General features: G+C 62.9%; 57 protein-coding genes and 1 pseudogene. 32 read left to right on the plus strand and 26 right to left on the minus strand.

All coding sequences use genetic code 11. The features are described 5' to 3' along the window. On the minus strand, positions 1–160 hold a 160-nt coding region (locus ACN0VH_RS18440; RefSeq protein WP_417701886.1), incomplete at its 3' end, for a dTDP-4-dehydrorhamnose 3,5-epimerase family protein. A 266-nt stretch (positions 161–426) separates the two neighbouring features. Between ACN0VH_RS18440 and ACN0VH_RS18445 the strand changes: the two genes are divergently transcribed. Then, positions 427–1,671 (plus strand): glycosyltransferase family 4 protein, encoded by a 1,245-nt coding sequence (locus ACN0VH_RS18445; protein ID WP_278924219.1) that lies wholly within the window; start codon positions 427–429, stop codon positions 1,669–1,671. 154 nt (positions 1,672–1,825) lie between these two features. Here ACN0VH_RS18445 and ACN0VH_RS18450 read toward each other — a convergent pair whose 3' ends face one another. Continuing rightward, on the minus strand, positions 1,826–2,827 hold the full coding sequence (locus tag ACN0VH_RS18450; RefSeq protein ID WP_417701789.1) for a replication initiator protein A: 1,002 nt from the start codon (positions 2,825–2,827) through the stop codon (positions 1,826–1,828). Positions 2,828–3,335: 508 nt separating this feature from the next. On the opposite strand from ACN0VH_RS18450, the gene ACN0VH_RS18455 reads away from it, so the two are divergent. The 3 genes from ACN0VH_RS18455 to ACN0VH_RS18465 all read left to right on the plus strand — a co-directional run bounded on the left by ACN0VH_RS18455 (position 3,336) and on the right by ACN0VH_RS18465 (position 7,316). Then, positions 3,336–4,754, plus strand: a complete 1,419-nt coding sequence (locus ACN0VH_RS18455) for an AAA family ATPase (RefSeq protein ID WP_417701791.1) — start codon at positions 3,336–3,338, stop codon at positions 4,752–4,754. Between the two features lie 51 nt (positions 4,755–4,805). After that, positions 4,806–5,912, plus strand: coding sequence for a ParB/RepB/Spo0J family partition protein (locus ACN0VH_RS18460; RefSeq protein ID WP_417701793.1), 1,107 nt, complete (start codon positions 4,806–4,808; stop codon positions 5,910–5,912). Positions 5,913–6,203: 291 nt separating this feature from the next. Further along, complete coding sequence (locus ACN0VH_RS18465) at positions 6,204–7,316, plus strand: glycosyltransferase (RefSeq protein ID WP_417701795.1); 1,113 nt, start codon at positions 6,204–6,206, stop codon at positions 7,314–7,316. Between the two features lie 43 nt (positions 7,317–7,359). Here ACN0VH_RS18465 and ACN0VH_RS18470 read toward each other — a convergent pair whose 3' ends face one another. Beyond that, entirely contained in the window at positions 7,360–8,217 is an 858-nt protein-coding gene (locus ACN0VH_RS18470; RefSeq protein ID WP_417701797.1) for an ABC transporter permease, read from the minus strand. A 53-nt stretch (positions 8,218–8,270) separates the two neighbouring features. Between ACN0VH_RS18470 and ACN0VH_RS18475 the strand changes: the two genes are divergently transcribed. The 4 genes from ACN0VH_RS18475 to glf all read left to right on the plus strand — a co-directional run bounded on the left by ACN0VH_RS18475 (position 8,271) and on the right by glf (position 11,766). After that, positions 8,271–8,456 carry a hypothetical protein gene (locus ACN0VH_RS18475; RefSeq protein ID WP_417701799.1) on the plus strand — a complete coding sequence of 62 codons (186 nt, stop codon included), beginning with the start codon at positions 8,271–8,273 and terminating at the stop codon, positions 8,454–8,456. Positions 8,457–8,656: 200 nt separating this feature from the next. Next, a complete protein-coding gene (locus tag ACN0VH_RS18480) occupies positions 8,657–9,844 on the plus strand; it encodes a KpsE/RkpR family capsule polysaccharide export protein (protein ID WP_417701801.1) in 1,188 nt (395 codons plus the stop codon). A 40-nt stretch (positions 9,845–9,884) separates the two neighbouring features. Further along, a complete protein-coding gene (locus ACN0VH_RS18485) occupies positions 9,885–10,538 on the plus strand; it encodes an ABC transporter ATP-binding protein (protein WP_417701803.1) in 654 nt (217 codons plus the stop codon). A gap of 70 nt (positions 10,539–10,608) precedes the next feature. Beyond that, a complete protein-coding gene (gene glf, locus ACN0VH_RS18490; protein WP_417701805.1) occupies positions 10,609–11,766 on the plus strand; it encodes a UDP-galactopyranose mutase in 1,158 nt (385 codons plus the stop codon). On the opposite strand, the gene ACN0VH_RS18495 is transcribed toward glf, so the two are convergent. Next, entirely contained in the window at positions 11,763–12,500 is a 738-nt protein-coding gene (locus ACN0VH_RS18495; RefSeq protein WP_417701807.1) for a hypothetical protein, read from the minus strand. The two genes, glf and ACN0VH_RS18495, sit on opposite strands and share 4 nt — an antisense overlap. 199 nt (positions 12,501–12,699) lie before the next feature. On the opposite strand from ACN0VH_RS18495, the gene gmd reads away from it, so the two are divergent. Genes gmd through ACN0VH_RS18510 form a run of 3 tightly spaced genes read left to right on the plus strand, consistent with a single transcriptional unit; the run spans position 12,700 to position 16,276 of the window. Continuing rightward, positions 12,700–13,818, plus strand: coding sequence for a GDP-mannose 4,6-dehydratase (gene gmd / locus ACN0VH_RS18500; RefSeq protein WP_278924215.1), 1,119 nt, complete (start codon positions 12,700–12,702; stop codon positions 13,816–13,818). 4 nt (positions 13,819–13,822) lie between these two features. Continuing rightward, positions 13,823–14,797 carry a GDP-L-fucose synthase gene (gene fcl, locus ACN0VH_RS18505; protein WP_417701809.1) on the plus strand — a complete coding sequence of 325 codons (975 nt, stop codon included), beginning with the start codon at positions 13,823–13,825 and terminating at the stop codon, positions 14,795–14,797. Between the two features lie 30 nt (positions 14,798–14,827). After that, positions 14,828–16,276, plus strand: coding sequence for a mannose-1-phosphate guanylyltransferase/mannose-6-phosphate isomerase (locus ACN0VH_RS18510; protein WP_278924213.1), 1,449 nt, complete (start codon positions 14,828–14,830; stop codon positions 16,274–16,276). 48 nt (positions 16,277–16,324) lie between these two features. Here the strand turns inward: ACN0VH_RS18510 and ACN0VH_RS18515 are convergent, their stop codons facing one another. Next, a complete protein-coding gene (locus ACN0VH_RS18515; RefSeq protein ID WP_417701811.1) occupies positions 16,325–17,509 on the minus strand; it encodes a peptidase G2 autoproteolytic cleavage domain-containing protein in 1,185 nt (394 codons plus the stop codon). Between the two features lie 432 nt (positions 17,510–17,941). On the opposite strand from ACN0VH_RS18515, the gene ACN0VH_RS18520 reads away from it, so the two are divergent. From ACN0VH_RS18520 to ACN0VH_RS18530, 3 genes are all read left to right on the plus strand, one after another. After that, entirely contained in the window at positions 17,942–20,317 is a 2,376-nt protein-coding gene (locus ACN0VH_RS18520) for a hypothetical protein (RefSeq protein WP_417701813.1), read from the plus strand. 182 nt (positions 20,318–20,499) lie between these two features. Beyond that, on the plus strand, positions 20,500–20,679 hold the full coding sequence (locus ACN0VH_RS18525; RefSeq protein ID WP_417701815.1) for a hypothetical protein: 180 nt from the start codon (positions 20,500–20,502) through the stop codon (positions 20,677–20,679). A gap of 205 nt (positions 20,680–20,884) precedes the next feature. Next, on the plus strand, positions 20,885–23,572 hold the full coding sequence (locus ACN0VH_RS18530) for a methyl-accepting chemotaxis protein (protein ID WP_417701817.1): 2,688 nt from the start codon (positions 20,885–20,887) through the stop codon (positions 23,570–23,572). A gap of 88 nt (positions 23,573–23,660) precedes the next feature. On the opposite strand, the gene ACN0VH_RS18535 is transcribed toward ACN0VH_RS18530, so the two are convergent. Continuing rightward, positions 23,661–24,230, minus strand: a complete 570-nt coding sequence (locus ACN0VH_RS18535; RefSeq protein ID WP_278924207.1) for a hypothetical protein — start codon at positions 24,228–24,230, stop codon at positions 23,661–23,663. A gap of 29 nt (positions 24,231–24,259) precedes the next feature. Then, positions 24,260–24,553 carry a hypothetical protein gene (locus ACN0VH_RS18540; RefSeq protein WP_417701819.1) on the minus strand — a complete coding sequence of 98 codons (294 nt, stop codon included), beginning with the start codon at positions 24,551–24,553 and terminating at the stop codon, positions 24,260–24,262. Between the two features lie 549 nt (positions 24,554–25,102). Here ACN0VH_RS18540 and ACN0VH_RS18545 point away from each other — a divergent pair. Next, positions 25,103–31,087 (plus strand): hypothetical protein, encoded by a 5,985-nt coding sequence (locus tag ACN0VH_RS18545; protein ID WP_417701821.1) that lies wholly within the window; start codon positions 25,103–25,105, stop codon positions 31,085–31,087. Between the two features lie 12 nt (positions 31,088–31,099). Continuing rightward, entirely contained in the window at positions 31,100–31,792 is a 693-nt protein-coding gene (locus ACN0VH_RS18550; protein ID WP_278924204.1) for a CpXC domain-containing protein, read from the plus strand. Positions 31,793–31,834: 42 nt separating this feature from the next. Here ACN0VH_RS18550 and ACN0VH_RS18555 read toward each other — a convergent pair whose 3' ends face one another. Both ACN0VH_RS18555 and ACN0VH_RS18560 read right to left on the minus strand, forming a co-directional pair. After that, complete coding sequence (locus ACN0VH_RS18555; protein WP_417701823.1) at positions 31,835–34,216, minus strand: EAL domain-containing protein; 2,382 nt, start codon at positions 34,214–34,216, stop codon at positions 31,835–31,837. Next, positions 34,213–35,034 carry a substrate-binding periplasmic protein gene (locus tag ACN0VH_RS18560; protein WP_417701825.1) on the minus strand — a complete coding sequence of 274 codons (822 nt, stop codon included), beginning with the start codon at positions 35,032–35,034 and terminating at the stop codon, positions 34,213–34,215. The genes ACN0VH_RS18555 and ACN0VH_RS18560 overlap by 4 nt, the downstream gene beginning before the upstream one ends. A gap of 373 nt (positions 35,035–35,407) precedes the next feature. Here ACN0VH_RS18560 and ACN0VH_RS18565 point away from each other — a divergent pair, with 373 nt between their 5' ends. Further along, complete coding sequence (locus ACN0VH_RS18565) at positions 35,408–37,513, plus strand: DEAD/DEAH box helicase (protein WP_417701827.1); 2,106 nt, start codon at positions 35,408–35,410, stop codon at positions 37,511–37,513. A 241-nt stretch (positions 37,514–37,754) separates the two neighbouring features. Here the strand turns inward: ACN0VH_RS18565 and glmM are convergent, their stop codons facing one another. Further along, on the minus strand, positions 37,755–39,098 hold the full coding sequence (gene glmM, locus ACN0VH_RS18570; protein WP_278924200.1) for a phosphoglucosamine mutase: 1,344 nt from the start codon (positions 39,096–39,098) through the stop codon (positions 37,755–37,757). Positions 39,099–39,533: 435 nt separating this feature from the next. Between glmM and ACN0VH_RS18575 the strand changes: the two genes are divergently transcribed. Together ACN0VH_RS18575 and ACN0VH_RS18580 are read left to right on the plus strand one after the other, a co-directional pair. Then, positions 39,534–40,025, plus strand: coding sequence for a hypothetical protein (locus ACN0VH_RS18575; RefSeq protein ID WP_417701829.1), 492 nt, complete (start codon positions 39,534–39,536; stop codon positions 40,023–40,025). A 143-nt stretch (positions 40,026–40,168) separates the two neighbouring features. Further along, positions 40,169–40,927 carry a metallophosphoesterase gene (locus ACN0VH_RS18580; protein WP_417701831.1) on the plus strand — a complete coding sequence of 253 codons (759 nt, stop codon included), beginning with the start codon at positions 40,169–40,171 and terminating at the stop codon, positions 40,925–40,927. Between the two features lie 14 nt (positions 40,928–40,941). Here ACN0VH_RS18580 and ACN0VH_RS18585 read toward each other — a convergent pair whose 3' ends face one another. The 8 genes from ACN0VH_RS18585 to ACN0VH_RS18620 form a co-directional block, all read right to left on the minus strand. Continuing rightward, entirely contained in the window at positions 40,942–41,967 is a 1,026-nt protein-coding gene (locus ACN0VH_RS18585; RefSeq protein WP_417701833.1) for an NAD-dependent epimerase/dehydratase family protein, read from the minus strand. A gap of 8 nt (positions 41,968–41,975) precedes the next feature. Next, entirely contained in the window at positions 41,976–43,142 is a 1,167-nt protein-coding gene (locus ACN0VH_RS18590) for a nucleotide sugar dehydrogenase (RefSeq protein ID WP_278924196.1), read from the minus strand. 843 nt (positions 43,143–43,985) lie between these two features. Next, entirely contained in the window at positions 43,986–44,273 is a 288-nt protein-coding gene (locus ACN0VH_RS18595; protein ID WP_417701836.1) for a hypothetical protein, read from the minus strand. A 146-nt stretch (positions 44,274–44,419) separates the two neighbouring features. After that, a complete protein-coding gene (locus ACN0VH_RS18600; protein ID WP_417701838.1) occupies positions 44,420–45,154 on the minus strand; it encodes a YjbF family lipoprotein in 735 nt (244 codons plus the stop codon). Then, the gene (locus ACN0VH_RS18605; RefSeq protein ID WP_417701840.1) at positions 45,151–47,373 is read right to left on the minus strand and encodes a YjbH domain-containing protein; all 2,223 of its coding nucleotides are present in this window, start codon (positions 47,371–47,373) and stop codon (positions 45,151–45,153) included. The genes ACN0VH_RS18600 and ACN0VH_RS18605 overlap by 4 nt, the downstream gene beginning before the upstream one ends. 110 nt (positions 47,374–47,483) lie before the next feature. After that, positions 47,484–49,358, minus strand: a complete 1,875-nt coding sequence (locus tag ACN0VH_RS18610) for a polysaccharide biosynthesis protein (RefSeq protein WP_417701842.1) — start codon at positions 49,356–49,358, stop codon at positions 47,484–47,486. Between the two features lie 330 nt (positions 49,359–49,688). Beyond that, positions 49,689–50,300, minus strand: coding sequence for a sugar transferase (locus ACN0VH_RS18615; RefSeq protein ID WP_417701844.1), 612 nt, complete (start codon positions 50,298–50,300; stop codon positions 49,689–49,691). Next, the gene (locus ACN0VH_RS18620) at positions 50,297–51,217 is read right to left on the minus strand and encodes an NAD-dependent epimerase/dehydratase family protein (RefSeq protein WP_417701846.1); all 921 of its coding nucleotides are present in this window, start codon (positions 51,215–51,217) and stop codon (positions 50,297–50,299) included. The genes ACN0VH_RS18615 and ACN0VH_RS18620 overlap by 4 nt, the downstream gene beginning before the upstream one ends. Before the next feature lie 104 nt (positions 51,218–51,321). Here ACN0VH_RS18620 and ACN0VH_RS18625 point away from each other — a divergent pair, with 104 nt between their 5' ends. From ACN0VH_RS18625 to ACN0VH_RS18645, 5 genes are all read left to right on the plus strand, one after another. Continuing rightward, complete coding sequence (locus tag ACN0VH_RS18625; protein ID WP_417701848.1) at positions 51,322–52,437, plus strand: polysaccharide biosynthesis/export family protein; 1,116 nt, start codon at positions 51,322–51,324, stop codon at positions 52,435–52,437. 232 nt (positions 52,438–52,669) lie between these two features. Next, positions 52,670–53,098 carry a hypothetical protein gene (locus tag ACN0VH_RS18630; RefSeq protein WP_417701850.1) on the plus strand — a complete coding sequence of 143 codons (429 nt, stop codon included), beginning with the start codon at positions 52,670–52,672 and terminating at the stop codon, positions 53,096–53,098. 50 nt (positions 53,099–53,148) lie between these two features. Next, positions 53,149–54,372: a hypothetical protein gene (locus tag ACN0VH_RS18635; RefSeq protein ID WP_417701852.1), complete on the plus strand. Its 1,224-nt coding sequence runs from the start codon at positions 53,149–53,151 to the stop codon at positions 54,370–54,372. 205 nt (positions 54,373–54,577) lie between these two features. Next, positions 54,578–57,814, plus strand: a complete 3,237-nt coding sequence (locus tag ACN0VH_RS18640; protein WP_417701854.1) for an FG-GAP-like repeat-containing protein — start codon at positions 54,578–54,580, stop codon at positions 57,812–57,814. Positions 57,815–58,050: 236 nt separating this feature from the next. After that, positions 58,051–65,649 carry a beta strand repeat-containing protein gene (locus ACN0VH_RS18645; RefSeq protein WP_417701856.1) on the plus strand — a complete coding sequence of 2,533 codons (7,599 nt, stop codon included), beginning with the start codon at positions 58,051–58,053 and terminating at the stop codon, positions 65,647–65,649. A gap of 100 nt (positions 65,650–65,749) precedes the next feature. Here the strand turns inward: ACN0VH_RS18645 and ACN0VH_RS18650 are convergent, their stop codons facing one another. From ACN0VH_RS18650 to ACN0VH_RS18660, 3 genes are all read right to left on the minus strand, one after another. Further along, entirely contained in the window at positions 65,750–67,096 is a 1,347-nt protein-coding gene (locus ACN0VH_RS18650) for a tetratricopeptide repeat protein (RefSeq protein WP_417701858.1), read from the minus strand. Continuing rightward, the gene (locus ACN0VH_RS18655) at positions 67,093–68,808 is read right to left on the minus strand and encodes a tetratricopeptide repeat protein (RefSeq protein WP_417701860.1); all 1,716 of its coding nucleotides are present in this window, start codon (positions 68,806–68,808) and stop codon (positions 67,093–67,095) included. Before ACN0VH_RS18655 ends, ACN0VH_RS18650 begins: the two co-directional genes overlap by 4 nt. Positions 68,809–68,923: 115 nt before the next feature. Then, positions 68,924–69,748, minus strand: a complete 825-nt coding sequence (locus ACN0VH_RS18660; protein WP_417701862.1) for a prepilin peptidase — start codon at positions 69,746–69,748, stop codon at positions 68,924–68,926. Positions 69,749–69,903: 155 nt separating this feature from the next. Between ACN0VH_RS18660 and gspG the strand changes: the two genes are divergently transcribed. The 7 genes from gspG (at position 69,904) to ACN0VH_RS18695 (ending at position 75,043) form a co-directional block, all read left to right on the plus strand. Continuing rightward, positions 69,904–70,434, plus strand: a complete 531-nt coding sequence (gspG, locus tag ACN0VH_RS18665; RefSeq protein WP_417701864.1) for a type II secretion system major pseudopilin GspG — start codon at positions 69,904–69,906, stop codon at positions 70,432–70,434. Then, positions 70,419–70,916, plus strand: a complete 498-nt coding sequence (locus ACN0VH_RS18670; protein WP_417701866.1) for a GspH/FimT family pseudopilin — start codon at positions 70,419–70,421, stop codon at positions 70,914–70,916. Before gspG ends, ACN0VH_RS18670 begins: the two co-directional genes overlap by 16 nt. Continuing rightward, positions 70,901–71,272: a prepilin-type N-terminal cleavage/methylation domain-containing protein gene (locus ACN0VH_RS18675; protein WP_417701868.1), complete on the plus strand. Its 372-nt coding sequence runs from the start codon at positions 70,901–70,903 to the stop codon at positions 71,270–71,272. The genes ACN0VH_RS18670 and ACN0VH_RS18675 overlap by 16 nt, the downstream gene beginning before the upstream one ends. Next, positions 71,269–72,024 carry a type II secretion system protein GspJ gene (locus ACN0VH_RS18680; protein WP_417701870.1) on the plus strand — a complete coding sequence of 252 codons (756 nt, stop codon included), beginning with the start codon at positions 71,269–71,271 and terminating at the stop codon, positions 72,022–72,024. Before ACN0VH_RS18675 ends, ACN0VH_RS18680 begins: the two co-directional genes overlap by 4 nt. Before the next feature lie 5 nt (positions 72,025–72,029). Continuing rightward, positions 72,030–72,998 (plus strand): type II secretion system minor pseudopilin GspK, encoded by a 969-nt coding sequence (gene gspK, locus ACN0VH_RS18685; RefSeq protein WP_417701872.1) that lies wholly within the window; start codon positions 72,030–72,032, stop codon positions 72,996–72,998. Positions 72,999–73,118: 120 nt separating this feature from the next. Further along, positions 73,119–74,540, plus strand: a complete 1,422-nt coding sequence (gene gspL / locus ACN0VH_RS18690; protein ID WP_417701874.1) for a type II secretion system protein GspL — start codon at positions 73,119–73,121, stop codon at positions 74,538–74,540. Beyond that, the gene (locus tag ACN0VH_RS18695; protein WP_417701876.1) at positions 74,537–75,043 is read left to right on the plus strand and encodes a type II secretion system protein M; all 507 of its coding nucleotides are present in this window, start codon (positions 74,537–74,539) and stop codon (positions 75,041–75,043) included. The genes gspL and ACN0VH_RS18695 overlap by 4 nt, the downstream gene beginning before the upstream one ends. A 103-nt stretch (positions 75,044–75,146) precedes the next feature. Here the strand turns inward: ACN0VH_RS18695 and ACN0VH_RS18700 are convergent, their stop codons facing one another. Next, positions 75,147–75,656, minus strand: coding sequence for an outer membrane protein assembly factor BamD (locus tag ACN0VH_RS18700; RefSeq protein ID WP_417701878.1), 510 nt, complete (start codon positions 75,654–75,656; stop codon positions 75,147–75,149). Positions 75,657–75,840: 184 nt separating this feature from the next. Between ACN0VH_RS18700 and ACN0VH_RS18705 the strand changes: the two genes are divergently transcribed. Beyond that, the gene (locus ACN0VH_RS18705; RefSeq protein WP_417701880.1) at positions 75,841–76,338 is read left to right on the plus strand and encodes a type II secretion system protein N; all 498 of its coding nucleotides are present in this window, start codon (positions 75,841–75,843) and stop codon (positions 76,336–76,338) included. Positions 76,339–76,443: 105 nt separating this feature from the next. On the opposite strand, the gene ACN0VH_RS18710 is transcribed toward ACN0VH_RS18705, so the two are convergent. The 4 genes and pseudogenes from ACN0VH_RS18710 to ACN0VH_RS18725 form a co-directional block, all read right to left on the minus strand. Next, entirely contained in the window at positions 76,444–77,742 is a 1,299-nt protein-coding gene (locus tag ACN0VH_RS18710; RefSeq protein ID WP_417701882.1) for a type II secretion system F family protein, read from the minus strand. Continuing rightward, positions 77,739–79,199, minus strand: a complete 1,461-nt coding sequence (locus tag ACN0VH_RS18715; protein ID WP_417701888.1) for a GspE/PulE family protein — start codon at positions 79,197–79,199, stop codon at positions 77,739–77,741. The genes ACN0VH_RS18710 and ACN0VH_RS18715 overlap by 4 nt, the downstream gene beginning before the upstream one ends. Beyond that, positions 79,189–81,171 carry a secretin GspD/PilQ domain-containing protein gene (locus tag ACN0VH_RS18720; protein ID WP_417701884.1) on the minus strand — a complete coding sequence of 661 codons (1,983 nt, stop codon included), beginning with the start codon at positions 81,169–81,171 and terminating at the stop codon, positions 79,189–79,191. Before ACN0VH_RS18720 ends, ACN0VH_RS18715 begins: the two co-directional genes overlap by 11 nt. 187 nt (positions 81,172–81,358) lie before the next feature. Beyond that, positions 81,359–81,498: pseudogene (locus ACN0VH_RS18725) on the minus strand (glucose-1-phosphate thymidylyltransferase); the annotation flags it as partial.

The following is an 81,498-nucleotide window of genomic DNA, read 5'->3' on the forward strand; positions in this document are numbered from 1 at the left end:
GCATCGACAGCGAATGATTGTCCTGCACAAAATCCAGATCGATCCCCAGCTCGGCCAGCCGCTGCCGGTTCCAGCATTCGCTGAAAAAACCACGTGCATCACCAAAACGCTGCGGCATCAAAACCAGAAGACCCGGCAAACCCGTCTCTTCAACCTGCATCATGTATCCCCTCTTGTTATCCGGCACCCAGATCTGATGGTCTCTTCCTTGCCGCACCCTTGCGCCATGGGCAAGAGAGAGCTGGCGCAAAATCAAAAGCAAGCGGCAGATGCGACTGTCTTGCAAGCACCTTTCCCCTGCGCCAGCCCCAAGCCCCCAGAGAGCCCCCCAAGCCAGGCAGCATCTTGCGCCCCCGGACATTCCCCGGCAAGCATGGGGGCAACACAGCGGCCAGGATCCAGCCCCCCAAACGACAGAGCCCGTTCATGAAACTTCTTTTTGTCCATCAGAACATGCCCGGCCAATACCGAGAGCTGATCGCCTGGCTGGTCCAGCAGGGCGGCCATGAGATCAGTTTCCTCACCCAACGTACCGGACTGGTGCTTCCTGGGGTCAGAACCGTCAGCTACCGTGCGCATCACCAGCCAGGACCGCAGGCCTATGGGCTGTCGAAAGATTGGGAAGCCGCCGCAGGTACCGGGCTGGGCGTGGCCATGGCGGCCCGCCAGCTGCAGCGCAATGAGGGCTACAGGCCCGACATCATCATTGGCCATACCGGCTGGGGGGAATTGCTGTTCCTGAAAGAGGTCTGGGCAGATGTGCCGGTGATCGGCTTCTTTGAATATTTCTACCGCACCCAGGGCGGGCTGGTGGGCTTTGACCCGGAAACCCCGGTGAATGATCAGGCGGGTTTCTTTGCCCAGGCCCGCAATACCGTCCCCTATGCCAGCATCGAATCAGTGGATCAGGGCCATACCCCCACCTTCTGGCAGCGCGACCGGTTTCCAACCTCGTTCCATGACCGCATGTATACCTGCCATGATGGTATTCGCTGCGACCGGCTGCGCCCCGATGCAGGCGCCTCAATTGGGCTGGGACGGCTGGACCGCCCCCTGACCCGCGCGGATGAGGTGGTGACCTATGTGGCCCGCAACATGGAACGCGCCCGCGGCTTTCACATCATGATGCGCGCCCTGCCGCAGATCCAGGCGGCACGACCTCAGGCCCGGATCCTGATGATTGGCGGCAATGACACCTCTTACGGGGCAGAGAGCAGCCACCCCAAGGGGCTGCGCGGCGAGATGGAGGCAGAACTCGGCGATAGCGTCGACTGGAACCGGGTGCATTTCCTCGGTAAGGTGCCCTATGATGATCTCTGCCGTATCATCCGCATCAGCCGCTGCCATATTTATCTGACCATGCCCTTTGTGCTCAGCTGGTCGCTGCTCGAAGCGATGTCGATGCAGGCCACGGTGGTGGCAGCGGATGTGGCCCCCGTGCGCGAAGCCGTCACCCATGGGAAAACCGGCATGCTGGTAGATTTCTTTGACCCAGCCGCCCTCGCCGACCAGGTTGTCGATGTCTTGGCCAATCCAAAAGCCTACGCCGCCCTTGGTCCTGCAGCGCGCGCCCATATCTTGCAGCACTACGATTTTCTCAGCCGCTGCCTGCCAGAGCATATCGCCCAGATCAACGCGCTGGTGCCACACGCCAAACACATAGACATATAAAGCCAAATGTTTCGCGTGCGAAACATTTGGCGGCCTCCGGCGGGGATACTTACGGCCAAATGAAGCAACCGATCATTTCATTTGGCTCTAAATATCCTGGGGGTGAGCGCCTTGGCGCGAGGGGGCAAAGCCCCCTGCCCTTAAAAGTGATATCTCACTCTGCGCTATGTTTTTTGACCCACCCCAGGAAGGCGGCATCAGCCTGACGCAGGCGCGGTCGGCCTGTGCGCTCCCACATGGCACGCCATTCGGCCTCCAGCGCGTAGACATCCGCGCCTGGCATCAGATCGCGGGCCTTTTCCAAGCTGGCCTGTTTCAATACCGGCGCCTCAACGGAGCCTGGTTCCACCACCCGATGCTTCTGACGAAAGCGGATCAAATCCCCCGGCAGCTCCTCCATCGCATAATCCGGCAAGGGCTGGGCTGTGATCATATCGCGGATCATCTTACGAAAGACCCGGCGCGGGCTGGCTGAGCCAGACTTCTTCAACAGCGTCTCGACCGAAATGGTCCAATCCCGCTGGCGGCCGCAATGTTTGCGCGTCAACTCGTAGATGCGCCGTTCCAACGGTTTGCGCAGGCGGAAATAATCGCGGCTTAGCGTCAGCACCGATTTTGCCAGCACCGCGCGAAACAGCCAATCCGACAGGGTGACAGCCACATTCACCATACGCCCGCCCCGCGCCTTGCGTACAATTTCCCAGCTTTCAATCAGGCCAAACCCCGAGGTCACCTCTTCGCCGCCAGTCGTGATATTGGTGGTGATCCGGGTGCCGGCCAGGCGTTCAAAACTTTCCCGCAGCCGCCGATAGGCATCGCCCGAGGTTTCCCGGTTGGTGGCCACCAACAAATCATGCGCCTTGAGATGCAGGGTGCGCGAGACCTGGCGACCGGCATTCTGTGCCGCCATCAGCTGGCTGATGCAGAAGATCAGAATATCCTTGTCATGGATCGTCGCCAGTCCCTTGACCGATGGCACCACAGTGATTTCTGCACCGTTATGTTGATAGTTCAAGATCCGCCGATCCGGACGGGTCCCCAGAGAAAACAGCGGATGTTCCATCGAGGCCAGATCATTCTTGGGGATGGCATCAAAGATGTCACAAAGGAAAAAACTGTCGGGGCCTGCGGCCCCCCCTGTTAATGCTGTACTCATCGTGCCCTGCCCGTTTTGCCTCTGACCACCGCCCCCCAGGTATGCGCCCGATTCCACAGGCTCCCGAGGTGACTCGCTTTCGTGGTTTTGATTACGCCCACCCTAGAGTTATCCACATGAGTTCTCAACGGGGTTCCGGAATCGTTTCTTCGGGGGTTCAGAGTCATCTCAACGGGGTTTCAGAGTCACTGCTTGCAGAAAGATTACCCAAAAACCCAATGAAAAAAGGGCTTTGCTTCGGACCCTCGGCTCCTGTAACTATTATATAACCATAAATAACAGTACAAAAAAATTGCACGAGACCAAGATCACAGCAAAACCCGCCTATCGATACCGCAGGGTTTTGCTGGCAGAGCTATGATTTTCTTAGAAAAAGAAAAAGACATGCGCGCATTCTTTCCATGTATCGCCTTTTCTGATATCAGGCTATAAAGGTGATACATCAGCCGCTGAACACAGCGATCCACAGGTGATCCAGACCAGCGGTCTTACAAATGGGCAGCGCATCATGGCACGAGATATCCACAAGGCGGGCAACAGCCTGCCGCCTTATTTCAACATTGATCCCGATGCCGCATTGGCTGAACTCGACACCCCCACCAGCACCGAAGGCTTTGCCAATATCGCGGCAGGCTGTGCGCGCGGGCGGGCCGATCTGTCCAGCCGGGGGATGAATGAAGAGGGGCGCAAAGAGCTGCGACTGTTTTCCACCTGGGAAATCACCCGCTATCTGATCCCGGTGGCCCAGGCCCATTTTCGCCGGGTGCTGAAGGCGAACCCGGATTTGCCCCAGGGGCGGTCGGAAACCGAAGGTGGGGCGAAATGGTTCACCCTGGATGAAGTTCTGGTGCTGCGCGCCTTCTTTGGCGCCCAGGGCTCCAAGGCCAAGGATTACACCCCCTATCGCCCCAAGGGCCTGCCGGCCAAACTGGTCTCGGTGGCCAATTTCAAAGGCGGCGTTGGCAAGACCTCAACCGCGGCGCATCTGGCGATGTCAGCCGCGCTGGATGGCTACAAGGTGCTGGTGATTGATCTGGACAGCCAGGGGTCGATGACCTCTATCTTTGGTGGCCGGGTCGAAGATGAATGGCAGACGGCCTTTCCGTTGCTGGCGCGCCATTACGGTGAACATCTGCGCACCGAAAACCAGCGCAGGCTGGATCGCGGCGATGCGCCCCAGCCGCTGGAAGAGGCGCTGTCAGCCGCGATGGAGATGACGGCCCAGGATGTCATTCAAGGCACCCACTGGCCCAATATCGATCTGATCGGCGCCCAGCTGAACCTCTATTGGGCGGAATTCCAGATCCCGGTCTGGCGCATGGCGGCACGCAGCTGGAAGCTTTGGGATGCGCTGACCGACCGGCTGGCCGCAGATGGCGTGCTGGATGACTATGACATCGTCTTTATCGATACCCCGCCGGCCCTGGGCTATCTGACCATAAACGGCTTGGCGGCGTCTGATATCCTCTTGGTGCCGATGGGGGCCTCCTTTCTGGAATTTGACAGCACCGGGCGTTTCTTTGACATGCTGCATTCCACCTTTGCCTCGATTGAAGAGGGCGAAAACCTGGCAGCCCGCGCCCTTGGCCGGCCCGAGATGGGGTTTGAATGGGATGCGGTGCGGGCGGTGATCACCCGCTATGACAGCGCCCAGCAGGGCGAGCTGGCCGGGGTGATGCAGGCCTATATGGGGCCGGTGCTCAGCCCGCATAAACAGGATTTCACCGCGCTGATTGGCCAGGCCGGCGAGCAGGTCTCGGGGATCTACGAGGCCGATTACCGCGATTTCAACCGCGAAACCTATGCGCGTGGCCGCGAAACATTTGATGCCACCTATGCCGCCTTCAAGCGGCTGCTCTTGGGGGTCTGGCGGCGCGCGGAACTGGAACAAGAGGCAGAGATGCAGGACCAGCGCACGCAGGCCTAAGGCTCTAACAAGGTCAGCGGCGCAAGATTGGCGCGATGAGGAGATCAGCAGATGGCAAAACGCAAACGGCTTTCCCCGGCGCAAGACACCTATCTTGCCACCCCGCCCGAAGGTAAATCAGCCCTGTCGGGGCCGCTGGCCGCCCCGCCGCAAAGCAGCGCCCCCATTGCCCAGGTCGCGGCCGAGGTTTCAACCCAGGCCGCCCTGCAAGAGGTGACGCAGGTGCTGCAGCGCGCGCGCAGTCGGGGCCTGATGGTGGAAGAGATCCCCCTGGAGGCGATCGACGAGACGCATCTGGTACGTGATCGTATCACCCAGGATGCGGATGAGATGGAGGCCCTGATGGGCTCTTTGCGGACCCGTGGCCAGCAGAGTCCGATCGAGGTGGTGCCGCTGGAGGGGCGCCTTGACGGAAAATCCTGGGGGCTGATTTCCGGCTGGCGCCGCCTTTCGGCGCTGCGCAGGCTCTATGCCGAGGGGGCAGAGCCTGAATTTGCCAAGATCAAAGCCCTGGTGATCCACCCGGAGAGCGCCGAAGCCGCCTATGTCGCGATGGTGGAAGAGAATGAAATTCGCGTCAACCTGTCCCATTATGAACGTGCCCGTATCGCGGTGCGCGCCTTGAAAGAGGGGGTCTTTCCGAGCCAGAAGAAAGCGCTGCAGGGGCTGTTTGCCAATGCGCCACGGGCCAAGAGATCAAAGATCGGCAGTTTTGTCACCCTGGTCGAGGCGCTTGATGCGGTGCTGTATTTCCCCACTGCGATCAGTGAAAAGCTGGGGCTGTCCCTGGTGCGTCAGTTGAACGAGGATGCGGGCTTTGCCGAGGTCTTGAAGGCGGCATTGCAGGCTGGTGACCGGGGGGATGCGGCCAAGGAAACTGCCCTGCTCAGCGCCTGTCTCGCAGCACGGCAAACGGCAGGGAAAGCTGCAGATGATGCGGCTCTAACCCCACCTGTAGAGTCACATCAGGTGCCAGAAGGCGGGCCGCAGATCCGGCGCACAGGGGACGGAATACACCCTCAGGAACGGGTGACCACCCAGGTCACGGAGGGGCTGCGCCTTGGCTTTCAGCCGGGGGCGCAGCGGATCGAGTTGAGCGGCGCGGCGGTTGATGCTGTACTTCTGGAAGATTTGAAAGCCTGGTTGCGGCAACGCTGACCTAGGCATGCCAATTGGAACTACGGCAGGGGGGGCGCAGCAAGCTGTGCCCCTTTTTTAGGGTCTAATGATACCTTTTGGCCCTGATGACGGCGGCCAAATGTTTCGCGCGCGAAACATTTGCAGCAATGAGAGCGGCAAAACGGATGCGGCTGAGGCGGTGTATCTGGGGACATCCGGGGGCAAAGAGTTTGACACGCACCTGCATTTATGAGTTTTGCGCCTCTGAACGATGGTGATCTGTTCCCCCTTATCCTGCTTCAAGGGGGGCGTTTGGAGGAGAAGCACTGCGTGTGCCCTGATACCGGTCTTGAGATAGAAACGATAGCGCCTGCTCAGATCTCTTCTGCGCCGGGCGCCGCTGCCGCTGGTCGGCTGGTGGCGGTGGTGGTGACATATAACCGGCTGGATAAATTGCAGGCCACCCTGGCGCGGCTGCTGGAAAGCCCAGAGGCCGAGCTGGCCGCAGTGGTGGTGGTGGACAATGCCTCCAGCGATGGCACCGGTGACTGGCTGGCCAGCCAGACTGCGGCGCGGCTGGATATTGTCAGCAGCGCCAGCAACCGCGGGGGGGCCGGCGGATTTGAGATGGGCATGCGCCGCGCAATGGAGGCGCATCGCCCCGACTGGCTGGTGGTGATGGATGATGATGGCCGCCCGGCCAAAGGTGGGCTGGCAGGATTCCATGACCTGGCGATGTTTCGCAGCGGTGGCGACGGTAAAAAGCAGACCGGGGATTGGGCCCGCGCGGGCGCCTGGGATGCGGTGGCCGCAGCGGTCTATTTTCCCGAGGGTGGCATCTGCGAGATGAACCGCCCCTCACGCAATCCCTTTTGGCACGGGCGCGAATTTCTGCGCACCCTGTTTGGGGGCGGCCGTTCTGGTTTTCACGTGCAGCCCAGCGATTACGCCGGCCCGGGCTTGCAGATCGATGTGACCTCTTTTGTCGGTTTCTTCATCTCGGCCAGGGCGGTGCAGCGCATCGGTTACCCGGATCCGGATCTGTTCATCTATGGCGATGATGGGCTTTATACCCTGGGGCTGAGCAAGGCTGGCGGGCGTATTGGCTTTGAACCTTCGGTGCGGTTTGAACATGACCTCACCACCTTTGTGGCCCGTGATGGCAGTGGCGGCGCCCAGCGAGGCCGCTTTATTCCACTGTGGAAGGTCTACTATTACCATCGCAACCTGTTGTTGCTGTACCAGATGGCGGCGGGCTGGCTGTTCTGGCCGGTGCTCTTGGTGATCGTGCCCAAATGGCTGTCCAAGGTGCGGCTGCACCGGGGAGAGCGGCGGGCCTTCCTGCGACTGATCCGGCGCGCCATCTGGGATGGTCTGCGTCAGCGCCGGGTGATGTCGCATGCGCGGGTTCTGGATCTTGCCAGAACGCGGAACAAGGGTTGAAAGCACACCTGTGAGGGCTGCCTGTGAACGCCGCCTGGGCTGCCTATCTGTTCATGATGTCGCGATGATAGCGCCCCAGCAGCAAGAGCCCCAGAGCCAGAAGAACGAGGCTGACAAAAACCACATAGGGGATGTTGACGTAGTTTGCCGCATAGGTCGGATAAAAGGCGGACCGGGACAGGCCGATAATGTGGATCAGCGGATTGTACCACAGGATATCGCGGGCAAATTCGGGCATGGTATCATAGAGAAAAAAGATACCCGAGGCCAGAAACAGGGGGCGGGTTACGATGGACCAGACCACCTCCCAGATTGGGAACAACCCGATCAGCGCGCAGTTCAAGACGCCGATGCCAAGGCCCAGAATCATGGTCATCGAAAGGGCGGTAATAACGGCGGGCATATCAATCACCGCGCGGTTATCGGTCACCATCAGAATGCCGCTGACCAGGATCACCCCAACTAGAATAGAGGTCAGGCTATTGACCAGAAACCGGGCCAGCACGGCATCGACCCAGGTCACCGAGGGAAAGCGCAACAGCGGCCCGGAAAAGGCAATAGCCCGGGCCACGGTATTGGAAACCTTGTTGTAAAGTTCAAAGGGAACATAGCCAGTGGCGTAGAACAGCAGGAATGTTGTGCCCAGGGCTGGGGTCCGCATCACCAGGGAAAAGCCGAAAGACAGCACGATAATCGCGGCCAGGGGTTCCATGATGGCCCAAATATAGCCCCCCGGCGTGCGGGCATAGCGGGTGGCCATCTCGCGCAGCATCAGCGCCACGATGGTGCGCAGCGATGCAAAACTGCGATTGGCACCAGAGGCGGGAACCTGGGCTGCGGGAACCTGGGCCGAGGTCTCGGAGAGGCCGTCAGAGGCGGCGGCAGCGGGGCGACTTTGCATAGGGCTCCCTGCGGGAATCTGTGGTTGTGAAGGACGGGCGGGCAGGCGATACTATGGGCCAGGATGCGGGCAATTACAAATGGCTCTGGCTGCTTATCATCGCAGAAGAGACAGGGCAGATCGCCAGTGATTTTCAGGCCAGTGATTTTTCAGGCAGAGGCCTGATGGATTCGAGAAGACAGAAAATGGGGTCAGCATGGATGGGAGCAATGTGGATGCGGGTAAACAGGACCCCATGACAGCAACCGGAGCGAAAGCGGCCCCAGAGGCCAGGCCCGGTGCCAGGCCTGGGGGCAAACCTGCGGCCAAATCCGGCGCTGGCGCCAAAGGCAGACAAGATGCCACCCCCCAAAAGACTGCTGGCCAAAATGCCGGCCCCAAGGCCGGGCAGGGGGGGAACCAGAAGTCTGGCCCCTCGGCCAAACAGAAGCTGCAGAATATGCGCCTGCGTCTGCAGGAGGCCGAGGCCAAGCTGCAGGAACAAAGCTTTCCACTGGCCGGCCCTGCCAGGATGCGCAAACGTCACTGGGGGCTGATCCTCAGCTTTGTGCTGTTGGTGGTGCTGCCGATTGCAGCGGTGATTTTCTATCTGACAGCCGTGGCAGAGGACCAGTACCAGTCGACGACGGGCTTTACCGTGCGCAGCCAGGAAAGCAGCGGTTCGGCGACAGATCTGTTGGGCGGGCTGGCCAGCTTTGCCAGCAGTTCCTCTGCTTCGGACAGTGATATCCTGTATGAATTCATCCAAAGCCAGGAAATGATCGCGGTGGTGGATGATGTGGTGGACCTGCGGGCCCATTACAGCCAGCACTGGCCGCGCGACTGGGCCTTTTCGATCTGGCCGGATGCGACGCAAGAGGAAATGGCCTGGTACTGGCAGCGCATCGTGAGCATTTCCTATGACAGCGGTTCAGGGTTGATCGAGGTGCAGGCGCTGGCCTTTGATCCTGAAACCGCCCAGGCCATCACCCGGGCCATTGTCAAGGAAAGCCAGATCCGCATCAATGCGCTGAACGAACAGGCAAGGGCCGATGCGATTGGCTATGCCCAGGCGGATCTTGATGAGGCGGTCGAGAAGCTGAAGACGGCGCGCGAGGCGCTGACCCAGTTTCGCACCCGCACCCGCATTGTCGACCCGGAGGCGGATATTCAGGGGCGCATGGGGGTGATGAACAATCTGCAACAGCAGCTGGCCACCGCATTGATCGATTATGACCTGTTGCGCGGCACTGTGGCCGATGGCGACCCGCGGTTGAAAAAGGGGCAACAGCTGATTGATGTGATCCGCCAGCGGATCGACAGCGAGCGCCAGACCTTTACCTCTACCAATACCGACACCGGGGCCGTTGGCGAGGATTACCCCTCGCTGATTTCCGAGTTCGAGCGGCTTACGGTGGATCGTGAATATACCGAAGAATCCTATCGCGCCGCGCTTACCGGGTTGGCGCTGGCCCGCGACGAGGCGATCCGGCAGAGCCGCTATCTGGCGACCTATATCAACCCGACCCGGCCGCAGCAGGCGGAATATCCCCAGCGGTTCTTGCTGATCGGGCTGGCGATGTTGTTCCTGCTGTTGCTCTGGTCGATCCTGGCGCTGATTTATTATTCCATCCGTGATCGCAGCTGAAGCGGCCCCATGACAAAACAGATGACAGAGCAGGCGCGGCATGATCCGGCTTGAAAACCTGACCAAGAGCTTCTGGCTGAAGGGCGAGCGCAAGATTGTCATCGACAATCTGAACCTCACCCTGCCCACCGGGCGATCGCTGGCCCTGCTGGGGCGCAATGGGGCGGGGAAATCCACCCTGTTGCAGATCATCTCAGGCACCCTGCGCCCGGACCATGGCCGGGTGGTCTCTGACGGGACCATCTCTTGGCAGGTGGGGCTGGGGGGGTCTTTTCATGCCCAGCTGACCGGGGCGGAAAACGTGCGTTTTGTGGCCCGTGTCTACGGGGTGGACACCAAAGAGCTGGTGGATTTTGTCGAAGATTTTTCCGAGCTGGGGAAATTCTACCACATGCCGGTGCGCAGCTATTCTTCGGGCATGCGGGCGCGTCTGACCTTTGGTGCCTCGATGGGGATCCGGTTTGACACCTATCTGGTGGATGAGGTCACCGCCGTGGGCGATGCCAGTTTCCGCCGCAAGAGCCGGGCGGTCTTTGCCCAACGCATGCGCCAGTCGGGGGCGATCATGGTCAACCATGGCATGCCCGAGCTGCGCCAATACTGCGATTCCGGCCTGGTGCTGGAAGATGGCAAGGTGCATTACTTCGACGATCTGGAAGAGGCGATTGCCCTGCATCAGGAACTGATGAAATAAGGCCCCATTCCACAGGGCCCCGCAGAGCGGTTGGCCCGCAAAGGCAGCGCAGATACAGGAGATCCCGGAGATGGCAGCAGGCAAGTTCTTGATGGTGGGGGCCGGGCTTTCGGGGGCGGTGATCGGCCGCCAATTGGCCGAGGCGGGCCATCAGGTCCAGGTGGTTGACGCCCGCGATCATATCGGCGGCAACTGCCATACCGCGCGCGATCCCGAAACCGGGGTGCTGCTGCATGTGTACGGGCCGCATATCTTTCACACCGATGATGGCGAGGTCTGGGACTATGTGAACCGCTTTGCCACGTTCAAACCCTATAAGAACCGGGTGAAGACCACAGCGCGCGGTCAGGTGTTTTCCCTGCCGGTGAACCTGCACACCATCAACCAGTTCTTTGGCAAGACCCTGCGCCCGGCAGAGGCCCGCGCCTTTATTGCCGAGACCCAGGCCGATACCACAATCAAAGATCCGCAAAGCTTTGAGGAACAGGCGCTGCGCTTTGTCGGGCGTGACCTGTATGAGGCGTTTTTCAAGGGCTACACCCTGAAGCAATGGGGGGTTTCGCCAAGGGAATTGCCCGCCTCCATCCTGAAGCGCCTGCCGCTGCGCTTCAGTTATGATGATAACTATTTCTTTCACAAATACCAGGGAATGCCAGAGCAGGGTTATAGCGAGATGATCGGGGGTATCCTGGATCATCCGGGCATAAGCGTCAGGTTAGAGACTGTTTTCAACCGGGCCGAGACGCAGGATTATGACCATGTCTTTTATTCTGGACCGCTGGATGGCTATTTCGATTATGAGCTGGGCCGCCTGGGCTATCGCACCCTGGATTTTGAAAAATTCACCTATGACGGGGATTATCAGGGCTGCGCGGTGATGAACTATGGTGATGTCGATGTTCCCTATACACGGATCACCGAGCACAAGCATTTTGCCCCCTGGGAGAGCCATGAAAAATCGGTCTGCTACCGGGAATATTCGCGCAGTGCCACGCCGCAGGACATCCCCTATTACCCTATTCGCCAACTCAAGGAAAAGGCGTTGCTGGCGGACTATGTGGCCCTGGCAGAGCGCAGCACAGGGGTGAGCTTTGTCGGCCGTCTGGGCACCTATCGCTATCTCGACATGGATGTGACCATCCGCGAAGCCCTGGATGTGGCGGCCGGGTTTCTGCAACAGAGGGCGGCAGCGCAAGCCGTGCCCGCCTTTTGGACTGCGCCGCTTTAACTGGCGGTTTCTGTGGCGGTTTCTGTGGCGGTTTCGGCAGTGGCACAGAGCTGTTGATAATATCCCGGCGGCAGTTTCCCCCAGCGGTCCAGCTGTTTGATACAGTCATATTCGGGCTGTAAAAAGCGGCGCAGATTGGCTGCGCCCCGCGGGCTGAGGCGGCGCTCTTCGGGCTGTGCGCCCTGGCTGTTGTCATTGATCCGGTCTGAGGTCTTGATGCCAAACAGCCGGGCAAGATCCGTTTCCAGGGTTTCCTGTAGCAAAACCCCCAGGATCTGATCGGGGGAAATCCCGGCCAGCAGGTCCTGCAGATAGAAGGCGATGTTTTCGCTCAGGTGATGGATGGACAGGAAATGCCCCTGGGCCAGGGCATTTTTCCTGCCATCGGGACGATAGAGCGCCCGGGCCAGCGCATCCAGGCTGCCATAGTGGCGCAGGATCTGCGCTTCGCCGGGGAAACGGTCCGGTTGGCTGGCCTCGGTAAGCACCAGCTTACGGCGCCAGTAAAAGGCTGAAATGGCGCGGCTGATGGGGCAGCGCAGCGCGATATAATAGCGGTAGTGCGGCGCCACCGGGGGCTGGCGGACATGGATGATGACATCCATCGCGGTGCCGCTGTTTTCCAGGGCTTCGCGCAGGGTAGAGCCGCCGCATTTGCCGATATGAACAAGGACGGTTTGCGTGGCTTGGGGCGCGGCGGCGCTCTGAGGCATGGATGGGCTTTCTGTTGTCATGACGGCTCTTGCGGGGCTGACCCTAGCCGAGATCGCCCCCCCTGACGAGAGCGGGCGGCGCAAAATCAGGCCGATCAGGCGGGTCGGGGCGCTTGCACTCTGTTCGCCTGCCTCGTAGGTCTCGGGGGCGGGGGCCGCTGCCATGTCAGCTGTGGCCCGGCAGGCTGCAGCTGACAGGCCGACAAAAGAGGGAAGAGGTATGAAACGAGCGCTTATCACCGGTGTGACCGGCCAGGATGGGTCCTATCTGGCAGAGTTTCTGCTGGAAAAAGGCTATGAGGTGCATGGTATCAAGCGCCGGGCCTCGTCGTTCAATACCCAGCGGGTGGATCATATCTATCAGGATCCCCATACCGATCACGCCCGTTTCAAACTGCATTACGGCGATCTGAGCGATACCTCGAACCTGACCCGGATCCTGCAGGAAGTGCAGCCCGACGAGGTTTATAACCTGGGCGCGCAAAGCCATGTTGCCGTGTCTTTTGAAAGCCCGGAATACACGGCGGATGTCGATGCCATGGGCACCCTGCGCCTGCTGGAGGCGATCCGCTTTCTCGGGCTGGAGAAAAAGACCCGGTTTTATCAGGCTTCCACCTCGGAACTTTACGGGTTGGTGCAGGAGGTGCCGCAGCGCGAGACCACGCCGTTTCACCCGCGCAGCCCCTATGCGGTGGCCAAGATGTACGCCTATTGGATCACCGTGAACTACCGCGAGGCCTATGGCATGTATGCCTGCAACGGCATCCTGTTCAACCACGAGAGCCCGCGCCGCGGCGAGACCTTTGTCACCCGCAAGATCACCCGCGGGTTGGCCAATATCGGGCAGGGGCTGGAAGACTGTCTTTATATGGGCAATATCGACGCGCTGCGCGACTGGGGCCATGCCAAGGATTACGTGCGCATGCAGTGGATGATGCTGCAGCAGGACAGGCCGGATGATTTTGTCATCGCCACCGGCAAGCAATATTCGGTGCGCCAGTTCATCATCTGGTCGGCGGCCGAACTGGGCATCACCCTGGATTTCACCGGCACCGGCCTTGATGAGATCGCCACTGTTGCGGCGATTGAAGGTGATGCGGCCCCGGCGCTGAAGGTGGGCGATGTGCTGCTGCGGATTGATCCGCGCTACTTCCGCCCCGCCGAGGTGGAAACCCTGTTGGGCGATCCCACCAAGGCCCGCGAGACACTTGGCTGGGTGCCGGAAATCACCGTCCAGGACATGTGCTCTGAAATGGTGCGCGAGGATCTGAAGCTGGCCCGGCGCCATGCGTTGCTGAAAGAACACGGCATGGATCTGCCGGTGAGTCTGGAAGGCTAGGGCGATGAAGGTTTATCTGGCAGGCCATCGCGGCATGGTGGGCGGCGCGATCCTGCGCCAGTTGCAGGCGCGGCGCGCGGCAGGCGAAGATCTGACGCTGCTGACCCGGACCAGCGCCGATCTGGACCTGACCAATCAGGCCATGGTGCAGGATTTTTTCCAGGCAGAAAAACCCGATCAGGTCATTCTGGCTGCGGCCAAGGTGGGCGGCATAATTGCCAATAACAGCTACCCGGCCCAGTTCATCTATGAAAACCTGATGATCGAATGCAACGTGATCCATCAGGCCTATGCCGCAGGTGTCAAAAAGCTTTTGCAGCTTGGCTCTTCCTGCATCTACCCCAAGGCGGCAGCACAGCCGATGGCAGAGAATGCGCTGCTGACCGGCACGCTGGAGCCGACAAATGAACCCTATGCGGTGGCCAAGATCGCGGGCATCAAGCTGTGTGAAAGTTACAACCGGCAATATGGTGTCGACTACCGATCCGTGATGCCCACCAATCTTTATGGGCCGGGCGACAATTTCCACCCGGAAAACAGCCATGTGCTGCCGGCCCTCATTCGCCGCTTCCACGAGGCGGCACAGGCGGGGCTGCAAGAGGTCACGATCTGGGGGTCTGGCAAGCCGATGCGCGAGTTCCTGCATGTGGACGACATGGCGGCGGCCTCGCTGTTTGTGATGGATCTCGATGCGGGGACCTATAGCCGCGAGACCGCGCCGATGCTGAGCCATATCAACGTGGGGTCGGGCGTGGATGTCAGCATTCTGGAGCTGGCGCAGATGGTGGCGCGGGTCACCGGTTTTACCGGCCAGATCCTGACGGATCCCAGCAAACCCGATGGCACCCTGCGCAAGCTGATGGATGTCACCCGGCTGGATCGGCTGGGCTGGCGTGCCTCGATCCCGTTGGAAGTGGGCATTCGGACCACTTATGACTGGTTCCTGGAGCAGGGGCTGGATAACCTGCGGGCCAAATAGGCTAAATATGTGATTGCAAAAGGGGCAGCCATGATCACTCCCATTCTTCTTTGTGGCGGGTCGGGCACCCGGCTCTGGCCGCTGTCGCGCAAAAGCTACCCCAAGCAATTTGTGCCGCTGGTGGGCGATACGACCCTGTTTCAGGCCTCGGCGCAGCGGCTGTCGGGGGCGGAATATGCCGCGCCGATGGTGCTGACCAATTCCGATTTTCGTTTTATTGTCACCGAACAGCTGGCAGAGGTGGGCATTGATCCTGGGGCCATCCTGATCGAGCCTGCCGGGCGCAACACCGCGCCCGCGGTGCTGGCCTCGGCGCTTTATCTGGAACAAAGTGATCCCGATGGGCTGATGCTGGTGGCGCCTTCCGATCATGTGGTGCCCGATGCTGCGGCCTTTCGCGCCGCGGTTGCGGCTGGCGAGGCCGCCGCGCGCGCCGGTCAGATCGTCACCTTTGGCATCAAGCCGACCCATGCGGAAACCGGCTATGGCTATCTGGAGCTGGCGGGCGGCCCCATTGCGTTTTCCCCCGATTTCACCCCGCGCGCCATTGATCTGCAGCGCTTTGTCGAAAAACCCGATGCCCAGACCGCCGAGGCGATGCTTTCTTCGGGCAGGTTCCTGTGGAATGCCGGCATCTTTCTATTTTCGGTCAAGGCGATCCTTGCGGCGTTTCGCGCCCATGCTCCAGGCCTGATGGCGCCGGTGGAGACGGCGATTGCCGCCGCCGAGAGCGACCTTGGCTTCTTCCGTCTCGACCCTGCCGCCTGGCAGGCCCTGGAAGATATCTCGATCGATTACGCGGTGATGGAGAAGGTTGATAACCTGACCGTGGTGCCCTTTGCGGCCGGCTGGTCCGATCTTGGCGGCTGGGACGCGGTCTGGCGCGAAAGCGCGGCGGATGATCAGGGCGTGGTGACCAGTGGCAGTGCTACCGCAATTGACTGTCATGACAGCCTGCTGCGTTCTGAGGAGGAGAGCCTTGCCGTGGTGGGCATCGGCCTGCGCGATGTGATTGCGGTGGCGATGCCCGACGCGGTGCTGGTGGCCGATGCCTCGCGGGCGCAGGATGTGAAACTGGCGGTGGCGGCGCTGAAAGAAAAAGGCGCCAAACAGGCCACGGAATTCCCCAAGGATCACCGCCCCTGGGGCTGGTTCGAAAGCCTGGCCCAGGGCAGCCGCTTTCAGGTGAAACGCATCCATGTCCATCCCGGCGCGGCCCTGTCGCTGCAAAGCCATCACCACCGTTCGGAACATTGGATCGTGGTCGAGGGCACCGCCAAGGTGACGGTAGACGGTGAGGTCAAGCTGGTGAGCGAAAACCAGTCGGTCTATATCCCGCTGGGGGCGGTGCACCGGATGGAAAACCCCGGAAAATTGCCCATGGTGCTGATCGAAGTGCAGACCGGCAGCTATCTCGGCGAGGATGACATCCTGCGCTATGAGGATCTTTATGCCCGTGGTCAGGGGGCCAAGGGCTAGGCGCGCGGGCGGCGGGGGGCTGCCCCGGGGTCGACCCTGGGGGGATCATCAGCGCAGCAGCCATTCCTCGATCTCGCCAGAGATCTGGCGCATTGGCAGCCAACAGGCGCTATGGGGCTGGCCTGCGCGCAGGCGCAGCTTGCCCAACAGCCCCACCAGCCCCCATTCCGGGCGCTGGCTGCGTGGCTGATAGGGGCGGCTGGGATCATAGGCGGGGTTTTCCCGCCGGGCCCCATCCGGCCCCAAGAGCGGCGCACCAAAATCATCGCGCAGCCAGCGCTGTTTCCATTCATCCATGTCGCCATCGCCAATCACCGCCGGGGCGGCACTGACCACGCCGATGGGATCCTCGCCCGCACGGGCCGGGCGGATGCAGGCCCCCTCCAGCACCACCGAGATCCCGCGTCGGTCCTCGCCTGCCGGGTTGCCATCCAGCCATTCAAACCATTCCGCATAATCGGCACCACCGCCTGACCAGGCGCCCTCACAGCTGCCATTGCCATCAGCGGCCAGCCGGAACCCGGTGCCACCGCCATCCCCTGCCAGCAGATAATCCGACCCGGTGCCGGCAATCTCCAGATGGGCGCTGGGGCTGGCGGTGCCCAGGCCGGCATGGCCATTGGCTTTCAGTGCCAGGGCGGTGTTCCAGCTGCTGCCATCGCTGGAGGTCTTGATGGCCAGATCGTCATTGCCGAGCAGACCGATCTCGGCGCGGCCCGACCAATTGGATTGCAGCAGCAGGGCGGCGGTCTCCGCAGGGCTGGATTTGTTCAGCTTCATCTGATGGCCGCTGCCGGCATGGCTGAACAGGCTGGCATCAGCGGCAAGGGCAAGCCGATTGGTGCTATCGGCGCTGGTGTTGACGCCGATCTGATCCAGGTTCTGGGTCTGTGCCTGCACCAGCCCCCAGCTGCCGCCCTGCCAGATGCGCAGCTCGGCAGGGGTCAGCCCCCAGGCGCGCCAGCCGGGCTGCGGCGCAATGAACAGCCAGGCCTCTCCCTGCCAGATGGCCAGCTGGTTGGCCTGTCCGGCCCAGGCCCCGCTGGGGGCGGCACCCAGGGCATAGGCCTCACCCAGGCTGGGCGTCAGCGGGGGGAGGGTGGCGTCAAATGCGGTGACCCGCAGCTGCACCAGCGCATCCAGCAGTTGCAGGGCTTCATTATGGGTCACGTGTTTTTGCGCCTGCGAGGCCAGCAGATAGGGCAGGGCAAGAATGGCAGAGGTCTCGGACATGGGGTGGGCTCCTAGCGGGCAGGTGGGGGCAGGTGTGGGGCAGGGCAGGTATGGGGCAGGCGGGCAGGTTGCAAAACCTGCGCGCCAGCATCGCCCGGCCAGGTCAAGGCCCGGCTAAGGCGGCGCGCGCCCTGGTTGCCGCTTTGGCAACGGGCGCAGCTGGGGGGGCAGCGGCGGGCAAAGTGGTGGTGAAGGTGCTGTCCAAATGGGGCCATCCCCGGGACTGGCTGCGGAAACAAAGCGCCATTTTTGCGCGGATCGTCGCCAAATCAGCGGTGGAGCCGGGAAATTTTCCACCCAGGGAGAGACCTTAGGGATTGTCTTCAATCTGTAAACAATCACCGCTGTTTTGCCGCATTCCGACCCCGCTGTTGGCCCCCGTGGCATGGCAGTTTCTTCTGGTTTCAAAAGGTGGGACCTGGGGTGGCAAAGATGGAATTCGAGTTTCAGCAGCGGTTTCAGACGGGCAGTGATCGCTTTGATATGGATCTGCGCGACCTGGAGGTGGTGCAGACGGATCGCGGTAGCTGGCTCTATGCCAATACCGGCGTCAATGGCGGGCTGAGCCTGTTTCGCCTGGATGGCAGCGGTGCCGCGCCGGTGCTGCTGCAACGGTACTGGCATGAAAATGCCAGCCTCGGCACCGGCCAGATCACCTCTGCCGAGATCGGCGGCGAGATGCGCCTGTTGCAGCAGTACAGCAGCGCCGGGGCCCTGTTGTCCTATGGCATTCACAGCAATGGCAATCTGGCCGGGCAGCAGGCGGCAAGCCTGGCCCCGACAGAGGGGCTGGAGACCCTGGCGGTGCTGAGCCTCGGCCAGGGGGGCAGCCTGGTCTACGGGGTCACCGCAGCCGGAGAGCTGCAGGGCTGGCGGCTGGACGCCGAGGGCCAGGCAACGGCAGAGCTGGCCACCAATGGCACCGGGGCGGCCTATCAGGTGCCAGGGGGCAGTCGGCTGGCAATCAGCAGTGCGGCGGGGCAGGGGGGCGGTTATCTCTTTGCGCTGGATCCCAGTGGCGAGGGGGTTCAGAGCTACCGTATCAATAGCCAGTCGGGGGCGCTGCAGGCGGCAGGCAGCTTTGGCATCGCCGAGGGGCTGCCGGTGGCCGATCCCAGCGCACTGCACAGTCTTCAGGCCTATGGCGCGACCTGGCTGATCCTGGCGGCGGCGGGCAGCGGGTCCCTCTCTGTGCTGCGGGTGGCCGAGGATGGCAGCCTCAGCCTGGCGGATCAGCTGAACGATACGCTGGCCACGCGCTTTGGCGGTGCCTCGGTGCTGAAGGGGGTCGAGCTGGGCGACCATGTGCTGGTGCTTGCCGCCGGTGCGGATGATGGGCTCAGCCTGTTGCGGCTGCTGCCATCGGGGCAGTTGCTGCATATCACCAGCCTGGCCGATGCCACCGGGTTGGGGCTGGAGAACATCACAGCGCTAGAGACTGCTGTGCTGGGGGATCAGCTGGAAATCTACGTGACCTCCGGCAGCCGGGGCGGGATTGCCCGCTTTGCGCTGGATCTTTCGGATCTTGGCAGGCTGCGCAGCCTGGAGCAGGGGCTGCTGGAGGGCGGGCAGGGCGATGATCTGCTGCAGGGCGGCTCTGGGGGGGTGCAGCTGCTGGGCTGGGGCGGGGATGACATCCTGGTCTCCAGCGGCGCGGGCAGCCAGCTGACCGGCGGCGGCGGGGCTGATCGGTTTGTGCTGGGCCTGTCAGAGGCCGGGCAGATCACGGTCACGGATTTTCGCCCGGGTGAAGACAGCCTGGACCTGTCGTTGATCCCTGGATTGTACAGCCCGGCCCAGCTGCAACACCAGAGCCTGGCCGATGGCATCCTGTTGCAATTTGGCAGCTTCCGGTTTGCGATCAAAAGCGCCAATGGCGCGCGCCTGAGCCTGGAAGACATCTGGCCGACGGGCCGTTTTGACAGCCCCGACCGGGTGCCCCTGGGCGAGAGTTGGGAGGAAGACATCCACTATGGCAGCGGCCAGGCCGATACCCTGGCGGGATCCGCAGCGGTTGATCAGATCCAGGGGCTGGGCGGCGATGATCTGATCCTGGGGGGGGGCGGCTCTGATCTGCTGATGGGCGGTGATGGCCATGACACCCAGAGCGGCGGCTGGGGGGCTGATACCCTGGAGGGAGAGCTGGGCGATGATGTCTTGCTGGGCGGCAAGGGCCGGGATCTGATCTATGGCGGCGCTGGCAATGATATCCTGAAGGGTCAGCAGGACAATGACATGCTCTGGGGGGATCTGGGGGCGGATATGCTCATTGGCAATGCGGGCAATGATTCCCTCTATGGCGGCAGCGGCAATGATGTGCTGCGTGGCGGTACTGGCCACGACCGGCTCTGGGGCGATGGCGGTGCCAATCTGCTGCAGGGGCAACGCGGCGCGGATCGGCTGGTGGGCGGGGCGGCCAATGATACCCTGTTGGGCGGCGGCGGGACGGACTGGGCCTATGGCGATGCGGGCGAGGATGAGCTGCGCGGCGGTTACGGGCACGATACCCTGTCGGGTGGCGGTGGCAATGACAGGCTGTCGGGGGATGCCGGTGACGATCTGCTGATTGGCGGCGCTGACGCTGATACCTTTGCCTTTGGGCGCCAACACGGGGCGGACACGATCCGCGATTTCACCCCCGGCGAAGACAGGATCGATCTGCGCGGCCTGAACATCTGGGGCGATGGTTTTGGCGATCTGGACCTCAACCAGCACAGCGATGGCCTGCGGCTGAGCACCGGCCAGGGTGAAATCCTGCTGCAGGGGCTGCACCTCGGAGAGATCACGGCGGATGATTTCCTGTTCTAAGGCCGCAGGACGCGGCTGCCAGAACAGCAGATCGCAAAATATTACAGGAACCGGGCGCCGTTCTGGATTTAATTTACCATAACACAGATTATCACGGGTATTTCCTCAGCTGGGGCACGCGCTACCCTCAACTGATACTTTTGCTAGAAAAACAATGTGTTATCTAATGTGAGGACTATCGCATGAGAGCGATCTATACGCAACTGAGCATGCAAGAACACCGTAGAATTGAAGACTGGTGGCTAGCAAAGATCGAGGCCGGGGCGTTTGAGGCGCCCGTTTTGCAACTGGTCATAGGTTGCAAAATCCAGCGCCTTCTCGCCGAGGCGGCATATGGCTCACCTGTGCCTTTTGGGATATGAAACAGGCCTGTTCCCCTTGCCCATTTGCTGGGCGCTGGGTCCAAGAGTGGCTAAAAGTTTCATGGCTTTCCTGCCCTCCCTCATGGTTTTTTTACTCTCTTGTGGCTTGGCTGTGAAAGGCCTGCCTCCCGCTTGGGGTGATCTGGCCCAGGCCGTGCCGCGGCCCGCGTGACGGGTGGCACCGAGTAGGGAAGGCAAAGAGATCATGACAGCAGACAAAGCGGCAGCAAAACCTGCCAAGGCAACCCGTGCATGGCGGCCCTTTTCCAGCATTGGCGCCAAGATCACTCTGATCCTCCTGGCCATGGGGGCGGCTTCGGCGGTGAGCGGGGTGCTGGTCTCGCTGGTCTTTACCGATGTGGGCAGCCAGATGCAGCAGCTGTCGGGGCAAAAGCTGCCGCAGCTGGAGATCAGCCAGAGGCTGGGGGTGGCCGCCAACCAGAGCAAAAATGCCATGACCCGGATTCTGCTGTCCCAGAACGCGGAGGATCTGGCCAGCGCCAAAGAGAGCGTGGCCCAGGCTGCGGCCGATCTGGACGCCAGTATCGGCACTCTGCCCGCCAGTGCCCAGACGCGGTTCCGGGCCGAGGCCGTCGAGGTCAGCGAGACCCTGCAAAGCCTGCTGACCGCGCGCAACAGCGCCTTTCGCAACCGGGCCTGGATCGACACTCAGACCGCCGAGCTGCAGGGCTATAGCGAAGCCCTCCAGGCAAAATTGCTGGGGGTGGCCGATATTGCCTATAGCAATCTGATGCAGGGCGGCGGCGAGACCATCCTGCAGGTGGATGGCGTGCTGAGCGACCTGGTGGAAAAACAGTTCGGCGGCTTGCAGGCCCTGCTGGAAGCGCGCGGCGATATCAACCTGTTGTCGGGCGCGGCCCTGGCGCTTGGCCATGTGCGGGATGTGAAAACCCGCAAGGCGCTGGAGGAAATGGCGACGCAGGCCCTGGCCCATCTGGAGCCGGTGATGGATCAGCTGGAAGAGATCGGCCTGGATGGCTTTGGCGCCAAGCAGGTCCGGGCCGGGGTCGAGGTTTTCAAAGGAACCTTGAACGCCAGCCGCAAGGATCAAAAGGAAAACCGAAAAGTCGTGATGAAGGCGCGCCGGACCAGTTCGGCGCCGCTGTCGCGCGCCCTGGACAAGATGGTCTTTACCCTGTCGATCGCCGCCAGCCAGGCCAGTGACAACAATGAAGCGGCTATTCAGGACCTGTTGGATAATCAGGTCGGGGTGCTGCATGAACTCTTGCGGGTGAACGGTGCCATCAGCGCCTTTCAGCTGGCCGCACTGGATGTGATTGCCGCGACGGATGTCGCCGAGGCAGAAGCCAGTATCGCGCCGTTTCAAAAGGCCGCCGAGGCATTGGCCAGCTATGTTGATTTTGCCGATGGCAGCCTGGCACCTGAACTGGAAGGCCTGATTGCCCTGGCCGATCCGGCCCAGGGGGTTGCGGCGTTTCAGGTGGGGTCGCTCAAGGCGGATCAGGCCGCTGGCCTGGCTTCGCAGCAGACCGCCGAGGTGGTCTTGAGCATTGCCCGTCATGCCTCTGAACTGGGCGCCGTCAGCCAGGCTGAAATTGCCGAAATGGCCAATGGGATCACCCAGGACATGACCCGCGCCCAGCAACGCATGCAGCTGTTGATGCTGCTTTCGGCCGGGGTGGTGATCCTGGCCCTGCTGCTGACCCGGCTGCTGATCACCCGGCCCCTGGCCAGGATCAGCGAAACCACCGAACATCTGGCCGAGGGCGATCTGAGCCCGGTGACCGGGTTCGAGCGGGCCAGCGATGAAATCTACCGTATTGCCCGGGCGCTGTCGGTGTTCCGTGACGGGTTGGTGGAAAAAGAGCAGATCTCCAGGACCGCCGAGGCCGAGCGGGCAAAGCGCCAGGCCGATCAGACCGCTGCAGTTGCCGCCCTGGGGCGGGGGCTGGAACAGCTGTCGCAGGGTGATCTGACCATTCGCATCCAGGATGAGATGAGCGCCGGCTATGCCAAGCTGCGCGATGACTTCAACGCGGCGCTGGAAGGATTGGCCAAATCGGTCAGCAGCCTCAGCCTCAGCGGCAAATCGATTGCCGGCGGCACCTCGGAAATCTCTGCCGCCTCGCGGGATCTGTCGGAACGTTCGGAACGCACCGCCCAGACCCTGGCCGGCACGGCGGCGGCGGTGAACCAGCTGTCGGTTTCGATTGCCCAGACGGCCACCGCCTCTGGCGAGGCCTCGGCCTCGGTCGAGCTGGCCCGCCGCAATGCCAGCGAAAGCCTGGATGTGGTGCAGCGCACCCATGCGGCCATGGAGAGCATCAAGGAGAGTTCGCACAAGATTTCCCAGATCATCGGCATGATCGACAGTATCGCCCAGCAGACCAATCTTCTGGCGCTGAATGCCGGGGTCGAAGCGGCCCGGGCCGGTGAGGTGGGCAAGGGCTTTGCCGTGGTGGCCTCAGAGGTGCGCAGCCTGGCGCATCGCTCCAAGGAAGCGGCCACCGAGATCGCCAGCCTGGTGGCTGAAAGCGGCGAAAACGTCGAGATGGGCGCCGATCTGGTGGCCCGCACCGGCGAGGTCATCGGCGAGATTTCGACCTCGGTCACCGGGGCTGCGGCCCTGATGCAGGAAATCTCTCGCGCCTCTTCGGAACAATCGGGCAGCCTGAAGGAAATCAATGCGGCGATGAGCAATCTGGACGATGCCACCGCCAAGAACGCGGCCCTGTTTGAGGAGGTCACCTCTTCCAGTATTGGCCTGTCCCAAGAGGCGCAGGCGATGGATGCGGCGCTTGGCGGGTTCCGCACAGAACTGGCCGCGGGGGCCATACTGGCAGATCAGGACGCAGGTCAGGACACAGGTCAGGACGCAGGCCTGGGGGGTGCCCTGCGCCAGGCAGGTTGAACGCCCAGGCGAGAGCGCGGTGCGCAAACCCGGCTGATAGCACCGAGGCGTGCAGGCCGGGCATCGTCGCACAGGCCGGGCGCAGGCTCTAGAGGCCGTAGCTGCGCAGCCTGCGAAAGATCACCATCAAGATCAGCATCAGGAAAAACAATCCGCCGATATCGCCAATCAGATAGGCGGCATAATCCATCGGTGGGCTGCCAAAGGCATAGTTGGTCAGCAGCGAGGTGGCGATGGCAATCATCAGCCCAACCGCCATGATGCAGGGCCAGCAGGGGGGCTTGCCCGGGGCGGGGCGCAGATCGTGGCCCAGCAGGCGCAGCAGCTGGAAACAGAGGGTGGGGATGCAGACAGCAATGGCAATGGCTGCCAGTCGGCTTGGCGTCAGCGCCCCCCAGCCGGCCACATAGAAAAAGACAAAACTCACCCCCGGCAGCAGCACCAGCGGTGCGCGCCAGCCCAGCAGCCAGGCCGTTAGCACCCGCACCCCATGTGGCAGGAACAACAGGCTGGCAGAATGGGCAGATTTGGCAAAAAACAGGTTTTGCAGCGGCATCAGGATTTCAAAGGTGGCAAAGAAAGCACTGAGATAGGCCAGCGAGACAATGCATGTCTCTGTGGCCAGCCTTTGCAATGCCCCTGTTTTTCCTCGTGCCAATTTAACCCTTTCGCAGTTTCCCCCGAGGGCTATTTCGCCGGGGTCTTAACGGTATAATAGCCCCGGACAGAGTCCTTGCAGTGTTCCAGATACCCCTTGCCCTGCAGGGATTTGAGCGCCCGGAAAAAGGTTGGCCGTGATACATTGGCCAGCAGGGCATGGTCCTGCAGGGTGGTGGTTTTCACCGTGCCTGCGCTGCCGGCATGGTCGTTGGCCACATAATAGATGTCGCGTTCAACCGTGGAGAGATCTTGCAGGCCCATGGAATCTTCCATGTCCAAGAGCAGTTTTCTCAGTTCCAGCAGTTTTGAAATTTCAGACATGATCTTTCTAACTTTAAATCAGTGACATCTTTGGTGCCGTTCTCCAAACCGTGCAGCCCTTGCCCCAGCACAGTGCCACCTTTGGAAACGTGCTGGGTCTGATTGCGAGGCGGAGATCGCCAGGATGGACCGTGTCTGCCGAAGATGCCGAAAAAGTAAACAGCCCAAAGGCAAACAGGGGAGCGGGTAAAGTATCATATTGACACCTGAAGGCTAGTGCCTAAACTCATGATGAGTCCGACAGTTTTGCTTAACCGTGAGTGGTGGTGTGTCGACAAGTTCTTTTCAGTACCAAACTCTTTACCAGACGCGGGGCCCAAGGGCCCCGCGTCTGCGTTTTGGCCGTCGGCCCTTCTCTGTCTTTGCTGCTGCGGTGCTGCTCTCGTCGGCTTGCTGATCCTGTCCTGTCGGGGGGCTGCCCTTGCGGGGTGGTAAAAAACTGGACCGAACCGGGATCTGAGTGCATCTTGGCGGGGATGGCGTCGTGTTGCGGCCCCGGTATTGTCGAATTTTATGTTTGTTATCTGTTAATTGGTTGGGGGGGATGTTGTGCCGTTAGACAAGGAATCCGCGCAGGAACTGAAGAAAAAGCTCAAACTGGCCCGCAACAAAGAGCTGAGTTTTGCACTGGCCCTGGGTAAAAAGCCGGAAGACTGTGCCATGATCATGCATAAAGAGCGGGGCGGCGACAAACTGCTGTTGCAGGTCAAGAAAATGCCGGGCGTGCAGCCGAAAAAATCTTGCTACGGCACCCTGACGGTGGATGGCCAGGTGGTAAAACTGGCCTGCCGCAGTGATCCGCCGGCCGGTTTGGTGAAAAACTTCCGTCTCTTCTTTCGCAGCAATGATCTGACGATGAAGCTGGCGGTGCAGGCCCCCGGCGAGGCGGAATTCACGCTGGATGCCGAAGATCAGGCCGAAGATCAGGCGGCAAATCCAGCCCCGATCCCTGCGACCGCGCCTCCGGAGGCTCCCGCCCCTGATGCGCCTGCGGCCGCGCAGGACGGCCCCAGCCCAGAGGCGGCGGCAGAGCTTGCGGCGCTGAAGGCGCGCAGCAAGGGCCTGCAGCAGGGCATTGCCGTCCTGGAGGACGGGCCGGTGCGCGCCAAGTTGATCGAGGGGCTGACCCTGGCGGTGCAGAATTTGGCCAAGGGCGATCCTGCCAAGGCGTCGGGACTGCTGGACAAACTCGAAAAGGCGCTGCAGCAGATCGAAAAATCCAAGGCGGATTCTGCCCCCAGTTCTGATCCCAGTGCTCCGCCCAGTCCCGAGAGCACCGATCCGCAGGCGGCAGATTCAGATCCGCAGGCCGCGCGCTGGCAGGCGAGTTTTGCCAAGCTGGACCCGCATGTGCAAAAGACCCTGACAGCCGGTCATGGGGATCTCGACAAGATCAAGGCGGTCTGGGACTTTGCCAAGGGCAAGGCCCGCGAGGGGGACTTTGGGGCGGCGCTGAAAGCCGTCGGGCCGCTTTCGGCGCTGCTGTCGCAGGCGGCTGTTGCCGCCAAGAATGCCGCCGCCGAGGCCATGGAGGCCGGGGATGACAGCGCCCAGACCGGGGCCGCCTGGGACAAGACCGTGGCGCGCTATGGTCCTGTGGTGGCCGATCTGCAGAACCGCGATGACCCGCGTGCCGCCAAGGTTGCGGCGGCCTGGGAAATGGCGCTGAAGGCGGCCCGGAATGGCGATTTTGACACCGCCAATATGATTGCAGGCCGTCTGCGCCCGCTTCTGGACAGTGAGACGACACCGGCCTCTGGGCAAAAGGTCAAACCAGGGAGGACCGCCGCCGGTCCGACCAGCCCCCCGGCCCCGCCGCAGAAGAAAGCTGTCGCCCCAGAGAGTGGACCGGAACCGGAGGCTCCGCCAGAAGCTCCTCCAGCGGCTCCGCCAGAAGTTCCTCCGGTGGCGGAGCCAGAGGCGGCACCTGAAGTGGCTGCGAAGGCAGCCCCGGAGGCCAGTCCCACAGCCAGTCCCAAAGCCGCACCAGAGGCCGATCCACTGGCGCAGAGCACCGATGACCCGGTGAAAAAGCAGGCTTTGGAAAAAATTGATGCGGCCCGGGGCGGGCTGACCCGGATTGAAGGGCTGATCGCTGCCTTTGGCAGCCCCAGCCCAGAGGGTTGGGCCACTGTGCTGCACCAGGCTGAGGCACTGCTGAGCCCGGACCCGGAGAAAAAGGCCACAGAGATCGAGCAGGCTGCCAAAGCGGCCGAGGGGCTGCTGGGCGATCTTGAGCCACAGATCAAACAGCTGACCCTGGACAAGCAGACCTGGGACCAGCAGCATCCGCTGTTTGCCGCCCGTCTGGTGCCGATCAAGGCCCATGCGCTGAAGAATGTTGATCCGGTCAAGACCAAGCTGGCCGAGATGGAGGCAGAGATCAGCGCAGCCGAAGCCGAGGCAGCCAGGTTCGACTTCAAAAAGGCGGCCAGCGGTATTGTCTCTTTCCTCAGCCGGGGCGATGCGCTGGAGGTTCTGGCCGATGATCTTGCCCATTACCGGGCGATCCAGGCCGACCGGCTGGTACTGGTCACCCCGCGCCGCACCAAGGCCTCCCCCCGGGCACCGATCCAAGCCTGCATTGATGAATTGGGAACCACCTATGACGAGGCCGTCGCCAAGGCCGCCGGTGAAGACTACGAGGCGGCGGTCCGGCTGCTGAACAAGATCCCCGCGCTGGCCGATCAGGTGGATCTGCTGCTTGATCGTGAGGGGGACACAACCTTTCTTCTGGGCAAGGTGAACACTGCCCTGACCAAGCTTAACGCCCTGCCCGCGAATGTGAAGGCGCTGTTGCAGGCGGGGATTGACCGCTGTCAGGCGGCCTATGATGCCTGTCAGCCGGGGGTGGAACCGGATGTGGTGCAGGCGGCTGAAAAGCTGACGCTAGCGCGGCGCGAATGCAATGACCTTGAGGCGCGCGGTAAAAAGGCCAAGGCCTATGTGGATATGCGCGCGCTCTTTGATGCCAAGCTGAATGATTTCAAGGCCCATGCCGGCAAGGCGGGCATCGACGATGTGATCACCCGGATGGAGGCCGCCTCTGCCAGTGCTGCGTCGGATGCGATTATGCGCAAATTTGACAGCGCCACCCGGATCCTGGCGGCCAATCAGGGCGACTGGCCCGCCTATAAGACCCGGGCCGATGATTATCTTGCCTATAAGACCAGGCGCGATGCGCTGGTGGCCCGGCTGAAAGAACTGCGCAAACTGCCCGATGCTGCGGCGGCGGTTGATGAACTGGCCATCTGTGACAGCCAGTTGCGCCAGGCCAGCACCGAAGCGGCGGCGCGCGATTACAAAAGCGCAAAGGAAAGCATCATCGCAGGGGATGCAACGGCGGATGTGGCCAAGACCCTCATCGAGATGCGGGCCGAGATGGCCAAGCTGAAAAAGGACGATGTGCTGGCGGCGGTTGATACCGATGTGGTGGCGGCCTTCAAGAACTATGGCGAACTGGAAAAATTTGTCGCAGGCAAGGATGACGGCACATTTGCCACCCTGCGCGCCGCCGCCGCGGCCGAGGCGCAAAAGGGCCGGACCGCCTCGATGGGGGCCAGCCCCGATCTGGACGCGGTGCGGGCGCATCTGGACGCGGCGATCAAGCAGCTGGAGGCGGTGTTGCAACAGGCGGCCTGCAAAGGCGCCTTTGACAGCCTGCGCAGCGCCATTCGCCCGGCAGTCGAGACGGAGCTCAAGACTGGCAGCGACGCCAATGATAGCTGCCTGGCCAGCGATTTGCAGGCGATCAATGCACTGCTGACGGCCGCGGATCAGGCGGTGGTTGCGCCGGGGCTGGATTTTGCCACCGGGCTGGAAAAGGTAAATGCGGCTCAGGCTCTGGTGCCGGGCGCGCGCAAGAAGCTGGCGCTCTATATCGCGGCCGGGCCGCTCAAGACCAGGCTTGCGGCCTCTGAACGCCGTCTTATCCGCAGCCGCGACAAGGCGTTGACCTATACCAATCCGATTGATGCCAAGGAAAGCCTGCAGATCGAGGTGGACAAGGTGGCAGGGTTTCGCGCCAGTTTTGATACCGATTGGGCCGCAGGCAAATATGCGGCGGCACTGGCCAAGCTGAAAGCAGATGCCAAACGTGGCTCCGCCTATGAGGCGGTGCGGGCGGATTACGTCACCGCGATCCAGCGCCGTCAGGAATGGATCTATGATGATGAGGTCAATATCGCGGGCGATCCGCTGGTGCAGAAAGAGCGCGACGAAATCGCCGCCGCCAAGGTGAAGATTGCCAATCTGTTGCAGCAGCGCGCCTTTGCGGCGGCCAGCAAGGTGGCAAATGACGATTCTTTTGCCATCGATCGCGGCAAGGCCATTCTGGCGGCCCGTACCGCCTATGACCCCAAGCGCGCCGCCGCCGAAGCCAAGGTGCAGGAGGCCGAGACCGAGGCGGGGCGGGTTTCCTCCAATGCCGGGCTGACTGCCCAGGCCGCGGCCCTGCGGACCCGCTATAGCCAGGCCCATGCCGAAACCGCCGTGCCCAAGCGCCGCTTTGACATGGCCCGCCCTGAAATGGAGGCCCTGGCCACCGACTGCCAGCCGGTGATCGATGCCTGCAAGAGCTATAAGCTCTTTGTCGATGGGAGCCAGGCGGCTGCAACCAGGATCCAGGCGGTCAAGGATCATGCCCAGGCCAAGTTCATCACCCCGCTGATTGCCCGGATCGATGGCAAATACGCCAATATGATGGAGCTGGCCGCCCAGGGCCATATGAACCAGGCGAAGGCGCTGCTGGATGTGCTGCCACAGGACTGCGAGGATGCGCTGGCGGCGGCCAGGAACTCTGCGGCTCTGGCCGCCGTCAGCGATGATCTGGATGGTGCCGAGGATGGGGATACCGCAGCCATCAGCAAAGCCATCGCTGATCTGCGCGCGGTCTTTGATACGCTGAAATGGGAAAGCGAGGCGGAATATGCCAAAGGGCTGGAGGCCGCGGAACGCCAGGTTGATGCGGTTGAAGAGCAGCTGACATCAGATCCTGCAGCGGCAAAAGCTGCGATTCCCGCTGCGCTGAAAGCCTGCGAGGCCCTGCAGGTGGAGATCAGCCATCACAAGCATCTGGCAGAACTGGCGACGCGGGTCATTTCCCGGATCACCAGCACCACCGCGCCCTTTGTCAAATACAGCATCATTGCGGAAGATGCCGATGCGCTGAAGGCGGCGGTTGCTGCGGCGCTGAAAGATGCCCGGACGGGCGGCGATCCGGCCGGGGCCAGCACCGCAATCGAGACGGTGATGGATCGCCATCATGCGCTGATGCGCATGGCGGCGCGTCATGATCAGCTGCTCAAGGACTGCGACGCGCTGGAGACCCAGCATGCGGCCTTGCTGGGCAGCGAACACCGCTATGCCATCCGCGCGGATCTGGAACGCCTGTCCGGCGAGGTGGTGCAGGCCCGGGCGGCGGCGTCGAAACGCGATCACGACAGCGCCGAGGCCCATGTGAAAACGGCTCAGGCCCTGGCCGTGGATGCGGTGGCCAAGGATAAGATGGCCGACAACAAGGCCCCGGATCCTGCAAATATCAAAAAGATCCTCGAACGCCCGGACGGCGACAAGCAGCTGGATGAGATGATCAAGGGGCTGGATGCCTCGGTGCAGCGCAGGGTCCTGCGGGTGGCCTTTGAGGCCAAATATGGCTGTAAGCTCAACATCTATGCGGCGGCGGTGGATGATGATGCGACACGCCACCAGGCCGCCAATCTGGTGGCGGACGGCAGCAAGAAGGGCCCCAATATCCGCCGCTTGTATGAGGTGATGTCGGTGCTGCCGCCGCAGGACACCCGCGACAATGCCTCGATGCAGATCTTTGGCTATGAGGATGTGGCGAGCCAGGAGGGCTCTTACTATGGGGGCGATGCCAAAGAGGTGGTAATGCGCGAGGGCAATGCCAGTCTCAGCTCTGTCTATGGCTTTGGCCGCCCGCATGAGGTGGGCGAGGTCGATCCCGATTGCGAACCGGCCGATCAGGATCAGGTGGATTTCTTTTCCTGGAATACCCTGCACGAAGCGGGGCATGCGGTGGATGATCAGCGCAGTTTCATGAAGGGGGTGGCGGGCAATGCCGCCTATGGCGGCTGGCAGGAACATGGGGGCAATGTCAAACCCGTGGCCGATGCCATCGCCGGGCATTACAGCTATGATGCGGATTATGTGGCACAATATGCCAGCGGGAATGCCGATCCTGCCCAGCCGGAATGCCCCGCCGATGTGGACCCTGAAATCTGGGAACAGCGGCGCAGCAAATGTTGCGCCCATGTGGATATGGCACGGGCAACAAACGACCCCTGGGCCAGTGCCGCCATCGCTGCCAAGCTGAATATCGCAGGCCGGGTTTACCATGAAAGCTACGATGGGGGCAGCTGGAGCAGCTATGCCTTTGCCGCCCGCAAGCAGGCCATCAGCGGCTATCAGTTCCGCGCGCCGGGGGAATGGTTCTCAGAGCTATATGCCGCCTATCACAGCAAAAAACTAAAAGATCAGCACCCGGCCGTTGCCTGGCTGAAGACGCTGGTCTGAGGGGAGTAGAGGATGTCACTTTTTGTTCCGATGAACCTGACCTGCCCGAACTGCGCAGCCGTGTTCACCTATGAGGCGGTTGGCAGTGTCAATGCGGACCGGCGGCCGGATCTGCGCACAGAGATTCTGGAGGATCGTTTCCAGACTGCCACCTGCAGTGAATGTGGCCATGACTTTCGGCTGGAGCCGGATTTCAATTATCTGGATGTGGGGCGGCATCAGTGGATCGCCGCCCTGCCCGCCAGCCAGCTGCGCGACCATCTGGAAATTGTCGCTGACACGCAGGCGGTGTTTGATCTGAGCTATGGCGCCGAGGCCCCCGCCGCAGCCCAGAGCGTGGGGCAGGACCTGCAGCAGCGATTGGTCTTTGGCTGGCCGGCCCTGCGCGAAAAGCTGGTGCTGCAGGACATCGGCTTTGACGACACACTTTGGGAGGTGGCCAAGCTGGACCTGCTGCGCCGCCTGCCCGAGGCCCCGATGGCCGAGGGGGTGGAACTGCGCCTGATGGGGATGCGGGCGGATATGCTCGACCTAGCCTGGATTTCCGCCAGCAGCGAAACGCACCTGAATGATTTCCAGGTCGAGCGGGGGCTTTATGACCATATTGCCGCCGACCCGGCCCCCTGGCAGGCAGTGCAGGCCTTGCTGGCCAGCAACCCGTTTGTGGATATTCAAAAACTCTTCATGGGAGAAGCCCCCCCCTGATGAGCATACCCGCCCGCCCCGGTCAGGGGGAATGCAGGGGCGCTAGCCGCGCAGGCTGCGCGATTGCCGTCCCGGAAACAGCCGTGCGGTGGCGGCGCGTTCGGTCAGGGGCGGGCCGTCGAAATAGCCTTGCAAATAGTCGACGCCGCAGGCCTTGAGCAGCAGCCGGTGTTCATCGGTTTCCGCCCCCTCGCCGGTGACCCGCATGCCCAGGGCATGGCCCAGCTTGGCGATGGCGCTGACGATGGCGCGGGTTTCTTCGGATTCCGGCAGCTTGGAGACAAAAGCTGCATCGACCTTGATCTTGTCGACCGGGAATTTCTGCAAATAGCTGAGCGAGGAATACCCCATGCCAAAATCATCCAGCGCCACGGTGACGCCCAGTTCCTGCAGGGCCTGGATTTCGCGCAGGGCAGACTGACCGCTGGCCAGCACCACGGTTTCGGTAATTTCGGCCTCTACGGCCGAGGCCGGGCAATTGGTTTCAAAGAGGCAGTCATTGACAAATTCATCAACCTGGGTGCCAAACAGCTTTGGCGACAGGTTGACCGCCACCCGGCCCTGAAACCCGGCATCATGCCAGCGGGCCGCCGTGTGAAAGGCCTGGATCATGATCTGATAGGTAAGATCGCGGATCAACCCGCTGTCTTCGGCGATGGGGATGAATTCGGCTGGGGAAATGCTGCCAAGCTGGCGGTGATGCCAACGCGCCAGGGTTTCAAACCCGATGATCTGGCCGCTGCCCAGATCTGTCTGGATCTGAAACACTGGTCGGATGTCCCCCTCGGTCAGGGCGGCGCGCAATTCCCGCTCCAGCAGGCTCTTGCGTTTGATGATCGTCTCTAGGTCTTCGTGGAAGATCTCGACCATGCCACGGCCGCCACGCTTGGCCTCATAAAGCGCCAGATCGGCGCGGCGAATACCTTCCGAGGGCGTGCTTTGGGGGCCAGACAGGGTGGCGATGCCGGCGCTCATGCCGGTGTGCAGGACCTGGCCGTTGACCTCTTGTGGCTGGGCCATTTCTTCGACCAGGCGATTGGCGATATTGCTCATCCGTTTTTGGCTGTCGTTGCCGCGCACCAGAATGGCAAATTCATCGCCGCCCAGTCGGGCCGCCGTCACATAGGAACTGGTGCAGGCTTCAAATTTGCGCGCCACCACCTGTAACAGCGCATCCCCCGCCGGATGCCCCAGCGTATCGTTGATCTGTTTGAAATGATCCAGATCGGCCAGCAGGATAGAGACCTCGTCGCTGTCATCCTGCAGCCAGGTTGTCAGCGTCTGTTCCATCAGCCGCCGATTGGGCAGCCCGGTCAGGCTGTCGTGTTCGGCGAGAAAGCGCACCCGTTCTGCCTGCCGCGCCTGGTCGGAATGATCCGAGGCCAGCAGCATCGCCCCAAGGTAGTGCCCGTGTTCGTCCCGAATGGGGCCACCGCGCACCAGAAGGTTGAGCCGCTGTTGTGAGCGGTTGTGGGTGGTGGTGGTCTCAAAGGAAAAGCTTTCGTTCTTTTTGATTGTCTCTTCGGTATGGCTGGCCAGGTTTTCCGGCAGCCAGGAATGCAGGTTCAGTTGCCGCCCGACCTGGGCATCGCCAAAGAATTGCTCGGCATTGGGGTTGCACAGCACCACCTCGCCGGTTTCATCGACCAGAAGCACCCCGTCGCGGGTGGATTGCAGCGCCCGATTGATCCGCCGGTTCGCCCGCCGGGCGCTTTCGTCGTTTTGGTCGCGCAGCTCGGCCACCTCAAGTTTGTTCTGGGAGAGTTGGTGCAGGGCCTGGGCCATCAGGCCAATTTCGTCCCGACGCTCCAGTCCGGGGATCGGGCCGTCAAAATCATCGTGGCGCATGTCGATCAGGGTCTGTGTCAGGGCCTCGATGGGACGCGACAGCCGCTGCAGCACCAGATAGATCACCAGGCCAATCATGAAGAGCACAAAGAGCGAGGAGCCGATATGCCCCAGCAGGTCTTTGTTCAGCAGTTTTTTCACGGTGGACAGCGTGTGGGTCAGCTCCAGCGTGCCCAGCACATGCAGCTGGTCACCGATGGCATAGGTGATTTGTCGGCTGGCCTGCAGATCATCGGCGGCCGGATGATAGTCTGGTTTTTGCTGTTCATAGAGCGGCGTGCCACTGGCGTCAAAAATCTGCACCCGGGCGGTTCGCCCCTCGTTCAGGATGCTTTGTATCAGGCCTTCAATCTGGATGCTGTCATAGTCCCACATGGGCCGGGCCAGGGCTTCGCTGACAAAATGCAGCGCCAGGTCGCGCTCGGTTTGCAGCCCCTCGATGAAATGGGCTTTTTGGTCCAGTGCCTGATGGCTGATGCTGATGCCCTGAATGGCAATAACCGGCAGGATCAGCCCGAGAAACAGGCGGATGCGAAAGGACATCCTGGATATAAGTTGCAGTGAAAAAATCTTCATTGGAATGACCCCGCCTGGCCATACCGGACCAGAATTTCGTGATAGCGCCCTGAGTGTTGCAGCTGGGCCAGGCCTGCGTTGAATTGCTGGACATAGCGGGCCGAGCTGGGCAGGGCTGGTGAAAAGCCCAGTCGTATGGCCCGGGGCGCGCTGTAGGGTTGAATGTCGATCAGATCGGACAGGCCAAGCTGGCGGGCGCGATGGATCAGCACCGCCTGGGCCTCCAGAACCAGATCAACCCGATGATTTAAAAGTTTTTTCAGGTTGCGCGCGATCGTGTCTTGCCCATTGATCAGCTGCACCCGGCTGGGGCGGCTGCGGTTTTCGGCGATATATTGCGCCAGCCTGTTGGAATAGCGATAGTCCTGCACAGCGCCCAGCTGCAGCCCCTGCAGCCCCCGCAGGCCCTGAACGGGGCGGGCCTCGTCGCGGCGAAAGGCCAGGGCGTCTTGATGGTGGGTGATGGGCCGCGTGAAGATTAGGCCGCTGATCTTGTACATCTCGGGGCCGAGCAGACCATTGACCGCGCCAGTGTGCACCAGGGTCAGGCTGCGCGACCAGCTGAGCGTCTCATAGCGGATTTCATGGCCAAAGGGCGCCAGAGCTTCGCGGGTCAGTTCGATCAACAGGCCGGGGTGGCTGGTGTCAGAACGGCACACATAGGGGCACCAGGTGCCGGCGCGCAGCTCTATCACATCGGCATGGGCGGCGCGCCCTGCGCTAAAGGGGCCAAGCCCCGAGAGCACAAAGACCCCGATGAGGAACAAAAGTGAGGCCCGTTCTGATAGGGCAGTTGCCAAAACGCGGATCCCCCACATGAACGCTTCCTTTTCCTTTCATCTCTGGGGGGTGACTGTGCCGCGATATCGTTAAATTCGCGTATGACAGCGGTTGTGAACCCCGCCTCTCTGCGGGGGAATTCGGTGCCAAAAGTCGATAATTTTACTAAAGCCCGGCGGCACCCGGACTGGCGTCACAGGCTGCAAGCACAGCCGCAAAAGGCTGTGCCCGAAAGGGGCGAGATCAAAACCAGGCTGGCCGAACCTGCGATAGCGGGCTATAGGTGACGGGAATCGGTGCCTATACATGGCGCCATGAAAGGCCTATACGCGGCCAATTGCTGCCGGGGCCCTGCCCTTTGTGCGGCAGCCCTGGTTTGGCCTCCGCCACAATAGAAAAGCAGATCATCTCTTGAAACAGACATTAGCGCTGGCGCTCGAGCGCCGTGGATATTCCTCTTTGACCCCAGTACAAGAGGCGGTCTCTGATCCGGCCCTGTCCGGTGTCGACCTTCTGGTATCCGCCCAGACCGGGTCGGGTAAGACCGTCGGTTTTGGCCTGGCCATTGCCGATACGATTTTGGGCGCGGATGAAAAATTCGCCCCCGCCGCCACGCCACTGGCGCTGGTGATTGCCCCCACCCGCGAGCTGGCGATGCAGGTCAAGCGCGAGCTGGCCTGGCTGTACGGCGAAGCAGGTGCGGTGATGGCTTCCTGTGTGGGCGGCATGGATATGCGCGACGAGCGCCGGTCCCTGGATCGTGGGGCCCATATCGTGGTGGCGACACCGGGCCGTCTGCGCGACCATATCATGCGCGGCTCTATCGATCTGTCCGATTTGCGCGCCGTGGTGCTGGATGAAGCGGATGAAATGCTGGATCTGGGCTTTCGCGAAGATCTGGAATTCATCCTTGGGGAATCCCCCGCCGAGCGCCAGACCCTGCTGTTTTCCGCCACCGTGCCGCCGGCCATTGCCGGCCTGGCCAAAAGCTATCAGCGCGATGCCAAGCGGATTTCTACCGTGGCCGAGAAAAGCCAGCACAGCGATATCGAATATCAGGCGATGTCGGTGGCGGCCCGCGATGATGAAAACGCCATCATCAATGTGCTGCGTTATTATGAATCGCCCAATGCCATCGTGTTCTGCAATACCCGCGCCATGGTCAACCGGCTGCTGAGCCGCCTGTCCAACCGCGGCTTTTCGGTGGTGGCCCTCTCGGGTGAATTGTCCCAGGCCGAGCGGAGCCATGCGCTGCAGGCGATGCGCGATGGCCGCGCCCGTGTCTGTGTCGCCACCGATGTGGCGGCGCGCGGTATTGACCTGCCGAACCTGGATCTGGTGGTGCATGCCGAACTGCCCAACAGCCACGAAACCCTGTTGCACCGGTCGGGCCGGACAGGTCGGGCCGGACGCAAGGGCGTCAGCGCCCTGGTGGTGCCGCCAAAATCCACCCGCAAGGCCGAACGCCTGCTGAAGATGGCCAAGCTCACCGCAACCTGGGATAATGCGCCCTCGGCGGAGATGATCAAGGCGCGCGACGGCGAGCGCATGCTGGCTGATCCCGCCTGGAGCGAGGTGCCTGCCGCCAGCGAAGAAGCGATGGTTGCCAAGCTGGTCGAGGAATTCTCGCCGCAGCAGTTGGCCGCGGCCTATCTACGCCTGTGGAATGCTGGGCGGTCCGCACCAGAAGAGCTGTCAGCGGCCAATGCCAAGCCCGAGCCGCGCGCGCCCTTTGGCCCCAGTGTCTGGTTCTCGCTGGATACCGGCCGCGACAAGGGGGCCGATCCGCGCCGTCTGTTGCCGATGCTGTGCCGCGCCGGGGATATCACCAAGGCCGATATCGGTGCGATCCGCATCCAGAATGACGAAACCTTTGCCGAGATCCGCGAGGCCCAGGTCGCGGGTTTCCTGAACTCCATGGGCACCGAGATGGTGCTGGATGACGGTACCAAACTGACCCGTCTGAACACGCCGCCCAATATTCCGGCGGGCCGGACTTCGGCCCCGCGCAAGCCAGGTGGCGCAGGCCGGAAACCCGGTGGCTATGAGGACAAGCGCCCGCATCGCGGCGCCGAGGCCGGTGGCTACAAGGACAAGAAACCCTATGGCGGGGATAAGCCGCGCGGTGATCGCTCGGAACGCCCGCGCCATAAAGCCGAGGCCCCGCGCGAACCCAATGCCGTGGTGAGCGAAGTCGGCCCCCGCAGCAAACCCGCTGCCAGGGCTGACAGCAAACCGAGCTATCGCGCCGGTGCTGGGGATCCCGGTAAGAGCTGGCGTAAGGATGGCGGCAAGCCGGGGGCAAAACCAGGTGGTAAGCCGGGCGGCAAGCCAGCCGGGAAACCTGCAGGCAAGCCCGCGGGCAAGTTTGGCGGCAAGCCAAGCGAGGAGCGCGGCGGTCCCAAAGGCCCGCCACCGCCCAAGGGGAAATCCAATAGCAAGAAGAACCGCGCCCGCGCCGCCGAGGCCAAGGCCACCAAGGGTGGCAGCGCCAAGCCGCGTCGGCCCAAGGGGTGATGGCGGCGTTTCGCATCAAAGGCGAAACGCTGTAAGAGACCGGGCCTGATCAGGGCATGTTGCATCAACCGCCGCCAAGGAGAAATCCTTGGCGGCGGTCTCGTTTGGGCCTCTCTATCTAGTCCGCTATTTGACCCGTCTCACTGGGGAAGGAAGGGGGAAAAGGGGGCGCTGCCCCCGGCCCTCTGGGCCTCCCCCGAGGTATTTGCGGTAAGATGAAATCTGGCAGGCCTGGCCCGGGCTAGCGGGTTGCGGCTTCTACTGCGGCGGCGACCTCGGCCACGGTGGTGTTCAGCAGTCCTTCGTCTTCGCATTCTGCCATCACCCGGATCAGCGGCTCGGTGCCGGATTTACGGATCAGCAGGCGGCCCTTGTCCTTGAGCACGGCCTCGGCGTCGCGAATGCTTGCCTGGACCGAGGCCAGTTCCAGCGGGGTTTGACCGGCGGTAAAGCGCACGTTCTGCAGCAGCTGTGGCACCGGATCAAACTGCGATAGCAGCTGTGAGGCGCTCTGGCCGGTTTCCACCAGGGCGGCCAGCATATGCAGCCCGGCCATCAGCCCGTCGCCAGTGGTGGCATAATCGCTCATCACGATATGGCCGGATTGTTCGCCGCCCAGGTTAAAGCCGCCGGCCCGCATCCGTTCCACCACGTAGCGGTCGCCAACGGCGGTGCGTTCCAGCTGTAGCCCCTGCCCCTGCAGGTGGCGTTCCAGCCCGAGATTGGACATCACCGTTGCCACCAGGGCATTGCCGGCCAGGGTTCCGGCCTCGGCCCAGCGACCGGCCAGAAGGGCCATCAGCTGATCGCCATCGGCCACCTTGCCGGTCTGGTCGATCAGGATCACCCGGTCGGCATCGCCGTCCAGGCAGATGCCGACATCGGCACCATGGGCCAGCACCGCCGCCGCCGCTGCCGCTGGCTGGGTCGATCCACAGTCGCGATTGATATTGAGCCCATCGGGGCTGACCCCGAGGGGGACGACTTCAGCGCCGAGTTCCCACAGCACTTCGGGGGCGGTACGGTGGGCCGCGCCATTGGCGCAGTCCAGAACCACCTTGAGCCCATCCAGGCGAATGCCACGCGGCAGTGAGGATTTGACCCGCTCGCCATAGCGAAAGCGGGCGTCATCAATGCGTTTGGCCCGGCCGATATTCTGGGCCTGGGCCGGGGTGACACCGGCGTTGATCAGGGCCTCGATTTCGATTTCGGCCTGGTCGGAGAGTTTGAAGCCATCGGGACCAAAGAATTTGATGCCATTGTCCTGCGCCGGGTTATGGCTGGCCGAGATCATCACCCCGAGGTCGGCGCGCATCGAACGGGTCATCAGCCCCACGGCAGGGGTTGGCACCGGCCCCAGCAGCAGCACGTTCATGCCGGTCGAGGTGAGCCCGGCCGTGAGGGCGCTTTCGAACATATAGCCCGAAAGCCGGGTATCCTTGCCAATCACTACCCGGTGCACGCCGCCGGCCTCGCGGCGGAAATATCGCCCCACGGCTGCGCCGATGCGCAGCGCCATATCTGCGGTCATCGGGTGGATATTGGCTGTGCCTCGCACCCCGTCAGTGCCAAATAAGTTGCGCATTTTGCATCCTATGAATGTCGTTTCTGCCAGAGTGCAGCCAGGCATAGAAAGCCCAGGCCTGCGGCGACAGGCTGTTGTGCCAGCATAAAGCCCCGCTTGTACAGGGCCAGAGGCGCAGTTTCGAGACCCCGCTGTGAGCGATATCCTGCTGTGGAGACAGGGGAGCAGCGGCCACAGGACAGCATTGGGCGCCGACCGATGCTGTGTCACCGGATGAGCCCCGGAAGCTGAAGTGAGGCCAAAATTGCCTGATGTGGCAGAGCTGTTTTAAGCGTCGCGCGCGGCCGTCCCCTTTAATGTATTAATATAATTTAATATTTATTACCGAAAAACTAGCGGGAAGCTCCGCATTTTCGCCACAAGATCAGCCTTAGCGCGGCCTGCCATTTTTTTATCCAGTCTTCGACGCTTCTTTCTGCATCGGAGATCTGCCCCATGTCCTTTCTCAATTCTGCACTTTCGCTTTCCGGGTTGCGCAAGATGGCGACGCTGGCGACCCTGGCGCTGTCGACGCTACTTGTGCCCCTGCACAGTGCCAGTGCCGCCCAACGCGGCACCTATGTGGTGGGCAATGACCGGGGCGGCTATCTGCATGACCGGCTGGTCGAGCTGGGCCATCTGCAACGCAATGGCACCCACGTGCAGATCCGCGGGCGGGTCTGCTATTCGACCTGCACCATGTTTCTGGGCCTGTCGGATACCTGTATTGATCCTAATACCACCTTTGGCTTTCACGGGCCCTCCCAAAGTGGCCGCCGCCTGGCACCGCAGCAGTTTGAATATTTTTCCCAGGTGATGGCCGATTACTATCCGGCCGAGCTGCGCGACTGGTTCATGCGTGAAGGACGCCACCGGATTTCCGGCATCTACAAGATCAAGGGGTCAGAGTTGATCCGAATGGGCGTGAAACCCTGCGGCAAGGCCTGAGACTGACCTCGAGGGCCGACAGGGCCGGGGCCCGGTTGCACCGCCTCTCTCTGGCGCGTATTTGAGAGAGGGAAAGAGACCCCTGGCGGGTCTTTTCCTTTTGTTGCCTCGCAAGGGCGCTGCGGGAGAGGTGAGCCTGATCCATGCTATCCAATCTATTGTACAGACTGGGCGGTGCGCGGCGCCAGACTCTGCCCTGCCCGGACCGCCCCCTGGCCGTGATTGGCGATGTGCATGGATCCCTGGGCCTGTTGCAGGATCTGTTGGCCAAGCTGCCCTCTGACGCAGAGGTGGTTTTGGTGGGGGATTATATTGACCGCGGAGAAGACAGCGCCGGGGTCTTGCGGTTTCTGTCTGATCGGCCGGATCTGATCTGCCTGCGGGGCAACCATGAAGACATGATGCTGCGGTTTCTGGCTGACCCCAGCCGCCATGGTCCCCGCTGGCTGCAGCATGGCGGGGTGCAGACGCTGGCCTCTTTTGGCATTGCCAGTGGTCCCGCCAGTGGTCCCGCCAGTGCGCCCGCAAGTGCGACCCGCGAAGGCCTGACAGACTGCCGTGATGCGCTTTTGGCCGCACTGGGGACAGAGCTGCTGGATTTTGTGACGCAGCTTTTGCCCAGCTACCTGTCGGGCAATGTCTTGGTGTCCCATGCCGGGGCGAACCCTGCGGTGGCACCGGAGGATCAAGATCCGGCTGTTCTGGCCTGGGGGCATCCCGATTTTGACAAGATCCCGCGCCGGGATGGCATCTGGGTGGCCTATGGCCATGTGATACAGGATCGCGCCAAGGTGGCGCAGCGCAGGATTGCAATTGACACCGGGGCCTATGCAACGGGCAGATTGTCTGCGGTCTACCTGGCACCAGGGGCGGAACCAGCCTTCATGTCTGTGCTGCGATAAGGCCAGATCCTGAGCTAGGGAGCCTGATCCCCATAGTAGCTGCGGTACCAGTCGACAAACTGCGCGACCCCCTCTGTCACGTCGGTTTTTGGCGCATAGCCTGTCAGCCGCCGCAACAGCGCGGCATCTGCCCAGGTTGCGGGCACATCGCCGGCCTGGATCGGCATCAGGTTCTGCTGTGCCTTGATCCCCGTTGCGACCTCGATTGCTGTGATAAAGCTGGTGAGCGGCACACTGTCCGAATTGCCGATATTGACCACGCGCCAGGGCGCGACAGGCGACAGGCTGTCGCCATCTTCAACCACACCGTTTTCAGGCCGTTGCGGCACCACATCGAGCAGCAGCTGGATTGCCTCGACCAGATCGGTGACATAGGTGAAATCCCGCTTCATGTCGCCATGATTATAGACGTCGATCGGCTTGCCTTCCAAAATGGCCTTGGTGAATTTGAACAGGGCCATATCCGGGCGGCCCCATGGTCCGTAGACCGTAAAGAAGCGAAACATGGTTGTTGGCAGGCCATAGAGGTGAGCATAGGAATGGGCCATGCTCTCGGTCGATTTCTTGGTGGCAGCATAGAAAGACATCTGGTGATCGGCGCGCTCGGTCTCTTGATAGGGCATCGCGGTATTGGCGCCATAGGCCGAGGAGGTCGATGCCAACAGAAGGTGGCGCGGCGGATAGGCCCGGGCCGCTTCCAGGAGCTCAAAAGTCCCGATAATATTGCCTTCCAGATAGGAACGAGGGTTTTCAATCGAATAGCGAACCCCTGCCTGCGCCGCGAGATGGATCACATAGTCCGGCTTGTGACGGGCAAAGAGCCCGTTCAAGAGCTGCGGATCTTCGACTTTGCCAATGACGGGAAGAAAGCCCTCCTGCCCTTCCTTGGCCAGGATGGCATGGCGGTCTTGCTTGAGCGCGACACTGTAGTAGTCGGTGAGCGCATCAACCCCCACCACCTGATAGCCCTGCTGCAAAAGCAGCCTACACAGGTGAAAGCCGATAAACCCGGCCGATCCGGTGACAAGAACGGTCTGCATTGTATCGTTTAATCCTCGCCGAACAAATCGCGGGTAAAGACCCTGTCCGAGACATCGCGAATTTCATCCGTCAGCCGGTTGGCGACAATAAGATCCGCCGCCGCCTTGAAGGCCTCAAGATCGCGGATCACGCGACTGTGGAAGAAGTGGTCTTCCTCCATGACCGGTTCATAGATAATGACCTCGATGCCCTTGGCTTTCAGCCGCTTCATGATGCCCTGGATCGACGATTGGCGGAAATTGTCCGATCCGGCCTTCATCACCAGCCGGTGGATGCCGACGGTTTTTGGCCCACGCATCAGGATCTGATCGGCAAGGAAATCTTTGCGGGTGCGGTTGGCGTCAACAATGGCGCGGATCAGGTTCTGCGGCACGTGATTGTAGTTGGCCAGCAGCTGCTTGGTGTCCTTGGGCAGGCAATAGCCACCATAGCCAAACGACGGATTATTGTAATGGCCGCCGATCCTCGGGTCGAGGCTGATGCCCTCGATGATCTGGCGGCTATCCATGCCACCGGCCATGGCATAGCTGTCCAGCTCGTTGAAAAAGGCAACCCGCATGGCGAGGTAGGTATTGGCAAACAGCTTGATCGCCTCGGCCTCATCCAGGTCGGTGAAGAGGATTTCGACATCTTTCTTCTGGGCACCTTCAAGCAGGAGATTGGCAAAGGTCCGGGCGCGCTCGGATCGCTCTCCGACGATGATGCGGCTGGGATGCAGGTTGTCGTAAAGGGCGCGGCCTTCGCGCAGGAATTCCGGTGAAAAAATCACTTGATCCGTCGCAAGCCGGGCGCGAAGACCGCGCACATAGCCCACCGGAATGGTCGATTTGATGATGATGGTGGCCTTTGGATTGACCTGCATGACCTCTGTCACGACGGCCTCGACGGTGGAGGTATCAAAGGAATTGGTCTGGGCGTCATAATTGGTTGGTGTTGCGACGATCACGTAATCCGCATCCTGGTAGGCGGCGGCCCCGTTGGTTGTGGCGCTGAGCTTGAGATCTCGTGTCGCAAGGAAATCTTCCAGTTCGGGGTCGGCGATGGGGCTCTGGTTGGCATTGACCATCGCGACACGACCCTCGGCGATATCAACGGTGACGACCTCGTGGTTCTGGGCCAGCAGCACTGCGTTGGAAAGTCCTACATAGCCAATTCCGGCAACAGCAATTTTCATAGTTGGCATCCTGTTTTGCGTTGTGTCGTATCTGTCCCAAGGGCGGCAGAGGCTCGTCTGTTCTGGGCGCAGCCTTTCCAGGAGCTGCCGGTCCGGATCCTGATCAGCACCACCGGCGCGGAAAAATCAACGCCATTGCCTTGCCCCGCCCCCGGTTTTGCCGAGGCCTGAAACAGGTTTCTTTCCCCGATCAGGGGGCGATATTTCTTGGGGTCGCTTTTGCGCGAGAGCGGCCGCAAAGGGGTGCCCGGGCCATCGCACAGAAGAATGGGGATGATTGGGGTCACAAGACCTACTCTATCAAGCAATAATTACAATGGGATATTGGTAGCGAAGCTTTGAATTTGAGACAAGGCAGCGCGTCATCTTGGCGTTAATATTTAGCCCCAAGGCAGGGCTCGACGCCAAATCTATTGTGGCGACACTGGCTGGGTGAAACCGGCCTGATATCTGGCCGATCTGCTCGTTGAATCCCTTGGGGATTATACAGCCAACACCTGTGCGCCTTGCAACCCTGGATTGAAATGAGGCTGTCGAGTTGCGGCTATTTCAGCATGATCTGGATGCCGCAGGCCAGCAAGACCTGATCCCGGATCTCTTGCAAAACCAAATGAACGCGACAGGTTCTGGAGGGGGAATGGATTGCAAGATTGCAAGTTTGGCCAGAGTGCCGCGACAGAGTACACGGGACCAAAGCGGTGGTGACAAAAAGGCGGGCCTTTGCAGACCCGCCTTTTGCATGTTCTGTAGATCACCGTGCGTGACCTATCCCCCGAAACCTCCCCTGAACTGCGCCAGTTTCAGCCAGTCTCTGGGGGGGGCAAGGTCATCACCCAGTTGGGATCAGTTGGTTGTTGTGGTTGTTGTGCCTGTGCTTTCATCGTCATTGGTGACCACACCAACCACAACGGCAGCAGCAATGACGCCGGCTGCGATACCGCCGGCACCCAGGCCGCCAAGGCCAAGGCCGGCACCTGCACCGGCGCCACCACCTGCGCCTGCACCTGCAGCACCAGCACCAGTGGCCTGGTTGGTTACGGTGGGGGCTACAGTATCAGGATCAATGTCCTGAGCGTAGCTGGCGGTTGCGGTGGCTGCTGTCAGAAGCAGAGCTGCAATCATCTTGTTCATAATCCAAATCTCCTTTGGAAAGTTGTTTGAGACAACCCTAAGCGAGCTGACGTTTAATTTCAACGTAAGGGATAGGGGGGAATAGCTTGCGAAATGGTGTTTAAGAGGAAAATTGCTCGGAAATTTCGCACCTGTGGCAAAAACGCTCAGCTTGCAAGGTTGCGGATGCGCAGATACCCGGTTTCCGGCCCGGCCCATTGGCGTGATTTCCAAATTTCCCGACTGCGGGAATCAACCCAGTATTCATTGATGATTTCTGTTTTGCGCCCATCTGGGTCGCGCCCTTCGCAGCGTTCTTGCAGGTGCTGGGTGGTAAAGTGGCGCTCATATATTTCAAGCGTTTCGCGGCCCAGGTCCTGCAGTTCGCAGGCCATGGTGATGCGCCGTTCTTCGCTGTTGCCGCCGCGCAGGTAATAGCGGCGCAGCCCGCCCTGGGCCGGGCCGACAATGTTGTCCTGCACCGGGACATCGGCAGAGATCAGGTTTCCGGGCAGGCCACGGGTGCCAATCAGCAGGCCATTGCGGAAAAATAAGGCAATGTCATCATTGGTGCTCCAGGTGGTGATTTCACCGGGCAGATCGTCATGCCGCACCCGCAGCAGCCCGGCATAGCCAGTCAGGTCACGGTTTTCGATATAGACTTCAAGATGCGGGTTCCCCAGCTGATCGAGCAAGGCGCGGGTGACCGTGACCGGTGCCGGATCTGGCGCACGGTAATCGGAAATCACCTCGCGGATGGCCTGGCCCAGCACAATAGAACTGCTGGCCTCTTCCGGGCCTTGGTTGCAGGCCGCCGTGCCAAGCAGCAGCACCAGCCCGGCAAGGGATCTGCACAGGGGCCGGAGCCTTGGCCCCGCAGCGCGGTGAGGCTGATATGTCATTCCCAGAACCTCGCGCGTTGCTCTTGCAGCCTGTTGCGGTGGGCCGTGCGGATGGATCCGTAAAGGCGACCGGGCACCGAGACCCGCTGACCGCCATCGCGCTGGGTGGGGCGAATGGTCAGGCCATAGCCGCGGCGGTTGGGCTTGCCCAGCATCCAGGCCAGCGGAATGCGAAAGCGAAAGCCCTTGTCAAAAGAGCCTTCGCCGAAATCTTCGGCCGAGACATTGGTCAGGGTAAAGAAGGCCCCGACAACCCAGCCATTGTTGAATTCCCGGTCCAGGCTGAGGGTGCCGCCATAATCGCCCGCCAGGTAGCGCCCGGCATCCAGTTGCAGATGGTAGTCATGGCCCAGCTCGTAATAAAGAGAGCCATGGCCGGTAAAGGTCTTGTAGTCGCGAAAGCCCAGCCGCTGGTCATAGTCGCGCTGGACCACATAGTTTGCCTCGATCCCCAGGGCCAGCTTGCTGTTCACCGGCTTCCACAGGACTTCGCCCGAGATCCCGCCATACATGGTTTCAAACAGGCCGGCGCTGGCGCGGGCATAGAGGTTGCGACCGGGCTTCCAGTGCCGCATCACATAGAGGTTTTCCAGCGTGGTGCCATATTGTGCATATTCCGCCACATCGGTGCGCACATGGGGCAAGACGGAGTTGGATTTGCGCGAGCGTTTTACATTGCCCGCCAGGCGCTGACGCAGCGCCCCGGCAATGAACCAACCCGGCGCCGGGGCATAGCTGGCCGTCAGATCAACGCCGAGATCCAGGCGGAAGGGGCGGCTCGGATCAAAGTAAGAGGGCTTGGTATAGGGCGAAATGCTGCGGGAGAACGCAGGATAGAGCTCGTTGGAAAAGATCGCGTCTTCGGCCAGGGGGCGGGCGTCGCTGATGGCGCTGACCGCCAGGATGGTTTCGCTGGCCTGCGGGTTGAATTCCAGGGCCTCCAGATCGGACCGGCGCAGGGTGACGGTCGACAGTCCGACGCCATTGCGCACCGGGGTGATGCGAAAGGTCTCAACCGAGGCCGGCAGGGTGGCGGCCATGGTGCGGGCGACGCGCCCCACCGCCTGCATTTCCGACTGATAGCGCGGGTTGCGATAGCGCAGTTCAACTTCGGTGCCGGTAAAGTGGATGGCCTCCAGGATCAGCCCGTCCTTTTTCAAGGCTTCGGCGGCCTGATCGCGAAACACCGTGGTCTGGTGGCTGCTTTGCGGCCAGTCCTGATTCCAGTCGTTTTCCCCGACGGCCCATTCACTGCGCGGCAGGATTGGCGCGGCGGCGGGCACCACCATCGGCGTCATCGGCTGGCGTGGGTTCAGCTGGAACTGGGCGGTAAAGCCGACTTCAGAGCCATAGAGATAATAGGCACCCAGACGGGTGCGGTTGCTGTACTGGTATTCGGCGCCAAAGTTCAGCGAGGATTTGCGTTCAAACACATCCGAGACCTGGGTCTCGGTGATATAGGCATCGCTGGAATATTCCGCCTTCAGGCTCCAGCGATCATTGGGCTGCCATTCAATGCCGCCAAAGGGGGCGAAATCACCGCGAAACCACTGGTCATAAGACAGCTGGCCGCCGGTGCCGCCGCCGACAAAGCTGGGGCGCTGGCCGCCAATATTGCCAATGGCACCGTAAGAGCCAAGCCGCCCCCAGCCAAGGCCTGCGCTGATCTTCAGCAGGCCGGGGCCGCTGCGCCGCGACAGCGCCGGGGTCTGAAAGCGTTTGGTGGCAACAAAATATTCCGCGGCATAGACACCTGTACCGGCAAAATCCTGCAGGCCCATGGTCACCTCTGGCAGGTATTTCCCTTCTTTCCAAAGCCGCGCCCGCACATCAAAGCCGCGGTCGTAATAGGTGGAAAAGCCAAACAGGTTCAGGTTGCGGATGCCATTGTAGCGAAAGCTGGTCGAGAGCCAGGGCAGCGCCTGAAAGGTGATATTGTAGCGGCTTTGGCCGCCAAACAAGGAATAGCTGACAGCATATGTCGCATCCGGCAGCATTTCAGCCGAGGGCGTGTCCAGCAAACCGGGAGAGCCATAAAAGTTCAGCGAGGGCGGCGGCAGCGGTTTGAACCGGGGCGCCGCCTCGGCGCTGCCCGGCGCCGGGTCATGCGGCGTTCGGGTGATATCCGGGCCCCAGGCCAGGGTCGCCGAGGCACCACAGACCAGAACAGCAGCGCTGCCCAGGGTGGTCCTGAACGTAAAGAAAGAGCGGCGTATCACGGGATGGGGGCTGCCTTATTCGCTGACGTGTTTTCTGCGGGTCTTTCGGGGGTTAGACCACGGAACCCGCAAAGGGATCAACGCTGGCGCCGCCAAAGGCCCACCCCGGCTTAGGAAGATTTTCGGTTTGTGTCCTGGCTGCCATAGCCTTCAACCCAGCGCTGCAACACCAGGTTTGCGGCATGGTTGTCGCCCGATGCAACGGCTGTCCGCAGCCCGCGCATGAAAGTGGCCACTTCGATTTCCGACAGCACGGTTTCGCGGGTGCAAAAGATCTTGGGGTGCCGGGTCGTGATCAGCTCATTGGTCAGGGTCAGCTCTTCTTCCATCTTTTCACCCGGGCGCAGCCCGATGATTTCAATGGCAATTTCACCATCCGGGTTCTCTGCGTCGCGCAGGCTGTAGCCGGCACTTTCGATCACCTGGCGCGCCATCTGCAGAATCGACACCGGCTCGCCCATATCCAGCACAAAGACTTCACCACCCTGGGCTTCGGCCCCGGCCTGCAGCACCAGTTGCACCGCCTCGGAGATGGTCATGAAATAGCGCTTTACCCGGGGATCGGTCACGGTGACCGGGCCGCCCCGGCTGATCTGATCCTGAAACAGTGGCACCACTGAACCGGAAGAGCCCAGCACATTGCCAAAACGCACCATGGTAAAGACGGTCCGGGGGCTGCGGCTGGCCATATCCTGCAGCAAGAGTTCGGCCATGCGTTTGGAGGCCCCCATCACATTGGTCGGGCGCACCGCCTTGTCAGAGGAAATCAGGATGAAGCGTTCGACCCCGGCCTGCAGCGCGGCCTGCGCCAGATTCTGGGTGCCAAAGACGTTGTTTGCCAGCCCTGCCAAGGGGTTGGCTTCAACCAGGGGAACATGTTTATAAGCGGCGGCATGCAGCACCACCTGGACGTTATGGGCCTCAAGCACCCGGCGCATCTGGCGGTTGTCGGTGACCGATCCCAGCACCGGCAGGATCTCGACACCGGCCTCGCGGGCCAGGCTCTCCAGTTCTTGGTGGATGGTGTAAAGCGCCAGTTCGTTCAGCTCGAACAGCACCAGGCGGGTGGGGCGACACCGCAGCACCTGGCGGCAGAGTTCTGACCCGATGGAGCCACCGGCGCCGGAAATCAGCACCACCCGATCCGCATAAGAGCTGCTGGCCGCATTGAGCGGCAGATCGCGGGCCTCGCGGCCAAGAAATCTCTGCGGTGGCACCAGGGTCAGCTTGTCGACAAGGGCCTCTTCGCCAATCAGCTGGGCAAAGGAGGGCAGGGCCTGCACCTCCAGCCCCATGCGTTGCAGCCGCACAATCACCTGGGCCTGTTTCGGCTGGCTCTGCGACGGCATGGCCAGCAGCACCCGGTTGATCTGGCGGGTCTTCACCAGTTCCTGAATGCGGCCCGGAGCAAAGACCTGCAGCCCGACCAGGGTCATCCCCTGCAGCGAGCTGTTGTCATCGACAAAGGCCACCGGATCAATGCCATCATGGGATTTCAGCGCCTGGGCCAGCTGGGTGCCGGTGGTGCCGGCGCCATAGATCAGCACCCGACAACGCGGCGAAGCACGGCGATAAACCATCAGGACCACCTGATGCAGCAGGGCGCGAATGGCCATCATGAACAGCAGCAGGCTGGTGGCAAAGACAACATAGGTGCCCGGCGACAGCCCCGGCCCAAACAGCTCTGTCAGCAGCGCCAGGGTGGTGGCCGTCAACAGGGCCACCAGGGCGGTCAGCCCCACCGCGTGACGTTCATAGGCATTCAGCTGCACCATCGGCAGCCCCAATCTGAGCTCGGCCAAGGCCATGATCGTCAGCACATAGGGCAATACTGGCAGCAGCCCCGACAGCGTCAGGAGTGCCGATTGCGGCAATGGCTGCATGATGAGGGTAAACAGCAGCGCCAGCGGCACCAGGGTCAGGTCAACTGCCAAAAAGACATAGGATTTCTGCTTGCGCGATAGCGCACTGATCAGGTCGAGCATCCCTGTCCGTCCAGTTTCTTTGCCCCCCGTTTTTGGGGGAGGTGCCTGTTGATGAAGAACTGAAAGAGCGTTTTTTTACGCCCTGCCCCGCCTGGATACACACCTTTAAGATGTATCCCCAAGCCTGTCTTCGCATTTAATTGCCTCTAGCATGAAAGCGCATGGCTAGCAAAGAAAAGCAGGGGATCCAACCATATCAGGGGGTGATTTTTTCTTATAAATACGCGCATTTTTTCCAATTGGCGGCAGCACCGGTCATGGTCCGGGTTCACAACCCTGATGGGTGTTGCGGTTTTTGCCTTTGGGATCCGGGGGATGGGGGATTTGGTATCAGCCGCGCCGGAAAATATTGCCAATGGTTTGAAATACGAGATCAAAATCATAGCACATACTTTGGTTGCGCTGATAAATCAGATCCAGTCGCGCCTTGGCCGGCACGCAGATGCGGGAATAGACCGCATCGGTTTCCTCTGGTGTCTGGCAGCGCGCCAGCAGGGCGGCTTCGTGTTTGTGATAGCAGATGGAGGCCAGTCCGGTGACGCCGGGGCGCGATTGCAGCACCTTTGCGTAGATCTCGGGATTGGCTTCGACATATTGGCGCAGCGGCGGGCGTGGCCCGACAAAGGACAGATCTCCCTTAAGGATATTCCACAGCTGGGGGAATTCATCCAGTCGCCTGGCGCGCAGCCAGGCCCCGGTCCTGGTGATGCGCGCCGCCTTGTCGCCGCCCGAAACCCCGGTGTCTGTCTCGGCCAGGGTCATGGTGCGCAGCTTCCACAGGCGAAAGCCGCGGGTGGGTGTGGTCATGCGCTCGGCCAGATAGAACACCGGGCGCCCCTCTTTCCACAGCAGCCAGAGCAGCAGGGCCAGCAGGACCGGCCCCAGAATGACAATCAGCAGGGTGACAAAGAACAGATCAAAAAGACGTTTGCGCCAGGTCATGAGCCGGGGGTCTCCTCTGCGGAATGCGGGGCGATGGTGGCCCAGTCTGCGACCAGCTGGTCCGCCTGCGCCGGGGTCTGCAGCAGCGATTGCAGCGCCGGGATATCAGCCAGGAGCCGGGCCAGGCGGCCGACATCCAGACCGACCTCGGCAATGGCGTCGGCGGCGGCGGGGCGCAGCTGAAACGGCAGATCGGCGGCGCGCAGCAGCGCGCCCATCTCGATCAATCCGGGCTGGGCCAGATTCAGACAGGGCGGCAGGTCGGTCCGGGGCAGCAGCGCCGCCAGGATCCGGGCCAGCGCCTGTGGCCCGACATAGCTGCGCCGGGGGCTGGAACCATCTTCGAACTGATCCAGGCAAAACCCCGGCGTCCAGCCCCCCAGAATGGCGTCCAGCCCGGCGATATTGCCAATGCGCAGCGCCGTGACCGGCACCCCCAGCTGTTGGCCCAATCTGGCAGCGCGTTGCTCCATCTCGGCCTTGGCGGTGCCATAGGGCTGCACCGGACGCAGCGGCTGATCTTCCGCCAGCAGGCCTGGCTGATTGCCATAGACCGCCGCCGAGGAGGCCAGGAGAACCCGCGGCGGCTGACCGGATCCTGGCCTGCGGGCCTGGGCTGCCGCCTTGATTGCGGCCTCGGCCAGGCGGCTGTTATCGGCCAGATCGCCGCCCCGCCCCGGAATGCTGCCCGCCAGGCAGAGCACCACATCCGCCCTGGCCACCAGCGCCGCCAGGCGCGCGGGCTCTGCCAGCGGGTCAAGAACCGGATTGGCCAGGGGCGTCTTGCGCAGCGGCTGGCGGCTTTGCCAGTGCAGCTGGGGGCTGGTCCCGGGCGACTGCTTTGGGCACCAGAACTGGCGCAAAAGCGCCCCGATACGCCCTGATGCGCCAAGAATGACTGTGACCGGAAAACCCATTTGTCGCCTCTGTTTATTCTGGGCGCGCAGCCGTGTTGACGCGCCGCCCAAGCCCAGTATCTTGCACAGAGCAAAAATCAAGACCATTCCCGAAAAGAGTCTCCATGCGCCTTCTGTTCCCCCTGCTTGCTGCTGTCAGCGTTATTTTGTTGCCAGCGGCCTGCGGGCGTCTGCCCGGTGGGGCCCCCGCCAGCGAAGAGATCATCCAGCAATCGGGGGCGGCAGAGGCCGATTTCGCGCTGTACTCGGTCACGCGTGCCTTTCTGCCCTCGGTGGCGCAGTGGCCGGCAACGGGCAAGCAAGAGCAGCTCAACTGGATTGGGGCCAGCACCGGGGCCAAGACCCAGATCATCCAGCCCGGCGACAAGCTGACCCTGCGGATCTGGGATAGCAGCGACAATTCCCTGCTGACCTCTACGGAACAGAAGATGGTGCAGCTGCAGGATGTGCGGGTGGCGGCCAATGGCAGCATCTTCATGCCCTATGTGGGCAATGTGAATGTGCTGGGGCTGACCCCGGATCTGGCCCGCGAGACCCTGCAGGGCGAGTTGGAGGCCATCGTGCCCTCGGCGCAGCTGCAGCTGGACATGGCCGAGGGGCGCAACAATTCGGTTGATCTGGTCTCGGGTGTGGCCCGTCCGGGCACCTATCCGATGCCCGACCGGAATTTTTCCGTCATGGGGCTGATCTCGACCGGGGGCGGCATCAGCGCTAATTTGAACAACCCGCAGATCCGTCTGGTGCGCGGCCAGAGCATCTATGGCACCTCGGTGGATACCCTGCTGAACACGCCGCGGCTTGATACGCTGCTGCGCGGGGGCGACCGGGTCTTTGTCGAAGAAGATGCCCGCTATTTCCTGTCCTTTGGCGCCACCGGCACAGAGGATCTGCATATTTTCACCAAGGACGAGATGTCGGCGATGGATGCGATTTCGGTTGCCGGTGGTTTTCAGGATGGCCGGGCTGATCCGCAGGGGCTCTTGGTGCTGCGTGAATATGGGCCGGATGCAGTGGCCCCCGGTGTGCGGGGGCCGCGCCAGCCCCGGGTGGTCTTTACCCTGGATCTGACCTCGGCGGATGGGCTGTTTTCGGCCCGCAAGTTCCAGATCAACCCCGGAGACCTGGTGATGGCAACAGAATCGCCGATCAATGACGCGCTGACCATTTCCAATATCATCGGCAACTTCTTTGGCGTCTTCAGCCGGGCGGGGGTTCTCTAGGGGCTGACCGGGGACTGCCCGCCCGCCGCAGAGCCGGGGCACCCCTGGGGTGTTGCGGGGGCGGGTGCTGCAAAATTGCCCTAGTGTGAAAAATACTTAAAGTTTTTGCCTTTTTCGCTAATCCTGTGCAGGTTTAGTAGATCATGTGGCAAGGCCAGGCCTGGCGACCGGGCTCGCGGTCAGACCGGGCTGAGGCCCTGGGCTGGTGCTATTGGGAAAAATGGATTTGAAAATGCGCGTTTCTATCAGATCATTGGCCTTTGGCCTGGCGCTGGGTGGCCTGACCCTGGGGGGGCTGACGGCCGCTTCGGCCCTGACCGTCGATCCGGTGCAGCAGCATAATTCCAGCGCGGTCTGGTTTGAAAACTGGTCGGGCCTCAGCAATGCCATGCTGGTGGTCGCCGCCCCCAATGGTGCGGTCACAAAGGTTTTTGCCGCCTCCGGCACCCCAGTCTATGAACTGGACCGCGCCCAGGTGCTGGATGGGATCTATCACTATGAGCTGAAGGCGGCCACCGATGAGACGATTGAAATCGTCAATCCCACCGATAATGGCCGGGGAGAGATTGCCAGCTCGAAGGCCAAGCCTTTTTACATGAACGGGTCTTTTATGGTATCGCGCGGGGTGATTGTTACCCCGGAAGAGATCCAGGAAGACTGAACAGATGACGCTACGCAGTCACATATGCGCCGCACCAAAGAGGATATAGTATGACAGTTTCATTCCAGCGCAGCCTGATCACAGGCGTTAGTTCCCTAGGCCTGATGGCGGGGGCTCTGGGCCTGTCATCAGGGGGGGCGCAGGCGGATCAGGTGATCTCTGACGATCTGATTGTCGGCAGCAGCCTCTGTTTGGGGATGGATTGCGTCAATGGCGAAAACTTTGGCTTTGATACCCTTCGCCTGAAGGAAAACAACCTGCGCATCAGGTTCCAGGATACCTCGAACAGCGGCAGTTTCCCTACCAATGACTGGCAGATTACCGTCAATGACACGTCAAATGGCGGTCTCAACAAGTTCTCCATCGATGATATTGATGGCGGCAGAACCCCCTTTACCATCGAAGCCTTGGCGCCATCGCATAGTCTGTATTTGGATGACGGCGGCCGTATCGGTCTGGGCACCAGCACCCCGGTTGTCGAAGCGCATGTCGTGGATGGCGATACGCCGACGCTGCGGCTTGAACAGGACGGCTCCTCCGGTTTCACCCCGCAGACCTGGGATCTGGCCAGCAACGAGACCAACTTCTTTATCCGCGACGCCACCAATGGCAGCCGCCTGCCCTTCAAGATCCGCCCCTCGGCGCCGACCAATGCGCTTTATATTGATACGGACGGTGATATTGGCTTTGGCACGGCCTCTCCGGATGCGGCGCTGCATGTGGTCGGCAACAGCAATATGCTGATCGAAGACAGTGACACCGGCACTGCACCGACCGAAATGCTGGAAGTGCGCGGCAATATCCTGGCCTCTGGCGGCGGCGATCTGATGGTCAGCAATGCCGGCGAGGCGACCGTTACCCTCTCCGATACCAGCGATCCCGGTCCCGATTTCAAAATGCGCCTGCTGGGGGGGACCTTCCGTCTCTCCTTCAATGGCACCGGCGATGCCGAGCTGGAACTGGACGAAGCCGGCAATGTGACTATTCCCGGAAGTCTGATCACCACCGGTGGCGGTGGCGCCTGTACTTTGGCCGATCCCTGTGACGCGGTCTTTGACCCCGAGATCTATCAGGTGCCTTCGATCGAAGATCACGCGGCGCAGATGTGGGCAGACAAGCACCTGCCAGCGGTGGGGCCAACCGGCCCGGGCATCCCGGTCAATGTTTCGCACAAGATGCTGCGGATGCTGAACGAGCTGGAAACCGCACATATCTACATCGAACAGCTGAACAGCCGGATTTCAGAACTGGAAACCCACCTGCAAGGGGGCTGATCCCGGCCGCCGCTCCAGGCTCTGGCCCGATTGGGGTTTGGGTCTAGGGGGGGGCGCATCGGCTGCGCCTTTGCAACCGCGCGCTTTTACCGTGTCCCCCCCCCCTCTTTGCTTCCTCAGGTTCCCGGCTCCAGCCTGCCCGGCAGACGTTCCAGCGCCCTGTGTCCAGCGCCCTGTGTTTTCTACAAAAAGATGAGATCCCCCCATGCCAGCCAGCCCCCAGTCTCAGCCGCAGTCTCAGTCTGCTCCGTCTTTGGGCCTTGGCCGAACGGCGGTGGCGCCCTCTGGTCTGCGGCTGGTGCTGGCGCTGTTGCTTCTGGCGGTGATCACCCTGCTGTTCTGGACCGGGTCACGCTATCCGGCGCTGAATGAAAAGCTGATGATGTCTGGCGCGATCCAGCTCGAAGATCCGCTGAGCTTTGAGGCAAAATACCAGCTGACCGAGACCATGGGGATCGCGGAGCGGGTGTTCTACACAACCCTGAACTGGATCAATACCAACAAGAAGGGCATGACCTTCGGCATTCTCTTTGCCGCCAGCTTCATGACGGCGCTTGGCTATCTGCGGCGCCGTGCCTTTCAAAGCGGGCTGGCCAATGCGCTGTTGGGGCTGTTCATCGGCGCGCCGCTGGGGGTCTGCGCCAATTGTGCCGCGCCGATTGGCCGGGGGCTGCATGCCTCGGGGATGCGGGTCGAGACGGTTTTGGCCACCATGGTGGCCTCGCCCACCCTCAACTTTGTGGTGCTGACCATGCTGCTGGCACTGGTGCCCTTTTATATGGTGGTGGTGAAGGTCGCGCTCAGCCTGCTGGTGATCCTGGTGGTGGTGCCGCTGATCTGCCGGGCCCTGCCCCAGGCTGCGGTAGATCAGGCGGCAGCGGAACAGGTGCCGACCGATGCGCCCGCGCAGCACCCCTGGAGCGCCGCCGAACTGGCCCCCGCAGCAACAGCGGCCAAGCCCGAGGGGCTGCTGCGCGCGGTACTTGGCGTTGCCTGGGCCTATCTGGGCAATCTGTGGTATATTGTGCGCCTCACCGTGCCCTTGATGCTGGCGGCGGGATTTCTGGGGGCGCTGGTCGCAACCCTGCTGCCGTCAAGCCTGATCACCGGCCTGCCCTTCGGGCTGGGGGCCTTGCTGCTGATTGCTGCGGTGGGGCTGTTCCTGCCGGTGCCCATCGGGTTTGACGTGGTGCTCTGCGGGGTGCTGATCGCCAGCGGGTTGGCGCAGGGCTATGTCATGGCGCTCTTGATCACCCTGGGCAGTTTTTCGATCTATTCCTTCTTTATCATCCGCCAGATGCTGGGGCTGCGGGTTGCGGCGCAGATGGCCGGGGTGCTGGCGCTGCTGGGCATTCTGGCCGGGGCCGGCGCGCAGAGCTATCACAACTGGCAAAGTCAGCGGGCGCTGGAGATGCTGTTGCAGGGTGCGGCCCAGCCCATAGAGCCTGCGGCAGAGATCGCAGGCGGCGGGCTGTTCTGGGGCGCGGCCCAGGCGGCGACGCTGGATCCGCTGGCGCTGCCAGAGGTCACCACGCCGGATGCCGCTGCAATCAGCCTCACCGCCAGCGCCCTGGCGCCGCCCTCGCCTGCGGCCGACACCCTGTTCACCCGCGCCGAGGCCCGCAGCTTTGGCATCGACAAGCCGCTGGAATTTTCCATGCGTGATATGTGGCCCCCCTTCTGGGAGGGACGCAGCCTGTCTTCTGGCGATCTGGACGGGGATGGCGATATCGACCTGGCGGTGGCCTCGACGGAAGCCGGGCTCTATCTTTATGAAAACGACGGCAGCGGCCAGTTTTCCCGCCTTGCCCTGGACCCGGCGGCCCAGGCCGAGCTGGCCGCGCTGACCGATCTGGCGATTTTCAACGCGGTCCTGGTGGATATCGACAATGACGGCTGGCTGGATCTGTTTCTTGCCAGCTATCTCAAGGGCAACTTCTGGTGGCGCAACCACCAGGGCCGGTTTGGCGACAGCCCGCTGCAGGTGGTGCAGGGCAGTGAAGAGACACCGCTTGCCATGGCGCTGAGCTTTGCCGATCTGGACCGCGACGGCTATCTGGATCTCGGTCTCGGCAACTGGGCGGCGGGCTGGTATCGCCGCATTCCGGGCGAGGAATCCCGCAATCGGCTGGTCTTTAACCCGGATGGTCGCCTGGATGGCAAGACCGCCCAGGATCTGCCCGGCATTCCCGGCGAAACCCTGTCGCTGCTGTTCAGCGATTTTGACGGCGACGGGATGCAGGATCTGATTGTCGGCAATGATTTTGACATCCCCGATTATTTCTATCGCGGCGATGGCGCAGGGGGGATGCAGATGCTGACCCAGCCCGAGGGGCTGATCCCGCATACACCAACCACCACCATGTCGGTGTCGGTGGCGGATCTGTTCAACGATGGCACCCCCGAGATTTACATGGCGCAGATCGCCGGGCGCTCTTCCGGGGTGTCTGATCGGCTGAACATGCAGCCGCTGGGGCAGTACTGCGATGCGATCGAGCACCCCGCCAGCAAAGCCACCTGCCTGCAGAATATGGCGATCAAGGCCTGGTATAAATCGGGCAACCGTTTTGATCCTTCTTATGCCAGCCGCTGTCAGCAATTGCAGGGGCACAACCAGGAGGCGTGCAAGGCCATGCTGATCAAGGATCTGGCGATCCAGAAACGCGATCCCGCGCTCTGTGCCCTGATCCCAGAACATCAGCCGGTGCCGCGGGCCTATTGCGACCTGCATTTCAAACCGGCGCGCGCCCCCCTGGCGGCAGAAATCGCCCTGACCCATCCGCAGATCCTGCGGGCCAATGTGCTGCTGGAATGGCAGGCGGCCAGCGCCGGGACCGCCGGGCGCTACGCCGATACCGCCGCCACACGCGGGCTGGAGGTGGGCGGCTGGAGCTGGGACACCAAGGTGGCGGATTTTGATCTGGATGGCTGGCAGGATCTCTATATCGTCAATGGCACCTGGGTGCCCAATGAGGTCTCTCCCTCCAATCTCTATTTCAAGAATGACGGAGAGGGCGGCTTTGCCGAAGCCTCGCGGGTATCGGGGCTGGTGGATTACCTGATGACAGCCGCAGCCAGCCAGTTTGACATCGACGGGGATGGCGATCTTGATCTGGTGACCCATCCGGTGAACGGGCCGCTGGCACTGTTTCGCAATAGTGCCCAAGGCCCCCGGCTGGCGATGCAGCTAGAGGATCTGGGGGGCAACCGCGCCGCAATCGGCGCCCGGGTCACCCTGGAAATGGCGGATGGCAGCCAGCAGATGCGCGAGATCCAGCTTGGCGGCGGCTTCATGAGCTACGATGCGCCCCGGCTGCATTTTGGCCTGGGAGAAAACGGCGAGGCCAGCGCTGCCAGCATCCGCTGGCCTGATGGCAGCGAGACCCGTATCAAAGGCCCTTTGCGCGCCGGGAACCTCTATCAGATCAGCCGCCAGCGCTAGGGCGCAGGCGCGGCACCTGGGCTCGCCTCTGCCTGCCGTTTGGGGCGGCCGGGCCAGCAACATCCAGGGTTGTGTCGGCGGGAAATGGCCAATCTGCGACAGTCGCCTAAAAATTTGCCTTTCTGGAAATGCACCATTGCTGCCCATTGCCGCCCCGCCGTAGGGTCGCGGCACCCCTGCAGGTTGTCGTTGGCGGGGCATTACATACCATTACTTCTGATATTTCGGGATATTCCATGACCAGCCTGTTGCGCCGTCTTTCATACCTCTGCTTTGTATTGTGCCTTGGGCTTGTGTCGGCAATAATCCTGAATTCAGGCGCGGCCAGGGCGGCGCCGGTGGGGCCAGATTTCTCGCTGCAGTTCAGCCCCGATAGTATCTCCGCCGACGGGCAGTCGGTGCTGACCTTTACCATCGACAACAGCACCGGACCGGCGGCGCAGGATCTGGCCTTTAGCGGCACCCTGCCCACAGGGGTCACCATTGCCAGCGGCAGCCAGACCAACAGCTGTAACAACAGCAGCCTCAGCGCCACGGCGGGCGGCAACAGCATCAGCCTGACCGGTGGACGCCTGGGCAGTGGCAACTCTTGTATCGTATCGCTGCCCGTCACCTCCAGCACGGTGGGCACCCAGACCTTCACCACCGGGGATCTGACCTCGGACCAGGGCAATAGCGGCGCCGCCAGTGATGATCTGACGGTCACCGCCAGCACCGCCAATTTCACCGCCTCGGTCAGCCCGACAGCGGTAGACCCCGGCAGCTCTGCCACCCTGGGCCTGTCTTTTGACGTTGTGGTCCCCGCAGGCGGGACCTTCAATGAATGGCGGTCTTCCTCTCTGACCCTGGCCCTGCCCACAGGGGTGGAATTTGCCTCGCCGCTGAACAACGCGATCAGCGGCTGTAGCGGCACCTTGGCGGCGGATCGTGACGCCGGCACCCTAAGCTTTACCGGTGGTCTGCTGCAAACAGAGGGCACCTATAGCTGCAGCATCAGTTCCGCGCTGACAGGCGTGACCTCGGATGGCTACCTGCTGGACGCCGATCTCACCATCCGCGACGCCTTTGGCGGACCTGTCATCACAGAGACCAAGACCACCGCCTTCACCGTGAATGGCCTGCCGACAGATGGCATTGGCCTGTTCAAGAGCTTTGATGTCGCCCAGGCGGGGGCGGGCGAGACCGTGACCCTCAGCTTTGTGCTGCAGAACACCAGCCGCAGCGGCAGCGCCACTGATATCAGCTTTAGCGATGATCTGGATGCGATGCTGTCGGGGCTGGCCGCCACTGCCCTGCCCGCAGATGGGTTCTGCGGTGCCGGATCCAGCCTGACCGGCAGCAGCAGCCTGACCCTGAGTGGCGCTTCGCTGGCCTCTGGCGACAGTTGCGCCTTTGATGTGTCAGTGCTGATCCCGGCCGGGGCTGCCAGCGGCAGCTATACCAACACCACCAGCGCGGTGAGTGCCAGCATTGCTGGCAGCCCCTATAGCGGCGGCACCGCCAGCACCACACTGTCGGTGCTGGGCGATGGCGGCCAGGGCGCCAGCCTGAGCAAACAGGTGGTGAATGCCCCGGTTGCCCCTGGCAGTACCGCGACCCTGCGCTATACGCTGAGCAACCCCAATTCGGCGCAGGCCCTGACGGATATCACCTTTCAGGAGGTCATCACCGATATCACCGGAACCAATTCTGTCTGGACTTCGGCCCTGCCGGCAGGCGGCAGCTGCGGCGCAGGCAGCAGCTTTGCGCAAGTTTCACCGAATACAGATAGCTGGGCGATGCGGGTGAGCGGTGCCAACCTCGCGGCTGGCGCGACCTGCAGCTTTGATCTGATCCTGAACGTGGATGCAAACGTACCGCCAGCCAGCTATCCCTTCAGCACCGATGAGGTCAGCGCAACGGTCAATGGCAATACCGTCACGACGGCAGCGGCCAGCGCGACATTGGATGTCGCAGGTGGTGCCAATCTCAACTTTTCCCAGGCCTTTGCCGCCGATATTCTGGGGGCAGGTCAGAGCACAACCCTGACCTTCAGCCTGTCCAGCGCCGCGGAATCGCCCAGCACAGCCACCGGGCTCAGCTTTACCGATGATCTGGGCGCTTTTCTGACCGGTGCCACCTTCAGCACCGTGAGTGACAGCTGCGGCGGCACCCCGGCACTCTCGGCGGGTGACACCCTGCTCAGCTATAGCGGCGGCAGCCTTGCGCCGGGGGACAGCTGTGACATCGTGATGTCCGTGGCCATTCCCGCCGGGGCCGCAAGCGGAAACTATACCAATACCACCAGCACCCTGACCGGCAGCGCCGGCGGCGAGGCAACAACGACGGCGGCGGCCACGGATTCGATCAAGATCCTGGTGGCCCAGGCGCTGACCCTCAGCGCGTCCTTTGACATTACCGAGCCCCTGCCCAGCGAAGAAATCACCCTGACCTATCGGCTGAGCAACCCGGACAGCACCTATACCTATTCCGGCATCAACTTTACCGACGAGTACTCTCGGACCCTGTCCGGCCTGGCGGTCGTTGCCCTGCCCACCGGAGGGTTCTGTGGTGGCGGCTCTGCCAGCGGCACCACCACCGGAAGCTTCAGCGGCATGTCGCTGGCGCCAGGGGAAAACTGCGATATTGCTGTCACCCTGGCCGTGCCCGCGGGGGCCGCCGATGGCAGCTATATAACGTCCACCACGGCCGTCAGGGCAACCCTGAACAGCGCCACTGTCCTCCTTGACCAGATGCTTGCCAACTTTGATGTCAGCACCGCTCTGCTCAGCCTGAGCAAATCCTACGCCAGCACCCCAACCGCCCCCGGGGACAGTGTGGTGGTGGATTACACGCTGAGCAATGACAGCAGCCGGGCGCTGACCGCCATCGCCTTTAGCGATGATCTGGACGCGCAGCTCAGCGGGCTGACCTCTACCTCCGGGGCCCAGTCCGATATCTGTGGCGCGGGATCGTCCTTCAGCGGTTCTGGAATGCTGAGCTTTGCAAACGGCACTCTGGCGGCAGGTGCCAGCTGCAGCTTCAGCGTCACGCAGGAAGTACCCGGCGGCACCAGTGCCACGATCTATGCGGGCACCACCAGCAGCCTGACGGCCCAGACCAGCGGGCTGGCAGTGACCGGGCCAGCAGCCGCGGCGGATCTGACCGTCAGCGCCTTTGCCCTGCCCAGTTTCACCAAGAGCTTTGCCGACCCGGTTCTGGGTGCCGGCGGCAGCACCACCGTGACCTATCAGATCACCAATAATGATGGCAGTGCCAGCCTTTCGGGGCTGCGCTTTACCGATGATCTGGACGCCGCCCTTTCCGGGCTGGTGGCCAGTGCCGGCACCGGCAGCAATCTCTGCGGCAGCGGCTCGGTGGTTTCCGGCACCAGCGAGGTCACCCTGACCTCTGGCAGCCTGGCACCGGGCGCCAGTTGCAGCATCACGCTGACCCTTTCTGTCCCCGGCACGGCCAGCGCCGGCAGCTATCCCGGCAGCAGCAGCACCCTGACGGAAAACGGTGGATTTGCCGCCAATGCCGCCAGCGCCAGCTTCACCATTGCTCCGGCCCCGCTGTACAGCAAGAGCTTTGCCACATCCCCGATTGTGCAGGGCGATACCACAAGCCTGACCTTCAGCATCGACAACAGCGCAGCCTCGATTGCGGCCAGCGGGCTGGATTTCACCGATAACCTGCCGACAGGTCTGGTCATCGCCCCAAGTGCCAATGTCAGCTCCACCTGCACCGGCGGCACCATCACCGCACCGGCCGGGGCCGCGAGCCTCAGCTATACTGGCGGCACGCTTGCTGCGGGGGCCAGCTGCAGCCTTTCGGTGGATGTGCGGGCAACCACGGCGGGGGGGCTGGTCAATACCACTGGAAATCTGACCTCTTCGCTGGGCAATTCCGGCAGTGCCAGCGCCACGCTGACTGTCAGCGCCGCGCCGCTGCCCGGCTTTAGCAAGAGTTTTGCCGACAGCAGTGTCACCCTTGGGTCTGGCACCAGCTTGACCTTTACCATCGACAACAGCAGTGCCCTGATCGAAGCCAGCGCACTGGATTTCACCGATACCCTGCCTGCCGGGCTTGCCCTGGCCAGCCCCGCCAATGCCAGCACCACCTGCGCCGGTGGCACCCTGACCGCTGCGGCCGGGGCCACCAGCCTCAGCTATAGCGGCGGCACGCTCGCCGCTGGCGCCAGCTGCAGTCTCAGCGTTGATGTCATCAGCTCTGCCAGCGGCAGCCTGATCAATACCACGGGCGATCTGACCTCTTCGCTGGGCAATTCCGGCAGTGCCAGCGCCACGCTGAAGGTGCCCAGCCTGGAATTTGACAGCCCGCTGGCCGGGGATGATGTCGTCAATTCCGCCGAGGCCCCAACCGTCACCCTGTCCGGCAGCACGAATCTGATCGAAGACGGCCGAAGCGTCAGCCTGGTGGTCACCGACAGCAGCAGTGCCACGGTCACCGGCAGCGCCACGGTCACCGGCGGCAGCTGGAGCACGGATCTGGACCTCAGCCCTCTGAGCGATGGCAGCCTCAGCCTGACTGCGGATGTTACCGATGCAGCAGGCACGCCGACACCACAGGCAACCGCCAGCCTCAATCTGGATACCGATGCGCCCTCGCTGGAATTTGACAGCCCGCTGGCCGGGGATGACATCGTGTCAGCAGCCGAAGTCAGCGCGGTCACCCTGTCCGGCAGCTCTGCCGGGGTGGAAGACAGCCAGAGCGTGACCCTGGTGGTCACCGACAGCGCCAGCGCCACCGTCAATGGCAGCGCCACGGTGAATGGCAATGCCTGGAGCGTGAACCTCGATCTCAGCCCGCTGGCCGATGGCCCCCTGACCCTGACCGCAGATGCCATGGATGCGGCGGGCAATCCGGTAGATCAGGCCAGTACAACGCTGACCCTGGATCAGAATGTGCCTGCGGGCTATAGCGTCAGTCTTGATCAGGATCCGGTCAATATCAGCGCAGAAACCGCGCTCAGCTTTACCTTTGCCGGGGCCGAGACCGGCATCCAGTACAGCTATAGCATCACTTCGGATGGCGGCGGCACACCGGTCACCGGCAACGGGACCCTGGCCAGCGCCAGCGACCAGATCGCCGGGCTGGATGTCTCGGGGCTTGCGGATGGCACGCTGACGCTGTCGGTTGTGCTGACCGATGTCGCGGGGCAAAGCGGCCCTGCCGCCAGCGATACCACCCGCAAGGACACCAGCCAGCCGCTTGTCACCCTGAGCGCGCCGACAACGGCCCAAAGCGGTGCCTTCACCCTTGATCTGGACTTTAACGAGAGCGTCACCGGCCTGGTGGCCAGCGCCCTGGTGGTGGAGGGCGGCAGCGCCGCCAGCCTGACCGGCAGCGGCACCAGCTACAGCCTGACCGTGACCCCGGACCATGATGGCACCATGACCCTGACCCTGCCGCAGAACAGTGCCGTCAATGCCGATGGCAATGGCAACCTGGTCAGCGATCCGGTGACCGTCGAGGCGCATCTGACCGGCACGCCCGATCCTACGCCGCCCGCCGATGCCGATGGCGATGGCATTCCCGATCATCTGGAAAGCAGCAGCGCCGACCGCGATGGCGATGGGATCGTCGACAGCGCCGACTATGACCCGCAGGGCTATTTCTACTGCGAAGATGATGGCCGCATCCTGTCAGGCGGCGGCATTACGGTGACCGGTCCCGGCGGTTCCAACAGTTCGGTGGGGATTGCCAATGGCATCAATATCGTGCGCGATGGCTCCAGCGGGGAATTCCAGTGGTTTGCCCTCTCTCCCGGCAGCTATAGCGTTGCCTACAGCTATCCTGCCAGCGGCAGCGCCAGCACCACGCGCCTGTCGTCGGGCACGCTGGACGTGACCTCGCTGCTGCCGGCCAATCCGGCGGTGCTGGGCTCGACCGAGGTGGGCTCAACCGGCTTCCTGGCGGATGCCTCCCTGGCGGCCAACCCGGTATTCTACGATAACTTCACGATTGAAGCCGGCGATCCGGATGTGCTGGCCAACAATATCCCGATGACCAACTGCGAGGTCATCGAGGTGACAGCCAGCGCCAGCGATACCGGCGCCGAGGCCAATGGCGCCGCCACCGACAGCGTCAGCTTTACCGTCAGCCTGAGCAAGGCCGCCAGCCAGGACAGCGTGATCAGCTACAGCCTGGGCGGCACCGCCACCTCCGGGGTGGATTACACCGCCCCCAGCGGCAGCGTCACCATCGCGGCGGGCGATACCTCGGCGCTGGTCGATCTGACAGTACTGGAAGACGGGCTGATCGAGGGCAGTGAAACGGTGATCTTCACCCTGACCTCTGTCACCTCGACGGATACGGCGGTGCGGTTGTCGACCACCACGGCGGATCTGACCCAGAGCACCAGCATCACCGATGATGACCTTGCCAACATTGCGGTGACCAATGATGATCTTACCGCATCCGAGAATGGCCGCGACACTGCGGCGATGTCCTTTGTTCTGATGGGGCAGCCGGGGCAGGATGTGGTGCTGAATTTCACCGGCGATGCCCAGTGCGGCGTCTCGCCTGCAATGCTGACCTTTACCAGCGCCAATTATGCCAGCGCCCAGACCCTGACCATTGCCGCGCTGGATGACGATGTGGTGGAAGGCGCGCATAGCTGCCAGCCCAGCGTCAGCGTCAGTTCGGCCGATAGCGCCTTTGACGGCTTTGGCCTGGCCCTGGCGCAGGTCACCGTCAGTGACGACCTGATCGACCAGATCCGGGAACCGCTGACCGAGATCCTGAAAAACGATGTCGAAGAAACGGTGCAGACCCAGCAGCGCTATTTCAATGGTATCGCCAAGGGCGCCCTGGCGCGGTTGCAAGCGGGCGAGGCCGGGCTGGGCTGTGGCTCTCTGGCCGGGTTTGACATTGATGGCAGCATCAATACCCAGGGCAGCAATGGTCAGAGCGACGGCACCTTTGGCTATGATGTCTACAATTGCAGCAGCGGCAGCCGCAGCATCCTGGCCGGCAGCTTCAGCCTGACCCGGACGGAAAACATCGGCACCCAGGCGCTGGTGCAATTCTCCAGCCAGCGCGAACGCTTCCTGTCTGAAACCGACCTGCGCGGCAAGTTCTGGGGCGGCTATCTCAGCCGGACCAATGTCACCGGGCTGGCGGATGGATCGATCAACGGGGTCGGCGTCAATGCCGGGATCTATGGGGCGCGCCAGTTGGGCGATGGGCTGTTCCTTGATTATTACGCGGCGGGCGGCTTTGGCCATCACCGCTTTGATCTCAGCTTTGCCGCCACCGGTGGTGCGATCCAGGCCGATGGCAGCTATGACTATGCCGCTGCCTTTGCCGGGGTGGCCCTGTCAGGACAGCACCAGCTGGACAAGATGCTGATTACCCCGCGCGTCGGGCTGGATCTGGCCTATGCGCTGACCGGCGATGCCGATGTCAGTGCCAGCCAGCTGTCCCAGACCGATACCGGCAGTATTGATATCCCCGATTACAACGGCGGGCGTCTGTTTGCCGAGGTGGCGTTTTCCGGCTTTGGCCCCGGGGCAAGCGATGCTGATCCACGCGCCAGCCAGGCCGAGATGGCGCTGACGCCACGGGTGATCTGCGAGGTCTCGTCCTATGACAGCAGCCTGGGCTGTGGGCTGGGGCTGGGCTTCCGCCGTGAGGTGTTCAATCCAACAACGGGACTGATCTACAGTTTTGAAATCGACTATGAAAATATCGATGATACTGACCGGTTGAGCATTGATTTCCACCGGGAACGCCGTTTTTTCAATGATCAGGGTGCGGTTGTGACCCGCCTGTCGATGCCCGGCGTCGACAGCCTGAAGATCGAGCACGGGGTGCGGTTGGACTTCTGATCCGGCGCGGCCGCCCCTAGGGGCGGCCGATCTTTGCACGGGACGAGCGCGGGCCTGACACTGGCCTGACACCGGACTGGAACGGGGCAATAAGGTCGGCCTATTGGCTCCAGTTCCGGGCCAGATGCTGCGCCCGGCTCTGGGCTTGCAGGATCTGCGCCGAAGGGATCTGTCTGGCCAGGCTCGCGGCCAGATCGCTGGCCATTGCCGCCAGATCTGGCTCACCGGCGGCAATGGCCAGCACCAGCCACATATAGGCCAGCATGTGATCCTGCGGCAGCAGGCGCCCCTCGACATAGAGCAGCGCCAGGTTGACCATTGCCGCCGCCTGCCCGCCCTGGGCCGCCGCCTGCAACAGCTGTACCGCCAGCAGTTCCTCCCGCCGCGAGGTTTGGGTTTCGGGTTGCAGGATCAGCCAGCCCAGCTGGAACTGCGCCACCGGATCGCCCGCCTTGGCCTGCTGTTGCAGCTGCTGCAGATCGGCAGCAGCACGCGCGGGCCGTTCCAGGCTGGGATCATAGATCGCCCCGGCTGCCGTGGTCTGGATCAGGGCAGCCCCGCCCCGCGCCAGATCCGCGGCCTGTCGGTAAAGCGCCTGCGCCCGCGCCTCGTCCAGCGCCACGCCAAAGCCATTTTCATAAAGGGTGCCCAGATTGTTCAATGCCACCGCCAAGCCCTGATCAGCCGCGGCCTGAAACAGCTGCGCGGCGCGGGCATAGTCCTGCCCCGGCCCGGTTTCGCGCACATAAAGCAGGCCCAGATTGTTCAGCGCCCGGGCATGGCCCGCCGCCGCCGGCGCCTGATAGAGCTGGCGTGCCCGCTCCAGATCCTGCGATACCCCGGTGCCATTCTGATAAAGCACGCCCAGACTGACCGCCGCATCCATATGGCCCAGCTTTGCCGCCTGCTGATAGAGCCGGGCGGCGCGGGCCGGATCGGCCAGCGGTGCCTCCGCCTGTTCCAGCAGACTGGCCAGATAGAACAGCGGCTCGGCTGTGCCATCGGCTGCGGCCTGTTCCAGAAACTGCAGGGCGCGGGCCGGATCCGCCGTGACGCCCAGCCCCTGCAGATAGATCTGTCCCAGCCGTATCTGCGCGCCACTGTGGCCCTGCTCGGATGCGCGCAAGAACCAGGCAACCGCCGCCGCGTGGTCCTGCATCAGCAGGCTGCCGCGCTGCAATTCATCCCCCAGCTGATACTGCGCCTGCGCCTCGCCTGCCTGGGCTTTGGCGCGCAGATCCGCCAGAGGATCCACCAGAGGATCCACCGGGGCAGAGGAGGCAGCCGGGGAAGGGCCCTGCTTTGGTGTTTCTGCCAGGGCCACCCCACCACATAGCCACAGCGCCGACGTCAGCCCCAAGAGCGCCAGCGCCTGCTGCCGACGCCTGTCTCGCCCGCCCTCTTGCCTGATGTCTGGCCTGATGTCTTGCCTGATATCCCGGCTCATTCTGTGCCCCGCTCTGGCTGGGCCGCGGCAAAGAAATCCCGCACCTGGGTCTGGGCCTCGGCCACCTGCTCGGGGGTCATCAGATCGGCAAGGGTAGCGCGCATTTCCAGCGCAGCGCTGCTGCCGCCTGCGGCGGCGATATTGAGCCATTTATGCGCCTGCACATAGTCCTGCGAAACACCTTCGCCCTGAATATACAGCCGTCCCAGCTGATGCTGGGCCTGCGTCGCCCCCCGCTGGGCCGCCTGCAGCAGCCAGGGCACTGCCGCTGCCGGATCTTCTGCCAGCAGCCACTCACCCCAGGCCAGCTGAGCCGGGCGCAGCCCCGCCTCGGCCTGACGACGCAGCCAGTCGGCGACGGCGGCGCTATCCTGTGGCGCTGCGTCCCGCAGGGCGGCCACCCAGGGCACCATGCGATGTGGTGCCATTCTGCCGTCCAGCTGCCCGTTCAGGGCCATTGTTCCCAGATGCAGCAGGGCAGCCTGGCTGCCCTGCTCTACCGCTTGGCGATACATCTGGATCGCCTGATCCAGCGCGGCGCTTTGCTCTGCCGTTGCAGTCGGGGTATCGGCCGATACCGCCGCCTGTTCCAGCATCTGTCCCAGGGCATAACTGGCACGCGGCGCGCCTGCCTTGGCGGCTTTGCGCAGCAGGCTCCGGGCCTGTTGCGGATTGCGGGCAATCCCGCTGCCCCCCTGCAGGGCCAGCCCCAGCGTTTCCGTCGCTGTCAGATCCCCCGCCGCAACCCCAAGAGCCAGCCAGCGCAGCGCCTCATCCGGGTTGGCCGCGACCCCGTCACCCTTGAGATATTTCTGGCCCAAAGCCACCTGTGCACGCAGAAAGCCGCCTTCGGCAGCGCGGCGCAGCCAATTCAGCGCCTCTGCCGGGTTGCGCGCGATCCCTTGGCCACGATCCAGCGCATAGGCCAGATAATACTGGGCCTCGCCATGGCCCGACTGGGCCGCCGCCTGCAGCCAGCGCAGCGCCGCTGCCGGGTCGTTGGCCAGACCCAGCCCCTTGTGCGGGGCCAGCGCACCCGCCTCTGATGTTCCTGCCTCTGGCGCGGGGCCTGCACCGCTGGCATAGGCCTGGCTCAGCAGAAACTGGGCCTCGGCTTCGCCGTTTTCTGCCGCGACCTGCACCCAGGTCTGCGCCTCTACCGGATCGGCCGCGACCCCCTGCCCGGTGCTATAGAGCAGGCCCAGGTAATACTGCGCCGCCGGGTCACCGCGCACCGCAGCCCGGCGCAGCAGCACCGCCGCGCGCCGGGGGTCTGCGGCGGGACCGCCCGGCGGTGGCCGCAGGTAAAGCCGCGCCAGCAGCACCGCGGCTGGCAATTGGTTCTGTGCTGCGGCGCGTTCCAGCCAGTCTTGTGCGGCCGCCAGATCCTGCGGCCCGCCGCGGCCCTCCAGCAGCACCCGGCCATAGCGATACTGGACAAGGGGCCCGCCGCCTTCGCTGGCCAGCTGTTTCAACCCCTGGCGCACCCTGGCAAAATCACCCGCTGCCCAGGCGGCTTCGACGGCCGCCATGTCAAGGGCAGCGTCTGTGTTCAGGGGGGGCTCTTCTGCCCCTGTTTCCGTCGCGGTCAGGGGCGCTGCCGAAACAGGGCCAGCCTCTTCGGCACCAAGCACCAGAGGTGGCAGCAGGAAACACAGGCTCAGGGGCAGGAGCTTGCGGGAAAAATACCAAAAGGTCTTCAAAATCGCCATCTGTCTCACGTTTCAAAAGGTTTGAAGGAAAGCTGCCAATCTGCTCCGGTCAGGCTGCAGCCGGAGCCTAAGGCCGGGGCGCGGCAAGATCAAACAATCCGGTCCTGTTGCCTGGTTAGCCGGGCAAGACCCCAGTGGCGCGCAGCAGCCAGATCACAAACCCCGCGCCACAAAGCGCGGTGCCAAAGGGCAGCGCCTGTTGGCCCAGGGCGGGCAAGGCTTCGGTGCCGCGCCGCGCCGTTACCCTGCCTCTTCGCCAGCTGACCACCCCAGCCCCCAGCCCCAGTACCGCGGCGATCAGGACCAGCAGCGGCAGATCAAACGGCCCGGCAAAGGCCCCCAGCCCCAGCATCAGCTTCACATCGCCCAGCCCCAGGCCTTGGCGATGGCGCAGCCAGCGATAGCCCCGCCGCAGGGCCCAGAAACTGCCGCTGCCCAGCACCGCCCCCAGCACCGCCTGCCCCAGATCCTGCGCCCCGCCTTGCCCGCCGCCACCAAAGGCGGAAAAGCCCAGCACCCCCAGGGCCAGGCTGGCGGTCAGCAGGTCCGGCAGGCGCAGCCACAAGAGATCACTCATCGCCAGGGCCAGCAGCCCCCAGAGGAAAAGACAGGAAAACAGCACCGCCGCGCTGCCGCCCGCCGCCGCCAGCGCCAGCACCGCCGCGCCGGTGGCCGCAATCTCCAGGTAAAGCTGCCAGGCCGGGATCGCTGCGCCACAGGATCGGCACAGCCCCCGCGCCCAGACAAAAGACAGGATCGGCACCAGATCCCGGGGCGTCAGCCGGTGGCCGCAGCTGCGGCAGCATGAGGGCGCGCGCACCACATCTTCGCCCCGCGGCAGGCGATCAACCAGGACGCCCAGAAAGGATCCAAAGGCCGGCGCCAGAAGCAACAGGAACAGCGTCAGCCCAAAGGGCCATATATCCTGATCCGGGGTCATGCCGCCTGTCTTTCCTTTTGTCTGTGCTGTCACAGCCGATCCGGCCCAGGCCGTTTGTGCCATCAGAGGCAGGTTTTCACGGCATGCGACTGGCGGGTGATGGACAAGCCTTCCCCCCCTCCCTTATCATGCGGGCAAGCAAATGAAAGTCACCCATGGTCTCTGTTTTTCCTGCCTGTTTTGCGCCCCGCCGCTGCGATCGGGCTGCGCCTCGCCCCGCTCATCCGCCAGCCCATCGGCCAGATCATCCGCAAGGCCGCCAAGCAGGCGACGCCGGGTTTTCCCTGCTAGAGCTGATGGTGGTGGTGGTGATTCTGTCGATCCTGGCGCTGGTGGTGGTGCCACGGGTGATTGACCGCCCCGATCAGGCCCGCGCCGCCCGCGCCCGTGCCGATATCGCCTCGGTGGTCAGCGCCGTCAAACTCTACCGGTTGGATAATTTCCGCTATCCAACCACCGAACAGGGGCTTCAGGCGCTGGTCAGCCGCCCCAGCAGCGATCCGCTCGCCGCCAACTGGGCCGAGGGCGGTTATATGGATCGGCTGCCGATGGATCCCTGGGGCCAGCCCTATCAGTATCTCTCGCCCGGGGTGCATGAAGAGTTCGACATCTTCAGCTATGGCGCCAATGGCCAGGCCGGGGGCACGGGGGCGGATCAGGATATCGGCTCATGGACCCTGCAATAGAGCCTGATTTTCAGGATGAAACCGGCGGCTTTACCCTGATAGAGCTGCTTGTCTGCATTGCCATTCTGTCGGTCCTGGCCTTTGGCGCCAGCCTGGCACTGCCCCGTGGCAGCGCGGCGGCAGACCGCGACATGGCGCTGTTTCAACGACAGTATACCGTACTGCGCCAGCGGGCCATCACCCGGCAGGTCACAGCCGGGCTGGCGGTGGATGCCAGCGGGATGCGCCAGGCCAGACGGCAGTTGAACGATCAGCAGCAGCCCAACTGGCAGCTCTCGCCGCAGCAGCTGCGCTGGCAGGGCCAGGTGGTCTTTGCCGGCCTGGGCCGCCTGGCCAGCCGCGCGGCGGATCGTCCGCAGATCCAGTTCCTTGCCGATGGGCGCAGCTCGGCCTTTGTGATCCGGTTTTCCCAGCGGGGGGGCGGGCGACAGGCCAGCTGTCGCAGCGATGGCTGGACGGGGCTGACATGCAGCCGTTCCTGAAACGCTCCAGCCGGGGCTTCACCCTGATCGAACTGGCCCTGGCCATTCTGGTGCTGGCGCTTGGCACCCTGGCGGCGCTGCGGGCCAGCGATCAGTCACGTCTGGCCATTGGCGGCGAGACCCCACGGCTTCTGGCCCGCATTGCCGCCCGCAACCGCGCCGAAGAGCTGCAGCTCTATGCCGGTGCAGGCCCTGCCCTGCCCGCCGAGGTCAGCCAGGGCGGGCAGCAATTCCTTCTGACAACCCGGCAAGAGATCACCGCCGGGGGCTTGATCAAGACCGAGATCACCGCCCGCAGTACCCAGGGGCCGGGGGCGCAGCTGTTTCTTTACCTGTCGCCAGAGCCGCGCCAATGACACGCCGCGCCACGACAGCCCCCCGGCCGCAGAGGCCACCGCCCGATGGTGTTACAGCCAGGGATCAAACCCGTGATCAAGGGCTCAGCCTGATCGAGCTGGTCCTGGCCATGGGGCTCTTTGCGCTGGTGGCGGTGATGGGGGCACAGGCGCTTACCGGGATGATGCGCCTGCGCGGCGATCTGACCGCGCGCGCCGACCAGAGCGCCGCCCTGAGTGAGCTGACCAGCCTGTTGCGCGCCGATCTGGCGGCGCTGGTGCCAATGCTGTTTTACCCGCCCGACCGCGGCCCCCCCCGCAGCGCCCTTGGATTTTCCCACCGGGAAAATGCGGTGCGGCTGAGCCTGTCCCGAGGCGGGATGGCGCGGTTCGACAGCCCCCTGCCCCCGACCAGTCAGCCCGCCCGCGGGATGGCCACCGGCCGGGTGGAATGGCAACTGCAGAACGGCCAGCTGAGCCGGGCCGTCTGGTCCAGCCTGATGCCGGCTGATCGCAGTTCCTACCATCAGGTTGCAACCGGGCTGGCGCCCCGGCTTGGCGGGGTGCAGGATCTGCGCCTGCGCAGCTATTGGCCGCAGATCGGCTGGGTCGCCGGGGCGCAGGCGCATGGGCTTCAGCCCGGTGCTGTCAGCGATGGCGACCAGGCCGGAATCGGCAGCGAGGTCTATTCCAGCAGCCTGCCCCTGGCAGTGGAATTAACCCTGGTCACCGGAAATTTTGGCGAAATATCCCTTATAGAGAGCCTGAAGTGATCCCGGTGCGCCACCCTGGGGGCAGGCCCGGCGAGCGCGGGTTTGTGCTGGTCAATGCCCTGGTCCTGGTCGCTGCGCTGGCTGGCTTGGCGACCCTGCTGCTGGCCCGGGCCGAACAGGGGCGCAGCCGGTTAGAGGCGGGGCTGGAGGCCGATCAGCTGATGCTGGCGCTGGATGCCTATGATGCGCTGGCGCTGACACAGCTGGCCCGGGATGGCGGCAGCACCGATCACCTGCGCGAGGCCTGGGCGCAGCCCGGCCGACCGCTGGCGCTGGAGCGCGGCGAGGTCTCTGGCCAGATCCGGGATCTGCAGGGCCGGTTCAATATCAACTGGCTCAGCAACCCGGACAACCCGCTGGCGCAGGCGGCCTTTGGGCGATTGCTGGCGCGGCTTGGCCTGACGCCGCAGATTGCCGCGGGGATCCGCAGCTTTGTCACCCCCGGTGCCCGGCCCAGGGACCAGAGCCGCTGGCGGCAGATGGATCCGCCGCAGGATCCGGTGGGCGGCCCGCTGCTCAGCGCCGATCAGCTGGCAGATCTGCCGGGGCTGTCGCCGCGCGCCTATGCCCGGCTGCGGCCCTGGATCACTGCCCTGCCCGGTGACAGTCGCCTGAATGTCAACACCGCCCCCCCCGAGGTTCTGGCCAGCTTTCTGCCGGACCTGCCGGCCGCCGCCCTGGCCCGGCTGCTGCGCCAGCGCGATCACAACGGCTTTGCCTCGGTCGACAGTTTTCTGATCGCCGCCCGGCTGCCGCAAGAGACCGGCTCTGACAGCGGTGCCGGGGCAGAGGCCCCCCGCGAAGACCCCGCAGCGTCGCTGGGCGCCGATCAGCTGACGGTCCAGTCCCAGTGGTTTCGCGTCGACAGCCAGGCCCGGCTGAATCACTCTGGCGCCCACCGCATCAGCCTGCTGCAACGCAGGGCCCGGGGGGCGCGCCCCAGACTGGCCTGGCAGATGACCTATCGCCCCTGATCGCCCCTGACAATTCCACAGCAGAAAAACGCGACATTGCGCGGGCGGGATGCTATCGACAGATGCAGCCCGTAATGAAAGCCGAATGACCCAAATGACCACCGTCAGGAGCCCCGAGTGATGCCCGCCGCCCAGAGTGCCGAATGGGCCAGGCCCGGCTTTGCTTCTGAGACCGCTCCGGGTCCGGACCTTGACCAGGGTGCGGGCCAAGTGGACGGGCAGATGGGTGGCCAGATCATCCGCCAGGATCAACTCTCTGCAGCGGTGCTGGCGCAGATCTCTGCGGAAACGGTGATCACAGTGCCGGGCAGCCAGATCCCGCTGCTGCATCTTGCCCTGCCACCCGGGCTACGGGGGCAGGCCCGCGAACAGGTGGCCAAGCGGCAATTGGCCGACCAGACCGGGCTGGGGCAAAACAGCCTGAGCCTGCGCCCCTTTGTGCCGCAACAGGCAGATCCAATCCGACCGCGCCAGAAGCGCGGGTTTGACAGCTGGACGCGGGTCTTGGCCGGGGACAGCGACTGGCTGCACAGCCTGCAAGATCTCCCCGGTCGGGCGGTGCTGCCGGATTACCTGACCCTGCCCACGGCGGCCGGGATCTGGAGCCTGACGCTGGAGCAGATCGCCGCCCCCCCCGTCCCCGATTCTGGCCCCCAGTCTGGCCCCCAGTCTGGCCCCCAGTCAGGTCCGCTATCTGGCCTGCAATCTGTGCCACTGCTGGTGGCCCGGCTGGGGCCCGGTGATGGTTTCAGCGCCCGCCCCGCCCTGGGGCTGGCCATGCTGCATCAGGCGCTGCAGGCCCCCCCCGGCACAGCACCACAGGCCATTCTGTGGCTGGGGTCGCCAGAGGCGCCAGAACTGGCCGAAATCACAGCAGCAGCCCGCGCCCATGACATTGCCGTCATCCACAGCCCCGCAGAGGCCAAGGCCCTCGACCTGCCCCCGCCCGAACGCTTTGCCCATGGCGAACTGGCCTGCGATCTGCGCCATAATCCGATGGCAGCCCGGGCCCGGCTGGCCACAGCTGTCCTGCCCTGGCGCTGGCCGTTGCTGGCCGCCTGCCTCGCCGCCGGGCTCTGGGCGGCAGGGCAATGGGTCGAACTGACCCGGATCAGCGCTGAAATCGCCGCCCAGACCGCCCGCAATCAGGCCCTGGTCAGGGCGCATTTTGTCCCCAGTGGCCCGATTCTGGATGCCCGCCTGCAGGTCAGCCGTGCCCTTGCCGAGCTGCAGCGCAACAGCGCCGCGGCCGGGGCGCATCTCGATCCGCTAGAGCTGACCGGGCGGCTAGCCCAGGGAGTCACTGCGGCGGGACTGCGGCCCGATCTGCTCAGCTATCGCGCCGGAGAGGGGCTGCTCCTGGCCCTGCGGCTGCCGGATTTTGCCGCCGCCGACCAGCTGGCCGAAACCCTGCGCGCAGCCGGGCTCAGCCCCAGTTTGACCGAATCGCGGGTGGATGAGGCGCGGCGCGGCGTCTATGTCGAATTTGTCATCACAGACCAAAAGCATTCCCCCAAGGCAACACAGGAGCCACAGCCATGACCACGCGGCTGATCGACCTGCTCCTGCCTCTGACCCGGCGCGAACGGTGGCTGCTGGGCGGCGCCGGCCTGGTGATCCTGTTGGCAATCGGTTTTGGCCTGCTTATGCCGCTGCAGGACCGCCACCAACAGGCCAGAACCCAGCTGGCCGAACTGCGCGCACTGGAACAGTGGATCATGGCGCGTATTGGCGAAAAACAGGGCCTAACCCAGGGAAACACTGAAATTTCGCAAGCGCCTATTGGCACCAGCGGTATAGAGGCCGGCCTGATAGAGGCGCATCTGCGCCAGCCGCTCAGCGCGCTTTCGGCCCAGGAGGGCGGCGCCATTGATCTGCGCTTTGACCGGGTGTATTTTATCCAGCTGGGCCAGTGGCTCCGCACAGCGCATCCGGCCTGGGGCTATCGCATCGACAGTTTCCGGCTCGAGGCGCTGGAGGGCGCGGCGGCAGCCGGTCGGGTCGCCGCCTGGATCAGCCTGAGCCCGGCAACACAGGCCCGCTGACAACACAGGCTCGCTGACCCGCTGTTTTGCCCGGTTACCCTGCAACCGGTGCCCGCGCCTGCCCAACTGGACTGGACTGGACTGGATAAAGACTGGGCCGGGGTTACAGCTTTTGCAACCGCGCCTCGATGCTGGCGCGCCGTCCCGCCATGGATCCCAGTGGATCCAGATCATCGCGGGCTTTCAGTACCTCCGCCAGAGCGGCGCTGGCCTGGGTCAGCTGGGCCTTGCCGGGCGCGATCTCGCCCTTGGCCAAAAGCGCCAGACCCAATTCATGCTGGGCCGTGCCCTGCACCGCCAGGGCCGCGCCCCGGGCAGCCCCGCTTTGTCCCTGGGCCAGGGTGCCGGCGATCCGGGCCGCTTCGCCGTAGTTGCCGGCCCGCAGTTCGGCATGGGCATATTCCAGTTGCAGGCGTGGCGCCAAAGGACCGGCCTGGGTGATCAGGCGCTGATAACTGCGGCTGGCGCGGGCGTAATCGCCGCCTTCCAGCGCATTGCGCGCCACCGCATATTTGGCATGAAACCCGCCCTTGCCCGCGGCCTGGGGCCCCAGGCTGTCGCCACAGCTGCCCAGGATTGCAAAGCTCAGGCTGATGATCGCGAATTTGGTCATGGATATCACCTGCATTGCCTGCTCTTTTGTTGTTTAACTTTGGCTGGAAATTTACCATGTTCAGCACAGCCCGTCTATCTGGGCCGGCCCGCAGGCGCGACTGCGGCCAGATCTGTGACCCATATGCGCCTCTTGTTGCAGGGGGCTGCCCCCGGCCCCGCCCAAAGCGCCCGCAAGGAATCCCATGCGCCTGATTGCCCACCTTTTGACCTTTGCCTGCCTGTTGCTGGCGCTGCTGGCCAGCTATCAGCTGTGGCAGCTGTTCAATGGGCCGCAAGAGGGGCGTCAGGATCTGGCAGCGGCGCCCGCTGCCGGACAAGATCTGATGCGCCCTCAATCCGCCAATCCGGCCCCAGATCCGGCCGCCGGTGCCCCACCACCACGCTGGCCCGCGCTGTTTGGTGAAAAGCAACCGCCGCGCCCGGCGACCACCCCGGCAGAACCGCAGCCGCGCGCCCCTTCCCCCGATCTGCCGCCGATCGAGAGCCTGGGCTATGTGCTGAAAGGCCGGGTGCAGGCGGGCAATGCCACCTGGGCCATCGTTGACCACCCCAGCGGCGAACAGCTGCTGCGCCAAGGTGATACGCTGCGCGCCGATATCAAGGTGATGCGGATTGATGGCCAGGGGCTCTGGGTCTCGCGCCAGGGCGGGACGCCAGAATTGCTGGGCTTTGCCGACTGACCCGGTGCACCGCGGCCGCCCCGCCCCAACAGGACAGGATCAGCCAGGATTGGCTAGGCCCAATGAATGCGATCCAGACACGTCGACCCGGTCAATTCGATCACATCACCCTGTCACCACCGCCTGCAGATCAAAGATCGGCAGCAGCACTGCCAGTACAATTACCAGTACCAGCCCGCCCACCAGCATCATCAAGGCAGGCTCTAACAAGGCGGAAATGCGCTTTCGTTCGCTCGACAGGCGATGTTCCACCAGGGCGGCGGCGCGGGCGCTCATCGGGGCCAATCTCACCGAGACCTCGCCCGCCGCAATCAACTGGCGCGCCACAGGCGGCAGACAGGACAGCTGCGCCAGCGCCGAGGACAGGCTTTCGCCCTGCTGCACCCGGCGGGTGACGGCGCGGCCCTCGGCGTGGAACTGCGCCACCGAGAGCACCTCGCTGGCGCTGTCCGTGGCGCTGAGCACCGCATGGCGCGCGCCCAACACCAGGGCCAGGGTGCGCAGATATTGCACCGCTGCCGACAGCCGCATCAGCCGGCCCACCAGCGGCAGGCGCAGCAGCAGCCGGTCGCGCCGCTGACGCAGCCCCGGCAGCCGTGGCACCAAGGCCAGAAACAGCAAGACCGCCACCAGCGCCAGACCAATCGCCCCCGCCCGGTCGCGGATAAAATCCGAAACCGCCAGCACCGCCTGGGTCAGCGGCGGCAGATCCCGCCCCGAGAGCTCAAACAGCGCCACGATCTCGGGCGCGACATTGACCATCAGAATGGCACAGACCAGCAGGGACACAGCGGCGACAAATCCGGGATAGATCAGCGCGGTGGCAATCTGCGCCTTGTCAGAGCCCAATTGTTCCAGATGATCGGCCAGGGCAGTAAACACCGAAGCCAGCTCTCCGGCGCTTTCCCCGGCGCGCAGGGCCGCCAGGTAATAGGGGGCAAAGCCGGCCCCGGTCTGGTTCAGCGCCTGGCACAGGCTGGCCCCATCCAGCAGGGCGGCGCGGGCATCGGCGGCCATGGCATCCAGACTGGAATGGCCCGCACTGCGCACTGCCTCCAGGGCCGCATCAACCGGCAGCTCGGCCTCCAGCATCACGGCCATCTGGCGGGTAAAGACCAGCTGCAATTCCGGGTTCAGCCGCTGGCGCCACGGGGTCCAAAGCGCGGTCTTGCCCAGGTCTTGCCCGGCCTCGGCAGGCCCAGTTGCCGGATCTGGTGACGGATCGGCCCCCGTCTCCTGGGGGGCGGGCTGGAATGCGGGCTGGCGGCGGGCCTCTGCCAGCTCTGCGACAAACAGATCCTGCGCCGCCAGCTGGCGACTGGCATCGCTTTCGGTTTCGGCCACAACCGTGCCGCTGCGCCGTCGCCCGGCATCGGTATAGGCGATATAGCGATAGGCCTTCACATCACATCCCCGACCACCCGCAGCGCCTCTTGCAGGCTGACCTCGCCCATGGCCACCGCCTGTAGCGCCTGGCCTGTCAAAGTCTCTGTCGCCGCCAGCGCCAGCGCCTTCAGCTCGCTCTCGGGGGCGCCGCGATCAATGGCGGCAGTGATTTCAGCGGTTATTTCCGCCATTTCAAAAATACCGATACGCCCGGCATGGCCAGAGCCACCACAGGCAGCGCAGCCCACCGGAGCCTGGATCTGGCCGGGCAGCGCCACCGCATGGCGCTGGAACAGCGCAGCAATGCGGGCCTGTTCGGCGTCATCGATGCGTTGCGGAGCGCGACACTGGCGACACAGGCGGCGCAGCAAACGCTGGGCAATCACCCCGCGCAGGCTGGCCGCGATCAGGAAATTGTCCAGCCCAAGATCCCGCAGCCGCACAATCGCCCCGATCGAGCTGTTGGCATGCAGCGAGGAAAACACCAGATGTCCGGTCAGCGCCGCCTGCGCCGCCGTCTGGGCTGTTTCCTGGTCGCGAATTTCCCCCACCAGAATGACGTCCGGATCCTGCCGTAGCGTGGCGCGCAAGCCCGCGGCAAAGCTCATGCCGATCTCGGCGTTGATCTGGCTCTGGCTGATGCCGGGCAGATCATATTCGATCGGATCTTCCACCGTGACGATATTGCGCTCGGCGCGATCTGCCAGTTGCAACAGCGAATAAAGCGTCGTGGTCTTGCCCGCCCCGGTGGGGCCAGTGGCCAGGATTATTCCATTGGGAAAGCCCGAAAGCCGCTGCAACAGAGCCTGTTGTTGATCGGACAGCCCCAGATCCTGCAGCGGGCGCAGCCCGGTTGAGCGGTCCAGAATCCGCAGCACGATGCGTTCGCCGTAATGGCCGGGCAGCGCAGAAACCCGGGTGTCGATCTGCCGCCCCGCCAGCGCCAGCGGAATGCGCCCATCCTGCGGCAGCCGGGTTTCCGCGATATCCAGCCCCGCCATGACCTTCAGCCGTGACACGATCCGGCGCACCGGCACATCGGCGCGATCCATCACCTCTTGCAAGACCCCGTCGATGCGCATGCGCACCCGAAGACCGGCTTCATGCGGTTCAATATGCAGATCCGACGCCCCGCTTTGCACCGCCCGCGCCAAGAGCTGATTGACCAGGGTGATCACCGGCGCATCGCCCGGCTCATCCAGCAGGTCGCGCTGACGGCGGGCAAAGGCCTGCTCTTCCAGATCAAAGCTCAGCGCGGTTTCGGCGGGCAGGCTGGCTTCGCGGTAGACCCGCGCCAGGGCGGCATCAAAATCAGCCTGCTCCAGCGGCTGAAAGCGCAGGTCAAGCGCCAGGCCAACCCGGCGCTGTGCCTCGCGCAGGCCCAGCTGGGTCACCCCAGGTCCCGCCAGCAGGACCGCCCCGTCCAGCACCAGCTGCTGGTCACGGGCAAAGGCAAAGGGCAGCCTAGTTGCCACTGCCAAACCGCAGCCTGCTGGGCAGCGGCGGAAAGTTCCGCTCTTGCGCCACATCATCAATAAAGCCGGCATCAAAGGGCTGGTTCAGATCGGCCCCGTCAAAGGGCAGTGCGCCCTGACCGTTATAGGGAAAGCGGCCATTGTCCACCGGCGCAATACTGGCGCTGACCTCTTGTGCCTTGCGACTGATCTGGCGGCTGATCCGCTGGGCTTCGGCCTCGTTTGACACCACCTGCGGGCGCAACAACACCAAAAGAACCCGCTGGTTGCTATTGGCGCTTTTGCCGCGAAACAGCCCGCCCACCAGCGGCAGCTCTGCCAGGCCGGGCACCTTTTGATTGACCCCGCCAGAGCCATTTTCCAGCAGCCCCCCCAGCATGATCACATTGCCATCCTGCACCAGTGCCGTGGTCGACAGCGACCGCCGCGAGGTGATTTCCCCGCCGGATGATGCGGTGGTATTGGTCAGGTTGGAGACTTCCTGCTTGATCAACATGCGCACGGTACGGTCGGCATTGATCTGCGGTGTCACATTCAGGGTCAGGCCCACATCCTGGCGTTCGATGGTCTGAAACGGGTTATCAACCGAACTGCTATCGCTGACGGTGGAATAGCTGCCGGTGACAAAAGGCACATTCTGCGCCACCACGATTTCCGCCTCCTGGTTGTTCAGCGTCAGAATGGATGGCGTCGAGAGCAGCCGGGTGGAATTCACCGAAGCAATCGCCGTGATCAGCCCGACAATGCCATCGCCACTGCTGTTCTGGCGCGCCCCGCCAAAGACACCGCCAGAGCCAAGGCTGGGCGCATTGCCATTGGAGACCGAAGAAATCAGATTGGTCAGGGTTGATCGGCCGGGCAGGTCAAACTGGGCGCCGCCCACCAGCGCATTGTTCAGCACGGCGCCAAACTGCACCGACAGATCCGACAGGCCCTGCACCGACATTTCAAAAATCACCGCCTCAACCAGTACCTGGGTCGGGCGCTGATCGAGATAGCGCACCATCTGCACGATCTCGGCGATGCGTTCCTGTGGTGCTGACACCAGCAGGGTATTGGTCTGCAATTCCGGCACAATCCGCACCGGGGCGCGATTGGCGCTATTGCCATCATCGGTATTCAGCGTGCGCATCACCACATCCGCAATCGCCGCCGCATCGGCGTAGTTCAGCGGCACGGTGCGCGACACCACGGTATTACGCTGGGTGTCCAGCTCATCCACCAATGTGCGCACCCGGTGGCGCAGCGCTTCGGATCCTGAAATCAGCAGGGCATTGGAACGCCGGTCAACACTGACCGATGACCCTTCCGGGATCAGATCCATCGATTGCACCACCTGCAGCACCTCTGCAGCATTGGCATTTTGCAGCCGGATGATTTCAATTGGGGCTGCGGCGCGGGGCTGGTCCAGCCGGTCGATCAGCCGTGAAATCCGGTTCAGGTTGGCGCCGCGATCCGAAATGATCAGCCGCTTGGCACCGGGCACTGCCGTCATCACCGCCTCGGGCGGCAGAAGCGGCCGCACCACTTCGATCACCTCTTGCAGCGGCACCTCGCGCACGGCGATCACCCGGGTTTCAAACCCGCTGGGCAACCCGGCACTGCCACCGGAAGACAGCTCGCGCGCCACATTCATCGGCACGATGCGATCCGCCCCGGCACCCTCAACCAGGGTCAGCCGGTTCAGTTCCAGCACCGAAAGGAACACCTCGAACAGATCCTGCGGCGACATCTGGTCCGGGGCCAGCACCGTCACGGTGCCGCGCACGTCCGGGTCCAGCACAAAGCTGCGCCCGGTGGCCTCGGAAACGATTTCAACAAAATTGCGCAGATCCGCATCCCGCAGATCCAGCGTCACCTGGGCGCGCAGCGGCTGCAGCCCCAGTAGCAACAGCACCAGAACCCCGATCCAGAAGCGAAGCCCACTGGCAAAACCAGTCAGGGTCGGCTGTGTCTGTGCGCGCTGTTGCATAGGCTGCTCTTTATACTGCTGCGCCGGGGCACGGGATTGGCCACAGAATCTGCCCCCAGCTGTCTTGGTTACCTGTCAGGCACCATAGCGGTATTGCGCCCAAAAACCATGGGGCTTGGGTCCAATACCGCAAGATATGTGGCGCGCGGGTGGCTCTGCCACAATCGGTGCCACCGACCACAAGCCCCTAGCCCAGCAGATGTTCCAGATACCTGCCATAGTCGTTCTTGGCAAAGAGCTGTGCGCGGGCCTGCAGCTGGTCCCGGTCGATCCAGCCCTGTTCATAGGCGATCTCTTCCGGGCAGCCGGTCTGCAGCCCCTGGCGAT

Source organism: Pseudophaeobacter sp. (genome assembly GCF_048267565.1).
Lineage (GTDB): Bacteria > Pseudomonadota > Alphaproteobacteria > Rhodobacterales > Rhodobacteraceae > Pseudophaeobacter > Pseudophaeobacter profundi.

Excerpts from the sequence above, each read along its gene's own strand:
- ACN0VH_RS18455 (WP_417701791.1), top strand. The coding sequence starts at position 3,336 with ATGGCACGAGATATCCACAAGGCGGGCAACAGCCTGCCGCCTTATTTC.
- ACN0VH_RS18720 (WP_417701884.1), bottom strand. The coding sequence starts at position 81,171 with ATGCAACAGCGCGCACAGACACAGCCGACCCTGACTGGTTTTGCCAGT.
- ACN0VH_RS18640 (WP_417701854.1), top strand. The coding sequence starts at position 54,578 with ATGCCAGCCAGCCCCCAGTCTCAGCCGCAGTCTCAGTCTGCTCCGTCT.
- glf (WP_417701805.1), top strand. The coding sequence starts at position 10,609 with ATGGCAGCAGGCAAGTTCTTGATGGTGGGGGCCGGGCTTTCGGGGGCG.
- ACN0VH_RS18585 (WP_417701833.1), bottom strand. The coding sequence starts at position 41,967 with ATGCAGACCGTTCTTGTCACCGGATCGGCCGGGTTTATCGGCTTTCAC.
- ACN0VH_RS18660 (WP_417701862.1), bottom strand. The coding sequence starts at position 69,748 with ATGACCCCGGATCAGGATATATGGCCCTTTGGGCTGACGCTGTTCCTG.
- ACN0VH_RS18480 (WP_417701801.1), top strand. The coding sequence starts at position 8,657 with ATGCGCCTGCGTCTGCAGGAGGCCGAGGCCAAGCTGCAGGAACAAAGC.
- gspG (WP_417701864.1), top strand. The coding sequence starts at position 69,904 with ATGGTCTCTGTTTTTCCTGCCTGTTTTGCGCCCCGCCGCTGCGATCGG.
- gspL (WP_417701874.1), top strand. The coding sequence starts at position 73,119 with ATGCCCGCCGCCCAGAGTGCCGAATGGGCCAGGCCCGGCTTTGCTTCT.
- ACN0VH_RS18575 (WP_417701829.1), top strand. The coding sequence starts at position 39,534 with ATGTCCTTTCTCAATTCTGCACTTTCGCTTTCCGGGTTGCGCAAGATG.
- ACN0VH_RS18550 (WP_278924204.1), top strand. The coding sequence starts at position 31,100 with ATGTCACTTTTTGTTCCGATGAACCTGACCTGCCCGAACTGCGCAGCC.
- ACN0VH_RS18595 (WP_417701836.1), bottom strand. The coding sequence starts at position 44,273 with ATGAACAAGATGATTGCAGCTCTGCTTCTGACAGCAGCCACCGCAACC.
- ACN0VH_RS18620 (WP_417701846.1), bottom strand. The coding sequence starts at position 51,217 with ATGGGTTTTCCGGTCACAGTCATTCTTGGCGCATCAGGGCGTATCGGG.
- ACN0VH_RS18680 (WP_417701870.1), top strand. The coding sequence starts at position 71,269 with ATGACACGCCGCGCCACGACAGCCCCCCGGCCGCAGAGGCCACCGCCC.
- ACN0VH_RS18650 (WP_417701858.1), bottom strand. The coding sequence starts at position 67,096 with ATGAGCCGGGATATCAGGCAAGACATCAGGCCAGACATCAGGCAAGAG.
- ACN0VH_RS18695 (WP_417701876.1), top strand. The coding sequence starts at position 74,537 with ATGACCACGCGGCTGATCGACCTGCTCCTGCCTCTGACCCGGCGCGAA.
- fcl (WP_417701809.1), top strand. The coding sequence starts at position 13,823 with ATGAAGGTTTATCTGGCAGGCCATCGCGGCATGGTGGGCGGCGCGATC.
- ACN0VH_RS18630 (WP_417701850.1), top strand. The coding sequence starts at position 52,670 with ATGCGCGTTTCTATCAGATCATTGGCCTTTGGCCTGGCGCTGGGTGGC.
- ACN0VH_RS18530 (WP_417701817.1), top strand. The coding sequence starts at position 20,885 with ATGACAGCAGACAAAGCGGCAGCAAAACCTGCCAAGGCAACCCGTGCA.
- ACN0VH_RS18475 (WP_417701799.1), top strand. The coding sequence starts at position 8,271 with ATGGGCCAGGATGCGGGCAATTACAAATGGCTCTGGCTGCTTATCATC.
- ACN0VH_RS18580 (WP_417701831.1), top strand. The coding sequence starts at position 40,169 with ATGCTATCCAATCTATTGTACAGACTGGGCGGTGCGCGGCGCCAGACT.
- ACN0VH_RS18675 (WP_417701868.1), top strand. The coding sequence starts at position 70,901 with ATGCAGCCGTTCCTGAAACGCTCCAGCCGGGGCTTCACCCTGATCGAA.
- ACN0VH_RS18555 (WP_417701823.1), bottom strand. The coding sequence starts at position 34,216 with ATGAAGATTTTTTCACTGCAACTTATATCCAGGATGTCCTTTCGCATC.
- ACN0VH_RS18705 (WP_417701880.1), top strand. The coding sequence starts at position 75,841 with ATGCGCCTGATTGCCCACCTTTTGACCTTTGCCTGCCTGTTGCTGGCG.
- ACN0VH_RS18470 (WP_417701797.1), bottom strand. The coding sequence starts at position 8,217 with ATGCAAAGTCGCCCCGCTGCCGCCGCCTCTGACGGCCTCTCCGAGACC.
- ACN0VH_RS18520 (WP_417701813.1), top strand. The coding sequence starts at position 17,942 with ATGGAATTCGAGTTTCAGCAGCGGTTTCAGACGGGCAGTGATCGCTTT.
- glmM (WP_278924200.1), bottom strand. The coding sequence starts at position 39,098 with ATGCGCAACTTATTTGGCACTGACGGGGTGCGAGGCACAGCCAATATC.
- ACN0VH_RS18645 (WP_417701856.1), top strand. The coding sequence starts at position 58,051 with ATGACCAGCCTGTTGCGCCGTCTTTCATACCTCTGCTTTGTATTGTGC.
- ACN0VH_RS18485 (WP_417701803.1), top strand. The coding sequence starts at position 9,885 with ATGATCCGGCTTGAAAACCTGACCAAGAGCTTCTGGCTGAAGGGCGAG.
- ACN0VH_RS18525 (WP_417701815.1), top strand. The coding sequence starts at position 20,500 with ATGAGAGCGATCTATACGCAACTGAGCATGCAAGAACACCGTAGAATT.
- ACN0VH_RS18460 (WP_417701793.1), top strand. The coding sequence starts at position 4,806 with ATGGCAAAACGCAAACGGCTTTCCCCGGCGCAAGACACCTATCTTGCC.
- ACN0VH_RS18655 (WP_417701860.1), bottom strand. The coding sequence starts at position 68,808 with ATGGCGATTTTGAAGACCTTTTGGTATTTTTCCCGCAAGCTCCTGCCC.
- ACN0VH_RS18560 (WP_417701825.1), bottom strand. The coding sequence starts at position 35,034 with ATGTGGGGGATCCGCGTTTTGGCAACTGCCCTATCAGAACGGGCCTCA.
- ACN0VH_RS18700 (WP_417701878.1), bottom strand. The coding sequence starts at position 75,656 with ATGACCAAATTCGCGATCATCAGCCTGAGCTTTGCAATCCTGGGCAGC.
- ACN0VH_RS18625 (WP_417701848.1), top strand. The coding sequence starts at position 51,322 with ATGCGCCTTCTGTTCCCCCTGCTTGCTGCTGTCAGCGTTATTTTGTTG.
- ACN0VH_RS18615 (WP_417701844.1), bottom strand. The coding sequence starts at position 50,300 with ATGACCTGGCGCAAACGTCTTTTTGATCTGTTCTTTGTCACCCTGCTG.
- ACN0VH_RS18515 (WP_417701811.1), bottom strand. The coding sequence starts at position 17,509 with ATGTCCGAGACCTCTGCCATTCTTGCCCTGCCCTATCTGCTGGCCTCG.
- ACN0VH_RS18635 (WP_417701852.1), top strand. The coding sequence starts at position 53,149 with ATGACAGTTTCATTCCAGCGCAGCCTGATCACAGGCGTTAGTTCCCTA.
- ACN0VH_RS18590 (WP_278924196.1), bottom strand. The coding sequence starts at position 43,142 with ATGAAAATTGCTGTTGCCGGAATTGGCTATGTAGGACTTTCCAACGCA.
- ACN0VH_RS18670 (WP_417701866.1), top strand. The coding sequence starts at position 70,419 with ATGGACCCTGCAATAGAGCCTGATTTTCAGGATGAAACCGGCGGCTTT.
- ACN0VH_RS18495 (WP_417701807.1), bottom strand. The coding sequence starts at position 12,500 with ATGACAACAGAAAGCCCATCCATGCCTCAGAGCGCCGCCGCGCCCCAA.
- ACN0VH_RS18610 (WP_417701842.1), bottom strand. The coding sequence starts at position 49,358 with ATGCTCGACCTGATCAGTGCGCTATCGCGCAAGCAGAAATCCTATGTC.
- gmd (WP_278924215.1), top strand. The coding sequence starts at position 12,700 with ATGAAACGAGCGCTTATCACCGGTGTGACCGGCCAGGATGGGTCCTAT.
- ACN0VH_RS18445 (WP_278924219.1), top strand. The coding sequence starts at position 427 with ATGAAACTTCTTTTTGTCCATCAGAACATGCCCGGCCAATACCGAGAG.
- ACN0VH_RS18600 (WP_417701838.1), bottom strand. The coding sequence starts at position 45,154 with ATGACATATCAGCCTCACCGCGCTGCGGGGCCAAGGCTCCGGCCCCTG.
- ACN0VH_RS18450 (WP_417701789.1), bottom strand. The coding sequence starts at position 2,827 with ATGAGTACAGCATTAACAGGGGGGGCCGCAGGCCCCGACAGTTTTTTC.
- ACN0VH_RS18510 (WP_278924213.1), top strand. The coding sequence starts at position 14,828 with ATGATCACTCCCATTCTTCTTTGTGGCGGGTCGGGCACCCGGCTCTGG.
- ACN0VH_RS18540 (WP_417701819.1), bottom strand. The coding sequence starts at position 24,553 with ATGTCTGAAATTTCAAAACTGCTGGAACTGAGAAAACTGCTCTTGGAC.